Origin of the sequence: Pantoea sp. alder81 (assembly GCF_020179835.1) — a bacterium.
Taxonomy (GTDB): domain Bacteria; phylum Pseudomonadota; class Gammaproteobacteria; order Enterobacterales; family Enterobacteriaceae; genus Pantoea.
Window position 1 is genome coordinate 692,060 of sequence record NZ_JAIUDA010000002.1, and the last position, 115,343, is coordinate 807,402.

General features: G+C 54.4%; 112 protein-coding genes and 7 tRNA genes (2 of these 119 running past the window's edge). 46 read left to right on the forward strand and 73 right to left on the reverse strand.

The genetic code is table 11. The annotated features are described in order from the left end of the window. The 4 genes from nuoC to lrhA all read right to left on the reverse strand — a co-directional run. Positions 1-1,315 carry the 5' portion of an NADH-quinone oxidoreductase subunit C/D gene (gene nuoC / locus LBW88_RS08095; RefSeq protein WP_224931035.1) on the reverse strand. Its footprint begins 485 nt before the window's first position, so only the first 1,315 of its 1,800 coding nucleotides appear in the window; its start codon is at positions 1,313-1,315; its stop codon lies beyond the left edge, outside the window. 115 nt (positions 1,316-1,430) lie between these two features. Further along, positions 1,431-2,111 (reverse strand): NuoB/complex I 20 kDa subunit family protein, encoded by a 681-nt coding sequence (locus LBW88_RS08100; protein ID WP_007889318.1) that lies wholly within the window; start codon positions 2,109-2,111, stop codon positions 1,431-1,433. 15 nt (positions 2,112-2,126) lie between these two features. Beyond that, on the reverse strand, positions 2,127-2,570 hold the full coding sequence (locus LBW88_RS08105) for an NADH-quinone oxidoreductase subunit A (protein ID WP_224931032.1): 444 nt from the start codon (positions 2,568-2,570) through the stop codon (positions 2,127-2,129). A gap of 660 nt (positions 2,571-3,230) precedes the next feature. Next, positions 3,231-4,154, reverse strand: a complete 924-nt coding sequence (lrhA, locus tag LBW88_RS08110) for a transcriptional regulator LrhA (RefSeq protein ID WP_224931031.1) — start codon at positions 4,152-4,154, stop codon at positions 3,231-3,233. A gap of 967 nt (positions 4,155-5,121) precedes the next feature. Here lrhA and LBW88_RS08115 point away from each other — a divergent pair. Further along, positions 5,122-6,339 (forward strand): pyridoxal phosphate-dependent aminotransferase, encoded by a 1,218-nt coding sequence (locus LBW88_RS08115; RefSeq protein ID WP_034825078.1) that lies wholly within the window; start codon positions 5,122-5,124, stop codon positions 6,337-6,339. A 93-nt stretch (positions 6,340-6,432) separates the two neighbouring features. After that, on the forward strand, positions 6,433-7,032 hold the full coding sequence (yfbR, locus tag LBW88_RS08120) for a 5'-deoxynucleotidase (protein ID WP_224931028.1): 600 nt from the start codon (positions 6,433-6,435) through the stop codon (positions 7,030-7,032). A gap of 26 nt (positions 7,033-7,058) precedes the next feature. Here yfbR and LBW88_RS08125 read toward each other — a convergent pair whose 3' ends face one another. From LBW88_RS08125 to yfbV, 3 genes are all read right to left on the reverse strand, one after another. Beyond that, positions 7,059-7,718 carry a sugar phosphatase gene (locus LBW88_RS08125; protein ID WP_224931026.1) on the reverse strand — a complete coding sequence of 220 codons (660 nt, stop codon included), beginning with the start codon at positions 7,716-7,718 and terminating at the stop codon, positions 7,059-7,061. Positions 7,719-7,732: 14 nt separating this feature from the next. Then, entirely contained in the window at positions 7,733-8,227 is a 495-nt protein-coding gene (locus LBW88_RS08130; protein WP_224931023.1) for a YfbU family protein, read from the reverse strand. A 151-nt stretch (positions 8,228-8,378) separates the two neighbouring features. Beyond that, positions 8,379-8,831, reverse strand: a complete 453-nt coding sequence (gene yfbV / locus LBW88_RS08135) for a terminus macrodomain insulation protein YfbV (protein ID WP_034825085.1) — start codon at positions 8,829-8,831, stop codon at positions 8,379-8,381. Positions 8,832-9,170: 339 nt separating this feature from the next. On the opposite strand from yfbV, the gene ackA reads away from it, so the two are divergent. After that, complete coding sequence (ackA, locus tag LBW88_RS08140; RefSeq protein WP_224931020.1) at positions 9,171-10,373, forward strand: acetate kinase; 1,203 nt, start codon at positions 9,171-9,173, stop codon at positions 10,371-10,373. Between the two features lie 73 nt (positions 10,374-10,446). Continuing rightward, on the forward strand, positions 10,447-12,591 hold the full coding sequence (pta, locus tag LBW88_RS08145) for a phosphate acetyltransferase (RefSeq protein WP_224948295.1): 2,145 nt from the start codon (positions 10,447-10,449) through the stop codon (positions 12,589-12,591). Between the two features lie 64 nt (positions 12,592-12,655). On the opposite strand, the gene LBW88_RS08150 is transcribed toward pta, so the two are convergent. After that, on the reverse strand, positions 12,656-12,892 hold the full coding sequence (locus tag LBW88_RS08150; RefSeq protein ID WP_224931013.1) for a hypothetical protein: 237 nt from the start codon (positions 12,890-12,892) through the stop codon (positions 12,656-12,658). A 346-nt stretch (positions 12,893-13,238) separates the two neighbouring features. Between LBW88_RS08150 and LBW88_RS08155 the strand changes: the two genes are divergently transcribed. Continuing rightward, positions 13,239-14,498: a 4-aminobutyrate--2-oxoglutarate transaminase gene (locus LBW88_RS08155; RefSeq protein ID WP_224931011.1), complete on the forward strand. Its 1,260-nt coding sequence runs from the start codon at positions 13,239-13,241 to the stop codon at positions 14,496-14,498. A gap of 46 nt (positions 14,499-14,544) precedes the next feature. Here the strand turns inward: LBW88_RS08155 and yfcD are convergent, their stop codons facing one another. Together yfcD and yfcF are read right to left on the reverse strand one after the other, a co-directional pair. Then, positions 14,545-15,090: an NUDIX hydrolase YfcD gene (gene yfcD / locus LBW88_RS08160; protein ID WP_224931009.1), complete on the reverse strand. Its 546-nt coding sequence runs from the start codon at positions 15,088-15,090 to the stop codon at positions 14,545-14,547. A gap of 111 nt (positions 15,091-15,201) precedes the next feature. Continuing rightward, positions 15,202-15,843, reverse strand: coding sequence for a glutathione transferase (yfcF, locus tag LBW88_RS08165; RefSeq protein ID WP_224931007.1), 642 nt, complete (start codon positions 15,841-15,843; stop codon positions 15,202-15,204). Between the two features lie 202 nt (positions 15,844-16,045). On the opposite strand from yfcF, the gene LBW88_RS08170 reads away from it, so the two are divergent. Further along, a complete protein-coding gene (locus tag LBW88_RS08170) occupies positions 16,046-16,942 on the forward strand; it encodes a TIGR01777 family oxidoreductase (RefSeq protein ID WP_224931005.1) in 897 nt (298 codons plus the stop codon). Positions 16,943-16,974: 32 nt separating this feature from the next. Here LBW88_RS08170 and LBW88_RS08175 read toward each other — a convergent pair whose 3' ends face one another. From LBW88_RS08175 to dalD, 3 genes are read right to left on the reverse strand one after another with little or no spacing between them, the layout of a single operon-like run. Beyond that, positions 16,975-18,255: an MFS transporter gene (locus LBW88_RS08175; protein ID WP_224931003.1), complete on the reverse strand. Its 1,281-nt coding sequence runs from the start codon at positions 18,253-18,255 to the stop codon at positions 16,975-16,977. 27 nt (positions 18,256-18,282) lie between these two features. Further along, positions 18,283-19,752 (reverse strand): xylulokinase, encoded by a 1,470-nt coding sequence (gene xylB / locus LBW88_RS08180; RefSeq protein WP_224931001.1) that lies wholly within the window; start codon positions 19,750-19,752, stop codon positions 18,283-18,285. A 2-nt stretch (positions 19,753-19,754) separates the two neighbouring features. Continuing rightward, the gene (gene dalD, locus LBW88_RS08185) at positions 19,755-21,143 is read right to left on the reverse strand and encodes a D-arabinitol 4-dehydrogenase (RefSeq protein WP_224930999.1); all 1,389 of its coding nucleotides are present in this window, start codon (positions 21,141-21,143) and stop codon (positions 19,755-19,757) included. A gap of 194 nt (positions 21,144-21,337) precedes the next feature. On the opposite strand from dalD, the gene LBW88_RS08190 reads away from it, so the two are divergent. Then, positions 21,338-22,285, forward strand: a complete 948-nt coding sequence (locus LBW88_RS08190; RefSeq protein ID WP_224930997.1) for a sugar-binding transcriptional regulator — start codon at positions 21,338-21,340, stop codon at positions 22,283-22,285. 234 nt (positions 22,286-22,519) lie between these two features. On the opposite strand, the gene hisP is transcribed toward LBW88_RS08190, so the two are convergent. The 15 genes from hisP to LBW88_RS08265 all read right to left on the reverse strand — a co-directional run bounded on the left by hisP (position 22,520) and on the right by LBW88_RS08265 (position 36,753). Then, positions 22,520-23,293 carry a histidine ABC transporter ATP-binding protein HisP gene (hisP, locus tag LBW88_RS08195; protein ID WP_224930994.1) on the reverse strand — a complete coding sequence of 258 codons (774 nt, stop codon included), beginning with the start codon at positions 23,291-23,293 and terminating at the stop codon, positions 22,520-22,522. An 8-nt stretch (positions 23,294-23,301) separates the two neighbouring features. Then, on the reverse strand, positions 23,302-24,018 hold the full coding sequence (locus tag LBW88_RS08200) for an ABC transporter permease (protein WP_224930990.1): 717 nt from the start codon (positions 24,016-24,018) through the stop codon (positions 23,302-23,304). Then, entirely contained in the window at positions 24,015-24,701 is a 687-nt protein-coding gene (locus tag LBW88_RS08205; RefSeq protein WP_200569159.1) for a histidine ABC transporter permease HisQ, read from the reverse strand. Before LBW88_RS08205 ends, LBW88_RS08200 begins: the two co-directional genes overlap by 4 nt. A 192-nt stretch (positions 24,702-24,893) precedes the next feature. Then, the gene (argT, locus tag LBW88_RS08210; RefSeq protein WP_224930987.1) at positions 24,894-25,676 is read right to left on the reverse strand and encodes a lysine/arginine/ornithine ABC transporter substrate-binding protein ArgT; all 783 of its coding nucleotides are present in this window, start codon (positions 25,674-25,676) and stop codon (positions 24,894-24,896) included. Between the two features lie 275 nt (positions 25,677-25,951). Further along, the gene (locus LBW88_RS08215; protein ID WP_200569157.1) at positions 25,952-26,521 is read right to left on the reverse strand and encodes a UbiX family flavin prenyltransferase; all 570 of its coding nucleotides are present in this window, start codon (positions 26,519-26,521) and stop codon (positions 25,952-25,954) included. 115 nt (positions 26,522-26,636) lie between these two features. Next, positions 26,637-28,154, reverse strand: coding sequence for an amidophosphoribosyltransferase (gene purF, locus LBW88_RS08220; protein ID WP_224930984.1), 1,518 nt, complete (start codon positions 28,152-28,154; stop codon positions 26,637-26,639). Positions 28,155-28,190: 36 nt separating this feature from the next. Beyond that, complete coding sequence (gene cvpA / locus LBW88_RS08225) at positions 28,191-28,676, reverse strand: colicin V production protein (protein ID WP_034825265.1); 486 nt, start codon at positions 28,674-28,676, stop codon at positions 28,191-28,193. Positions 28,677-28,926: 250 nt separating this feature from the next. Further along, positions 28,927-29,682, reverse strand: coding sequence for a cell division protein DedD (dedD, locus tag LBW88_RS08230; protein ID WP_224930981.1), 756 nt, complete (start codon positions 29,680-29,682; stop codon positions 28,927-28,929). Further along, positions 29,672-30,940 (reverse strand): bifunctional tetrahydrofolate synthase/dihydrofolate synthase, encoded by a 1,269-nt coding sequence (folC, locus tag LBW88_RS08235; RefSeq protein ID WP_224930978.1) that lies wholly within the window; start codon positions 30,938-30,940, stop codon positions 29,672-29,674. The genes dedD and folC overlap by 11 nt, the downstream gene beginning before the upstream one ends. Before the next feature lie 191 nt (positions 30,941-31,131). Beyond that, entirely contained in the window at positions 31,132-32,040 is a 909-nt protein-coding gene (gene accD / locus LBW88_RS08240) for an acetyl-CoA carboxylase, carboxyltransferase subunit beta (protein ID WP_034825118.1), read from the reverse strand. Between the two features lie 132 nt (positions 32,041-32,172). Continuing rightward, positions 32,173-32,835 (reverse strand): DedA family protein, encoded by a 663-nt coding sequence (locus tag LBW88_RS08245; RefSeq protein WP_224930975.1) that lies wholly within the window; start codon positions 32,833-32,835, stop codon positions 32,173-32,175. A 36-nt stretch (positions 32,836-32,871) separates the two neighbouring features. After that, entirely contained in the window at positions 32,872-33,678 is an 807-nt protein-coding gene (gene truA / locus LBW88_RS08250) for a tRNA pseudouridine(38-40) synthase TruA (RefSeq protein ID WP_414004075.1), read from the reverse strand. Then, positions 33,678-34,688: an aspartate-semialdehyde dehydrogenase gene (locus tag LBW88_RS08255; protein WP_224930972.1), complete on the reverse strand. Its 1,011-nt coding sequence runs from the start codon at positions 34,686-34,688 to the stop codon at positions 33,678-33,680. Before LBW88_RS08255 ends, truA begins: the two co-directional genes overlap by 1 nt. A gap of 102 nt (positions 34,689-34,790) precedes the next feature. Next, a complete protein-coding gene (gene pdxB, locus LBW88_RS08260; protein ID WP_224930969.1) occupies positions 34,791-35,915 on the reverse strand; it encodes a 4-phosphoerythronate dehydrogenase PdxB in 1,125 nt (374 codons plus the stop codon). 58 nt (positions 35,916-35,973) lie between these two features. Then, complete coding sequence (locus LBW88_RS08265; RefSeq protein WP_224930967.1) at positions 35,974-36,753, reverse strand: AraC family transcriptional regulator; 780 nt, start codon at positions 36,751-36,753, stop codon at positions 35,974-35,976. A gap of 95 nt (positions 36,754-36,848) precedes the next feature. Between LBW88_RS08265 and LBW88_RS08270 the strand changes: the two genes are divergently transcribed. Continuing rightward, a complete protein-coding gene (locus tag LBW88_RS08270) occupies positions 36,849-37,754 on the forward strand; it encodes a DMT family transporter (protein ID WP_224930964.1) in 906 nt (301 codons plus the stop codon). Here the strand turns inward: LBW88_RS08270 and LBW88_RS08275 are convergent. After that, positions 37,741-39,117 carry a sensor histidine kinase gene (locus tag LBW88_RS08275; RefSeq protein WP_224930961.1) on the reverse strand — a complete coding sequence of 459 codons (1,377 nt, stop codon included), beginning with the start codon at positions 39,115-39,117 and terminating at the stop codon, positions 37,741-37,743. The two genes, LBW88_RS08270 and LBW88_RS08275, sit on opposite strands and share 14 nt — an antisense overlap. Continuing rightward, a complete protein-coding gene (gene tctD, locus LBW88_RS08280; RefSeq protein WP_224930958.1) occupies positions 39,108-39,779 on the reverse strand; it encodes a transcriptional regulator TctD in 672 nt (223 codons plus the stop codon). Before tctD ends, LBW88_RS08275 begins: the two co-directional genes overlap by 10 nt. Before the next feature lie 120 nt (positions 39,780-39,899). Between tctD and LBW88_RS08285 the strand changes: the two genes are divergently transcribed. The 4 genes from LBW88_RS08285 to flk all read left to right on the forward strand — a co-directional run bounded on the left by LBW88_RS08285 (position 39,900) and on the right by flk (position 43,993). Continuing rightward, entirely contained in the window at positions 39,900-40,877 is a 978-nt protein-coding gene (locus tag LBW88_RS08285) for a Bug family tripartite tricarboxylate transporter substrate binding protein (protein WP_224930955.1), read from the forward strand. A gap of 11 nt (positions 40,878-40,888) precedes the next feature. Next, positions 40,889-41,320, forward strand: coding sequence for a tripartite tricarboxylate transporter TctB family protein (locus LBW88_RS08290; protein WP_224930952.1), 432 nt, complete (start codon positions 40,889-40,891; stop codon positions 41,318-41,320). Between the two features lie 12 nt (positions 41,321-41,332). Further along, positions 41,333-42,841 carry a tripartite tricarboxylate transporter permease gene (locus LBW88_RS08295; RefSeq protein ID WP_224930949.1) on the forward strand — a complete coding sequence of 503 codons (1,509 nt, stop codon included), beginning with the start codon at positions 41,333-41,335 and terminating at the stop codon, positions 42,839-42,841. A 120-nt stretch (positions 42,842-42,961) separates the two neighbouring features. After that, positions 42,962-43,993, forward strand: a complete 1,032-nt coding sequence (flk, locus tag LBW88_RS08300) for a flagella biosynthesis regulator Flk (protein WP_224930947.1) — start codon at positions 42,962-42,964, stop codon at positions 43,991-43,993. Between the two features lies 1 nt (position 43,994). Here the strand turns inward: flk and LBW88_RS08305 are convergent, their stop codons facing one another. Next, positions 43,995-44,438: a rhodanese-like domain-containing protein gene (locus tag LBW88_RS08305; protein WP_224930945.1), complete on the reverse strand. Its 444-nt coding sequence runs from the start codon at positions 44,436-44,438 to the stop codon at positions 43,995-43,997. Between the two features lie 86 nt (positions 44,439-44,524). On the opposite strand from LBW88_RS08305, the gene LBW88_RS08310 reads away from it, so the two are divergent. Then, the gene (locus LBW88_RS08310) at positions 44,525-45,961 is read left to right on the forward strand and encodes a PLP-dependent aminotransferase family protein (RefSeq protein WP_224930941.1); all 1,437 of its coding nucleotides are present in this window, start codon (positions 44,525-44,527) and stop codon (positions 45,959-45,961) included. Here LBW88_RS08310 and LBW88_RS08315 read toward each other — a convergent pair. Continuing rightward, positions 45,924-47,105, reverse strand: coding sequence for an MFS transporter (locus LBW88_RS08315; RefSeq protein ID WP_224930939.1), 1,182 nt, complete (start codon positions 47,103-47,105; stop codon positions 45,924-45,926). The two genes, LBW88_RS08310 and LBW88_RS08315, sit on opposite strands and share 38 nt — an antisense overlap. A 219-nt stretch (positions 47,106-47,324) precedes the next feature. Then, a complete protein-coding gene (gene fabB / locus LBW88_RS08320; protein ID WP_224930935.1) occupies positions 47,325-48,545 on the reverse strand; it encodes a beta-ketoacyl-ACP synthase I in 1,221 nt (406 codons plus the stop codon). Between the two features lie 155 nt (positions 48,546-48,700). Here fabB and mnmC point away from each other — a divergent pair, with 155 nt between their 5' ends. Continuing rightward, positions 48,701-50,713 carry a bifunctional tRNA (5-methylaminomethyl-2-thiouridine)(34)-methyltransferase MnmD/FAD-dependent 5-carboxymethylaminomethyl-2-thiouridine(34) oxidoreductase MnmC gene (gene mnmC / locus LBW88_RS08325; RefSeq protein ID WP_224930932.1) on the forward strand — a complete coding sequence of 671 codons (2,013 nt, stop codon included), beginning with the start codon at positions 48,701-48,703 and terminating at the stop codon, positions 50,711-50,713. A gap of 30 nt (positions 50,714-50,743) precedes the next feature. Here the strand turns inward: mnmC and LBW88_RS08330 are convergent, their stop codons facing one another. From LBW88_RS08330 to prmB, 6 genes are all read right to left on the reverse strand, one after another. Then, a complete protein-coding gene (locus tag LBW88_RS08330) occupies positions 50,744-51,025 on the reverse strand; it encodes a YfcL family protein (protein ID WP_224930929.1) in 282 nt (93 codons plus the stop codon). Positions 51,026-51,179: 154 nt separating this feature from the next. Further along, entirely contained in the window at positions 51,180-51,725 is a 546-nt protein-coding gene (locus LBW88_RS08335) for an elongation factor P hydroxylase (protein ID WP_224930926.1), read from the reverse strand. A 67-nt stretch (positions 51,726-51,792) separates the two neighbouring features. Beyond that, positions 51,793-52,590, reverse strand: a complete 798-nt coding sequence (locus LBW88_RS08340; RefSeq protein WP_224930922.1) for a sulfite exporter TauE/SafE family protein — start codon at positions 52,588-52,590, stop codon at positions 51,793-51,795. Between the two features lie 131 nt (positions 52,591-52,721). Beyond that, entirely contained in the window at positions 52,722-53,546 is an 825-nt protein-coding gene (gene mepA / locus LBW88_RS08345; protein WP_224930919.1) for a penicillin-insensitive murein endopeptidase, read from the reverse strand. Positions 53,547-53,553: 7 nt separating this feature from the next. Further along, a complete protein-coding gene (gene aroC, locus LBW88_RS08350; RefSeq protein ID WP_224930917.1) occupies positions 53,554-54,639 on the reverse strand; it encodes a chorismate synthase in 1,086 nt (361 codons plus the stop codon). 45 nt (positions 54,640-54,684) lie between these two features. Further along, positions 54,685-55,617 carry a 50S ribosomal protein L3 N(5)-glutamine methyltransferase gene (gene prmB, locus LBW88_RS08355; RefSeq protein WP_224930914.1) on the reverse strand — a complete coding sequence of 311 codons (933 nt, stop codon included), beginning with the start codon at positions 55,615-55,617 and terminating at the stop codon, positions 54,685-54,687. A gap of 156 nt (positions 55,618-55,773) precedes the next feature. Between prmB and smrB the strand changes: the two genes are divergently transcribed. After that, positions 55,774-56,322, forward strand: coding sequence for an endonuclease SmrB (smrB, locus tag LBW88_RS08360; RefSeq protein WP_224930913.1), 549 nt, complete (start codon positions 55,774-55,776; stop codon positions 56,320-56,322). Positions 56,323-56,379: 57 nt separating this feature from the next. On the opposite strand, the gene sixA is transcribed toward smrB, so the two are convergent. From sixA to LBW88_RS08380, 4 genes are all read right to left on the reverse strand, one after another. Beyond that, entirely contained in the window at positions 56,380-56,862 is a 483-nt protein-coding gene (gene sixA, locus LBW88_RS08365) for a phosphohistidine phosphatase SixA (RefSeq protein ID WP_224930910.1), read from the reverse strand. A gap of 195 nt (positions 56,863-57,057) precedes the next feature. After that, positions 57,058-59,187, reverse strand: coding sequence for a fatty acid oxidation complex subunit alpha FadJ (fadJ, locus tag LBW88_RS08370; protein ID WP_224930908.1), 2,130 nt, complete (start codon positions 59,185-59,187; stop codon positions 57,058-57,060). Beyond that, positions 59,187-60,497 carry an acetyl-CoA C-acyltransferase FadI gene (fadI, locus tag LBW88_RS08375; RefSeq protein WP_224930905.1) on the reverse strand — a complete coding sequence of 437 codons (1,311 nt, stop codon included), beginning with the start codon at positions 60,495-60,497 and terminating at the stop codon, positions 59,187-59,189. The genes fadJ and fadI overlap by 1 nt, the downstream gene beginning before the upstream one ends. Before the next feature lie 167 nt (positions 60,498-60,664). Continuing rightward, positions 60,665-60,961, reverse strand: a complete 297-nt coding sequence (locus LBW88_RS08380) for a YfcZ/YiiS family protein (protein ID WP_200569110.1) — start codon at positions 60,959-60,961, stop codon at positions 60,665-60,667. A gap of 358 nt (positions 60,962-61,319) precedes the next feature. Between LBW88_RS08380 and fadL the strand changes: the two genes are divergently transcribed. Continuing rightward, positions 61,320-62,603, forward strand: coding sequence for a long-chain fatty acid transporter FadL (gene fadL / locus LBW88_RS08385; protein WP_224930902.1), 1,284 nt, complete (start codon positions 61,320-61,322; stop codon positions 62,601-62,603). Positions 62,604-62,648: 45 nt separating this feature from the next. On the opposite strand, the gene LBW88_RS08390 is transcribed toward fadL, so the two are convergent. Then, a complete protein-coding gene (locus LBW88_RS08390; RefSeq protein WP_224930899.1) occupies positions 62,649-63,545 on the reverse strand; it encodes a LysR substrate-binding domain-containing protein in 897 nt (298 codons plus the stop codon). Positions 63,546-63,652: 107 nt separating this feature from the next. Here LBW88_RS08390 and LBW88_RS08395 point away from each other — a divergent pair, with 107 nt between their 5' ends. Then, entirely contained in the window at positions 63,653-65,164 is a 1,512-nt protein-coding gene (locus tag LBW88_RS08395; RefSeq protein ID WP_224930895.1) for an MFS transporter, read from the forward strand. A gap of 33 nt (positions 65,165-65,197) precedes the next feature. Here the strand turns inward: LBW88_RS08395 and mlaA are convergent, their stop codons facing one another. Genes mlaA through ccmA form a run of 10 tightly spaced genes read right to left on the reverse strand, consistent with a single transcriptional unit; the run spans position 65,198 to position 72,955 of the window. After that, entirely contained in the window at positions 65,198-65,965 is a 768-nt protein-coding gene (gene mlaA / locus LBW88_RS08400; protein WP_224930893.1) for a phospholipid-binding lipoprotein MlaA, read from the reverse strand. 35 nt (positions 65,966-66,000) lie between these two features. Next, on the reverse strand, positions 66,001-67,212 hold the full coding sequence (ccmI, locus tag LBW88_RS08405; RefSeq protein WP_224930890.1) for a c-type cytochrome biogenesis protein CcmI: 1,212 nt from the start codon (positions 67,210-67,212) through the stop codon (positions 66,001-66,003). Continuing rightward, positions 67,212-67,667: a cytochrome c-type biogenesis protein gene (locus LBW88_RS08410; protein ID WP_224930887.1), complete on the reverse strand. Its 456-nt coding sequence runs from the start codon at positions 67,665-67,667 to the stop codon at positions 67,212-67,214. Before LBW88_RS08410 ends, ccmI begins: the two co-directional genes overlap by 1 nt. After that, positions 67,664-68,221, reverse strand: coding sequence for a DsbE family thiol:disulfide interchange protein (locus tag LBW88_RS08415; protein WP_200539194.1), 558 nt, complete (start codon positions 68,219-68,221; stop codon positions 67,664-67,666). Before LBW88_RS08415 ends, LBW88_RS08410 begins: the two co-directional genes overlap by 4 nt. Continuing rightward, positions 68,218-70,176 carry a heme lyase CcmF/NrfE family subunit gene (locus LBW88_RS08420; protein ID WP_224930885.1) on the reverse strand — a complete coding sequence of 653 codons (1,959 nt, stop codon included), beginning with the start codon at positions 70,174-70,176 and terminating at the stop codon, positions 68,218-68,220. The genes LBW88_RS08415 and LBW88_RS08420 overlap by 4 nt, the downstream gene beginning before the upstream one ends. Then, on the reverse strand, positions 70,173-70,658 hold the full coding sequence (gene ccmE / locus LBW88_RS08425) for a cytochrome c maturation protein CcmE (protein ID WP_224930882.1): 486 nt from the start codon (positions 70,656-70,658) through the stop codon (positions 70,173-70,175). Before ccmE ends, LBW88_RS08420 begins: the two co-directional genes overlap by 4 nt. After that, entirely contained in the window at positions 70,655-70,888 is a 234-nt protein-coding gene (gene ccmD, locus LBW88_RS08430; protein WP_224930879.1) for a heme exporter protein CcmD, read from the reverse strand. Before ccmD ends, ccmE begins: the two co-directional genes overlap by 4 nt. Further along, positions 70,885-71,625 (reverse strand): heme ABC transporter permease, encoded by a 741-nt coding sequence (locus LBW88_RS08435; RefSeq protein ID WP_224930875.1) that lies wholly within the window; start codon positions 71,623-71,625, stop codon positions 70,885-70,887. The genes ccmD and LBW88_RS08435 overlap by 4 nt, the downstream gene beginning before the upstream one ends. A 56-nt stretch (positions 71,626-71,681) precedes the next feature. Beyond that, entirely contained in the window at positions 71,682-72,341 is a 660-nt protein-coding gene (gene ccmB / locus LBW88_RS08440) for a heme exporter protein CcmB (RefSeq protein ID WP_100701161.1), read from the reverse strand. Continuing rightward, positions 72,341-72,955, reverse strand: coding sequence for a cytochrome c biogenesis heme-transporting ATPase CcmA (gene ccmA, locus LBW88_RS08445; RefSeq protein WP_224930872.1), 615 nt, complete (start codon positions 72,953-72,955; stop codon positions 72,341-72,343). The genes ccmB and ccmA overlap by 1 nt, the downstream gene beginning before the upstream one ends. A gap of 244 nt (positions 72,956-73,199) precedes the next feature. Between ccmA and LBW88_RS08450 the strand changes: the two genes are divergently transcribed. Together LBW88_RS08450 and LBW88_RS08455 are read left to right on the forward strand one after the other, a co-directional pair. Continuing rightward, positions 73,200-74,120, forward strand: a complete 921-nt coding sequence (locus LBW88_RS08450) for a formate/nitrite transporter family protein (protein WP_224930868.1) — start codon at positions 73,200-73,202, stop codon at positions 74,118-74,120. 86 nt (positions 74,121-74,206) lie between these two features. After that, positions 74,207-74,281 (forward strand) — tRNA-Arg (locus LBW88_RS08455). A 130-nt stretch (positions 74,282-74,411) separates the two neighbouring features. Here the strand turns inward: LBW88_RS08455 and LBW88_RS08460 are convergent. Together LBW88_RS08460 and LBW88_RS08465 are read right to left on the reverse strand one after the other, a co-directional pair. Continuing rightward, positions 74,412-74,690, reverse strand: a complete 279-nt coding sequence (locus LBW88_RS08460; protein WP_224930865.1) for a hypothetical protein — start codon at positions 74,688-74,690, stop codon at positions 74,412-74,414. 169 nt (positions 74,691-74,859) lie between these two features. After that, entirely contained in the window at positions 74,860-75,735 is an 876-nt protein-coding gene (locus tag LBW88_RS08465; protein WP_224930862.1) for a helix-turn-helix domain-containing protein, read from the reverse strand. A 182-nt stretch (positions 75,736-75,917) separates the two neighbouring features. Between LBW88_RS08465 and LBW88_RS08470 the strand changes: the two genes are divergently transcribed. Then, the gene (locus LBW88_RS08470) at positions 75,918-76,817 is read left to right on the forward strand and encodes a DMT family transporter (RefSeq protein ID WP_224930859.1); all 900 of its coding nucleotides are present in this window, start codon (positions 75,918-75,920) and stop codon (positions 76,815-76,817) included. Positions 76,818-76,854: 37 nt separating this feature from the next. Here the strand turns inward: LBW88_RS08470 and LBW88_RS08475 are convergent, their stop codons facing one another. Next, entirely contained in the window at positions 76,855-77,094 is a 240-nt protein-coding gene (locus LBW88_RS08475) for a hypothetical protein (protein ID WP_034825199.1), read from the reverse strand. Positions 77,095-77,359: 265 nt separating this feature from the next. Between LBW88_RS08475 and LBW88_RS08480 the strand changes: the two genes are divergently transcribed. Together LBW88_RS08480 and LBW88_RS08485 are read left to right on the forward strand one after the other, a co-directional pair. Continuing rightward, positions 77,360-78,577, forward strand: coding sequence for an MFS transporter (locus tag LBW88_RS08480; RefSeq protein ID WP_224930856.1), 1,218 nt, complete (start codon positions 77,360-77,362; stop codon positions 78,575-78,577). A 284-nt stretch (positions 78,578-78,861) separates the two neighbouring features. After that, positions 78,862-79,011 carry a hypothetical protein gene (locus LBW88_RS08485; RefSeq protein WP_224930853.1) on the forward strand — a complete coding sequence of 50 codons (150 nt, stop codon included), beginning with the start codon at positions 78,862-78,864 and terminating at the stop codon, positions 79,009-79,011. Positions 79,012-79,078: 67 nt separating this feature from the next. Here the strand turns inward: LBW88_RS08485 and LBW88_RS08490 are convergent, their stop codons facing one another. The 4 genes from LBW88_RS08490 to LBW88_RS08505 form a co-directional block, all read right to left on the reverse strand. Next, a complete protein-coding gene (locus LBW88_RS08490; RefSeq protein WP_058959043.1) occupies positions 79,079-79,360 on the reverse strand; it encodes a membrane lipoprotein lipid attachment site-containing protein in 282 nt (93 codons plus the stop codon). 256 nt (positions 79,361-79,616) lie between these two features. After that, on the reverse strand, positions 79,617-80,420 hold the full coding sequence (locus LBW88_RS08495; protein WP_224930851.1) for a hypothetical protein: 804 nt from the start codon (positions 80,418-80,420) through the stop codon (positions 79,617-79,619). A 9-nt stretch (positions 80,421-80,429) separates the two neighbouring features. Then, complete coding sequence (locus tag LBW88_RS08500) at positions 80,430-80,882, reverse strand: universal stress protein (protein WP_224930848.1); 453 nt, start codon at positions 80,880-80,882, stop codon at positions 80,430-80,432. Positions 80,883-80,889: 7 nt separating this feature from the next. Then, a complete protein-coding gene (locus tag LBW88_RS08505) occupies positions 80,890-81,675 on the reverse strand; it encodes an IclR family transcriptional regulator (protein ID WP_224930845.1) in 786 nt (261 codons plus the stop codon). Positions 81,676-81,825: 150 nt separating this feature from the next. Here LBW88_RS08505 and LBW88_RS08510 point away from each other — a divergent pair, with 150 nt between their 5' ends. The 3 genes from LBW88_RS08510 (at position 81,826) to ypdK (ending at position 84,738) form a co-directional block, all read left to right on the forward strand. Continuing rightward, a complete protein-coding gene (locus LBW88_RS08510) occupies positions 81,826-83,427 on the forward strand; it encodes an MFS transporter (RefSeq protein WP_224930843.1) in 1,602 nt (533 codons plus the stop codon). A gap of 5 nt (positions 83,428-83,432) precedes the next feature. Continuing rightward, entirely contained in the window at positions 83,433-84,461 is a 1,029-nt protein-coding gene (locus LBW88_RS08515; RefSeq protein WP_224930840.1) for an HlyD family secretion protein, read from the forward strand. 202 nt (positions 84,462-84,663) lie between these two features. Beyond that, positions 84,664-84,738 carry a membrane protein YpdK gene (gene ypdK, locus LBW88_RS26540; protein WP_100701370.1) on the forward strand — a complete coding sequence of 25 codons (75 nt, stop codon included), beginning with the start codon at positions 84,664-84,666 and terminating at the stop codon, positions 84,736-84,738. Between the two features lie 41 nt (positions 84,739-84,779). Here ypdK and alaC read toward each other — a convergent pair whose 3' ends face one another. Then, positions 84,780-86,015, reverse strand: a complete 1,236-nt coding sequence (alaC, locus tag LBW88_RS08525; RefSeq protein WP_224930837.1) for an alanine transaminase — start codon at positions 86,013-86,015, stop codon at positions 84,780-84,782. A 118-nt stretch (positions 86,016-86,133) separates the two neighbouring features. Further along, positions 86,134-86,658 carry a GNAT family N-acetyltransferase gene (locus tag LBW88_RS08530; RefSeq protein ID WP_224930834.1) on the reverse strand — a complete coding sequence of 175 codons (525 nt, stop codon included), beginning with the start codon at positions 86,656-86,658 and terminating at the stop codon, positions 86,134-86,136. A gap of 469 nt (positions 86,659-87,127) precedes the next feature. Between LBW88_RS08530 and LBW88_RS08535 the strand changes: the two genes are divergently transcribed. Then, positions 87,128-88,819 carry a sensor histidine kinase gene (locus LBW88_RS08535; RefSeq protein WP_320442531.1) on the forward strand — a complete coding sequence of 564 codons (1,692 nt, stop codon included), beginning with the start codon at positions 87,128-87,130 and terminating at the stop codon, positions 88,817-88,819. Further along, on the forward strand, positions 88,816-89,541 hold the full coding sequence (locus LBW88_RS08540; RefSeq protein ID WP_045816617.1) for a LytR/AlgR family response regulator transcription factor: 726 nt from the start codon (positions 88,816-88,818) through the stop codon (positions 89,539-89,541). The genes LBW88_RS08535 and LBW88_RS08540 overlap by 4 nt, the downstream gene beginning before the upstream one ends. A 33-nt stretch (positions 89,542-89,574) precedes the next feature. On the opposite strand, the gene glk is transcribed toward LBW88_RS08540, so the two are convergent. Together glk and LBW88_RS08550 are read right to left on the reverse strand one after the other, a co-directional pair. Beyond that, positions 89,575-90,540, reverse strand: coding sequence for a glucokinase (gene glk / locus LBW88_RS08545; RefSeq protein WP_224930831.1), 966 nt, complete (start codon positions 90,538-90,540; stop codon positions 89,575-89,577). 291 nt (positions 90,541-90,831) lie between these two features. Beyond that, positions 90,832-92,487 (reverse strand): thiamine pyrophosphate-binding protein, encoded by a 1,656-nt coding sequence (locus LBW88_RS08550; protein ID WP_224930829.1) that lies wholly within the window; start codon positions 92,485-92,487, stop codon positions 90,832-90,834. A gap of 213 nt (positions 92,488-92,700) precedes the next feature. Between LBW88_RS08550 and mgrA the strand changes: the two genes are divergently transcribed. Together mgrA and LBW88_RS08560 are read left to right on the forward strand one after the other, a co-directional pair. Next, positions 92,701-93,693, forward strand: coding sequence for an L-glyceraldehyde 3-phosphate reductase (gene mgrA / locus LBW88_RS08555; protein WP_224930824.1), 993 nt, complete (start codon positions 92,701-92,703; stop codon positions 93,691-93,693). A gap of 159 nt (positions 93,694-93,852) precedes the next feature. Continuing rightward, the gene (locus LBW88_RS08560) at positions 93,853-94,209 is read left to right on the forward strand and encodes a DUF2502 domain-containing protein (RefSeq protein ID WP_224930823.1); all 357 of its coding nucleotides are present in this window, start codon (positions 93,853-93,855) and stop codon (positions 94,207-94,209) included. 48 nt (positions 94,210-94,257) lie between these two features. On the opposite strand, the gene LBW88_RS08565 is transcribed toward LBW88_RS08560, so the two are convergent. Further along, the gene (locus tag LBW88_RS08565; RefSeq protein WP_224930820.1) at positions 94,258-95,499 is read right to left on the reverse strand and encodes an Nramp family divalent metal transporter; all 1,242 of its coding nucleotides are present in this window, start codon (positions 95,497-95,499) and stop codon (positions 94,258-94,260) included. Between the two features lie 369 nt (positions 95,500-95,868). Between LBW88_RS08565 and LBW88_RS08570 the strand changes: the two genes are divergently transcribed. The 5 genes from LBW88_RS08570 (at position 95,869) to LBW88_RS08590 (ending at position 101,519) form a co-directional block, all read left to right on the forward strand. Beyond that, complete coding sequence (locus LBW88_RS08570) at positions 95,869-97,059, forward strand: NupC/NupG family nucleoside CNT transporter (protein WP_224930817.1); 1,191 nt, start codon at positions 95,869-95,871, stop codon at positions 97,057-97,059. 192 nt (positions 97,060-97,251) lie between these two features. After that, positions 97,252-98,340 (forward strand): LLM class flavin-dependent oxidoreductase, encoded by a 1,089-nt coding sequence (locus LBW88_RS08575; RefSeq protein WP_224930815.1) that lies wholly within the window; start codon positions 97,252-97,254, stop codon positions 98,338-98,340. Further along, positions 98,340-99,323: an ABC transporter substrate-binding protein gene (locus LBW88_RS08580; protein WP_224930812.1), complete on the forward strand. Its 984-nt coding sequence runs from the start codon at positions 98,340-98,342 to the stop codon at positions 99,321-99,323. The genes LBW88_RS08575 and LBW88_RS08580 overlap by 1 nt, the downstream gene beginning before the upstream one ends. Next, positions 99,320-99,910 carry a cysteine dioxygenase gene (locus LBW88_RS08585; protein ID WP_224930809.1) on the forward strand — a complete coding sequence of 197 codons (591 nt, stop codon included), beginning with the start codon at positions 99,320-99,322 and terminating at the stop codon, positions 99,908-99,910. The genes LBW88_RS08580 and LBW88_RS08585 overlap by 4 nt, the downstream gene beginning before the upstream one ends. Then, a complete protein-coding gene (locus LBW88_RS08590; protein ID WP_224930807.1) occupies positions 99,903-101,519 on the forward strand; it encodes a rhodanese homology domain-containing protein in 1,617 nt (538 codons plus the stop codon). Before LBW88_RS08585 ends, LBW88_RS08590 begins: the two co-directional genes overlap by 8 nt. Positions 101,520-101,850: 331 nt before the next feature. Here the strand turns inward: LBW88_RS08590 and LBW88_RS08595 are convergent. Beyond that, positions 101,851-101,926 (reverse strand) — tRNA-Ala (locus tag LBW88_RS08595). A gap of 40 nt (positions 101,927-101,966) precedes the next feature. Then, positions 101,967-102,042, reverse strand: a tRNA-Ala gene (locus LBW88_RS08600). Between the two features lie 333 nt (positions 102,043-102,375). Between LBW88_RS08600 and LBW88_RS08605 the strand changes: the two genes are divergently transcribed. Both LBW88_RS08605 and LBW88_RS08610 read left to right on the forward strand, forming a co-directional pair. Next, positions 102,376-103,161, forward strand: a complete 786-nt coding sequence (locus tag LBW88_RS08605) for a formate/nitrite transporter family protein (protein ID WP_224930805.1) — start codon at positions 102,376-102,378, stop codon at positions 103,159-103,161. 114 nt (positions 103,162-103,275) lie between these two features. Further along, positions 103,276-103,629 (forward strand): YfeC-like transcriptional regulator, encoded by a 354-nt coding sequence (locus LBW88_RS08610; RefSeq protein ID WP_034825897.1) that lies wholly within the window; start codon positions 103,276-103,278, stop codon positions 103,627-103,629. Positions 103,630-103,713: 84 nt separating this feature from the next. Here LBW88_RS08610 and gltX read toward each other — a convergent pair whose 3' ends face one another. Beyond that, complete coding sequence (gene gltX, locus LBW88_RS08615; protein WP_224930802.1) at positions 103,714-105,135, reverse strand: glutamate--tRNA ligase; 1,422 nt, start codon at positions 105,133-105,135, stop codon at positions 103,714-103,716. A 273-nt stretch (positions 105,136-105,408) separates the two neighbouring features. Here gltX and LBW88_RS08620 point away from each other — a divergent pair. The 5 genes from LBW88_RS08620 (at position 105,409) to LBW88_RS08640 (ending at position 106,302) form a co-directional block, all read left to right on the forward strand. Next, positions 105,409-105,484: transfer RNA gene (locus LBW88_RS08620), tRNA-Val, on the forward strand. Positions 105,485-105,530: 46 nt separating this feature from the next. Further along, positions 105,531-105,606 (forward strand) — tRNA-Val (locus LBW88_RS08625). Between the two features lie 41 nt (positions 105,607-105,647). Further along, positions 105,648-105,723: transfer RNA gene (locus LBW88_RS08630), tRNA-Val, on the forward strand. A 4-nt stretch (positions 105,724-105,727) separates the two neighbouring features. Beyond that, positions 105,728-105,803, forward strand: a tRNA-Lys gene (locus LBW88_RS08635). Positions 105,804-105,951: 148 nt separating this feature from the next. Beyond that, the gene (locus LBW88_RS08640; protein ID WP_224930799.1) at positions 105,952-106,302 is read left to right on the forward strand and encodes a FlxA-like family protein; all 351 of its coding nucleotides are present in this window, start codon (positions 105,952-105,954) and stop codon (positions 106,300-106,302) included. Here the strand turns inward: LBW88_RS08640 and LBW88_RS08645 are convergent. Then, positions 106,299-107,219, reverse strand: a complete 921-nt coding sequence (locus LBW88_RS08645) for a LysR family transcriptional regulator (RefSeq protein WP_224930796.1) — start codon at positions 107,217-107,219, stop codon at positions 106,299-106,301. The genes LBW88_RS08640 and LBW88_RS08645 overlap by 4 nt on opposite strands. 99 nt (positions 107,220-107,318) lie before the next feature. Here LBW88_RS08645 and LBW88_RS08650 point away from each other — a divergent pair, with 99 nt between their 5' ends. After that, a complete protein-coding gene (locus tag LBW88_RS08650) occupies positions 107,319-108,320 on the forward strand; it encodes a bile acid:sodium symporter family protein (RefSeq protein WP_034825889.1) in 1,002 nt (333 codons plus the stop codon). A gap of 31 nt (positions 108,321-108,351) precedes the next feature. Here the strand turns inward: LBW88_RS08650 and LBW88_RS08655 are convergent, their stop codons facing one another. From LBW88_RS08655 to zipA, 3 genes are all read right to left on the reverse strand, one after another. Continuing rightward, positions 108,352-108,570, reverse strand: coding sequence for a DUF3820 family protein (locus tag LBW88_RS08655; protein WP_224930793.1), 219 nt, complete (start codon positions 108,568-108,570; stop codon positions 108,352-108,354). A gap of 1 nt (position 108,571) precedes the next feature. After that, entirely contained in the window at positions 108,572-110,590 is a 2,019-nt protein-coding gene (gene ligA / locus LBW88_RS08660) for an NAD-dependent DNA ligase LigA (protein WP_224930790.1), read from the reverse strand. Between the two features lie 72 nt (positions 110,591-110,662). Then, a complete protein-coding gene (gene zipA, locus LBW88_RS08665; RefSeq protein WP_224930787.1) occupies positions 110,663-111,649 on the reverse strand; it encodes a cell division protein ZipA in 987 nt (328 codons plus the stop codon). A gap of 217 nt (positions 111,650-111,866) precedes the next feature. On the opposite strand from zipA, the gene cysZ reads away from it, so the two are divergent. The 4 genes from cysZ to ptsI all read left to right on the forward strand — a co-directional run. Then, entirely contained in the window at positions 111,867-112,625 is a 759-nt protein-coding gene (cysZ, locus tag LBW88_RS08670; protein WP_224930784.1) for a sulfate transporter CysZ, read from the forward strand. A gap of 140 nt (positions 112,626-112,765) precedes the next feature. Beyond that, the gene (gene cysK / locus LBW88_RS08675; RefSeq protein WP_224930781.1) at positions 112,766-113,737 is read left to right on the forward strand and encodes a cysteine synthase A; all 972 of its coding nucleotides are present in this window, start codon (positions 112,766-112,768) and stop codon (positions 113,735-113,737) included. A 386-nt stretch (positions 113,738-114,123) separates the two neighbouring features. Continuing rightward, complete coding sequence (ptsH, locus tag LBW88_RS08680; protein ID WP_034825876.1) at positions 114,124-114,381, forward strand: phosphocarrier protein Hpr; 258 nt, start codon at positions 114,124-114,126, stop codon at positions 114,379-114,381. 159 nt (positions 114,382-114,540) lie between these two features. Next, a protein-coding gene (gene ptsI / locus LBW88_RS08685; protein ID WP_224930778.1) for a phosphoenolpyruvate-protein phosphotransferase PtsI crosses the window boundary here: on the forward strand, positions 114,541-115,343 show its start. Its footprint extends 925 nt past the window's final position; only the first 803 of its 1,728 coding nucleotides appear in the window; the start codon lies at positions 114,541-114,543; its stop codon lies off the right edge, out of view.

A 115,343-nucleotide genomic window follows, 5' to 3' on the forward strand; every position in this document is an offset into this window, starting at 1 on the left:
TACGCACATCAAAGTCGAGGCCGGTGGCACGCAGGCCAGCACCGGTGGTACCCCATGCCAGCGCTTCATCCATGTTGTAGGCGGCAACGCCTTTTGAACGGCCAATCAGTACGGTGTTACGCAGGGCGGCTTTGTCATACTCTCTCAGACGCTTTGGCATCCAGTCGAGGAAGTCACGCAGCAAACGTTCCCAGCCTTTCGGCAGGTCATGCGCTACGCCACCGATGCGGAACCACGCCGGGTGCATACGGAAACCGGTAATCGCTTCCACTACGTCATAAATTTTCTGACGGTCGGTAAAGGCGAAGAACACCGGCGTCATCGCGCCGACGTCCTGGATAAAGGTGGAGATGTACAGCAGGTGGCTGTTGATACGGAACAGTTCAGACAGCATCACGCGGATCACGTTGACGCGATCGGGCACAGTGATACCGGCTAATTTTTCCACCGCCAGCACGTAAGGCATTTCGTTCACGCAGCCGCCGAGGTACTCGATACGGTCGGTGTACGGAATGTAACTGTGCCAGGATTGACGCTCGCCCATCTTCTCAGCACCACGGTGGTGGTAGCCGACATCTGGTACGCAGTCGACGATCTCTTCACCATCCAACTGCAGGATGATACGGAAGGCACCGTGTGCTGATGGGTGGTTCGGACCGAGGTTGAGGAACATGAAGTCCTCATTGGTGGTGCTGCGCTTCATGCCCCAATCTTCGGGCTTGAAGGTCAGCGCCTCCATCTCCAGATCTTCTTTCTGCTTAGTCAGTTCGAACGGATCGAATTCAGTGGCACGCGCCGGGTAATCTTTACGCAGCGGATGGCCTTCCCAGGTCTGCGGCATCATGATGCGCGTCAGGTGCGGGTGCCCCTGGAACGTGATACCAAACATCTCCCAGGTTTCGCGCTCATACCAGTTGGCATTGGCGAAGATTTTGGTGATGGTGGGCACATTCAGATCGTTTTCAGACAGCGCCACCTTGAGCATGATGTCGCGGTTGCGTTCAATCGACAGCAGGTGATAGAAAACGGAAAAATCCGCGGCAGGTAAACCGGCGCGGTTGGTACGTAAACGCTCATCGAAACCGTGCAGGTCATACAACATGACGTACGGTTTCGGCAGCTTACGCAGGAATTCGACAATTTCCAGTAACTGTTCACGCTTCACCCAGACGACCGGAATCCCGGTGCGGGTGGCCTGAACGGTAAAAGCATCCGGCCCAAAACGGTTACGCAGCTCGCCGACCACTGGATCGTCCAGGTGGTCGCGGGTTTGCCATGAAGGCTGAGCGAGATCTTGCGTGGTTAAATCTGTCATACGTTACTCACCATTCCGGCCTGTAATCAGGCGCTAAAAGAAGGCGTCAGGATGGCGGCGCGCATTAAATTGTGATGTTCTGCTGCGGCCGTTGTGCCATCCGTGTACGGGAAGCTTAGACTTCGTCTGGCGTTCTCAGGTTAGTGACGGCAATACGCTCGCCGCGTTTTCTCTCACGCTCTGGCTGCATATTGGCGCGATAAACGCCCTGATCACCCACCACCCACGACAGTGGACGGCGCTCTTTACCGATGGACTCACGCAGCAGCAGCAGCGCCTGCATGTAGGCTTCAGGACGCGGTGGGCAGCCTGGAATATACACGTCAACCGGCAGGAATTTATCCACGCCCTGCACCACTGAATAGATGTCGTACATGCCGCCCGAGTTAGCGCAGGCACCCATGGAGATCACCCATTTTGGCTCCAGCATTTGGTCATACAAACGCTGAATAACCGGCGCCATCTTGGTAAACGGCGTACCGGCGATCACCATAAAGTCAGCCTGACGTGGGGAGGCACGCATGACTTCCGCACCAAAACGCGCCACGTCATGCACCGCAGTGAATGACGTGGTCATTTCCACGTAGCAACAGGAAAGACCGAAGTTATACGGCCACAGAGAGTTTTTACGACCCCAGTTCACCATGTCATGCAGGGCGTGCTCGAGCTTGCCCATGTAGACGCTGCGATGAACGTGCTGCTCCAGGGGATCGGTAACAATCTCCTGTTTCTGCAGAGGATAACGATCGTTATCACCGCCGCCGTTCGGGTCTACGCGTGTCAGCGTGTAGTCCATCTTATTGCCTCGCTTTTACTGCTTATGAGGGTTGGTGTGGTTGTGGCTGACCGGGATTGATTTGACCACTACGCGACGACGCGCAGGAGTCCAATCCAGCGCACCGATGCGCACCAGATAAACCAGGCCTGCCAATAGCACCAAAATGAAAATTGCGGCTTCGACAAAGCCAACCCAACCGCTTTCACGGATTGAAGTCGACCATGCGTATAAATAGAGGGCTTCGACGTCGAAAATAACGAAGAACATCGCAACCAGATAGAATTTAGCGGAGAGGCGAATATGAGTATCACCGACGGATTCGATACCCGATTCAAACGGGGTATCTTTATGGCGTGCCCGCGCACGTCCACCCAATAACCAACCGCCGGTCAACATGAAGGCACACAGGCCAAATGCAATAACAATAAAAACAATAAACGCCCAGTGATGAGCGATCACTTCTGTGGTTGTCGACATACTCTTTGCTTACTCATCAAAAGTGGCGCTGGCATCCTGCACTGTTGCAGCAAACACACCACATGAATTCAAGGGAAGGATAAAAAACCTTGTAAACTATGCTGTCATTATCAAATAAGCAGCACTTTTATGGGGTTTTTTACTCCTTTCTATAACCTTTTGTCAACTTTGACAAAAGCATCCAAACATTAATTAACACCCGTAGCATATTATTAACAAACGAACCCCATGATACCAGCTAAATCGCTTCAGTTTGTGAGGTTAATTTTAGTGTAGCGGGTATTCACATGCATGGATCGTGCATTTAACAATCATATTTTGACAGGTCTTACGGGGATTTCCCCCCCCTTATAGGGGGTATTTTTTTGATCCAGGACACATAATGGTGTTTTTTGCTGTAAAAAGCGGCGATCGGCATTGGCAAATGCCCAGGGAAAGATGGCACGGAATGATAAAGAAGTTCCACTTTGAGCAAAAATGGAACAACTTCCATTTTTCAGGAAGGCAGGAAAATTATTGATCGTGAATCACGTCAGAAAGGGTGAGATAAAATGCATAAAAAAAGCCTTAGCTGATGTTTATCAGTCTAAGGCTCATTTTAATAAGTTTTAACAATTACCCGCTATTCCAATGCGAAGGAATAACCGGCTATTGCTGACCTTACTCTTCGTCATCCAGCAGCAGAGTGCCATCTGGATTTGCCGTCAGATTGTAAGGATCGTTGGTCGACTGCATCGCGTTGAAGATCGCCAGCGCCAACTCATTATCACTGTCTGGATTGCGACACAGCAGGTACTGAGTATCCGGCAATACCGGCAGACCCTCTGCTGCACCCATCACACGCAGCTCTGGGCTCATCATCTCAACCGGACGTGCTGTGACACCCAGACCCGCTTTCACTGCCGCACGCACTGCTGCCAGCGTTGATGCAACATACGAAATGCGCCATGGGATACCGGCTTCATTCAGGTGATCGATTGCCATGTCACGGTACGGGCTAGGCTCATCCAGCAGCACCAATGGAATGGCTTCACCGCGCTGGAAGATGTAATCCGCAGCACAGTACCAAAGCGTCGGTGAGGTACGCAGGACCTGATAGGTGAAATTACCAGGACTGGACGTGGTGACAACCAGATCAACCTCACCCTGATTCAACATTTCCATCATGAACGGGTTGCGTTTAACGCGCACGTCAATGGCCAGCTTCGGATATACCGACGTTACGCGATTAAGCAGGAACGGCAGAATGGTATCGGAAGTGTCATCGGAGGCGCCAATAGTCAGTACGCCCTGGATGTTGCTGTACATTAAAGAAGTGCAGGCTTCGTCATTGAAACGCAGGATCTTTCTGGCATAGCCGAGCAACTGGATGCCATGCTCCGTCAACAGTTTATTACGTCCATGTCTGGCAAACAGCTCTTTACCTACCAATTGTTCCAGACGCTGCATCTGCTGACTTACTGCGGATTGCGTTCTGCATACTGCCGCAGCCGCCGCCGCAAAAGTATTCAAGTCAGCAACAGCAACGAAGGTACGCAGCAGATCGAGGTCGAGATTGAGTATCGGACGATTTGCATTAGTCATGTTTTTTCTTCACTTATAAGATTTTTTAAAACTACTACCCTGGTGTATTACCCTACTTATCAAATAGATAAGAGGTAATGGTGCTTAATGACAGCCCTGTGTGGAGCTGTCATGAAAAAATCGTGTCAGGCGGATGCTGACGGATACGTCACTCTGTAATCAGAGGCGCGCCGTCTATATAAGACAGAACAACTTCGGGTCCGAAGACGTATGTCGCACAGGTGCTGGAAGCTGCGTAGTTGTCTAGTTTCCCGCGAAAACGACCTGCGGGTCAAAAAGAGATAACATCATGTTATGCTGATGCGAAGCGGTAAAGTGCATCAAATAATAAATTATACTTAATCATTTTTACGCTTTAAAGGGAAATGTTTTTGATCAAATCATCGCATTTTTTGACCAAATCCCTTTTCCGCCACATCCTGCCACAACGCTGCTCATTTTTTAACCCCCCCAGGTTCTTAAACTACAGCAGCAGCGTTAAAGTTACAGTGTAAATGCTATTTAAGCCGCGGTTGTTACCATAAGAGGTCACTTCACAGCGCTTAATGCTGTCGCCTTAAACTGAATAAGAATGCGTGACATTTGCTGGCACCAGCCATGGCTGCAAACCCTCTGTACACTTCTTCGACATCCAACAAGATTCCTTTAACTATTTCATCAGGTCGCTAATGATTTTTTATGCAGGATGTAAATAAAAAATTTCTTAATGACCTCCAGTACCTATGGATTAGAGACTTTACAGTGTTCCCTCTGGAGGGCAGCATTTTATATTACCACAATGAACACAACTGGAGTTATCAACCAGATTAACCCTCGGACATTGCGTTTTAAGCCACCCACGGCGGGAATCATTGGCAAACGCGCCAAAACCTAAAGCCGCCCTTCTTTTGTTACATTGAGAGGAGTAAATTGGTCGGGTTTGTTTTTGGTGGCAGGTTAAAGGACTCTGCCCGTTAAGGCGGTAATAATGAATTTTCAAATTGATAAATCCGGCAAGCTGGAAAATGTCTGTTATGACATCCGCGGTCCGGTACTGAAAGAAGCTAAACGTCTGGAAGAAGAAGGCAATAAAGTTCTCAAACTGAACATCGGCAACCCAGCCCCGTTTGGTTTCGAGGCGCCTGATGAAATTCTGGTAGACGTGATTCGCAACCTGCCGAGTTCGCAAGGCTATTGTGATTCAAAAGGGCTGTATTCGGCGCGTAAAGCCATTATGCAGCACTACCAGGCGCGAGATATGCGCGATGTTACCGTCGAAGATATCTATATTGGTAACGGTGTTTCTGAACTGATTGTGCAAGCGATGCAAGCATTGCTGAACAGCGGCGACGAGATGCTGGTGCCTGCGCCGGACTATCCGTTATGGACGGCGGCCGTTTCGCTGTCGAGCGGAAAAGCCGTGCACTATCTGTGTGATGAGTCTGCGGGTTGGTTCCCGGATTTGGATGATATCCGCAGTAAGATCACCCCGCGCACGCGTGGCATTGTGATCATCAACCCGAACAACCCAACGGGTGCGGTTTACAGCAAAGAACTGCTGATGGAAGTGGTGGAGATTGCACGCCAGCACAACCTGATCATTTTCGCTGATGAAATCTACGACAAGATTTTGTATGACGAATCGCAACACCATTCGATTGCGGCACTGGCGCCGGACCTGCTGACCGTGACCTTCAATGGCCTGTCTAAAACCTACCGTGTTGCGGGTTTCCGTCAGGGCTGGATGGTGTTAAACGGTCCAAAGAAACATGCCAAGGGCTATATTGAAGGGCTGGAAATGCTGGCGTCGATGCGTTTGTGCGCCAACGTGCCTGCTCAGCATGCGATTCAAACGGCGTTAGGTGGCTATCAAAGCATCAGCGAGTTTATTGCACCTGGCGGTCGTTTGTATGAACAACGTCAACGTGCCTGGGAATTGATCAACGATATTCCCGGCGTCAGCTGCGTGAAACCGCAAGGTGCCTTGTACATGTTCCCGCGCATCGATCCAAAGAAATTCAACATCTTTGACGATCAGAAAATGGTGCTGGATTTCCTGTTACAAGAGAAAGTGCTGCTGGTTCAGGGTACTGCCTTTAACTGGCCATGGCCGGATCACGTGCGCATCGTCACCTTGCCACGTGTCGATGACCTGGAAATGGCGATCAATAAATTTGGCCGCTTCCTGCAAGGTTATCGTCAGTAGCCTGACACGCATGCAACCTGAAGTATGAAGGGTATATACTGTTTTCATCTCGGGGAAGGCTCTCCTTCCCCGCCGTGAGAACAGGAACCGTTTATGACCCGTAGCCATTTTTTTGCCCACCTCTCCCGTCTTAAACTGATCAATCGCTGGCCGCTGATGCGCAACGTGCGCACTGAAAACGTCTCTGAGCACAGTCTTCAGGTGGCGATGGTTGCCCATGCACTGGCGATCATTAAGAACAAGAAATTCAATGGCAATCTGAACGCCGAACGTATTGCGATGCTGGCGCTGTATCACGATGCCAGCGAAGTCCTGACCGGCGACTTGCCTACTCCGGTGAAGTATTACAACGCGCAAATTGCCCATGAATATAAAAAGATCGAAAAGATCGCCCAGCAGAAACTGATCGAGATGTTGCCTCCAGAATTACAGGATGCTTACCGTCCGTTGATTGACGAGCATTTGCATAGCGAGAGCGAACAGGCGGTGGTGAAGCAGGCCGACGCGCTATGCGCTTACGTGAAATGTCTGGAAGAGCTGTCAGCAGGGAATAACGAGTTTCTGATGGCTAAGGCACGTCTGGAGAAAACGCTGTCACAGCGCCGTTCACCCGAAATGGATTACTTTGTTGAGATATTCATTCCGAGCTTTAGCCTGTCTCTGGATGAAATTTCTCAGGATACCCCGTTATAAAAAACGGGCCGTTATGGCCCGCTCACTCATGCTTTGGCGGAAAGCGTAAACGTGCCACTTTCTGCACGCGAAACCACCAGCGGTTCCAGCGTTTTCACCCGCCAGCTGACTTCATTCAGGCGCGGTGCATCGGTGGGCGCATTCACAGCCACCACGGCACTGCCCGCCTCCAGGCCAGCGATGATACCGGCGGGGGCATCTTCAACCACGACGCATTCCGCTGCAGCCAGCCCAAGGCGCTCAGCACCCAGTAAATACGGCTCCGGGTTCGGTTTGCCCAATTTGATGTTTTCAGCGGTGATGAACACTTCTGGCATCGGTAGACCCGCGGCTTTGTGACGTGCGTGAGCCACCGGAATCGATCCTGAGGTCACAATAGCCCATGGAATGTTCAGCTCATTGAGCGTGGCGAGCAACGCCTTCGCCCCCGGAATCGCTTGCACGCCCTGCGTGTCTTCTGCTTCTAAACGCTCAAGCCAGAGAAACTCCGCCTGAATCGCCTCTTCAGACTGACCCGCCATAAAATGGCTAAGTGAATTGATCGCCGGCTTACCGTGTATGAAGTTCAGGACTTCTTCCGCCGCAATACCCTGGCGCTCGCCCCACAGTGACCATGCGCGGATCACCGCAGGTAATGAATCCACCAACGTACCGTCCAAATCAAACAGAAAACCCCTGTACTTCACACGTCGCTCCTTATTCAGGCATTGAGAATCTGCGCGATTTCATTCGCGCTAAGATGATACTGACGCGGACAAGTGTGCCACACCGCCAGCATACGTTGGTATTTTTCCCACATCGGCGTCTGCGCATTGAAGCCGTGCGTACCAGAATCAAAGTGGGTGTAGCGCCCTTCCACGTTCACCATGAAACGCACATAGCCGAGATAGCGCGCTTCGGTGGCCGCATCAAAGCCGAGAAATGCCAGACGGCGCTCTCCAAGGTTATGGGTTTCTTTGAGGTTCGACCAGGAAACATGCAGCGCATGGTGCATTTCCATGATGTCGATGAGCTGGCGGCAGGTGGCTTCCGTTAACTCGCCAAACTCTTTGTCGAGTTCGCGCAGTTGCAAGCCGTAACCTCGCTCGATGATGGTCTGATAACGACGATAGCGCTCGGCATTTTCCGGCTCCAGCATCGCCATCATTTTGTATTGGTTAGAGAGGATCAGTCGTTGTGCATGGGTCATTTCCACGGTTCACTCCCGGGCCATCACGGCCGCTTAAGATTTAAACAATGGATAAATGATTACACAAGGAAAGCGATGCGTGTTTGCCCGCATCACTTTTCTTTGATTTGAGCCCGGTTACTGCACACATTCTCTGGCAGTAAAAGGGTATGTTCGATCAAAGATCGTCGAGGAAGGTACGATCGAGCTGTTTGAAAGCACGCTTTAATACATCGGCCAGTGCCTGATAAGTCGGCTTGCCGTCGACGGGGGCGATCGCCTGTCCCGCTTCTTCGAGTTTTGCGCGCACTTCGTGGAACCAGTGCAGCAATGTCGGCGGTAAAGGCGTGATTGAGCGTTTGCCCAGCCACCACAATCCCTGCATTGGCAAACTACAGGCAAACAGTGCGGTAGCGATGGCCGGCCCCAGTTGTCCGCCCATGGCGATTTGCCACGTCAGAGTGAATATCGCCAGCGGCGGCATAAAACGGATGGCAAAACGCGTTGCCGTCACCACCCGGTTTTCCGGGAACATCGGTGCCAGACGCTTATCGGCTGGCCAGGTCTTCATGTAACGCTGACCGTTCTGGAATAAACCAAACCAGCCGGGATTGCTTGTGTCATTCGCCATGATAGACCTCAACTAATTCTGTAATGATTAAAATAAAATGATAACTACACAACTTTACGTCACATCCTTCAAAAGATTTTGTCTTTGCGAGTGACAGTGGGTATTCTGACGCCGTTTTAGCAACATTACCGGAAGCTTCAGCTCAATAAAAGAGCGGTTCAGAGCCATGTTTCGCTAAGCAGAATTCAAAAATCTGCGTAAAATTACCGAAATTTTTTTGCATGTCGGTCTCTTTTTGACTACCGCATGATGTTAATCATTAATCTACCAGCATTCATGGGCTACGCTGTTAGTCTGATTGCGTTATTTTTAGCCACTCTTTAATCAATAGGTACTTCCATGTCAACGAAGTTAGTACTGGTTCTGAACTGCGGCAGCTCCTCCCTTAAGTTTGCCATCCTCAATCCAGCCACCGGTGACGAATATCTGTCAGGTCTGGCGGAGTGTTTCCATTTACCAGAAGCGCGTATCAAATGGAAACTGGAAGGCAGCAAACAAGAAGCACCTCTGGGTGCAGGTGCAGCGCACAGTGAAGCGCTGAACTTCATTGTTAAAACTATTCTGGCACAAAAACCAGAGCTTTCGGCACAAATCGCTGCAATCGGCCATCGTATCGTTCACGGCGGCGAGCAGCTGACAAAATCAGTCATCATCGATGAATCGGTGATTCAGGGCATTAAAGATGCTTCTTCTTTTGCTCCACTGCATAACCCGGCACATCTGATCGGTATCGATGAGGCATTGAAGAACTTCCCTCATCTGTCAGATAAGAATGTGGCGGTTTTTGATACGGCATTCCATCAGACTATGCCGGAAGAGTCTTATCTTTATGCTCTGCCGTACAAACTGTACAAAGAGCACGGCGTTCGTCGCTACGGCGCACACGGCACCAGCCACTTCTATGTGACGCAGGAAGCCGCCAAAATGCTGAACAAGCCGGTCAATGAACTGAACATCATCACTTGCCACCTCGGCAACGGCGGTTCAGTTTCTGCTATCCGCAACGGCCTGTGCGTCGATACGTCAATGGGCCTGACGCCATTAGAAGGTCTGGTGATGGGCACCCGCAGTGGTGATATCGACCCGGCTATCGTGTTCTTCCTGCATGACACCCTCGGTATGAGCGTGGATGCGATCAACAAGCTGCTGACTAAAGAGTCTGGCCTGTTGGGTCTGACCGAAGTCACCAGCGACTGCCGCTACGTTGAAGATAACTACGCGACCAAAGAAGATGCTAAGCGTGCAATGGACGTGTTCTGCCATCGTCTGGCGAAATACATCGGCAGCTACACCGCGCTGATGGAAGGTCGTCTGGATGCCGTGGTATTCACCGGTGGTATCGGTGAGAACGCAGCGATGGTGCGTGAGCTGGCGCTGGCGAAACTGGGTCTGCTGGGCTTTGAAGTGGATCACGAGCGCAACCTTGCTGCTCGCTTCGGTAAGTCAGGCTTCATTAACAAAGAGGGCACCCGCCCGGCCGTGGTGATCCCAACCAACGAAGAGTTGGTTATCGCCCAGGACGCCGCGCGTTTGACCGCTTAAATACACTTCTCTCCGTCAGCTCAGGCTGACGGAGTTGTTTTGGCTAGTCTGCAACACCTGAGAGGTTTTTATAGTGTCACGTACAATCATGCTCATCCCCACCGGCACCAGCGTCGGCCTGACCAGCGTCAGCCTCGGCGTGATCCGTGCCATGGAGCGCAAAGGCGTTCGCCTGAGCGTGTTCAAGCCAATTGCCCAGCCACGTGCGGGCGGCGATGCGCCAGATCAGACCACCACCATCATCCGTAAAAACTCCGCGATCCCTGCTGCTGAACCGCTGCAGATGTCACGCGTTGAGTCACTGCTCGGTTCGAACCAGCAAGACGTGTTGATGGAAGAGATCATTGCTAACTACCACGCCAATGCGCAAGACGCGGAAGTGGTGTTGGTTGAAGGTCTGGTACCAACCCGTAAGCATCAGTTCGCTTCTTCGCTGAACTATGAAATCGCCAAGACCCTGAATGCGGAAATCGTGTTTGTGACGGCGCTGGGTAACGATTCTCCGGCTCAGTTGAAAGAACGTATTGAAGTCACGCAGAGCAGCTTTGGTGGCAGCAAGAACAAGAACATTACCGGCGTAATCATTAACAAGCTGAACGCGCCAGTGGATGAGCAGGGTCGTACGCGCCCGGACCTGTCCGAAATTTTTGATGATTCGAACAAAGCGAGCATCGCCAATATCGATCCTAAGCAGCTGTTTGCTAACAGTCCGCTGCCGATTTTGGGCTGTGTGCCATGGAGCTTCGATCTGATTGCGACGCGTGCCATCGATATGTGCCGCCATCTGAATGCAGAGATCATTAACGAAGGTGAGATCCAGACGCGCCGCGTGAAATCTGTGACGTTCTGCGCACGTAGCATTCCGCACATGCTGGAGCACTTCCGTCCGGGTTCACTGCTGGTGACGTCAGCTGACCGTCCAGATGTATTGGTCGCAGCCTGTCTGGCCGCAATGAACGGTATTGAGATCGGTGCCGTGTTGCTGACCGGTGGTTATCAGATTGAAGCACCGATCGCGCGTCTGTGTGAGCGTGCCTTCCAGACTGGCCTGCCGGTGTTTATGGTGAAGACCAATACCTGGCAGACTTCGCTGAGTCTGCAGAGCTTTAACCTGGAAGTGCCTGCGGATGATACGCAGCGTATTGAGAAGGTGCAGGAGTATGTGGCCAGCTTTATCGATGCCGATTGGGTGGAATCACTCACCGCCACCTCCGAGCGTAGCCGTCGCCTGTCTCCACCAGCCTTCCGTTATCAGCTGACTGAGCTGGCACGTAAAGCGGGCAAACGTATTGTACTGCCAGAAGGCGACGAGCCGCGTACCGTGAAAGCGGCGGCGATCTGTGCCGAGCGCGGTATTGCGTCATGCGTGCTGTTGGGTAATCCGGATGAGATCCAGCGTGTCGCTGCTGCTCAGGGTGTGGTACTGGGCCAGGGCATTGAGATTGTCGATCCAGAGGTGGTGCGCGAGAACTATGTGCCACGTTTGGTTGAGCTGCGTAAGAGCAAGGGCATGACCGAAGTGGTCGCGCAGGAGCAACTGGAAGATAACGTGATGCTCGGCACCATGATGCTGGAGCGTGGCGAGGTAGATGGCTTGGTTTCGGGTGCTGTGCATACCACCGCCAATACCATTCGTCCGCCGTTGCAGTTGATCAAGACCGCACCGAACAGTTCACTGGTGTCTTCGGTGTTCTTTATGCTGCTGCCTGAGCAGGTGCTGGTGTACGGTGACTGTGCGATTAACCCGGATCCGAATCCAGAACAGTTGGCAGAGATCGCTATTCAGTCTGCAGATTCTGCTAAGGCCTTTGGTATCGATCCGCGCGTGGCGATGATTTCTTACTCAACCGGTAACTCCGGTGCGGGTAGCGATGTTGAGAAGGTGCGTGAAGCGACGCGTATCGCTCAGGAGAAACGTCCTGACCTGGTGATCGATGGTCCGTTGCAGTATGACGCCGCGATTATGGAAGATGTGGCGAAATCGAAAGCGCCAAACTCAGCGGTTGCAGGTCGCGCTACTGTGTTTATCTTCCCGGATCTGAACACCGGTAACACCACTTATAAGGCGGTACAGCGTTCGGCAGACCTGATTTCTATCGGGCCGATGCTGCAGGGTATGCGCAAGCCGGTGAACGATCTGTCACGTGGCGCATTGGTGGATGACATTGTTTATACCATCGCACTGACGGCGATTCAGTCACAGCAAGCGGAAGGCTAATTTCTTTTTCTTGCCGCTGAATGTGAAGAGCATGAGGGTTAGACCTTGTGCTCTTTTTTTTGCTTTAAGATTGGTGGGTGGTGAAGGCTGGGTGCTGTTGTTGCTGTGGGCTGGGTGCAATTGTCGCGGTTGGCTGGGTGCAATTGTCGCGGTTGGCTGGGTGCAATTGTCGCTGTGGGCTGGGTGCAATCGACAGGGAAGGCCAGTCCGATCGCGAAGGATTAACGCATCCCTGCAGATCGGCCGCGCCGTCCATGGCGCGGACGCTTAGCTCTTCGCACTGGCCTTCCCTGTCTTTCAAACTTGATCATCGCTTTAGGGGTGCATACCTCTACATTCTTACTGTTTGTCAGGGGGAGGATTTGTCGTGCGTTCAGTGAGCACTCTTCTTCCCTGCCCTTCAAACTTCATCATCGCTTTAGGGGTGCATACCTCTACATTCTTACTGTTTGTCAGGGGAGGATTTGTCGCGCGTTTCTATTGGCACTCGCCTTCCCTGCCTTTCAAACATCATCATCGCTTTTGCAGTGCACACCTCCGCATTCTTACCGTTTGTAACGAGGCGATTTTCACGCAGCCATTCACTGGCGAAAAAACACCCTGCCGCTCACACTGATGACAGGCTCCTATGACTTGCGAGGTGAATGATGAGCAACAGTGATGTGCACAGTCGTCGATTGAAGGCCACGCCGCGCGGTGTGGGTGTGATGTGTGATTTCTATGCGGTGAAGGCGGAAAACGCCACGGTTTGGGATCAAGACGGACGCGAATACACTGACTTCGCGGCAGGCATTGCGGTGCTCAATACAGGGCATCGTCATCCGAGAGTGATGGCGGCCGTGCAGCAGCAGCTGGATTGTTTTACCCATACCGCGTTTCAGGTCATCCCTTACGAGAATTATATTCACCTCGCTGAGCGGCTTAACCAGCGCGTGCCAATTAGCGGCGAGGTGAAAACCACCTTCTTCTCCAGCGGCGCGGAAGCGGTGGAGAACGCGGTGAAAATTGCCCGCGCGGCGACGGGTCGTCCCGGCGTTATTGCGTTCACCGGCGCATTCCACGGGCGCACCAATATGACGATGTCGTTGACGGGCAAGGTCGTGCCTTACAAAACCGGCTTTGGTCCGTTTGCCGGCTCAGTGTTTCATGCCCATTACCCTAATGCGCTGCACAATGTGAGCGTACATCAGGCATTAGAGAGTCTTGAAGCGATTTTCCGCAGCGATATTAGCCCGCAGCAGGTGGCGGCGATTATCTTTGAACCGGTACAGGGCGAAGGCGGTTTTTATGTTGCGCCGCCGGAGTTTGTCTCTGCGTTACGCGCCTTGTGCGATCGCCACGGCATCTTGTTAATCGCCGATGAGATCCAGACCGGCTTTGCGCGCACCGGTAAGCTGTTTGCCAGTGAGTACTACGATGTGCAGCCGGATTTGATCACCATGGCAAAAAGTCTGGCGGGCGGGTTTCCGTTATCGGCGGTCTCCGGGCGTGCCGAAGTGATGGATGCACCCGAGCCGGGCGGTTTGGGCGGCACCTATGCGGGCAGTCCACCCGCGATAGCGGCAGCACATGCGGTGCTGGATATCATTGATGAGGAGCAGTTGTGCGCTCGCGCTAACCAACTGGGCGAACAGCTCAGTGCGACCTTGCGGGATGCAGGCTGTCATTCACTTGCTGAGGTGCGCGGGTATGGCTCAATGATCGCAGCAGAGTTTCAGGATGCCTCAGGCCGGCCATCAGCGGAAATTACCAAAGCGATTCAGTTACAGGCGCTGGCAGCAGGGCTGATTTTGCTGACCTGCGGCGTGCACAGTAATGTGATCCGTTTTCTTTATCCGCTGACGATTCCACAGCCGCAGTTTGATAAGGCATTGCAGTTGCTCAAAGACATTTTGTGTGAGCACTAGAAACAACAAAGGCGCCTGAGGGCGCCTTGTTTGAGTGGAGCTGGAATCAGGATTCGCTGCTCTGCTTACGGCGTGCGGCATCGCTGTTGCGGGTCAGCCACAGTGATACTGCTTTGAGCGAGTCGTCGGTGAATTCATCGCAGCGAGCAGTGATTTCTTCCGGCGTCATCCAGAACACTTCGTCCACTTCTTCTTCCTGCATGGCGAATGGGCCATGCGAGACGCAGCTGAACAATCCGCCCCAGACGCGGCAGTGCTCATCTTCGAAGTAGAATTTGCCATGTTCAGCAAACGGTACTGCAGCGATGCCCAGCTCTTCTTCCGCTTCACGGCGTGCAGATTCCAGCATGTCTTCACCACTCTGCACCACGCCACCGGCGGTCGCATCGAGCATACCCGGCATGAAGTCTTTGATTTCAGTACGACGCTGCACCAGAATTTTGCCCATACCATCATGCACCACGATGTAGGTCGCACGATGACGCAAATTCTGCGCACGCATCTGCGCACGGCTGGCCTGCGCAATGACTTCGTTCTCTTCACTAACGATATCAACCCACTCGATACCGCTATCTGCCGTTTGATCCACCATCCGTAACCCTTTTCTGTTTTCGGCGTGCCCAGCACGCGCCTGTTTGCGATGCCTTATTAGAATGAGCGGTAAGGTAAAGCGTTCTTTTCGCCTCCGCAAGGCTCTTCGTGCTTAGCGCGATTTGCCCGATTCTGACAGCCACAATTGCACTGACGCGCGTTGCCACTGAAACTCGGCGTAATGCTGCAATTTGACCGGTAATGTGTCGCCATGCAGCGCCAGACGATTGATCATCACCGCCAGATCGGTGTCGGCAATTGACCATTCGCCAAACAGATTTTGTTGCCCATCCGGCAGCAGGCGTTGAACTGCCGCAATCAATTTGCTGGCGGCCAGTTCGCCTGCGGGGGTGAGTGGCGCAAAGCGTTCGCCGGCAAACAGCACTTCCGTTGGACGTTCAGCACGCAGCGCCATCAAGTCACTGCGCAGCCACGCCTGCACTTCACGCGCATGCGCCCGCTTTTCACGATCGCGTGGATAGAGGCGCTCAAATTCAGGGGCTGGAAAACGTTCTTCGAGGTATTCAGCAATCGCTGAAGACTCATTGAGAACCAGGTCATCGATTTCCAGCGTGGGCACGCGGCACGTCAGCGACAGCGCGCGATAGTCATCATCGAGCTGGGCGTTTTGCGCCAGGTCCACGCGCTTCAGGGAGAAAGGAATACCCTTCTCGGTGAGTGCGACGTATACCGACATGGCATAAGGGCTGAAAAAGGATGCATCGGACCACAAAGTGATGGATGGGTAGTTCATCGGCTGCCTCAATAAGCATCAGGTGTGCTTTCTATTTACCGATTTTTAATTGCTAAGGCAATGGGGTGCTGGTCGGATCTTTGACCTTGAGTCCAGCTCAAACTTTCCCTTTTTCTTCATTAGCGTAAGCGCTGTCACGCTATCCGTGCGCTTCTCTTCTATGATCAGATTGAGCAAAAAACAAATTACAAGGAGGCTCAGCATGCACCTGCTTATTACCGGCGGCACAGGTTTAATAGGCCGCCACCTGATACCGCGCCTGCTGTTGCTCGGGCATCAGGTGAACGTCGTCACCCGTGATGTCGCGGCGGCGCGTGAGAAACTGGATCCCCGCGTTTCGCTGTGGTCTGGCATCAATCAGCAAACCGATCTTGATGGTATTGATGGCGTGATTAATCTGGCGGGCGAACCGATCGCCGATAAACGCTGGACCGAACAACAGAAGCAGCGGCTGTGTGAAAGTCGCTGGCAAATCACCGAGCAGATTGTTTCGTTGATTCACGCCAGCAGCAATCCACCGCATTTTCTAATCTCCGGATCCGCGACCGGTTTTTATGGTGATACGGGTGATCTGGTATTAACGGAAGACGATCCTGGCCACGATGAGTTTACCCATGCTCTATGTGCGCGCTGGGAACAGTTGGCGCTTAACGCCCAGAGCGATCGCACCCGCGTCTGCTTGTTACGCACCGGCGTGGTGTTAGCAGAGGAAGGTGGCGCACTGGCAAAAATGAAGCTGCCGTTCAAACTGGGTGTCGGCGGCCCGATTGGCAGCGGCAAACAGTATTTGCCGTGGATTCACATTGACGATCTGGTCAATGCCATCATCTGGCTGATCGACAATAACCACCTGAGCGGACCGTTCAACATGGTTGCGCCTTATGCGGTGCGCAATGAGCAGTTTGCCGCCACGTTGGGCCATGTGATGCATCGGCCTGCGTTTATGCGCACGCCCGCCAGCGCGATTAAGTTGATGATGGGAGAATCTGCAGTGTTGGTGCTGGGTGGACAGCATGTGTTGCCGAAACGGCTGGAGGAATCGGGCTTTGGCTTTCGTTGGTTTGATTTACAGGAAGCGCTACAGGATGTGGCGGGATAAACAGACGGCGGCCCTGGGCCGCCGTTTTTCCATTAGCTACGCTGCGCTGCCACGCGTGATTTCACTGCCTTCTCTTCACGCGTATGCCCCGGCTGCGGCACGCGAATGATAAAGGTCAATACCCCCGCAAACACATACAGCGCGGTATAGGCCCACACCACACCCACGATATCGAAGAACGGTAACATCACTGAGGCGATGGCCGGTGCCACAAAGTTACTCAGGCCTGCCGACAGGTTGTAGATCGAGACGGCTGCGCCTTTGTGATGCGGCTCCAGCGTCGGGAATACCGCTGTCATCGGTACAAACGCCGCTACAAAGATCCCCAGCATCACGGCCGGAATCAGTGCCACCCAGAAGTTGTGACCGGCATACATCGGCAGGTAGTAAAACATCAGGCTGGAGATGGCCATTCCCAGGCAACCAAACCAGCGCACCTGGCGGATCCAGCCCAGCTTCTCACCGGTGATACCCCAGAAAATGTTGGTGAAGATGGTGACAAAGAAGAACACCGCCCAGATCTGCAGCCATTCAGAAATGGTAAAGCCGAGGCGATCGACAAACAGCAACGGCATGATAATGGCAAAACCAAACAGCGACAGCGTGTTAATGATGCGAATCAGGCAGGCATAAAACACATGCTGATTGGTGAACAGGATGGTGACGGCGCGTGACATCTCCGTCATTTTGTCACGCATCGGCAGATTCACCCGCGAGCGATCCACCGGCACATTGCGCAGGCTGAAGTACGCGAGAATACCGCCACAGGCCACCCAGATGATCGCCAGCCACAGCGTGCCGGTTTCCCCCAGCATCGGGATGGTTAGACTTGGCAAATAGCTGCCGACCACGCCGATGCCGACGGAGTACATCGCCCAGAACCAGCCGGTTGCTGCCGCCAGTTTCTCACGAGGCAAGACCTGAACCAGCATCATCATGAACGAGTAGATAAACAGCGGATAAGCCAGCCCACGAATGCCGTAGAACAGCACCATCAACGGGTAATTGCGCATGCCCAGCCCCAGTGACATAAACAACGTGTGCATCACGATCCACAGTACAAAACCAATCATCATCGCACGCTGCGGCGTAATCAACTCTGCCACCACGCCGGAAGCCCACGCCGCCAGTGCCGCCGCCAAGCCGTAGAAGGTAAACACCACCGCAGATTGGGTAGGTGTAAAGCCTAAATCAGTGATATGGCGCGAGAGAAACGCCATTTCAAAGCCATCACCCGCCATAAAAATCGCGATAGCGAGGAAGCCCCAGAACATCTTTTTCGGTAAGCCAAACCAGTATTCGTTCGATTGCATCACCATCACCTTCTGTTCGGTAAGCCGTTATGCAGGCAGCAAGCTGCGCACCTGTTGTTGTTGGATGTAGAGTTCGCGGAACAGACGCAGCCGCTGTTGCAGCACGGCACCACGCGTGGCATCCGGTTGATAGCGCGCCTGCACCGGCGGTTTCAGGCAGACCTCTTGCTCACTACCGCCGTCGCCCAACCATGCCAGGCGTGCGGCACCTAGCGCACCGGATGCGCTGGCCGGATGGGTGACAATAGGCAGTTGCAGCACATCGGCAATTAGCTGAGCCCACAGCGTGCTGCGCGCCCCACCGCCGGTCAGGCTGCATTGCTGAATTTGATGCTGGGCATCCCCGAGCACTGCCAGACCATCCGCCAGCCCAAATGCCACGCCTTCAATCACCGCATAACCCAGCAAGGCACGCGGCGTTTCGTGGCGCAGATTGAAGAAAGAACCGGAAGCGTCTGGATCGTTGTGTGGAGTGCGCTCACCAGAGAGGTAAGGCAGGAATACCGGTGCACTCCGCAGTTGTTCATCGCTCAGCTGCGCCATCTCCTCCATCAGTTGGCTTTCGCTCACCGACAGCAGGTTGCACAGCCAGCGCAGGCAGCTGGCGGCGCTCAGCATCACGCTCATCTGATGCCAGCGGCCCGGCAGTGCATGGCAAAAGGCATGCACGCCGGATTGAGGGTCGGCCTGGAGTCGATCGCTCACCACGAAAATCACGCCGGAGGTACCCAACGAGATAAAAGCATCGCCGGGATTCACCGCGCCCACGCCCACCGCTGAAGCGGCATTGTCACCGCCGCCACCGGAAACCGTGACCGAAGTGGATAAGCCCCATTCGCTCGCCAGTGACGGTTGCACGCGACCACTCACCGCGCTGCCTTCCACCAGTTCAGGCATCTGGGCGCGCGTCAGTCCGGTGATCGCCAGCAGTTCATCGGACCAATCACGCTGCGCCACATCCAGCCACAGCGTGCCGGCAGCATCGGAAGGCTCGCTGACAAAGCGCCCGGTAAGACGCCAGCGCAGGTAATCTTTTGGCAGCAAAACCTTATCGATGCGGCTGAAGATCTCCGGCTCATGTTCAGCTACCCAACGCAGTTTCGGCGCGGTGAAGCCTGGCATGATCATGTTGCCGCTAATCTCCATCATCTGCGGATAGCATTTACGCAGCACCTCACACTGTGGCGCACTGCGGGTGTCGTTCCACAAGATGCACGGACGCAATACCTTGCCATCCGCGTCCAGCAGCACAGCCCCATGCATCTGACCGGATAAGCCGATGGCACGGATCGCGGCCCATGCATCAGGAGATTGATGACGCAATCCCGCCAGCACATCAGTGCAGGCTTGCCACCAGCGTTCAGGATCCTGTTCTGCCCAGTGGGGATGTGGGCGCTGTACTGTGAGCGTGGCGTGCTGTGATGCCACAATCTCGCCGCACGTATTGATGATCAGCGCTTTAAGCTCTGACGTACCGATATCGATGCCGAGATACATAATTACACCGCCGCCAGTTCAGGTTGTTTAAGCCACTGCTGCAGGCTCGCGACACGGCGCGTCACCAATTCGTGAAACGCCTCATCAGTCGCCAGTTCTGCAAACAGCGCACTGTCACTGAGGAAAGCCTTCAACGGATCGACACTGGCGAATTGTTTACGCAGCGCATCAACCTGTAGCGCGCCGTCCTGATAGGGATATGGCAGGTCGTCATTAGCCCAGCGCTGCATAAACAGGAAGAACAGCGCCGGAATCACTGCCGTTGCGGTGGGTTGCGCACCGCGCTGGTAGCACTCTTGCAGCGTTGGCGTCACCATGCCGGGAATTTTGGACAAGCCATCGGCACCCACGCGCTGATTGGTGTCTTTGATGTAAGGGTTGCTAAAGCGGGCCAGTACCACGTCGCGGTAATCGGCTAAATCAAGCGGGCTGGGCGACAGGGAGGGAATGACATCCTGGGTAACATAGTCATGTGCCAGTTGATAAATCGCCGGATGACGCGTGCTGTCATCGATATAGTTCAAGCCAATCAGCGTGCCCGCCCAGGCAATCGCGGCATGTGTCGCATTGAGGATGCGAATTTTCGCCTCTTCCCACGGCAGCACCGATTCCACCAACTCAACACCCACGTTTTCCAACGCCGGACGACCGGCAATAAAGTCATCCTCAATCACCCACTGAATAAAAGATTCGGCCATCACCGCAGCGCCATCTTGTTTGCCGGTCGCCGCTTGTACGCGTTCCGCCACATCCGGCGTAGGGCGTGGCGTGATGCGATCGACCATGGTATTCGGTGATGTGGTGTGCGAGCGCACCCAGTCCGCCAATTCGGTATCGCCTTTAGCAGTGAGGAAGGCGAGGAAGCCCTCACGGAATCGCTCACCGTTGTGACGCAGGTTGTCGCAGTTCAGCAGCGTGACCGGCGCGCCACCCTGTGCAACACGCTCTGTCAGGATGTGGCTAAGTGCGCCATAAATAGTGCGAATGTCGCCGCCCAAATCAGCCTTCACGTCCGCCTGATTAAGATCCAGTGTGAATTCGGGCGTCAGGTAGTAACCTGCTTCGGTCACGGTAAAGCCAATCACACGGGTTTGCGGATTGGCACCCTGCTCTACCAGTGCACTGATTTCACTGTCCCACGGCAAGATTTTGCGCAGCGAGGTGATGGTTTCATAATCCCGCTCGCCTTCTGGCGTCACGGTTTCCAGCACATACTCGCCATCCTGTGCCGCGAGCTGATTGAGCAGTGGCACCGCGTCATTACGAATATTGCCTAGCGCGATGCTCCAGCTTTCGTCACCCTGCTCACGCAGTTTATGCAGATACCACGCCTGATGTGCCCGATGAAAAGATCCTGCGCCGATGTGCATCCACACTGATTGATTGGTCATAATCGCCTCAATTAAACATTTGCCACAAGACAGGGCATTTGCCCGATGACGTGTAGCATAGTGCGCGCTATAGGGATCGTTCTGCGAGCCTTATCACAAATAATACTTTTGCTCTTTTTTGGGGCTTTTGCTCAGTTAGTGCTTTTCGTAAAACACGCGCTAAGATGGCGCATTGGTTTTGACGGAACAGCGTGATGAGCAGAGAAGAGAAAAAACAGGAACTGGCCGCGCGTGCCGCGTGGATGTATTACGTCGCGGGCGTAACACAGCAAGAGATTGCGCAGGCATTAGGATTATCACGCCAGGTGGCGCAGCGTCTGGTGTCTAGCGCGCGCGAAATGGGGATGGTGAGCGTGAAGATCGATCATCCTGTGACGCACTGCCTGCAACTGGCGCGTGAGGTGCAGGAGAAGTTTGGTCTGGATCTGTGCCGCGTGGTGCCATCGGCCAATCTGAACGATGACGCTATCCAGCAGATGCTGGCCGTTGAAGGCGCGGCGGTGATGTCGCAGTTTATCAATGAGGAAGCGCCGCAGGTGTTTGGTATTGGTTCCGGTAAAACTTTGCGCTCAATGATCGATGCATTGCCATGGGTGGATCGCCCGCAGCATCAGTGCGTTTCGATGATTGGCGCCATCGCGCGGGATGATTCCGGTACACGCTACGACGTGCCGTTGAAGATGGCTGAAAAGATGCAGGGCAAGTATTTCTTCATTCCTGCACCGTTGTACGCCGACACGCCACAGGATAAAGCGATGTGGGTGCAGCATCAGGTGTACCAGCGCGTCACCGACCGCGCTCTCCAAGCCAACGTGGCTTTTGTGGGTATTGGGGAAGTGATGCCCGGCTGTCCGTTGAATGCCGAGGGATTTATTACCGATGCGCAGGTCGAGGCGCTGAACGGGCGCGGCGTGGTGGGCGAAATGCTCGGCCACTTTTTCAATCAGCAAGGTGAACGCGTGTGGGGCGAAACGGATGAGCTGCTCACCAGCGTCTTACTGGAGAGCCAGACTCAACGCAAGATTATTGGTTTTTCCGGCAGCGCGCGTAAGTATCCGGCAATTCGTGCGGCGTTGCTAGGCGGCTGGATATCGGGGCTGGTAACTGATGAAGATACGGCGCTGAAACTACTGCGAGACTGACCCGCGCGCGCATCAATACCTCAACGTACCCGTGCAGTTAACGGCCAGGTGCGCAACAATACTTCAACGCGCCCATGCGGTATCGGGCATGATGTGCATCAATACCTCAACGCGCCCATGAAGTATCAGCCAGGTGCACAGCAATACCTCAACGCGCCCATACGGTTATCGGCCAGGTGCGCATCAATGCGCCCCCTACATCAACAGGGTCGCCATTAATGGCGACCTGTTCGATTACTTCAGCGACCCCGACAGGAACTGCTGCAAGCGTGGGCTTTTCGGGTTGCCGAACAGCTCATCCGGCGTGCCCTGCTCTTCAATCTTGCCCTGATGCAGGAAAATCACGTGATTGGAGACGTGACGAGCAAACTCCATCTCATGCGTCACCACCACCATGGTTTTACCCTCTTCAGCTAGCTTCTGCATGATACGCAGCACTTCGCCAACCAGTTCCGGATCGAGCGCTGAAGTCGGCTCATCGAACAACAGCACTTCTGGTTCCATCGCCAGCGCACGGGCAATGGACACACGCTGCTGCTGACCACCAGAAAGGTGTACCGGATATTTCGCGCGCGCACCAGCGTCAATGCCGACTTTATCCAGATACTTAATCGCACGCTCACGCGCTTCGGCTTTGCTCAGCCCCAGTACCTGAATCGGTGCTTCGGTGACGTTGTCGAGCACCGTCATGTGGCTCCACAGATTGAAGTGCTGGAACACCATGGTCAGACGAGTGCGCAGTGAACGCAGCTGCTCTTTGTTGGACACTTTCAGCTGCCCATCGGTATCACGCACCAGATTGATTTGCTCGTTGTTGACCGAAATGGTGCCTTCGCTCGGTTTTTCGAGGAAGTTGATGCAGCGTAAGAAGGTACTTTTCCCGGAACCGGACGAGCCAATGATGCTGATCACATCGCCGGCGTTCGCCTGCAGTGATACGCCTTTCAGAACTTCATGTTCACCGTAACGCTTGTGCAGTTCGGTAACGCTTAATTTGTTGTCAGCCATAGTGATACTCAATGCGATGAAGAAGGTTTCACGTGCGCCAGGAAGCGACGCTCCGCTTTGCGGAACAGGCTAATCAGCACGTAAGAGATGATCAAATACAGCACCGCAGCGATGCCAAACGCGGTAAACGGCTGGTAGGTCGCCGAGTTGATATCACGCGCGATTTTCAGCAGATCCGGCACCGTGGCGGTAAACGCCAATGCCGTTGAGTGCAGCATCAGAATCACTTCGTTACTGTAGGCTGGCAGCGCAGTGCGCAGCGCCGACGGCAGAATAATGCAGCGATACATCTTAAACGGCGAAAAACCGTAAGCGCGTGCCGCTTCAATTTCGCCATGCGGAACGGCGCGAATGGCCCCGGCAAAAATTTCAGTGGTGTAGGCGCAGGTATTCAGCGTAAAGGCCAGCAGCGTACAGTTGAGGCCGCTGCGGAAAAAGGCGTTCAGCAACTCCGAGCCTTTCACCACTTCCAGCGTGTACATGCCAGAGTAGAACACCAGCAGCTGCACATACAGCGGGGTTCCGCGGAATATATAGGTGAACAGCCAGACAGGCGTGGAGATGTAGCGATTTGGCGATACGCGCGCGATCGCGAGGATCACAGCCATACATCCGCCGATCACCACGGAAAGAATCAACAACCACAACGTAATGGCGACGCCGGTAAAACGGTAACCATCGGTCCAGAGCAGCTGTTTCCAATACTCCTGAATAATATCGATCATAGCTCTGCCCTTTTCACACCCACCGTGTAGCGGCGTTCAAGCCACCACAGCACGCCGTTTGATAGCGTGGTAAACACCAGATAAATCACCCCCGCGACGATCGCGAAGTAGAACGGCTGCCAGGTACTCTTACCCGCCAGCTGCGTGGCTTTCACCACGTCTTCCAGCCCCAGCAGTGACACCAGCGCCGTGGCTTTGAGGATCACCTGCCAGTTATTGCCAATGCCTGGTAACGCAAAACGCATCATCGCCGGGAACAGAATACGACGGAAAGTTTGCGAGCCGGTGAAACCGAAAGCGGTCGCCGCTTCGATTTGTCCTTTGGGTACAGCCAGGAAAGCACCACGGAAGGTTTCGGTAAAGTAAGCGCCATAGATGAAGCCGAGCGTAATGATACCGGCCACCATCGGGTCGATATCGAACTGGGCGACACCCAACGCATCGGTCACGCTGTTGAGGGCGATTTGCAGACCATAGAAGATCAGCAACATCAGAACCAGGTCAGGCACACCGCGAATGAGAGTGGTGTAACCTTCAGAGATCATCACCAACAGGCGACTGCGGGAGAGTTTGGCGCCAGCGCCCATCAAACCAAGCACTAACGCCAGCACCACCGAACTGAGTGCCAGCTCAAGGGTCACCAGGGTGCCTTTTAGGATTACTTCAGAATAGCCATACAGCATGGGTTCGATCCTGTCGTGAAGGAAAATAACAAACGCTGCCCAACTAACGGACAGTCCTGACCAGGATTTGAATCACAGGGTAGATGGCGGCAAGCGTATGAACCCCGGGAGTTTACATAAGTAAGCGCCCGGAGTGAATAGTTATGACCAACCCTGCTGCAAATCAATCATCAAGGTCAGAAAACAGGACAATTAATCGCCGTACACGTTGAAATCAAAGTACTTCTTAGCAATCTTGTCGTAGGTGCCATCTTTACGCATTTCGCTGAACGCTTTGTCGATGGCCGCTTTCAGATCGGCATCGTCTTTGCGCAAGCCCATACCGGTACCGACACCAAAGATTTTGTCGTCTTTAACTGCTGGACCGGCAAACGCATAGTTTTTGCCAACCGGTTGTTTTAGGAAGCCTTCGCTCGCCTGCACTTCATCCTGGAAAGCCGCATCGATACGACCCGCATCCAGATCCTGATACACCAGATCCTGGTTGGCGTACGGCGTCACGGTGACACCTTTTGGACGCCAGTTATCGTTCGCGTAGGTTTCCTGAGTAGTGCCCTGCAGCAGACCGATGTTTTTACCTTTCAGCGATTCAATGGTCGGTTGCAGCGTTGAGCCTTTTTTCGCCACTAAACGCGCGTTGGCGGCGTAGAGTTTTTCAGAGAAGGCGATCTCTTCCTGACGTTTTTCGGTGATGGAGAGAGAAGAGATGATGGCGTCGATCTTCTTCGCTTTCAGCGACGGGATCAGCGCATCAAAATCACTTTCCACATAAGTACATTTGGTCTCGATACGCTTACAAATTTCGTTCGCCAGATCGATGTCAAAGCCCACTAACTGGCCTTGCGCGTTCTTGGACTCAAACGGCGGGTATGTCGGATCTGTCCCAATGCGCAGCGTTTTTGGTACCGCAGCGAACACGCTCGCAGCGCTGGACATGGCCAGCATCAGGGAAAGAGCCAGAACTCGCTTTTTCATAGGTAACCCTCAAGTGAAGTGCTTATTGTTATATGGTCGTGATGTGTGTTTGCGCTGAATGATGTGCAGGTTTCATGCCAGTTATGCAAAACGGCGAAAGCGTGCTCAGGCGCACTAAATACCGCGCCTTTCAGGGGCGCAAGCACTTAGTTTGTGAGGGAAATATAACAGCGGAGTGAGGAAGAAAAAGCGACATTGTTAACTTTTGGTGCACAAGATGCACGAAGAGTGATCGGGCACGCGAAATTGCACACAGTTAGTGCAAGATTGCACCATTATGCTCCATGCCAACGGGTAAACAGGTCTTCAGGTAGCTCAATGTCGAATTGATCGATAACACGATTGACGGTTTGATCGACCAAATCCTCAATGGTTTGTGGGCGATGATAGAAGGCCGGCACGGGCGGCATAATCACGGCACCCAGCTCAGCGGCGGTGGTCATCATGCGCAAATGCCCAAGATGCAGCGGCGTCTCGCGTACGCACAGTACCAGCTTACGCTGCTCTTTCAGCACCACATCGGCGGCGCGCGTCAGCAAACTGTCGCTGTAGCTGTGCACGATGCCAGACAGGGTTTTCATAGAACACGGCAAAATCGCCATGCCCTGAGTTTTGAACGATCCGGAAGAGATGCTGGCAGCAATATCACGCACATCGTGAACCACATCAGCCAGCGCCTGCACATCACGCAGGCTGTAATCGGTTTCCAGCGACAACGTCTGACGTGCAGCAGGACTGATCACCAAATGGGTTTCCACATCGGCCAGCGGTTGCAGCACCTGCAACAGTCGCACACCGTAGATCGCGCCACTGGCACCGGAAATTCCAATGATCAATCGTTTCATTATTAAGCCTTACTCGTTCAGATTGCGGCAATGATAGCCGCTCACTGAACAAAAATACAAAAACAAACAGGGCGAGGTTGCCCCCGCCCTGTTATCGATTTGCATTCCGAGGCCGTTAGCCTTCGTTATGCAGCTCCAGACCTTCCACTTCGTTTTGACGCTGAATCGCTTTCGCATCGTCATTACGCAGCGACTGCAAATACTCAAGGTATTGCTGATCGACATCTTTGGTGACGTAAATGCCGTTGAACACCGAGCACTCAAACTGTGCGATATCCGGGTTCTCTTCACGCACAGCTTCGATCAGATCGTCAAGGTCCTGGAAAATCAGCGCATCGGCTTTGATCAGCTGGCGAATCTCTTCCACTTCACGACCGTGCGCGATCAGCTCGGTGGCACTCGGCATATCAATGCCGTACACGTTCGGGAACCGAATTTCCGGCGCCGCTGACGCCAGATACACACGCTTCGCGCCTGCTTCACGTGCCATCTCGATGATCTGCTCAGAAGTGGTGCCACGTACAATCGAATCGTCCACCAGCAGCACGTTCTTACCGCGGAACTCAGCGCGGTTAGCGTTAAGCTTGCGACGAATCGCGCTGCGGCGCATATGCTGGCCAGGCATGATAAAGGTGCGGCCAACATAGCGGTTTTTCACGAAGCCCTGGCGATATGGCTTGTCGAGAATGCGGGCGATTTCCAGTGCGGAATCGGTTGAGGTTTCCGGAATTGGAATCACCACGTCGATTTCCAGGTCTTCCCACTCACGTGCGATTTTTTCGCCGAGTTTGGTGCCCATGCGCACGCGAGCGCTGTAGACCGACACCTTATCGAGGAAGGAGTCAGGACGCGCAAAGTAAACGTATTCGAACAGGCACGGATTGGTTTTCGGATTCTCAGCGCACTGGCGAGTTGACAGCTGCCCCTGCTCGGTGATGTACACCGCTTCGCCTGGTGCAACATCGCGAATGAACTCAAAGCCCAGCGTATCCAGCGCCACGCTTTCGGAAGCCACCATGTATTCGGTGCGTCCATCAGCAATCACGCGTTTACCCAGCACTAATGGGCGAATACCGTTCGGATCGCGGAAGGCCACCAAACCATGACCAATAATCATCGAAACCACTGCGTAAGCACCGCGCACCTGTTGGTGCACTGCCGCCACCGCAGCAAAAATGTTGTCAGCTTCCAGCGGATCATGTTGGAAACGATCAAGTTCCTGCGCAAAGATGTTCAGCAGGATTTCAGAATCAGAGGTGGTGTTAACGTGACGGCGGCCCACTTCGAACAGATGCTTACGCAGTTCGTGCGCATTCGTCAGGTTGCCGTTGTGCGCCAGCGTAATGCCGTACGGGGAGTTAACGTAGAAAGGCTGCGCTTCGGAAGCACTGGAGCTGCCCGCCGTTGGATAGCGAACATGGCCAATCCCGATATTACCCTGCAAACGCTGCATGTGGCGTGCTTCGAAGACATCGCTCACCAGGCCATTCGCTTTACGCAGACGGAAGCAATTAAGCGCATCGATGGTACAAATGCCGGCGGCATCTTGCCCGCGGTGCTGCAGCACCGTTAACGCGTCATAGATCGACTGGTTTACTGGCATAAAACCGGTGATACCAACAATACCGCACATGTTGTCATTTCCTCATTGGCCGCACTCCCGGTGGCGTTACCGGGGTATAAAACTGGACGTGCTTTTCAGGTAATCGAAAAACCACCTGATGATGTAACTGAACTGGGGAATGAGTTGCGACTGTTGCCAGTCCGGGCTTTTGGAAAAGCCGGTGAATGTATCGAGGAAGAAGAGCATAGCGGAAACAATCAGCACGCCACGCAACGCCCCGAAACAGACCCCCAACACCCTGTCGGTTCCCGACAAGCCGGTTTTTTCAACCAGCGAGCCGATCACATAGTTCACGATGGCACCCACAATCAGGGTGGCAACGAATAACACCGCTATCGCGATGCCGTTGCGAACCAGTTCGTCGTCAAAACCTGTAAACCAGACTGCAAGGTAGGTGTAGTAATGACTGGCGACAAAAAACGCGCATCCCCAGGTAACGAGAGATAAGGCTTCCCGGACAAACCCACGAATCAGGCTGACCAGAGCCGAAAAACCAACTACCGCAATAATGACGTAATCAATCCAGATCATGAACGCTTCCAACCCAGTGCTAAGCACCCCTGCATCCAGTTCGGGGCGCATTCTAACAGAAAAAGAAAACGTTTGCGTAGGGTTTTCCGGTTCTGTATCCATAAAAAGGGCGATGAAAAAAACTTTCCTCGCCCTGAGTGAATCCAGCAATTTAACCTGCTGATATAAATCTATTTTTTAACCAAACCCGCACTTAACCGCTTGTGCTAAACCGCGCCTTTTACTGCTATAGGCGCGGCTTATCACTGCATTATCGCGTGCCGTACGGTTTCACCACGCCCCCCAGCCCGGAGATGCTTTGCAACTCACTCAGCGAACTCTGCAGCTTCGCTTTGGAGGCATCCGGACCGACGTAAATGCGCGTAATTTGTCCCTGCACTGGCGTGGAAGGTACGGTAAATGCACGATAGCCCGACAGACGCAGTTGCGCCACGATCTCACTGACCTTGGCCGCGTTCTTCAGCGCACCCAGCTGAACGACAAACGCCTGCCCCGCAGGAGCCGCTTCCGGTTCACTCTGTTTCGGTGTTTCGACCGCTTTTGGCTGCTCAACCGGTTTCGGCTGTTCGACCACTTTTGGTTTCGGTTGTTCGACCGGTTTTGGCTTCGGCTGTTCAACAGGCTTAGGTTTTGGCTGCTCGACCACTTTTGGCTTAGGCTGCTCAACCGGCTTCGCCTGCTGATGCACCGGCGGCGGCGTTACCAGCGTAGGCTCACTGTTTTGCGCCGGTTGCGCGTTGCCATTGCTGGCCGAGCCGCTGACTTTCGCGTGATCCGGGGTTTGTGCCGTACCCGCCCCTTCCGGCGGCTGCGCCGGGAGCGGTTGCGTGACCGGCGGCACCATTTCGCTATCCTGCTGATCGTCCGGCTTTGGTACCAGCGGAATCGCCGCGAACTCTTCTTTATAATGCTTTTTCTTGCCGTCGAGCAGCCCCGGCAGCACGATGACGCCAATCGCCACCAAAATGACGGTACCGACTAAGCGATTTTGAAACTTACTTGCCACTGCCATTCTCCGCTGACATCGATTCCATAACCTGTGCGACGGTGTGGAAAGAACCACACACCAGAATCACATCCTCGGGCGCGGCCTGCTCACGCGCGGCCTGCCATGCTGCATCGACGTTATCATACGCGTTGCCACCTTCGAGGTGGGCGATCAGCTCATCAGCACGGGCACCACGCGGCCCTTCAAGGGGGGCGCAGTACCAGTTATCGACCTGCGGCGCCAGTGCGGCCAGCGTGCCGGCGATATCTTTATCATGCAGCATGCCCACTACAGCATGCACTTTACCGCTTTTCGGCAACTCCGCCAGACGTGAAGCCAGATAATTAGCCGCATGGGGATTGTGCGCCACATCGAGAATGACTCGCGGGCTTTCACTCACCGTCTGGAAACGTCCTGGCAGAATCGCCAGAGGCAGGTGTTCGCGGATCACCGCTTCGCTGACGTTGAGTCCTGATGCACGCAGCGCGGTCAGCGCGGTCGCCGCATTGGGCAACGGCACCTGCGGCAATGGCAGGTCGCGCAGTTCACCGTGTGCATCCTGCCACGTCCAGCTGTTTTCCTGCTTCTGCCACTGCCAGTCGCGGTTGATTTGCAGCAGTTGCGCGCCCTTCTCCGCCGCCACTTCGGCGATAGTGTGCGGCATATCGGCTTCACCGACGACCGCCGGTTTGCCACCGCGGAACACGCCGGCTTTTTCCCGACCAATGCTTTCGCGATCCGGTCCCAGCCAGTCGGTATGATCCAGTGCAATGCTGGTGATCACCGCCACGTCCGCATCCACAATATTGGTGGCATCAAGACGTCCGCCCAGGCCGACTTCGAGGATCACCACATCAAGATTGGCCTCGCGGAACAAATTGAGTGCGGAGATCGTACCGAATTCAAAATAAGTCAGAGAGATGTCACCACGCCCGGCGTCAATGCTGGCGAAACTGGCGCTGTGCAGCGCTTCATCCAACTCCGCGCCTTGCACGCGCACGCGCTCGGTGTAGCGCACCAGATGCGGCGAGCTGTACACGCCCACGCGATAGCCTGCGGCCATCAACAGCGTTTCCAGCGTACGGCAGGTGGTGCCTTTGCCATTGGTGCCGGCAACGGTGAAGATAAACGGAGCGGGTTTTAGCAGGTCAAGGCGTGCGGCGACGCGTTGAATACGATCCAGACCCAATTCAATGGCCTGAGAATGCAGGTGTTCAAGATAATGAAGCCACGTGGCCAAAGGCGACGTGGCTTGAGGAAGCTGCAGAGTGTCCATGTGTCCCGTTTACTCATCTTACACATCGTCATTCAAGCCGCAGCGGCGTGGGCTGCACTCAATCACCCCCCGATCCCTTACTGGGTAAGCTGCCGGAGGCTTCATTCGTTTGCCGCCTTGCTGCAACTCGAATGACTGGGTGTTTACGGTTCATTGGTGAAAAGCGTTTAACCACCGCTTTTCGTTGCCTGTCAGGCCTCGTTGCTCTCTGGCACAGCCGTAGAAGGCTGATCACCATCCTGCAGCGGCGCTGGCAGGTTCATCATTTTCGCCAGCAGGCTTGCCAGCTTAAAGCGCATTTCCGGACGACGGATGATCATGTCGATCGCGCCTTTTTCGATCAAGAACTCACTGCGCTGGAAGCCCGGTGGCAGTTTTTCACGCACAGTCTGTTCGATAACGCGTGGGCCGGCAAAGCCGATCAGCGCTTTCGGTTCAGCGACGTTCAAATCGCCCAGCATCGCGAAGCTGGCAGAAACACCGCCCATGGTTGGGTCGGTCAGCACGGAGATGTACGGCAAGCCGCGCTCCTGCATTTTCGCCAGCGCTGCGCTGGTTTTAGCCATCTGCATCAGCGACTGTAACGCTTCCTGCATACGGGCACCGCCACTCGCAGAGAAGCAGATCAGCGGGCAGTTATCTTCCAGTGCCTGCTCAACGCCACGCACGAAGCGCGCGCCAACCACAGAACCCATTGAGCCGCCCATAAAGGAGAACTCAAAGGCCACAGCGACCACCGGCATACCATGCAGCGTACCTTTCATGGCGATCAGTGCATCTTTCTCACCGGTGTCTTTCTGCGCGGCAACCAGACGATCTTTGTACTTCTTGGAATCGCGGAACTTCAGCAGATCCTTTGGTTCCAGCTCGCTGCCTAATTCAACCAGAGAACCTTCATCCAGCATGGTATGCAAACGCTCACGGGCGTGCATGCGCATGTGGTGGTCGCACTTCGGGCAGACCTCAAGGTTACGCTCCAGTTCGGCGCGGTACAGCACCTGACCACAGCTATCGCATTTAGTCCAGACCCCTTCAGGGATACTGGCTTTGCGCGTTGGCGTGGTGGTGCTTTTATTCAGTATGCGTTCAATCCAGCTCATTGATGACCTTTCTGTTTAATGCTGACCTGGTCCAGTCTTCTTGTTACTGCTGAAATCACCTTCAGCAGGCCGTAAATGTCGCTCATTAAACCACAACCCGTTCACGCTGTGGATAAAAATCTGGTTACGGGCTTACTGTGGTTTCTGCTGACGTGCCTGACGGCGATGGCGCCACACTTCAATCACGCCTGGCAAAATTGAGACCACAATGATGCCCACAATCAGCAGTTTCAGGTTCTCCTGCACCACCGGCAAGTCACCAAACAGGTAACCAGCATACGAGAACAGCAGCACCCACAGCAGCGCGCCCGAGACGTTGAAGAGCGCAAAGTGGCGATAAGACATGTGTCCCATCCCCGCCACAAAGGGGGCAAAGGTTCGCACGATTGGTACAAAGCGCGCAAGTATAATGGTTTTGCCACCGTGGCGTTCGTAGAACGCGTGGGTCTTATCCAGATAGCTGCGACGGAAAATTTTCGAGTTTGGGTTGCTGAACAGCTTCTCACCGAACAACCGACCAATAGTGTAGTTCACCGCATCACCGAGGATGGCAGCAATCACCAGTAGCGTGACCATTAAATGCACGTTGAGATCGTTACCCGGCAGTGCCGCCAGCGCGCCAGCAACAAACAGTAACGAATCCCCTGGCAGGAACGGCGTCACAACCAGGCCAGTTTCGCAGAACAGGATCAGGAACAGAATGGCGTAAATCCACACACCGTACTGCGCCACCAGTTCGGCTAAATGCACATCAATATGGAGGATAAAGTCGATCAAAAAGTGGATGAATTCCATAATGCTCCGGCTCCCAAACATCCTTACTCATTTAAATTAATCTGCGAGGAACAACGGTCCCAACGCAGGCTGAGGTAACGCAAAGTGGGATGGATAATCCACCGCCACCAAATACAAACCCTCGGCTTTAGCGGTCGCTGCCGCCAGAGTACGATCTTTTGCCGCCAGCAAATCCGCCATCCAGCTTTCGGGCTGATTGCCACAGCCAATTTCCATCAGGCTACCGACAATATTGCGCACCATGTGGTGCACGAACGCATTGGCTTTGATATCGACAATCACATAAGAGCCGTAACGCGTGACGTTAAAGTGCATCACGTTACGCCATGGCGTGCGTGACTGGCACTGCACCGCACGGAACGAGGTAAAGTCGTTCTCGCCAATTAAACACTGCCCGGCACGCTGCATTTTCTCGACATCCAGTGGATGGTAAAAATGAGTGATGCCATTGCCAAGAATCGCCGGTCGCAGCCGCTGATTGAAAATCACATAGCGATAACGACGCGCCGTGGCGCTAAAGCGGGCATGAAATTCATCCGGCACCGCTTTCACCCAACGCACCGCAATGTCGTCAGGTAAATTGGCGTTCACACCCAACGTCCAGGCGCTGTCGGCACGCTGCGAGGTGGTTTCGAAATGCACCACCTGGCCGGTACCGTGCACACCGGCATCCGTGCGTCCGGCGCAGAACACCACCACCGGATGATTCGCCACTTTCGACAGCGCCTTCTCCAGTTTTTCCTGCACGCTGCGCACTTCGTTTTGTCGCTGCCAGCCGTAATATCGGCTGCCGTCGTACTCAATGCCTAACGCCAGCTTAAATGTCGTTTCTTCAGACAACATTAATAGAAGTACTCCTGCACCAATTTCTCAGCAGTTTTTACCGCCATCAGTGCGCCGCCGAAGCGAACGTTGTCAGCCACGGACCAGAATTGCAGCAACTCAGGTACACCGTAATCATTTCGCACGTTGCCAATGCTCAGTGCATCACTGCCTGACGCATCACTCACCGGCGTCGGGTATTCACCGTCTGCACTGAGATTGATATCCTCGGCACGATCCAGTTCATCACGCGCTTCTTCCGCTGACAGCGGACGTAAATTCTCAACATGCACGATCTGCGTGTTGCCGTAAAACACCGGCGCCTGCACGCTGCTGACCGCAATCGGCAAACCGTCGTCCTGCAGTACTTTACGCACCTGATCCACCATACGGCGCTCGCTCTCCACGCTGCCCTGGTTGTCAGCTAACTGTGGCAGCAGGTTAAACGCCAGCTGGCGACCAAAATAGTGCTCATCCGCCGGCACACCGTTGAGCAACTTCGCGCTCTCACCCGCTAAACCGTCCACTGCCGCTTTACCGTGGCTTGAAACGGAGATCAGGTTGGTCACCTGCAAACGGCTCAATCCGGCCATATCCACCAGCGGTTTGATAGCGTTGAGCAACTGGCTCACCAGCGCATCGGCCACCGTCACTATATTGCGATTACGGTAATCGGCCAGCACCTGTGGATTGACATCTGGCACCACCAGCGGCACATCCGGTTCCAACGCGAACAGATCGCTGCTGTCGATGACCAGGCACCCCTGGCTCGCGGCTTCATCCGCGTAACGCGCGGAGGCTTCACGACCGGCGGTGAAAAACGCCAGCTGCGCCTGTGTCCAGTCAAATTCGGCCGCATCCTTCACATACAGGGTGCGCCCTTCAAAACGTATGTTTTCACCGGCGCTGTTTTCGCTCGCCAGCAGATACAATTCACCAACCGGGAACTGGCGTTCCGCCAGCAGTTCCAGTACAGCGTTCCCTACTGCGCCTGTTGCGCCCAATAACGCAATATTCCAGCCGTCAGACATGTTGGTTTACTCCAGACAATGACATAAAAACAGAAGGCGGTGATTACACCGCCTGACATTTAAGACTTTTCCCGCGCGAAAACGCAGGGGATTGATTTAACTTTACAAACTGGCGCGGAAACCGAGCTTTTCCAGCATCGCGGCCGCGTCTGCATCATCACATTTCACCTGTAGTGACGACCATTCACGACGCTCTTCATACTGCTTGCGCAGGCGATCAAACTCGCCCGGTTTAGCAGCCACTTTTCGCAGCGGCGCATCGTCGCGGCGCACATCATACACCAGGTGCACCAGTCGTTTCAGCGTTGGCTGATCGAGCTTGCCGTGCAGCGTGATGGTGCCAAATTCCGGTGCAGGCAGCAGGCTGTCGAGCGCGACCTGTTGCGGCTGGCCGATAAACTCGCACCAGGCTTCAAATACTTGTGTGGTGCCGCGCGCTTTACCTTCCAGCGTATAGCCCGCAATGTGTGCAGTGGCGATATCCACTTTATCCAGCAGATCGAGGTTCAGATCCGGCTCAGGCTCCCACACATCCAGCACCACGCTCAAATCGTCGCGCATTTTCAAAACTTCCAACAGCGCGGCGTTATCCACCACCGGGCCACGGCAGGCATTGATCAGGATGGTGTTCGGTTTGAGTGCCATCAGCAGTGCCATGTCGGCCAGATGCCAGCTCTTGTAAGGGCCGTCTTTAAACAGTGGTGTGTGGAAGGTCAGAATATCGGCCTGTGCCACCAGCTCATCCATAGAGTGAAATGTTTCCTGATCGCCGCGATCCGCACGCGGCGGATCGCACAGAAGCGTTTTCACGCCCCAGGCTTCAAGCCGCTTTTGCAGACGACCACCGACATTACCGACGCCGACAATACCCACGGTGCGATCGCGCAGTTCAAAACCATCGCGCTCGGCCAGCAACAGCAATGAGGAGAACACATACTCCACCACTGCAATGGCGTTACAGCCTGGTGCCGCCGAGAAGGCAATACCTGCCGCCGCCAGAGAAGCATCATCAACATGGTCAGTGCCTGCCGTCGCGGTGCCGACAAACTTCACCGGTGTGCCAGCCAGTAATGCCGCGTTCACTTTAGTCACCGAACGCACCATCAAACCGCTGGCATCCTGTAATTCTGCTTCTGGTAACGGACGTCCCGGAACGGCCAATACTTCACCCGTGCGACTGAAGAGTTCACGAGCGTAAGGCATGTTTTCATCGACGAGAATTTTCACTGCGGCGGTCCTGTCTGCTGAGGCGTTTAAGGCGCGTATTCTTACATAAAGCCGGGGATTAACCTAACCGACTGCGATAGCGATCCGGCGTAGTGCCGGCCTGCTGCTGGAACATCACAATCAGCGCCGACGATGAGCTATAACCCAGTTCGTGCGCGATGCCCTGCACGCTGCAACCCTGCTCCAGTAGCGTAATCGCACGCAAAAAACGTAAACGCTGACGCCACTCGCTAAAGGTCATTTTCAACTGCTGCTGGCAACGTCGCGCCAGCGTACGCTCAGTGGTAAACACGCGCTTCGCCCATTGTGCCAGCGTGGTGTTGTCACCGGGATTTTCTTCCAGCGCGCGCAAAATTGGCGCGAGGAATTTGTCGTCAGACAAGGGTAAATAGCTGGTGTGCACCGGTGACTGGCGCAGACGATCAATCAAAACCTCACACAACCGCCAGTCCGCTTCTGTCTGAGGTTGCTCTAACTCGCGCTGTGCAAAGTCATTCATGATGGCGTGCACGATCGCATCGACGTGCAGTAAGCAGGCATTCTCCGGCATGCCCTTGGAGAGTTCGGCCGCAAGATTGAAGGTACGGAACTGGGCATGGCAATGGTTATAGCTGCTGTGGCGCTGTTCCGGCGGGATCCAAATCGGCATATCAGCTGGCGTTAATAACCGCTCCCCTTCCACTTCCATCTCCAGCACGTGGCTGGTGACGAAAATCACCTGACCCCAGCTGTGATGATGCGGTAAATATTCGGTTTTCGCGTTAGCCTGCTCGTAGCGCATAAAGAAGCGCAGCAGTGGTGCATCAATCGGCGGCTGATATTCAATCTGTAAATTCATTCTGTCCGGTCACTAACGAATGTTGTCCGATTTTAACTATCTGGTTTAAACCGGTCAAATGTAAACTATTCGCGATTATACTCAGGAGTCGTACGATGAATTTACTGTTTCCGCTGATTGCGGTGATGATCTGGTCGATCAACACCATCGTCAGCAAACTCTCTGCCGGGAGCATCGATCCTGCTGCCATCTCTTTCTACCGCTGGCTGCTGGCACTCATCGTGCTGGCTCCCTTCAGCCTGCCCGGCGTGTGGCGTCATCGCCATGCCGTAAAGGCCAATTTGTGGCGACTATTGGTCCTCGGCCTGTTGGGCATGGTGCTGTATCAAAGCCTTGCCTACTATGCTGCCCACAGCGTGTCGGCGGTGATGATGGGCATATTGGGTGCCACGATTCCGCTGTTGACCATTTTGCTCAGCCTGTTTGTTTTGCGTCTCGCGCCGACACGCGGCATTTTGATCGGAGGTCTGCTGTCCTTTGCGGGTCTGGTGTGGCTGGTGAGTGAAGGGAATCCGACACAGTTGCTGAATCAGCGTCTTGGCAACGGCGAATTGATGATGTTAGCGGCTTCCACCTCTTATGCGCTTTACGGTGTGCTAACTAAACGCTGGGCTATTCCCCTGCCCACCTGGCAGAGCCTGTATGTGCAGATTTTCTTTGGCGTGTTGCTGTTACTACCCGGATTCTTGCGCGCACCGGACGTTACGCTGAATGTGCATAACATTCCGCTGGTGCTATTTGCCGGGCTGTTTGCTTCGATTATTGCGCCGTTCCTTTGGATCCTCGGCGTGCAACGCCTCGGTGCCAGCACCACCAGTATTTTTATGAATTTCGTGCCCGCCTTTACCGCGATTATTGCCGTGATGTTTCTGCACGAACAACTGCATGCCTATCACTGGATTGGTGGCGGGATGACGTTGGTGGGTGTGATTCTGGCGCAACGGTTGAAAACACCGCTGCGTAAACCGCGTGAGCGCACCGTGCAACTTAGCGAAAGCTGATTGTGATGCGCAGTCCGCCCAGTTGCGGGCTGCGATCGAGCAGCAACTGTGCTCCGTGCCAGGCACAGATATCTTTGACCAGCGCCAGCCCGATGCCAGCTCCAGGCTGGCTGGCATTATCCAGACGACCAAATGGTTGCAGAGCCTGATGCTGCTGTGCCACGCTAATCCCCGGCCCGCTGTCCTCAATTTCCAGCTGCTTCTCACGCAATCGTGCCGTGACGATTCCCCCTTCTGGCGTGTATTTAATCGCATTATCCAGCAGGTTGGCACAGAGTTCGGCCAGCAATAAGCCATCGCCTTGCACGATACAGGGCATGTCGCCTTCAAACCCCAGATCGATCTGCTTATGGCGTGACGCGGCATAGCTGCTGAAGCAAGCCTGTTCCACAATTTCATTCAGATTGACCCGGGCAAAGGGCTTGTCTTCACCATGGCGGGCTTTGATTTGCGCCAGCTGCAATAACCGATCGGTGAGTTGCACCGTATCGTTAAGCGTATGACGCATGCCCAGCAAACTTTCGCGCCACTGTGCAGGATCATCACTGTTGAGCGCAACGCCAACCTGGGTTTTTAAAATGGTGAGCGGCGTGCGCAGTTGGTGTGAAACATCGGCGCTAAAGCGCTCCTGGCGGGCCAGTAAACCGCGCAGTCGTTCCAGATGTCGATTAAAGGCAATAATTAACGGCTGTAATTCCGACCAGGGCAATAACGACGGCAAGGGTGTCAATTCTCCTGGCGCACGGCGTAACATAATCCGCGATAGCCGACGCAGCGGCCGCAACACTTTGCGTAATAACAGGCTGGCCAGCAACAGGGTAATCAACACCAAAAAACTTTGGCTAATCAAAGCAGTACGCAGTAACCCTTCCGCAAACCCATGACGTGAATTCAGGGTTTCGGCCACCAGAACCAATGCCATCCCCTCTACGCCCTGCTCGTTCACAGGTTGCCATAACGCCGCAATACGAATGGGTTGCTTACGATAGCTGCCATCGTAAAAGTGTACCAACGCGGGATAGGCTTCCGAAAGCGGCGCATTGCGCGGCAAAGGGGGCAAATCGGGATAACCAGAGAGGGTTTTGCCCTCCGGCGAAATGACCTGATAAAACAGCTGATCGTTCATGTTGCGCTCGAAGCTGTCGAGCACCACCCAGGGAACATCCACTTCCAGTTGGTTTTTTCGCACCACCAGCCTTTCTGCCACCGTGCGTGCAGAGGCGAGAAGTGAACGATCGTAGGCCTGATTCGCCGCCTGCAGCGCACTTTGGTAATGGGTATAAACCGACAGCCCCCACAGCAACATTAACGGAGCGCCCAGCCACAGCAACAATTCCCCACGCAGCGAATGGCTCAGGCGCACGGCTGGCACTCCAGACTGTATCCCAACCCACGTAGCGTCACGATGGCGACATCGCTGCCCTGCAGTTTTTTTCGCACCCGATGCACATACAGTTCAATGCTTTCCAGGCTGGCTTCATCGGTTAAGGTAAAGGTCTGTTCATAAAGATGCTGGCGCGATACCGGACGCCCTGGACGTTGCATCAAGGTCGAGAGCACACTGGCCTCACGCGGGGTGAGCATCAACGGTTTATGATTTAGCAAAAAATAACCTTCGCCGTCGCGTTCCAATTGCCCCACGGCTTGTGATTGCGCGGTTTGACCCTGGCTGCGGCGTAATAGCGCACGCAACCGTGCTTCCAACTCATCCAGTTCAAAGGGTTTGGTAAGATAGTCGTCCGCGCCTGCATTGAGCCCCTGCACGCGCTGTTCCAGTGCACTTTTGGCCGTGAGCAACAATACCGGCGTGGTTTGCCCACGCTTGCGCAAACGCGCCAGCACCGCCAGGCCATCCAGCCGCGGCAGTGACACATCCAGCACCACCACCGCATAGTCTTCGCTCTGCAACACATGGTCTGCCGCCAGGCCATCCGCGACCCAATCCACCGCAAAGCCTTTCTGTGTTAAGGCTTTTTGCAGCCAGCTGGCCAACTCAACCGTATCTTCCACCAGTAAGAGACGCATATCACATCCTGATACTTTTCCCGAGCACTGAAAGGTAAATGAAAGGTTACACCATTAACAATTCAGCAACGCCGAATGTTCGGCAGTTGTCACACTCTGGAAGCATGAATGGAGCGAATAATGAAAAAAATCTTACCCCTCGCCCTCGCCTCAACCCTGGTGGCTTTGTCGATATCCTCTGCGCTGGCGGAAGCGCCAGACCGGACAGAATGTATTGCCCCTGCCAAACCAGGCGGTGGTTTTGACCTGACCTGTAAGCTGATTCAGGTTTCAATGCAGGAAACCGGCGAAATCAGTAAACCGATGCGCGTGACCTATATGCCAGGCGGTGTCGGTGCCGTGGCTTACAACGCCATCATTGCTCAACGCCCCGCCGAAGCAGGCACGCTGGTGGCCTTCTCCGGCGGTTCGCTGCTCAATCTCTCTCAGGGCAAGTTTGGCCGCTATTCAGAAACTGATGTGAAGTGGTTGGCCGCCGTCGGTACCGATTACGGCATCGTCGCAGTGCGTAATGATGCTCCGTGGAAAACCCTTGGGGAATTGATGGAAGCCATGAAGAGCGATCCGACCAAAGTGGTGGTGGGTGCAGGTGCTTCGATCGGTAGTCAGGACTGGATGAAAACCGCCCTGCTGGCACGCGAGGCGGGCATTGACCCACGTAAGATGCGCTATGTCGCCTTTGAGGGCGGTGGCGAGCCGGTAACCGCTCTGCTCGGCAACCACATTCAGGTGGTCTCCGGGGACATGAGCGAGATGGTGCCACATCTGCAGGCGGGCAAATTGCGCGTGCTGGCGGTGATGTCTGACAAACGCTTACCGGGTGAACTGGCGAGTGTGCCGACTGCCAAAGAGCAAGGCTACAACGTGGAGTGGCCGATTATTCGCGGTTATTACCTCGGCCCGAAAGTGACTGACGCGGAATATCAGTGGTGGGAAGACGCCTTCAAAAAGCTGGTGACCACCAAGGAGTTCCAACAACAGCGAGATATGCGTGGACTGTTTGAGTTCAACATGTTCGGCAGCGAGTTGGATGCCTACGTGAAAAAACAGGTGGCTGATTATCGCGAAAAAGCCAAATCCTTTGGCCTAGCCAAATAACGGAGTCGATGATGAGCGATCGTATCTTCGCCGGTATCTGGCTGCTGCTGTGCATTGCCGGGTTGTTTATTGCCTGGCAAATCCAGAGTGAATACAGCTATGAACCGGTCGGCCCACGCCCTTTCCCGATGCTGCTGCTGGGATTAATGGCGATTTGCGCCGTGATGATGTTACTGCGCAAGCCCGATCTGGTGCAGTGGCCTTCCGCCGCCACACTGAAAAAGCTCCTGCTGATGTGCGTGATGCTGATGGTGTATGGCTGGCTGTTTGAACGGTTGGGCTTTGCAGCGTGCACCACGTTACTGACCTTTGGCATCGGGCTGTTGTTTGGCGCGCGCTGGTGGGCGGCTGCGGTGTCCGGGGTGGTAATGGGCATAGCGCTGTTTTATGCCTTTGACCGCCTGCTCGATGTCACCTTGCCTGTCGGCAGCTGGTTCAATTAACAGGAGTCTCAAATGGATACCTGGTCTTTTCTGATGCAAGGTTTTGCCGTTGCAATGACGCCGGAAAACCTCATGATCGCCCTCATTGGCTGCTTTATTGGTACCATTGTCGGCTTGCTGCCCGGACTCGGGCCCATTAACGGTGTCGCGATCCTGATGCCGCTGGCGTTTGCCCTGCACTTACCTGCTGAATCCGCGCTGATCCTGCTCGCCACGGTTTATATTGGCTGCGAGTACGGCGGGCGTATCTCATCTATTCTCCTCAACGTGCCGGGCGATGCCGGAGCGATAATGACCGCGCTGGATGGTTATCCGATGGCGCAACAGGGGAAAGCTGGTGTCGCATTATCAATTTCGGCAGTGAGTTCGTTTATTGGATCCACTATCGCCATTCTCGGCATTATTCTCTTCGCCCCGATCCTGGCAAACTGGTCACTGGCCTTTGGCCCGGCAGAGTATTTCGCGCTGATGGTGTTCGCCATTGCCTGTCTGGGCAGCATGATGAGCCATAATCCGTTGAAGTCGTTTTTAGCCGCGCTGATTGGTTTGGGCATGGCCACCGTAGGCGTGGATGCCAACACCGGTGTGTATCGCTTCACCTTCGATAGCGTTCACCTCTCGGATGGCATCCAGTTTGTGGTCGTCGTCATTGGATTGTTCTCTGTCAGTGAAATACTGCTGATGCTGGAATCCACCAGCAGCGGTCAGAAAGTGGTTCGCGCCAGTGGCCGTATGATGTTCAATATGAAAGAAGCGGCGCAGGCAACAGGTGCCACCTTGCGTTCCTCCTTTATCGGCTTCTTTGTCGGTGTACTGCCAGGCGCAGGCGCGACCATCGCCAGTGCCATCGCTTATATGAGCGAGAAGAAAATCAGCGGCAGCGATCAGTTTGGTAAAGGCGATATTCGCGGCGTAGCGGCGCCTGAAGCGGCCAACAACGCCTCGGCTTGCGGCTCTTTTATTCCTATGTTGACGCTGGGTATTCCCGGTTCCGGCACTACAGCGGTGATGGTGGGTGCACTGACGCTGTACAACATCACACCCGGTCCGGCGATGTTTACCGAACAGCCGGATATCGTCTGGGGTCTGATTGCGGCGCTGCTGATTGGTAACGTGATGCTGCTAATCATGAATATCCCGATGATCAACATCTTCGCCCGCATGCTAACCATCCCGCTGTGGTTCCTGGTGCCAGCCATTGCCGCGATCTCTGCGGTAGGCGTTTACGCCGTGCACAGTACCACTTTTGACCTGCTGCTGATGGTTGGATTGGGTATCTTTGGCTATATCCTGCGTAAAATGGATTTCCCGATGTCGCCGCTGATATTGGGCTTCGTGCTGGGAGAGATGCTGGAGCAGAACCTGCGCCGTGCGCTATCAATCAGTAATGGCAGTCTGCCAATTCTGTGGGAAAGCCTGATCTGCAAAGTATTACTGGTGCTGGCGGTGGCCGTCCTGATCGTGCCGCCACTGTGGAAACGCTGGCGTCGTAAGCGTCTTAAACTGGCTGAAGCAGAATAAATCCCGTCCTGACGCGATTTCCCCACAATGCCCCCGTGGATTTCCCGGGGGCTTTTGCTATCATATGGCCTCTTTTTTCCGGCGCACCCGGATCTGACTTCGTTTTTCAAGGATTCCGCCATGCAACCTCTCAGCGGTCCCGGTGTGCCTGCGGGCGATCGTTCAACGCTCACTAATGCGACTGGCCCTACTCGTCCTGGCGGACCGGCGGGCGAACAGCCGCTCTCCCCTGCCCAGCGCACCACGCTGGAACGTCTGATTGTGCGCATCATGTCACTCAGTACATTAAAAGCCCCAGAACTATGGGCTGGCGTACGCCATGAAGTGGGCGTAAAGAATGATGCTGAGCTGCAATCGCGCCATTTTCCGGCGGCCGAACAGCATTTGAATGGGCGTCTGACACAGGTGCAAAACAGCCTTGCGACGCGCCAGCTGTTGCAACAGTTGCTGGAGAAGTTGCCGCAGGGCAATAATCGTCAGGCGGTGAGTGAATTTATCCGTCAGCAGTTTAACCAAACGGTGTTAAGTGCACTGTCGCAAGATCAACTGCGTCAGGTGCTGACCATGCTGCAAAATGGGCAGATGGCGATCCCACAACCGCAGCAGACGCGTGTGTCCGATCGCACCCTGTTGCCCGCTGAACAGCAATCGCTGAATCAACAGGTCACGCGCCTTGCCGCCACTACGGGTGAATCACCGGTCAAGCTGCTGACCGAAGCGCTGGAATTGGTCAATCTGAAGAGTGGCGATCCTATCCCGTCACGTCACTTCCCGTTACTGACGCAATATCTGCAGGTGCGCCAGACGCTGGGCCAACACAGTGCGCCCACCTTACAGATGCTGGAAACCTCGCTTAAACAGCCGCTGACACATGATGAACAGCGACTGCTGGAGGATTACAGCCAGCAGCGTTTCCAGGCCACGCCGCAAACGATACTGACGCCCGCGCAAACGCAAGATCTCCTCAATTTGCTGTTCAGCCGTCGCGTCGAGAAAACGCTGGAGCAGCCGCACGCCGCCAGCGATCTGCGCCCGCAGCCGATCTGGTCGCCGTGGATCGAGATATTGCCGCGTCCACTGGCCCAGCGCCCGGCGCTGACGTTAATCCTGGGCCTGGCGCTGTTCTTCTTTTTGCTGTGGCTGTTCCTGTAATTTAGCAACCGCAGTGTGCGCCGGCAGTGGCTTGTGGCCATTCGCCCGGCGACGTTCCCCACGTCAACGGATGCCCATCGCGCTTCCAGAAGTCCAGTCCACCGATCAACTCTTTGACCTGAAATCCCAGCGAGGCCAGTTTCCATGCCGCTTTGGTTGAGCCGTTGCAGCCGATACCATCGCAGTAAGTGATGTACACCTTGCTGCGATCCAGCTGTGCAGTGGATTCGGCATTCATGGTGCGATGCGGAAACGAAACCGCTCCGGTAATGTGCCCCGCCTGATAAACCTCAGTGGATCGTGCATCGATCACCACAATCGCATTGATGCCTTGCGTCAGATCCTCTGCCAAATCCCAGGCATCGGTGTAATAACTCAGTTTGTGCTGCAGATACGCCACGCTTTCCTGAGGATCCACGGGTGGGAAAAGTAAGACTGATGACATCGCATTCTCCTTATGTAATTTTCCCTGAGTTTACGGCAAAGTGGTCTGCAATTTGATACCACTTTCGCCACAGTAATAAGACCACCATGCGCCACTCTTTTTTAGCACTGTTTAATCATGCGTCATCCGGCGGTTTGCGCGAGCGCTTATGCATTACGCTACGTCAGGCCATTACCAGCGGCCATTTGCACCATCAGCAACGCTTACCCTCCAGCCGTCAGTTAGCCGAAGATTTGTCATTGTCGCGGGTAACGGTGGAAGCCGCTTATGCGCAGTTAGAGAGCGAAGGCTATCTGGAGAGACGAGGCGGCCAGGGCACTTTTGTATCGATTGCGATACCTGCGCGTGCAGTGACCACACCCGCACAGAATACACCTCGTTTCTCCCGACGCGGCGAGCAGATCCTGGCGACAGGTGGCTGCCAGGATCCGCCTTTTCCACATGCGTTTGCCGCCGGTTCGCCTGAATTACGTGCCTTCCCGCATACGCATTGGCGCCGGATCAGCAACAGCGTGCAGCGTTCGCTGGGTAGCCAGGTGATGGGTTATGGCGATCCGCTGGGCTTTATGCCGCTACGTGAGGCGGTAGCGGATTATCTGGCGTTATCACGCGGTGTGCGCTGTGCTGCCGAACAGGTGGTGATCCTCACCAGTTCACAGCAGGCCTTGCAGTTAATGGCATTGATGTTGCTGGATGCCAATGATGAAGTGTGGCTTGAGGAGCCTGGCTATCCCGGCGCGCGCAATGCGTTTCTCGCTGCGGGTGCACACTGCCGTGCGATGCCGCTGGATAGCGAAGGCGCGATGCCATTAAAAGGACATGCCAGGCTGGTTTATCTGACGCCGGGACATCATTACCCCACTGGCACCGCGATGAGCCTTGCCCGCCGCCTGCAATGGCTCGACTGGGCGCGCCAGCAGCAGAGTTGGTTGATTGAGGACGATTACGACAGTGAGTTTCATTATGACGATCGTCCGATTCCCGCCTTACAGGGATTGGAAAATGATAGCCGGGTGATCTGCCTCGGCACTTTTTCCAAAACGCTCTTTCCCTCCCTGCGACTGGCGTGGATGGTGGTTCCGCCAGCGCTGGTTGATGCTGTCGGCAGTGCGCGCAGCATTCTGGATGGGCATAGCGCACTATTGCCACAAGCGATTACCGCCGAGTTTCTGCAACAGGGACACTTTGCCAGCCACCTGCGGCTGATGCGCCAGCTTTACCACAGCCGTCGCGATCGGTTACTGGAGCAGATCAACACGCGCCTGCAGCCCTGGCTGACGCCGATGCCGGCGTCTGGCGGGCTTCAGTTAACAGTAGGATTGCATCAGGGAGAGGAAGGGCCACTCACGCAGCAAGCGCAGGAAATCGGCCTGCTGTTGCCCCCTCTGTCGCCGCTGTATGCGGAAAGCCCGCCACAACCGGGATGGATGCTGGGCTTTGCTGCGCTGACACCGGGTGAGATTGTCAGCGCCTGCGATAAGTTGGTTACGCTGTTGTCGCGCTACGCGCAAACGTCCAGGTGACGAGAATGCCCAACGCTGCGCAGCATGCGCCCGCCAGGTAGACCGAGCCATAGCCCAACGCGGTGGCGAGTAAACCGGTCAGTGGGCCACTGGCACCGTAAGCGATATCCTGGAAAGCGGAGAAGCCGCCCAGCGCCGTGCCACGAATTTGTGGTGAGACGCGTTTGATTACTTCGACGCCGAGCGCCGGGAAAATCAACGAGCAGCCGCAACCGGTTAGCGCGGCACCCACCAGCGCCATCCAGCCTGAAGTTGCGCAGGCCAGCACCAGCAAACCGGCGGTTTCCACCAGCAGCGAGACCATGGCTACGCGCACGCCACCGTGACGATCTGGCAAACCGCCAAAGAACACGCGCACCAATACAAAAGCACAGCCAAATGCGGTCAGTGCAAAACCGGCGTTGCCCCAGTTTTCTGCGGCAAAATAGAGCGAGGTAAACGTCCCGATGACCGCAAATCCGGTTCCCTGCAACGCCAGCGCCATGCCGGGTTGGAAGATGGTTTTCACCACGCTGAACAGTGAAGGACGTTCGCCACCCACCACCGGCACTTTGCTAACCCAGCTATTGATCGCCAGCGAAAGCAATGGCAGCAGCAACGCAACGGCACCGAGCGCCGCAAATCCGCCATGTTGATTAATCAGCAAACCCAGCGGTGCGCCCGCCGCCAGCGATCCATAAATCGCCATGCCGTTCCACGACATCACCAGTCCGGAACGTTTGCTTCCCACCAGCCCCATGCCCCAGGTGAGATTACCGGTGAGCAGCAGGCTTTCACCGAATCCCAACAGTAAGCGCCCCACCGCCAGCAAGCCAAACTTGCCCCAGGGTGAAACCGGCAATAGCGCGGCCGCCAGATACGCCACGCCCACCAGCGCGATAGCGATCATACCGTGTTGCGTGGTGAGCTTCGCGCCGTGCTGATCGGCTCGGCGTCCGGCAAAGCTGCGCGTCAGCAACGTGGCGAAGAATTGAATCCCCACTGCGACGCCCACCATCAGGTTGCTCATCCCCAATTCCTGATGCACATAAAGTGGAATCACCGGCAGCGCCAGGCCTGCGGTTAAGTATGTGAGAAACACCGCAAAGGATATGCAACCCAAAGGCAGCACAGATTGCGTCTGCGTATCTGCAGCCGTGGTCATGGTGGTATGAACTCCTTGTTCAGAGCGTGCACGACAGGCAATAAACCCACATACGCGCACGTCCGGCATTCAGACGAAAACGGGTTGTTTGGTTCATAATGTGCACAAACGATTATTTTATTTCAGGAAAGATGGGAAGAGTGTAGGCAAGCCGCAGGGGAAATGTCAAAAACAACAGGGGCCGGATAGACCGGCCCCTGGAAAACGGTGATCACGAGATTAAGCTGGCAGCTTACGCATGGTCAGGGTGGCGTTGGTGCCGCCGAAACCGAAGCTGTTGGACATCACGGTGGTCAGCGCTTTTTCAGTTGGCTGCGTCACGATGTTCAGGCCTTTACCGGCTTCATCAATTTCATCAATGTTGATGCTTGGTGCGATAAAGCTGTGCTCCAGCATCAGTAAGGTGTAGATCGCTTCCTGCACGCCCGCCGCACCCAGTGAGTGACCGGTCATGGCTTTGGTGGCAGAGATGTACGGCGAGTTATCACCAAACACTTCGCGAATCGCACCCAGTTCTTTCACATCACCGACTGGCGTAGAAGTGCCGTGGGTGTTGAGGTAATCGATTGGGGTATCAACGCCGTTCATCGCCATCTTCATGCAACGTACTGCGCCTTCGCCTGATGGAGCAACCATGTCAGCACCGTCAGAAGTCGCGCCGTAGCCAACGATTTCTGCATAGATGTGCGCGCCACGTGCCAGAGCATGCTCCAGCTCTTCTACCACCACCATACCGCCGCCGCCTGCGATCACGAAACCATCACGGTTCGCATCGTACGTACGGGAAGCTTTCTCTGGTGTTTCGTTGTATTTGGTGGACAGTGCGCCCATCGCATCGAACTCACAGGCCATTTCCCAGCTCAGCTCTTCGCCGCCGCCAGCAAACACGATGTCCTGTTTGCCCAACTGAATCTGCTCAACCGCATTACCGATGCAGTGCGCTGAAGTCGCACACGCAGAGCTGATTGAGTAGTTCACACCGTGGATTTTAAACGGGGTTGCCAGACACGCTGACACACCTGAACCCATGGCTTTGGTCACCACATAAGGGCCGACCGCTTTCAGGCCACGCGGGCCACGCATCGCATCGGCACCGAATACCTGATAACGTGGCGAGCCACCGCCTGAACCGGCAATCAGACCCACGCGTGGGTTGTTCTGATATTGCTCGTCAGTCAGACCGGAATCCTGAATCGCTTCTGCCATAGACAGGTAAGCGTAGATTGAAGCATCACTCATGAAACGCACGATTTTGCGATCGATGAGCCCGTTGGTATCCAGTTTGACGTTGCCCCATACGTGGCTGCGCATACCGATATCTCTCATCTCTTCAGAGAAGGTGATACCTGAACGGCCTTCACGCAGAGAAGCCAGCACTTCTTGCTGGTTATTACCAATGCTGGAAACGATACCCAGGCCAGTAATCACTGCACGTTTCATTCAATAGTCCTCATTCCACTTCTTTTGGATTGACGTGCACTCTAGCTTACAGTTGTAAGCCGAACAAGTCCGATCAGCCATTTCCTTTTGTAAATTTGCGTCATGTCACGGCAGTCGTTAAAATCGCGCCACTGCCTGAAAAACGAGCCTTTCCCGTGAAATTAGCCCCGGTTGAACACGCGCAATTAAACTGGAATGATCAGGGTACACCTGTTTCCCGAGCATTCGACGACGTCTATTTCTCCAACGACAATGGGTTGGAGGAGACGCGCTATGTCTTCCTCAATGGCAACCAAATTCCTGTCCGTTTTGCTCAACATTCACGCGATATTTTTATTGTCGCAGAAAGCGGTTTTGGGACTGGTCTGAACTTTCTTACCCTGTGGCAAGCGTTCGATCGCTTCTGCAGTGAACATCCCGAGGCGACACTTAAGCGCCTGCACTTTATTAGCTGCGAAAAATTCCCACTGACGCAAACCGATCTGATTGCTGCACATGCGCACTGGCCTGAGCTGGCGCACTGGGCCGAACAATTACAGCAACAGTGGCCACAGGCGCTGCCGGGTTGCCAGCGTTTACTGTTCAACAACGGTAAAGTCACGCTCGATCTCTGGCTCGGTGATATTAACGCGCTAATTAATACCTTTGATGACAGTCTTAACGCGCAAGTCGATGCGTGGTTTTTAGATGGTTTTGCGCCGTCTAAAAATCCGGAGATGTGGACGCCGGGACTGTTTGCCGCTATGGCACGTCTGGCTCGGCCGGGTGGGACGCTGGCGACCTTCACCTCGGCAGGTTTTGTCCGTCGGGGATTACAGGAAGCGGGCTTTAGCGTGACTAAGTGCAAAGGTTTTGGTCACAAACGTGAAATGCTAACGGGCGTAATGGAGCAGGCATCTGCCCTGCCCCACAGCCAACCGTGGTACGCCCGCCCTGCGGCTCGCACTCAGGAAGTGGCGCTGATTGGCGGTGGCGTGGCAAGTGCCGTACTGGCACTGGCGCTGTTGCGTCGTGGCTGGAAGGTCACGCTTTACTGCGCTGATGCAGCACCTGCATTGGGCGCATCGGGCAATCGTCAGGGCGCACTTTATCCGTTGCTCAATCAGCACGACCCTGCCCTCGCCACCTTCTTCCCTGCGGCGTTCACCTTTGCCCGCCGCCTGTATGATCAGCTACCGGTGATGTTTGAACACCACTGGAGTGGTGTGCTGCAACTCGGCTGGGACAGCAAAAGTGCCGATAAGATCGCTCAGATGCTGGAGATGGGATTGCCGCATGATGTGGCGTACGGCGTGAATAAGGAAGACGCGCAGCAGTTAGCGGGCGTCGATACTGGCTGCGGTGGCATTTTCTATCCGCAAGGCGGCTGGCTCTCTCCGTCGCAACTGACCAGCAACCTGTTGGAGCACGCGCAAACGCTGGGTTTACGCCTGCACTGGCTACATCGCGTCACCACGCTGGAAACGACGACTGAGGGCTGGTCCCTCAACTTCAGCGAACAGCCCTCGGTAAATCATCAGCAAGTGGTGCTCGCTAATGGCCATGCGCTGCTGGAGATTGAGCAGAGCAAAGATCTGCCCGTTTACGCGGTGGCGGGTCAGGTCAGTCATGTACCGACCAATCCTGAGCTGGGCGCGTTAAATACCGTGCTGTGCTACGACGGCTATCTCACGCCGGTGAGCCGGAATTTCAACACTCACTGCATCGGGGCCAGCTACCACCGTGGCGACACTACAACCGATTTCCGTGCTGACGACCAGCAGGAAAACCGCCAGCGCCTGGTGAACTGTCTGCCGGATGCAGAGTGGCCGCAGCAAGTGGATATCAGTGATAACGAGGCGCGAGTCGGTGTGCGCTGCGCCACGCGCGATCACTTACCGATGAGTGGCAGCGCGCCCGATTACACCGCAACGCTAACGCAATACGCCGATCTGCCGGAGCAGCGTGCAAGTGGTGAAAGCATTGCCGATGCACCGATTCATGCTGGTTTATTTGTGCTGGGTGCGCTGGGTTCGCGCGGCTTGTGCAGCGCGCCGCTGGCAGCGGAAGTGTTGGCGGCACAGATGAGTGGCGAGCCACAACCGCTGGATATCACCACGCTGGCGGCAATGAATCCGAATCGTTACTGGGTAAGGAAGTTGCTGAAAGGAAAGAAAGCGGGACGCTAAGTTGACGGGGCGAGCGATCGCCCCGTGCTATCAGGCCGTTTGACGTGCCTGCTGGAACAAGTTATCCCACATGCCAATCACCAGCGCCTGATCGCGAGGCGACAGTTCACCCGCTGCAATCGCTTTTTGCAGACTGTTCGTCACATGAATCTGCAGCGCTTCTGGCGTATGCTCACCCGTGATTTCAACCTCAGCCACCGCCAGGGTCAGATGACCACGCAGATAGCCACCGGCAAACAACTCGTCGTCACTGGCGTGATCAACCATATCGTCAATCAATGCCAGGATGCGGGATTCGAATTCTACGATCATCGTCTTGTTCCTTATTGCCCTTGATACTTCGCGCCACGACTGCGTTGGCTTCACGCTCTTACCCCGTTCGCGCTAGTTACCGTCCGGGGGTTCGTTCATTCGCCATCATGCTGCAACGCGGGTTACTTTGGGTCATTAATAATATGTTTGCGAATCACAGATCTTCCGGCCACGGGAAGTGTGCCGCCGTCAGCGCTGGCGTAGCGTAATAGCTGGCTAACGCATCAATAAAACGTGCCGGACGTGCCGGGATGCCCTGCTCAAAATAAGTCATTACCTGAGCATGGACCTTACGCTGGAACGCGATGCGATCGGGTTCACAATCTCCTTCGAGGTTGTCACAACTGACATTGAAGGGAAAGCCCGCTGCAACACAGAACAGCCACTCCAGCGCCTGCGGTTTAATCTCAACCGATTCAAACTGATTCTGCGTTTGCGCATCCCGCCCATCCGGGCAGTACCAATAACCAAAATCCACCAGCTTGCGACGCGCTTCACCGGCAATACACCAGTGAGAAATTTCGTGCAGCGCGCTGGCGTAGAAGCCGTGAGCAAACACCACGCGGTTCCACGGCGATTCCTCATCCGCTGGAAGATAAATAGGTTCGTCATCGCCTTTAATTAGACGGGTCTGAAAATCTTCAACAAAGCAGCCATCAAAAATATCCACCAGCTGCTGGTAATGATGTTTTCTACTCATAATATTTTAATCTTTAAAAAAATTATCGCCATTGTCGCACTGGCAGCCGTTCTTGACGAGTGTTGCTTTACAGCGTGGCCATCCACGCCAGCAACGCGCTGCCATGGCTATCCCACAATAATTTCGCGCTCATCACGGCCGATACGGTCACCACCATCGGGCGGATCAGCTTCTGACCGCGGCTCAGCACCAGCTTTGCGCCAAGACGCGCACCGACAAATGCGCCGATCAGCATAATGACGCCGGTGCCCCATACCACTTTTCCACCAAACATAAAGAACAGCAGACTGCCAAAGTTTGAGGTGAAATTTAAGACTTTGGCGTGAGCAGTGGCTTTGGCCAAATTGAAGCCACAAAGCGTGACAAATGCCAGGGCATAAAACGAACCGGCACCTGGTCCGAAAAAGCCGTCATAGAAACCGACGCAACCGCCGCCCACCAGCGCGTACGCCAAACCTTGCATGCGATGCTCACGATCCGACTCGCCCAGCCGCGGCATCAGCAGGAACCATAAACCGATACTGATCAGCAGGATCGGCAGAATCTGGCGCAGCACATCGGCGTTGATGTGCTGAATCAGCACCGTGCCGCATATTGCACCAATAAAGGTCATGGCGATGTTCAGCCGCTGCTCACGCAATTTGACGGCACCGCGACGCACAAAGTAGAGGCTGGCAGAGAAAGATCCCCCTACCGACTGTAATTTATTGGTGGCTAGCGCCTGCGCGGGAGAGAGCCCCGCAGCGAGTAGTGAAGGAACGGTGAGTAAACCACCGCCGCCAGCGATGGAGTCAATAAACGCGGCCAGCACGGCAACCAGGAACAGCACGCCCAGCAACAGCGGGCTAACAACAAAGAGGTCCATTTTTTTCTCGTAAAGTTAACCACGACCATTCTCGACCAGGCAGGCGGTCAGTTCGCTCCCCCACGGCTGACAAAAGTCAGTGACCGGGGAAGAGAGCGTCGCCATTGCACCTGAGGCAGGAAGCATTCAGGTTAGAGTAAATGACGATCCAACAGTGCCTGACAGGATGGCGGTAACGGCGGCGGCGTTTTTTTCACAGGTGGAGAACTACCGGGTTTTTTCGGCAGAAACCAGCTGTCTAACTCCGCACCACAACCATCGCCCGGTGGTGGTGCCGCCTGATCTTCGCACTCCAGGCTGCCAGCCGGGCAGCGCAAACGCACGTGCATATGCGCACGATGGGCAAACCACGGGCGCACTTTATTTAGCCACGCACGATCGCTTCCGGCGTCAGCGCAAAGCTGTTTTTTAATCGCCGGATTGACGAAGATACGCGTCACTTCATCGTCTTTCGCTGCCAGCTTAATCAGGCTATCGATCTGCGGCTGCCAATGACGCGCAATCACTTGCTTGTCATCCGGCGCGACCAAATCCAGCGGCTGTGGCTTCAGCAATTGCTGCGCCGTCCAGCGATTTTGCGGCAGCTGCAGCCAGATATCGACATCCAGCCCGGTTTGATGGCTGGCATGCCCGCTGCTAAAGCGCCCGCCGGCCGCCATGCCCATATCACCAATCAACACCTGCCCCAGCTGCAGTTGATGCACCTGAGTACTGAGCCGCTGAATAAAGGCAATCAGATCGGGATGGCCGTAATAACGCCGCTGATCCTGGCGCATTACCTGATAATGAGGCGAATTGAGTGGCAGCTGCTGAGCGCCGACAATACAGCCGTTGGCGAAACCGCCAATCGACTGTGGGCTGCCAGCAATCGGCTGATGGATTTGCTGCCACGGCGTGGCAGCAAGGGCAGCCGCACTGCACAACAGCGCGGCGACGGTGATGAGCAGGCGGCGCATCTGTGGCTTACCAGCGCGGAACGCTGCTGTTGACGTCACCGTTCTGCGCACGCTGGCGCAGCAGGTGATCCATCAACACAATTGCCATCATCGCTTCGGCAATCGGCACCGCGCGAATGCCCACGCAAGGATCGTGGCGACCTTTGGTGATCATCTCCACTTCTTCGCCGTCTCGGGTGATGGTTTTACCCGGAACGGTGATACTGGAAGTGGGTTTCATCGCCAGGTTCGCACTGATGGTCTGGCCGCTGCTGATGCCACCCAAAATGCCACCAGCGTGATTACTCTGGAAACCGTCAGCACGAATCTCATCACGATGCTGGCTACCGCGCTGGTTAATCACCGCGAAACCGTCACCGATTTCCACACCTTTCACTGCGTTAATGCTCATCAGCGCGTGCGCCAGATCGGCATCCAGACGATCAAACACCGGCTCACCCAGCCCCGGTGGCACATTTTCCGCCATCACCGTAACTTTGGCACCGATAGAGTCACCCTCTTTCTTCAGGCCGCGCATCAATTCATCCAGCGCTTCCAGCTTAGAGGCATCCGGGCAGAAGAATGGGTTCTCTTCAACGATGCTCCAGTCTTTCAGCTCGCAGGCCACATCACCAATCTGTGCCAGATAGCCACGAACCTGAATGCCGTGCTTCATTTGCAGATACTTTTTGGCAATCGCACCCGCCGCCACGCGCATCGCGGTTTCACGCGCAGAGGAACGGCCGCCGCCGCGATAGTCGCGCAGGCCATATTTTTGTTCGTAGGTGTAATCGGCATGGCCGGGACGGAACAGATCTTTGATCGTGCCGTAATCCTGCGAACGCTGGTCAGTATTTTCAATCAGCAGGCCGATAGAGGTGCCGGTGGTGACACCTTCAAATACGCCGGACAAAATTTTCACCTGATCCGGTTCGCGACGCTGCGTGGTGTAACGCGATGTGCCCGGACGGCGACGATCGAGATCGTGCTGAATATCCGCTTCCGTGAGCGGAATGCCTGGCGGCACACCATCAACGATGCAGCCCAGCGCAATACCATGCGACTCGCCAAAGGTGGTTACGCGAAAAACTTGTCCAATGCTGTTACCGGCCATTGTGGTTCCTTGTTGCGATGTTGCGGGCGATGTTTCGCCCCATTTTTAGTCTTTGTAGAAGGAGAAGTGATGCTGAGCCGCGACGATCTGCTCGCGCGTCAGCATGAACACGCCGTCACCGCCGTTATCGAATTCCAGCCAGGTAAACGGCACATCTGGATACTGATCCATCATATGCACCATGCTGTTGCCCACTTCGCAAATCAGCACGCCCTGCTCACTCAGATAATCCGGGGCACAGGCAAGAATGCGGCGCACCAGCTTCAGACCATCACTGCCTGCTGCCAGACCCAGTTCCGGTTCGTGGCGATATTCGTTCGGCAGATCGTCCATATCTTCCGCATCCACGTACGGTGGATTGGTGACGATCAGATCATATTTGACCTGCGGCAGTCCCCGGAACAGGTCGGAGCGAATGGGCGTGACGTGGTGGATCAAACCGTGTTCTTCAATGTTTTGCTCGGCCACGGCCAGCGCATCAGTGGAGATATCCACCGCATCGACTTCCGCTTCCGGGAAGGCATAAGCACAGGCGATCGCGATGCAACCACTGCCGGTACACATATCGAGAATGTGGTGCGGTTGTTCACCAAACAGACCGGCAAAACGGTTTTCAATCAGCTCACCAATCGGCGAACGCGGCACTAACACGCGCTCATCGACATAGAATTCATGACCACAGAACCAGGCTTTATTGGTGAGATAAGCCACCGGAATGCGCTCGTTGACGCGGCGAATCACACGTTCAACAATACGGTGACGCTCGCTGGCCGTCAGGCGCGCATTGCGCATATCTTCAGGAATATCCAGCGGCAGCCAGAGCGTAGGCAGAACCAGTTGGACTGCTTCGTCCCAGGGATTATCCGTGCCGTGGCCGTACCAAATGCCTGCCGCCGAAAAACGGCTGACAGCCCAGCGCAGCATATCCTGAATGGTGTGCAGTTCACTCACTGCCTCATCGACGAAAATCTTGTCCACGTAGCCCTCCGCAGGCCTTAAAATCAATCGGCCGTTAGTTTGCCACGAAGCCGGGCAGAATTCAGCGCGGCAAGGTGAAAAAGCTGACATTTGTTAACGCTAAGCGTTAAGGTATGCCACCGGCTATTAACCAGCCCTCTAACCCTATTTTGAGCCATGAGTAAGAAGACGCCCCTAAACCAGGACGATCAGGCGCTGTTTCGCGAATTGATGAGCGGAACGCGTAAGCTGAAACAAGACACTATCGTGCATAAACCGGCAGTGAAAACCCGCGAAGTTCCGCTGAAAAGACTGCTTTCCGAGCAAGCTGATAACAGTCACTACTTCTCAGATGAGTTTCAGCCGTTGCTCTCAAGCGAGGGGCCAATGCGCTACGTGCGCGCCGATGTCAGTCATTATGAGCTGAAGAAATTGCGGCGCGGCGATTACACGCCGGAGATTTTTCTCGATCTTCATGGTTTAAGACAGCAGCAGGCTAAGCAGGAACTGGGCGCATTAATTGCTGCCTGTCGTCGTGAACACCTGTTCTGTGCCAGCGTGATGACCGGGCATGGCAAGCACATCCTTAAGCAGCAAACACCGCTGTGGTTGGCGCAACATCCGCACGTGATGGCATTTCATCAGGCACCGAAATTATTTGGCGGCGATGCCGCACTGCTGGTACTGATTGAGGTGGAAGAGTGGGTGCCGCCAGAGTTGCCTTGACGCAAAAAAGGAAAGGGCCGCTGAGTGCGGCCCATAGAGATCTAACGCATGGCGAATTTACATCGCTTTGGCCAGTTTTGACGGGCTGACCTGCCACTCCAGTTTGCCTTCACAGGCGTCTGCATCAAAGTTCACATAAGCAATTGCCGACGTAGCAAACATCGGTGGTGCTTCCTGCGGGCAAAGCTCTGAAACCAGATAGCCCACCAAAGGCAGATGCGAAATCACTAAGGCTGATTTTACACCCTCCTGCGCCAGCGCCTGCAGATAACAGGCCACCATGCCCGGATCGCCACCCGGCGTCAGTTCCGGCAGCACGTCTTGCCCTTCTGGCAGTTTCAGTGCCTCACGAACCGTGGCGAGCGTCTGCTCTGCACGGAGATAAGGGCTCACTAACACCCTTTCGATATCCAGCGCCTGGCCGTTTAGCCAGCTCGCCATCTGGCGCGATTCGTCACAGCCACAGATTGTGAGTGGGCGTACTGAATCACTCGCTGCTTCCAGAGCTGCATCGCCATGACGCATGATAAAAACTTGCATAAAGCACCGCTGTTGTTTGTCGATATCGTCGGGTACCACAGCACCAGACGCTTCATTCTGCGAATGAACGCTGTGTTTTACCCCAATGGCTTCAGTATAGTCAACCGGTTGTTTATTAAATAAGCATATCTAAGAATGGTGCCGCGCCACCTTCTCCATGGCACCATAACTAACCCGCTGAATCTGTGCGCCTATTCATATTTGTGCAGAAGTGTAAAAATTCGTTTGCGCTTCTGACATTGCCATCAAAGCGTCACAAGGCGCGAAACGGTCGCCATGTTGCTGCATTAAAGTACGTAATGTATTGACGATTTCGCTGGCGCCGCGTTGATCCATATAGCGGAACGGGCCGCCGAGAAAAGGCGGGAAACCGATGCCAAACACCGCTGCGATATCGCCATCCCGTGCGTGACGAATCACGGACTCATCGAGGCAACGTGCGGCCTCGTTCAGCATCATCATGACGCATCGTTGCGCGATCTGCTCTTCACTCTGCTTTGCCTGCGGTTTAACGTTAATCAGGCCATAGATTGAAGCATCCACTTTGCGTTTGCCCGGCCAGCGAGAGGCGTTGTAAAGGTAGAACCCTTTCTGGTTTTTGCGCCCTTTACGGCCATCAGCGAGGATGGCGTTGACCGCGTCGGGGGCGCTGAATCGCTCACCATACGCTTGCTGCAGAATCGGGCTGATTTTACTGCCGACATCAATCCCCACTTCATCCAGCAACTGCAATGGCCCAACCGGGAAACCGAACTTCACTAACGCACGATCGATATGATCCACTGGCTCACCTTCCAGCAAGCAGCGCATGGCTTCATTTATATAGGGCGCGAGAATGCGGTTGACGTAAAAACCGGGTTTATCGGCCACTACCACCGCTGTTTTGCCTTGCTGGCGCGCCAACTGCACCGTGGTCGCGAGCGTTTCTACCGATGTGCCAGCATGCGGAATCACTTCCACCAGCGGCATTTTGTCCACCGGGCTGAAATAGTGCAGACCAATGACATTCTCAGGGCGCTGCGCGTTGGCAGCAATATCACCAATCGGTAACGATGAGGTGTTGGAAGCAAAGATGGTGTGCGGCTGACAGTGACTTTCAATATCCGCCACCATCTGCTGCTTCAGGGCCAGGTCCTCAAATACCGCTTCAATCACCAGATCGCGCTGGCTGAACCCCTGATAATCAATACCGCCGCTGATGCGCGCCATCTGTTGCTGGCGCTCGGCGGGTTTCAGCTGGCGCCGCTTCACTTTTTGACTCAGCAGATCCCAGCTGTACTGCAGCGCATGGTTCACACCATTGAGATTGACGTCTTTAATTCGCACCGGTAAACCGGCTTTCAGCGCCGTCACGCTGGCAATCCCTCCGCCCATTAATCCGCCACCGAGTACGCCGATGTGTTTCAATGCGCGCGGTTCAGCGTCGGCCACTGCTTCTTTCTTTATCGCGGTCGAGGCGAAAAACAGACTGCGCAGTGCCGCAGATTCAGGGGTCATCGCCAGCTGGCCGAAGGCGCGCGCCTCCGCCGCATGACCGGCGTGACTGCCCTGCTCCAACCCTGTGCGGACCACCTGCAGAATGCGATCCGCTGCCGGATAATTCCCCTGCGTTTTACTGTCGGTTTGGCGCTTTGCTATCGCGAATAACAGCGAGCGCGCCAGCGGTGCCTGCATCAGGCGATCGCGACGTGACAACTCACGGCGGACGACCTTTCCTTTATGCACCCGCGCAATCGCCGTTTCCAGCAAGATGGATTGTGGCACCGCATCGTCAATAATACCGAGTTTCAGCGCCTGTTTGGCGCGCAGCTGTTTACCGCTCAGAATCAGCGGTAGTGCCTGCGGCACCCCAATCAGTTTTGGCAGACGCTGCGTCCCGCCTGAGCCGGGTAACAAGCCCAACTGCACTTCTGGCAGCCCCAAACGGGTTTTATCATCCAGCGTGCAGATACGCGCGCTACAGGCCAGCGCCAACTCCAGCCCGCCGCCGAGACAGGCGCCGTGAATTGCTGCAACCACCAGGAATGGCAGCGCCGCAATCTCCGCCATCACCTCTTGTCCCTGACGCGCTAAGGCTTCCGCTTCTTCTGCCGTCTGGCAGTTGGCGATCATGCTGATATCCGCGCCGGCGACAAAGTTATCGCTTTTACCAGAAATCAGCACCAATCCCGCCAGCTTCGGATTGCTGCGCGCTTCAGCCAGCACCGCTTTTATTTGTGGGACAAACTCCGCTTTCAGCGTGTTCATCTTTTCGCCCGGCACGTCGATGGTGATGATGCCGACATGATCGAGGCGCATGTGTAAATGGAATGCAGATGCGCTCATTATTCAGCCTCCAGAACCATTGCGCTGCCTAATCCGCCCGCTGCACAGGCGGTCACCAGTCCTAATCCGCCGCCACGTCGCCTCAACTCATGCAGAGTTTGGGTGATCATGCGCGCGCCGGTGGCAGCAAACGGATGGCCGTAAGCAATCGAACCGCCCAGCACATTGAAGCGCTCTTCATTCACTTCACCCAGCGCATGCGGGCGATTCAGTACTTCGCGCGCAAAGCGTTCATCGCGGAACATTTTGAGGTTCGCCAGCGTCTGCGCCGCAAAAGCTTCATGCATATCGATCAGCGTGAGGTCGTTGAGTGTGATGCCGGCGCGATCCAGCGCCAGCGGTGAGGCATAAGCGGGACCCAGCAACATATCCTGCCAGACATCAATCGCGGTAAACGCATAACTGCGCAGATAGCCGAGCGGGGTAATCCCCAGCTCTTTTGCACGTCCTTCACGCATCAAAATCACCGCGGCCGCGCCATCGGTAAGCGGCGTGCTGTTGGCAGCCGTGACTGAACCGTGGCGACGATCAAAGGCCGGTCGCAGTTTGGCGTAATCGCTGGCGCTTGCGTTAAAGCGGATGTTGTTGTCCTGCTCAATCGGTGCTTTCCACGGCGGCACAAAGGCCGCCATCACTTCCTGCGCCAGCACACCTGACTGCCAGGCACGCGCCGCATGCTGATGTGAGCGCAGCGCCAGAGCATCTTGCTGTTCCCGCGTGATGCCATGGGTTTTCGCCATCTGCTCGGCGGTGTCTCCCATACGCAAACCGGTGGAATACTCCGCCACCGCAGGTGGCACCGGCAACAGATCGCGCGGGCGCAGGCGACGCAGAATTTGCAGCTTTTTGCTGAAGGTGCGCGCTTTGTTGAGATCGACCAGCGCACGGGCCAGCGCTTTACTGACACCTATCGGCAGCACCGAAGAGGAGTCTGCGCCACCGGCAATGCCGGCATCAATGGTGCCCGCCATCAGGCTTTCCGCCACGTTTGCTACCGCCTGAAAACTGGTGGCGCACGCGCGACTGACGCTGTAGGCATCGGTGTGCACGCTCAATCCGCTGCTCAGCACGATTTCGCGCGCAATATTGGGCGCTTCCGGCATTTGCACCACCTGGCCAAATACCAGTTGATCGATAACGTCGACCGGCAATTCGCTGCGCGCCATCAGTTCGGATACCACCATGCGCCCTAATTCCAGCGCCGTGATGCCATGAAAATCACTCGCCTGACGAGCGAAAGGGGTGCGTAATCCGTGGGTTATGGCGATACGTTCGCCCTGACGCGTCAGCAGCGGCTGCGCTTTGCTCATTGCACTCACCTGTAATTTACGACCGTAGCATCATTGCCAAACAGGTCTGACCTGATCATCAGTGTTAACCAGGTGCCGCTAAGTCGCCAATAACAGAAGAAAAAAAGTGAGAGGGAAGACACGAAAAAGAGATAACGCTGCCGAAAGGGCTTCCGGCAGCGACAGGATTAGCGTAAGCCGAGTTGAAAAATGAAGGTCTCAGCCTGGCAGGCAAAAGTGAAATCAACATTCAGGCGGACGCCTGGGGCTTCTTCAACGAATTCTGCATTAATCTCGCAAGGCTCGGATTCAACCTGACGCGCTTTATCCGTTAAGTGCTTCAGCATCGCTTCAGCCGCATGACGATCGGCAAACACGCCCGACCAGCTGGCAGTGCAATCGGTATTGTCCATCACGGTGCCGACATCCACGCAACAGCAAGCTGCCGTTTCAGTCGCACTGCATTTTTTAATGGCATCAGTCATTGTTCTCTCCTGACGATAAATCGACACAATCGGATCATTTTCTGACGCAAAGTGTACGCCCCGCGCGGCCTTGCTTCTATCTTCCTGCGGCTAAGTGACGAATATCACACTAAAAATTGATCCAGAACAAATTTGACCGCTATGCTAGATGAGCTTCGACAAGATTTTGTTAAGCAGATCTGATTTTATCGATCAAATCGGAAATATTTAAAAAACATTATTGCAACAAATACACAGGTCAGACCTATACTCGTCGCACTGGTCTGATATGTGCCTTTGTCATCAGTCCCTACAATCCGCCGTCCTTTGTTACGCGACGTAACAACGTTTAATAATAAATCTAGATGAGGTTGTGGTCATGAACCATAAGAACCTGTTTGCAAAGTCAGCTGTGGCAGCTGCAGTGGCGCTTATCTCTTCCCAGGTTTACGCCGCTGGCTTTCAACTTAATGAATTTTCAGCAATTGGTTTAGGTCGTGCATATTCGGGTGAAGGTGCGATGGGCGATACCGCTGCATCCGCTAGCCGCAACCCAGCGACCATGGCATTGATGGATCGCCCTTCGTTCTCCATCGGTGCTGTTTATATTGATCCTGAAGTGGATATAAGCGGCCAGAGCCCCACCGGCAACAGCCTGAATGCGAAAAACATCGCACCGAATCAGTGGATCCCTAACCTCCATTACGTTCATCCGATTAACGATCAATGGTGGGTAGGCGCATCCGTCACCTCCAACTATGGTCTGGCGACGGAATTTAATGATGGTTACACCGCTGGCGGATACGGTGGTAAAACCGACCTGATGACCGGTAACTTTAACCTTAGCACCGCTTATCGTTTGAATGAGCACTTCAGCTTCGGTGTCGGCTTTGATGCGGTTTACGCCAAAGCGAAAATCGAGCGTTATGCAGGTGAAGCGGGCGCGCGTGTCGGCATGCCAGCCGATACTCAGGTTGCCCATCTGAAAGGTGATGAATGGGGCTATGGCTGGAACGCCGGCATCCTGTATGAAGTGGATAAAAACAACCGCTTCGGCTTCACCTATCGTTCCGAAGTAAAAATCGACTTTGACGGCGATTATAAGAGCAGCATCCCAACCGCTTACAATGGTACACCGCAGGCGATTGCCTTAGGTCTGCCATACGGTACCAGCGGCCAGACCATTCCGGGTTCACTCACGCTGAATCTGCCAGAAATGTGGGAAGTATCGGGCTGGCATAAAGTCGCTCCGCAGTGGGCCGTGCACTACAGCCTGACCTACACCAGCTGGAGCCAGTTCCAGGAGCTGAAGGCCACCGGCAGCAACGGTCAGACGCTGTTCTATAAAGATGAAGGCTTCAAGGATGCGTATCGCATCGCGCTGGGTACCACTTACTTCTACGACGATAACTGGACTTTCCGTACCGGTATCGCGTTTGATGACAGCCCGGTTCCCGCCGACAAACGCTCTATCTCGATTCCAGACCAGGATCGTCTGTGGCTGAGTGCCGGTGCTTCTTACGCCTTCAATGAAGATGCGTCAGTCGACCTCGGTATCTCTTACATGCACGGCCAGAAAGTCACGGTGAAAGAAGGTCCTTACACCTTTAACTCCGAAGGTAAAGCCTGGCTGTACGGCGCGAACTTTAACTACAAGTTCTGATGCTAAAAACAGTGTGAAAAACGGCGACAGTGATGTCGCCGTTTTTTATTGCCGACGCGACACCGGCCAGTGTTCTGCCAGAAAATCGATAAAACAACGCACGCGCGGTGATAGATAGCGCCCAGGCCAGATAGCCGAAAAACCGCTTTCGCGGATGCAGCTTCCCGGCAATACTTCAACCAGCCTGCCTTGATCCAATAGATCCCACACCACGAAATCCGGCACATAGCTGATCCCCATTCCGGCCAGCGTGCTCTGCACCATCGCTTCAATGTTATTCACGGTCAGTGTTTTCAGCGGTTGGAAATCCCCCGTAACACGCAGATCGTTTAGTTCCCAGTGTTGAATCAAGCCCGTTGCTGGAAAGCGGAACAGGATGCAGTGATGCGTGATCAGCGCTGCGCTGGATAAGGGTACACCACGCGCGGCGAGGTAGCAGGGACTGGCACACAACACGAAGCGGAAAGGTCCCAACGCTCGCGCCTGTAGCCGGGAATCCTGCATTTCGCCGCTGCGAATCGCCACGTCGAATCCTTCATCAATCACATTGACCAAACGGTCACTGAAATCACAATCCAGTTCAACATCAGGATAAAGCTGACTAAATTGTGGCAACAGTGGCGTGATGAGTCGATATCCCACCACCGGCAATGACACGTGCAGTTTACCGCTCGGATGCGCCACCGCTTGAGTTATCTCCGCTTCAACGTCTCGCAGCTGTTCGAGGATCGGGCGCGTGCGCGTCAGAAGCAATACGCCTTCAGCCGTCAAACTCACGCTGCGTGTGCTGCGGTTGAACAACCGCACGCCCAGTTGCTGTTCAAGCCGGGCGACATTTTTACCCACCGCCGAGGCCGAAATTCCCAGCAGCTGAGCCGCCTGCACAAAACTGAGTGTTTCAGCCGTGCGCACGAACGAGGTTAACGCGGTAAGACTGTCCATGATAATAAACCTTTCATCCGCAAAGTATGGAGCCTTAGCCCATTTATCATCTTTTATATCCTCAATAATATGCGGCGTCATCTATTCCACTCTTTGCGAGACAATCGATGGCGGAAATCACCACTTCCTCAGTTTCAGGCGTCACAATCAGCGCAACCCTGGCCATTTTGCTGGCTGCGCTGTTGCTCCCCTTGAGTTTTACCGGCGGCGTTGTCACCACTCCCGCCATCAGCCAGGCATTGCACGGCGGGCCACTGTCGCTGGCGTGGTTAACCAACGGTTTTATGTTGACCTTCGGTAGCGGCTTGCTGGCGGCGGGCGTAGCGGCAGACAAACTGCGTTACAAGCGGGTGTTCATCGCAGGGCTGGCTCTTTTCTCCCTCAGCTCATTGCTGATTGCCCTGACAGAAAGCACGTTTACCCTCGGCATTTATCGTGCATTACAGGGCATTGCCGCGGCACTCACGTTGGCCGGCGGAGCAACGGCACTGGCCCATCTTTACAGTGGACCGGCACGCACGCGGGCATTCAGTTTGCTCGGTACGCTGTTTGGCGTCGGGCTGGCGTTTGGTCCACTGTTAATGGGCGTGATAACCGATGCGCTCAGCTGGCGTTGGGTGTATGCGCTGCTGTCCGCCCTGGCGGCCATCGTGGGTTTGGTGGGCCAGTTCAGTGTTGTCTCCGCGCCAGCGGCACATTCCCCATCAGCAGATATTCGCGGCACGGCACTGTTTAGTCTCGCTCTCCTTGCCCTCACCACCACACTGATCCTGTTACCTCAGTATGGCGTATCATCCTCAGCCGCGATCGTCGGCATTGTCGTGACGTTGCTGGCGAGTTGGCGCTTCATTCGCCATACGCAGCGTATCGCCCATCCCGTGTTTAGCCTGGCATTGCTGCGACAGCCGCACTTTGCTGGGGTGTTGCTGTTGCCTGTGGCCACCTGCTATTGCTATGTGGTTTTGCTAATTGTTATCCCGCTTTTTTTAATGGGCGCACGCAATCTCAGCGAAACCCAGAGCGCAATTATTTTGCTGTCTCTGACGGCCCCGATGTTGCTGTTCCCGGGGGTTGCGGCTGGATTAACGCGTTGGTTTGACGCGGGTAAAATCTCGGTGGCAGGCCTGTTACTGGCCACGCTAGGATTGGTCGTCATGGCGTATGCCATCACCCTGAATGAACTGACTCTACTTGCCGTTTCCATGGCCATTACCGGTGCGGGAGCCGCCTTGCCGTGGGGATTAATGGATGGCCTCGCCGTCTCGGCGGTATCCGTAGATCGTGCGGGCATGGCGGCGGGATTGTTTAATACGGTGCGCGTGGCCGGAGAAGGCATTGCTTTGGCGATCGTTATGGCGCTGCTGGCACTGCTCAATCGCTTGGGTTTACAGCAGCGCTTACCTGACGTGGATGGCGTCACGCGTGACAACGCTGCCGTGTGGTTATCCGGAAGTCATATTCATCAAGCACAGGAATTACTGCCGCAGATTTCCGCATCGCTGCTGAGACTCAACGTGCAGCATGCGTATCAGATACTGCTTTATGGCCTGGCAGCCATCACATTCGGATGCGCGATCGTGGTGGGGATTTTGCTCAAGCAGCCCGTCAAGCAGGGATAAAACAATGGCGGCTAAGAAAGCCGCCATTCAATTTTACTGCGAATCGATGTCCTTCAAATCATCCTGAATCGCACTGGCGTTCGGATTCTCTTCCGGTTTCAACTTACCGCCGTTGGCGAGGAAATCATTGCGCTGGAAGTAGGCGTTACGAATAAACGCATACGGATCCTGCTGCTGTTTCAGAATGGCATCAGAATCCAACAACTGTGCACGTGTTTCCACACCCTCAATCGTCCACTTACCGATCGACATCGGCCAGGTGAGCCAGCTCAGCACCGGGTAAAGCGTATCGACATAGTCGCCGCCATCCTGACGCACTGTGAAGCTACCGTAACCCGGTAATACCACATACGGACCGTAACCCACACCGTAACGACCCAGCGTGCTGCCGAAGTGGTGCGGAACTTCTCGCGCCAGTTCAGGATTCGCTTTACCCGCCACATCAATAAACCCGCCCAAGCCCAAAACGGTATTGAGGAAGAAACGTGTGAAGTGGATACCCGCCTGGCGCGGTTCACCGACCAGAATCGAGTTCAGCATGCTGGCAGGTTCATCCAGGTTGCCAAGGAAGTTACTCATACCACTGCGCGCAGGCACCGGCACGTAATCGCGCCAGGCAACCGCCACCGGGCGTACCACATAAGGATCCAGCACATTCATGTTGAAGTTAAACATGGTGCGGTTAAAGCCTTCGAGCGGATCGCTACGCTGGGCAGGCTGCGTCGGATCGGCCGGTTTTGAACTGGCACAACCCACCAGCAGCAAGCTGGCCAGCGCCAGACCGGTCAGGCGGTTATTCATTCTTATCTCCCTGTGCGGTTGAAATAGGTATCGCTTCAGGGCTGCTGTTGATTAATCTCCACAGCCAGTTGCTGATGACCATCCCAGGGGGTAACCGCGCTCAAGCCAAACCAGTCACCCGACTGAGGATTGGCGCTACCATCGCGCGAAATACGCACCCTGACCTGCACCTGATGCTGCGCCGAAAGCAGTCGGTCTGGCATCATGGCATTACTGTCATCCAGCGTGAGCGATAACGGGAAGTGGCTCAGCGGTAAACGCTTCACAGCCACAGGCACCGGTGAAGCACCGTCAGACACAGAAATATACAACACTCCGCCTTGCGGTAACATTTTTTCTGCCTGCGGAGCTAAACCCACCGTCAATGCCAGATGACTATTTTGCTGTCCCGCGTCAGTTTTCGCTTGTTCAATGCTGCGCTCTATCATGGTAATACGCTTGTCACCCGCCGGTAATAGCTTCAGCATCACCTGCCAGGCGCCAATCGCTTGATCGTACTGCTGCTGTTCAAAAGCATTAAATGCTAACAAGCTCAGCGTGCGCACGTTGCTGTGGTCGCGTTTCAACAGATCTTTCAGCATCACATTGGCCTGGCGATTGTCCTGCGGATCGCTGGATCGCGTGAGCACTTCGGCATAATCCTGCTGCAACTCCAGATTGTTCGGCGCCAGTTGCAGCGCACGTTCGAATGCCTGGCTGGCATTAGTGGCGTTGTTCAGCACCATGCCCAGGCGGCCCAGCATCGTCCAGTCATTAAGGTTCTGCGGATCGTCTTGCAAAGAAGTGCGCAACCCTAATTGTAGGCGAGCCAGCTCTTCCATGGTTAACGGTGCTGCTTTGGGATCCATCACGCGGGCACGCAGTTGAGGATACTCCTGCTGCACGCTGACCCAACCCGCCAGTTGCGCCAGGCCACCGGTTTTCAGGTAAAAACCCACTGATACCAGAATCAATACAATCAGTCCCGGCAGCAGCACCCAACGGCTACTGTTATGGATGCGAGCCGCGTGCTCGTTCGGCACATCGGTGAGCAGCGTTTGTTGCAGTTCACGCACCATCTCCGGGCGCTCTGCAACCACGCCTTCCTCTTCATCACGCGCTAATTCGCGCAGGCGCTGCTGGTAGAAATCGGTATTCAGACGATCGCGATCGCCGCTAGTGGCTTGACGTTGACGCCAGCCTGCACTGAGAAACAGCGCCGAGGCCGCCACCAGCAAAATAATCAGGGTAATCCAGAATCCAGTCATTACGGCTTCCCGTCACGCTTTAAAATTGCCGCAAGGCGTTGTTGTTCATCGTCGTCAAGATCGCTACGGGCTTTCCCCCGGCGATTGCGCAGAATAATAATCAGCGCACCGAGCACCACGAACAGCGCGGGCCCAACCCATAGGATCAGCGTTGAAGGCGTCACCGGCGGTTCATAGGTCACGAAGTTGCCGTAGCGCGCCACCATATAATCGATGATCTGCTGGCGACTCTGGCCCTGCTTCATCAACTCATACACTTTCAGGCGCATGTCCGCAGCGATCATTGCGTTGGAGTCGGCAATGCTGTTGTTCTGACACTTAGGGCAGCGCAGTGAGCCGGTGAGATCGCGGTATTGCTCTTCCTGCTGCACCGAATCGAACTGATAGGTATCGATGGCTGCCCACAGGCTGGTGCTGAGCAGAATACCCGCCACTAACAAAAGCAGTCGTTTCACGCGCCCGCCCCTTTACTGTATTTGTCCCACAACGGTTTCACTTCTTCGTTCCACACACGGTCATTCATATCGCCCGCGTGGCGATAACGAATAATGCCATGGCCGTCGATCAGGAAGGTTTCCGGTGCACCGTAGACGCCGAGATCCAGACCTAACATGCCGTCACCGTCATACAGGCTTAGCGCGTAAGGGTTGCCCAGCGTGTTCAGCCAGGTGACCGCTTTGGTGCGATCGTCTTTGTAGTTCAGGCCAACCACGCGGATGCCTTTCTCAGCCAGCGTGTTGAGATATTGATGCTCTGCACGGCAGGTCGGACACCAGGTGGCCCAGACATTCAGCAAAATCGGCTTACCATCGTTCAGCACCTGCTGATCGTAGATTTTGCCCGGCTTATCGAGCGCTTCCAGTTTGAATACCGGCACCGGCTTACCAATCAATGCCGATTCCAGACGCGTCGGATCGTCACCGTTGGCGTTGCGTGACAGCTGCGACAACAGCGCCGCCGCCAGCAGTAAAAACAGCACTAACGGGATGAACAGGATCTTCTTACTCATACCAGTTCCTCCTGCTGCGCTTTTTTACGCGAGCGGTAACGTGGATCCAGCAAACACAGCAGGCCGCCGAACGCCATAAACACGCCACCGAACCAGATCCAGCGCACAAACGGTTTGTAATAGATGCGCACTGCCCATGAACCGTCATCCAGTTCTTCGCCGAGTGCCGCATAGAGATCGCGAGTGAAACCCCCGCTGATCGCCGCTTCAGTCATCATGGTACGTGCCGCAGTGTAGAAGCGTTTCTCCGCATGCAGCACAGCTTCAAACTTGCCGTCGCGCGTGACGTCAATAATCGCCACACCGCCGCTGTAGTTCGGCCCTTGCAGGTTGTGTACATCGCGGAAGATAAAGTGATAGTTGTGGATATCCACGGTATCGCCCGACTTCATGCGCACATCACGTTCGACGCTGTACTGCGTGCTGAAGGCGATGCCCACCACCGTCACGGCTACGCCTAAATGGCCCAGCACCATTCCCCAATGGCTGCGCGTTAAATGGCGCAGACCTTTGAAGAAGCTATGGCGATGAGTGGCGCGTTCATGCAGTTCCATCAACGTCAGCAGAATGACCCAGATCGCCATCAGCAGGCCAATCACCGTCATCGCTTCAATGCGATCCTGCAGTAGCCACGGCAGCGCGATCGACAGGATCAAGGTCACCAGTAAACCGACACCCAGGCGTTTCCACAACTTCTGCGGCTCATCGCGACGCCAGCGCACCAGCGGACCAATGCCGAGCATCAGCGCGAACGGTGCCATCAGCCAGGTAAACATGGTGTTGAAGAACGGTTCGCCGACAGAAATGCTGCCCAAACCAAGCTGCTTGTGCACCAGCGGTAACAGCGTACCCAGCAGTACCACCAGCATGGCGGCAATCAACAGCACGTTATTGCCCAACAGGAAGGATTCACGTGACCAGGCTTCGCTCTGCACGCGGCTACGCACCTTGCCGCCTTTAATCGCATAAAGCAGCAGTGAACTGCCAATCACGATCACCAGGAAGGCGAGAATAAACATGCCACGCGCCGGATCGGAGGCAAACGAGTGCACCGATACCAGTACGCCAGAACGCACCAGGAAGGTGCCCAACAGGCTTAATGAAAATGCCGTGATCGCCAGCAGCACCGTCCAGGATTTGAAGCTGCCGCGTTTTTCCGTTACCGCCAGCGAGTGCATCAACGCCGTACCGGCCAGCCATGGCATGAAGGAGGCATTCTCTACCGGATCCCAGAACCACCAGCCGCCCCAGCCAAGTTCGTAATAGGCCCACGCCGAACCAAGTACGATCCCAATCGTCAGGAAAACCCAGGCCGCCGTAGTCCACGGGCGTGACCAGCGCGCCCATGCGGTATCGAGACGCCCAGCCATCAATGAAGCGATAGCAAACGCAAAGGCCACAGAGAAACCGACATAACCCATATAGAGCAGTGGCGGATGGAAAATCAGGCCGATATCCTGCAGCATCGGATTGAGGTCGCTGCCATCAACCGGGAAGTTTGGCAGGGTTCGGGTAAACGGATTAGAGGTCAGCGTAATAAACAGCAGGAAGCCGAGATTGATCATCCCCATCACAGACAGTACGCGCGCCAGCGCATCCTGCGGCATACCACGACTGAAAATCGCGACCGCTACCGTCCAGGTGCTGAGCAACAACACCCACAGCAGCAGTGAACCTTCATGCGCGCCCCAGGTGGCTGCGATGCGGTAGTAAACCGGCAGCAAGGTGTTGGAGTTGGTGGCGACATAGGCCACGCTGAAATCATTAACGATAAATGCATGCACTAATAACACGAAGGCGGCAACGATACAGGCGAACATGCCCCACGCCAGCGGGCGCGCCATCGCCATGAGACGTGCATCCTGGCGCGTTGCGCCCCACAATGGATAAATACTTAATAGCAGCGCGAGTCCCAGCGCCAGGCAGAGCAGAAAGCTGCCAATTTCCGGCATCATGATTGAGCACCTGCCTGCTGATAAGTCGCTGCAGGTCCTGTGTGGTTTTTCTTCATCGCATCTTCAATTTCTGGCGGCGTGTATTTTTCGTCATGTTTTGCCAGCACTTCTTTGGCATTAACCAGGTGGCCATCTTCCAGCACGCCCTGCGCCACGACGCCCTGCCCTTCGCGGAACAGGTCCGGCAAGATGCCTTCGTAACTCACGCTGATCACGCCATTGGCGTCATACAGTTTGAAAGAGACCGCGAGGGTTTTCGGATCGCGCTTCACGCTGCCCGGCATCACCATGCCGCCGACGCGCAGGCGCTGACCGGTTTCCGGCATCTGGTGCGCCTCACCTTTGCCGTACAAAATTTCACTCGGGGTATAAAACAGATCGATGTTGGAACGCAGCGCGTACATCACTAGCGTCGTGGCCAGGCCTAAGCCCACCAGGATCGCTACCACCACATACAGGCGGTTACGACGGCGGATATTCACACGGATTCTCCTGCTGCTTCACCGGCAGCTTTTTTCGACTTGGCCGCGCGGATGCGGCGCTCCCTGGATTGACGCTGGCGAATTTCAGCCAGCAAACGGCGCCGGAACAACACAGTGTGCAGCACCAGTCCGAACAAAGGGATTAAGGTGAGGATAACGGCGAGCCAGACATAAAAGGCATAACCGCCCATAGCGAAGAAATCGCTCCAGGATGAGAAGGCTGGCGTCATGCTTTGCGCCCTCCCTGAGCCACATCAATCGCCCATGGACGATGACGCTCGCTGAATAGGATCAGATTACGCAGGCGCATCAGCGTCAGCGCCCCAAACACCAGCAGATAACCAAGGATGGCCCAACGCAGCGGGGTCCGCATGCTTGGCGCAATCGCCTGCTGCAGAATGCCGGACGATCCCTGATGCAGCGTGTTCCACCACTGCACTGAGAAGTGAATAATCGGTAGATTCACCACGCCAACCAAAATCAGGATGCCGGCAGCGCGACCGGCGGTGCGGCGATCTTCAAACGAGTGATAGAGCGCGATCACGCCCATATAGATGAACAGCAGCACCAGCTCCGATGTCAGGCGGGCATCCCAAATCCACCAGGTGCCCCACATTGGCTTGCCCCACGCGGAGCCGGTGATCAGCGCGATAAAGGTAAACACCGCGCCAATGGGCGCCATCGCTGCCGAAACTAAATCCGCCATCTTCATCTGCCACACCAGGCCGATAAACGCGGCAATCGCCATGGAAGCGTAAACGCCCATTGACCACATCGCTGCTGGCACGTGAATGTACATAATACGGAAGCTGTTGCCTTGCTGATAATCAGCCGGTGCAAAGCCGAAGCCCCACACCCAACCGAGCAGCAGCGTTGCCACGCCAAGCACGGCGAACCACGGAATTAAGCGACCGCATAGCTGGTAAAGCCGCTCAGGCTTTGCCCACTGATGTAACCATTTCCACATTTGCATAGCTCACAATAAAAAGAATTCGGATTCCGGCTGCTCTGGGGCAGCACGGATTAATGCAGACTAATGCGCAAAGCCGCAGCAGTTGCGAACGGCGAAAGTGTTGCGCTCACTGCCAGCATCGCGCCAAGAATTGCCAGATAGCCTCCGATCGGCAATCCCTGACCGGCGGCATCAATCGCCGCGCTGGCAAAGATCAGAACAGGTATCGACAACGGCAATACCAGTAAACTCAGAAGTACGCCGCCACGCCGCAGCCCGACGGTCAGACCGGTGCCAATCGCACCAAGAAAGCTCAAGGTTGGCGTACCGAGCAACAGCGTCAGCGCCATCGCACGCCAGCCGGGAAAATCCAGTGACAGCAGGAGTGCCGCCAGCGGCGACAGCAAAATCAGTGGCAGACCAGTGATCAACCAGTGGGCAATCACTTTTCCCAGCACCGTCACGGGTAATGGCGTGGGCAGTAAAAGTAGTTGCTCCAGAGAACCATCCAGAAAATCGTCACGAAACAGACGTTCCAGAGCCAGCAAAGAGGCTAATAACGCGGCGACCCACGCAATCCCCGGCGCAATGCGCGCCAGCTGTTGGGGATCCGGCCCGATACCTAACGGAAACAGCGTGATAACAATCAGGAAAAACCACAGCGGATTAATCACCTCGGCACCACTACGGAAGGCAATTTTCAATTCGCGCTGAATCACCCGACCTAACATTATGCCCACTCCGACGTCAGACGAATTTTGCGCACGCGGCCACCCTCACCGGGCAAATCCTGATGGGTGGTCAAAATCACTGCGCCTCCGTTATCGGCATGTTCAGCGAAACGCGCCATTAATTTTTCCACGCCGCCTTTATCAATCGCCGTGAGCGGTTCATCCAGGATCCAGATCTTTGCCGGGCTGAGCCACAGGCGAGCAAGGGCCACGCGTCGTTGCTGTCCTGCGGACAATTGCGCAACGGGCACCTCTTCATAACCCAGCAAATTAACCTGCTCAAGTGCGTCGAAAATCACTTCTTCATCACGATCGCCGTGCCAAAAATGCAGGTTTTCCAGTGGTGAGAGTACCGACTTCACGCCAGGATGATGGCCGAGATAGAGCAAGTTTTGGTGCCATATTTCGCGCTGCTGTCGAACCGGCTGCGATTGCCACATCACTTCGCCCTCTTCTGCCCGGCTTAATCCGGCCAGCAAGCGCAGCAGTGAGGTTTTGCCTGCCCCGTTAGGGCCTTCAATTTGCACAATGTCACCCGGTTGCACATGGAAGCTCAGCCCATGGAACAGGGTTCGCTCATCACGAACGCATGAGAGATTAATGACTTCGAGCATGAAAGAGGGAATCGCAGCAGTGAAAAGAGGCGGGGATAATACCACAATGAATCTGTGGGCCGAAGTCTGTGAGGTAGCTCTCACTTCCCCCAAAGGGGGTATTCGTGCGCATCAGATCAAGGAATTGCGCAAAAAATCGCCTCGGTTAAAATCTTGTTACTCTTAAATTGAATCTTCGTAACATTTCGCCCTTGATAAAACCGTCTACGCTTATTACGCGTTGGCATTATCACCAGGGGAAAACATGAAGCAATCACCATCCATTTCAGAACATGACAACGATGTCGAGAGCGACGAAAAAGACCAGGGTAAAGAGATAGAAGTGGATGAAGATGCCCTGCCCTCGCGGGCTGCGGCAATTCATGAAGAGATTCGCCAGGACGGGGAGAAAGAGTTAGAGCGCGATGGCATGGCGTTGCTATGGTCTGCTGTAGCTGCGGGGCTATCCATGAGCGCTTCGCTGATGGCAAAAGGGATTTTCCATGTGCATTTGGCTGACGTGCCTGGCGGTTTCCTCCTGGAGAACCTGGGTTATACCTTTGGCTTTGTCATCGTGATAATGGCCCGTCAGCAACTGTTCACAGAGAACACGGTTACTGCAGTATTACCGGTGATGCACAAACCCACTGGCGGTAATTTCATGCTGTTATTGCGCCTGTGGGGCGTGGTGCTGGCGGGGAATTTGATCGGCACGGCGCTCGGCGCATTGGCGTTTAATCATATGCCGATTTTTGACGAGGCGACGCGTCAGGCCTTCACCGTGATTAGCGAAAAGGTGATGGACAACTCCCCCAGTGAAATGTTTGCCAATGCCGTCATTTCAGGTTGGATTATCGCCACCATGGTTTGGATGTTCCCTTACGCGGGCGCGGCCAAAATCGTGGTGATTGTGATGATGACCTGGCTGGTGGCGCTGGGAGATTTGGCCCATATCGTGGTGGGTTCAGTAGAAGTGCTTTATCTGGTGTTTGCAGGCACGCTGCCCTGGCAGGAGTTTCTCTGGCCGTTTGCTTTACCTACGCTGCTGGGGAATATCACCGGCGGTACATTGATTTTTGCGTTGATCAGTCACGCACAAATTCGCAACGATATGAGTGAAGCGGCGAAGGCCAAAGCGAAGGCGGAACAGAAGCGCAAAGATAAAGCACAGAAGAAACAACAGTGAAATGTGGCACGACATTGTTGATAGATTGAGCAAACAGGATTTACACGGTTAAATTCTGCTGGTCGGTACGCTATACTGCGCGCCGCGTCTCCTTAGTTAAATGGATATAACGAGCCCCTCCTAAGGGCTAGTTGCAGGTTCGATTCCTGCAGGGGACACCATAAAGCCTTTCGTTGCCCTCCACATCCGTCCTTTAGATCCTCTTTGTATCAGGCAATCCTCAAATTAATCGCACGCAAGGATTTTCGATGAGTGGCGAAGGGATTAGCTAAACCAAAACGGCCCAAGTCTTCATGAGAAATAGAAGTGCGCAATCAACTTGTAGACTGTAGTGCCAATAGCGATTAAGGCTGGAACACCGAGTAAAACAGCCAGCTTCGCTTCAGAGATCTTTTTATCAACTGCATCTGTAGAAGGCTTTTTAGCGAGTGACTGTTTAATGCCGTCTAGTTTCTCAAGCACCGCAGCCATGTTTCTATCGATTGATTTTACATCGTCTTTTAGCTCATCGACATCACGTCTAATGTATTTGACGTCAGATTCAAGTTTTACAACGCGCATTTCCATCATTACCACTCCGCATAAGCTAAACATGTAATTATCACATAAAAAACAACATTTTAACGGAAGGTATTCTATCTAAATCTAAGAGGAAATCACCACAATTAGCTTGAGAGTGAATGAATCTGAGACGTTTCTCGCAGGTAGAAACTGGCTGTTTCAGGCGATTACAGCGGAATCAAAGCTGGTGTGAGTTTTGGCGCCATGCGGAAGGGGTGACACCATGCAGCTGTCGAAAACGGTTACTGAAGTGACTGGAAGAGTGGAAACCGCAGCGCAAGGCGATCTCGGTTAATGGCAAAGCGCTGAACTTCAGCAGTTGCAGTGCAGTGTCCATACGGCGGCGCATCACATATTGATGAGGGGCTTCGCCCACGCTACTGCGGAACATGCGGGCAAAGTGGTATTCACTCAAGGCCGCTTCTGCCGCCAGCTGTGCCAGTGTCAAAGGCTGATCCAACTGCGCATCAATAAACGCCAGTACACGTCGCAATACTGCGGGCGCTAATCCACCGCGCACCTGTGGCGCCTGCCACTGCACTTCACTGTAACGCTGCAAAAGATGCGTCATCAGCAATGTCGAAGCACTGGTCAACATCAATTGATTGGCGGGTTGCTGCCAGTCAACACTCAGCAGGAAATGTCGATAAAGCTGCGTGATGCGATCGTCGTCGGCAAAGATCTTTTCATGCAAATTAAGTTGGGCGGGACTGCGATCCCAAATCTGCTCGCCGAGATGACGCAGGTGCTCGTCAGTACAATAAAGATGTACGAACGACAAATCTGCACGTAAATCCCAGGTGGATTCAACACCGCTCGGCATCAGGCAAAAGCGATCCGGACCACCGCCATTGCGCCAACCATGCTGTGTTTTATGCCAGGTGTCATAGCCATCAGCGGTATACAGGCTTAGCGTGTGATGATCACTCAGGTTGGTGACACGATCGCCACTATTAAACCAGGCTGCCAACTTGATGCCACCCGAAAGCTGCACGCTATCGCGCAATTGCGCTTTATGGCGCTGCAGCATATCGAAGGTCTGATAATCGGGCATCAAAGGGATCCACTCACAGGTTAATAACGCACAGTTTACGGATCTCCACGGCCAGAAAACAGGCCAACACGGGACATCAGTGTAAAAAGCGCAAGATTTTGCAATTCGCGCGCAACCGCGTGCAAGCCGAAGGCCACCATTTTCGACACACTTCAGGCAATGATTTTGCTGGAGAGAATGCGATGAACATTATGTTGTACCTTGCGGTGGTGTTGATTTGGGGCACTACCTGGATTGCGATATTTCTGCAACAAGAAGCGGCTAACACGCCGGTTCTGGTAGCGGTATTCTGGCGCTTCTTGCTGGCCTCAGTACTGATGCTGGTGATCCTGAAACTGATTAAACGTCTGCGCCCGCTGGATAAGCAGGATCATCTTTTCTGCTTGCTGCAGGGCTGTTGCGTCTTTGGCTTCAATTTTGTCTGTTTCTATCATGCGGCAGCGTGGATCAGCAGTGGATTAGAGTCAGTGATCTTTTCGATGGCGGTGCTGTATAACGCGCTCAACAGCTGGATATTTTTCCGTCAGCGCCCACCGTTCCGCCTGCTGCCGGCTGCGGTACTCGGCTTAGGGGGCATTGTGGCGCTCTTTTGGCATGATATTCAGGCGGCTCACCCAGCGCCTCAACTTTTGTGGGGCGTAGGACTAAGCGCTTTGGGTACTCTCGGCTTCTCGTTTGGCAACATGATATCCACGCGCCACCAACGCCGTCAGCGTGATGTGCTCACCACCAACAGTTATGCCATGTTTTATGGCGCAATCATGATGGCAATCTTAGCGCTTCTGAACGGCGATTCACTGGCTCCCACCTTCAATCTGCAATGGCTCGGTTCAATGAGCTATCTGGCGATTTTTGGTTCAGTGTTAGGCTTTGGCGCCTATTTCACGCTGGTCGGTCGTATTGGGGCCAGCCAGGCCGCTTATAGCACACTGCTGTTCCCGCTCGTGGCGCTGACGCTGTCCACAATCTATGAGGGATATCAGTGGCACGATAATGCCATTGTGGGATTAGTGATGATTCTGATGGGGAACATGGTGATGTTTGTACGCTGGCCAACGTCACGCAAATTACGCTTAGCCTAAACAGCGAGAGCGGGCATTGCGCCCGCTCTTTGGTCCTCTAGCGCCAGCCCTGGACGCCGATATTGAGCTGGTGAGGTTTATTGATGGCTTTTCTGGCAATCCAGTAAAGCAGAACGCGTTCATCATCTCTGTCGCGATCGGCCATAGCCAGTAGTTTCAGCGACAGCGTGGATTTATTCACAGGCTGATGCTCATCGCTTAACTCGATCACCGCCTGACCGATGATGCAGCAAACTTCATCCTCGCTTGACGCGGATTCATATGCTCGGTCTGTCATATTTCCTCCTGTTAGTGAATTTTAATCCTGGCAAAGTTTTGCCATTTTGCAGCGAAATGGGCGTGCATATCACACCTGGTTACATATGTTTACCCATAGCAACCGCTGCGCTTAAATTGACAACTTTGCGGGGCAATGTCATTCATACCCGTTTTCCTGCATTTCATTCCTTCGTCCTGTCTCTTGATGCCCTGCTTCGCCCCACGCGCGCGTAAGCCGCCTATTATCGCTGCAGATTCCGCATTCCCTGAGGGGAGAGATAAAAATGAAAACAGAACTATCCGCGCAGTTGCAGCGCACTCGTATGCTTACCCTTATCGGCACCATCATTACTCAGTTTGCACTGGGTTCGGTCTATACCTGGAGCCTGTTCAACGGCCAGTTAGCGCATAAGCTGGATGCGCCCATCAGCCAGGTCGCCTTCTCGTTTGGTTTGTTGAGTTTGGGCCTGGCGATTGCATCGTCGCTGGCGGGGAAATTACAGGAGCGCTTTGGTGTGCGTAACGTCACCATCGGCGCCGGTATTCTGATGGCGATTGGCTTTTGGCTGACCGCCCATGCCGATAACCTGATGATGCTGTACCTCAGCGCCGGCATCCTGGTCGGTTTAGCGGATGGCGCAGGATACCTGATGACGCTATCAAACTGCATGAAGTGGTTCCCTGAGCGCAAAGGATTAATTTCCGCCTGCTCGATTGGCGCTTACGGCTTAGGTAGTCTCGGTTTCAAATTTATCTGTGGCGCGTTGCTGAGCACTTACGGCCTGGAGAACACCTTTATGATTTGGGGTGTGCTGGCAATGAGCATGATTATTGTGGGTGCGCTGATGATGCGTGATGCCCCTCTCCAGCAAAGCAGCGGGAACGCGAAAGTGCTGGAAAAAGATTACACGCTGGCGCAATCCGTGCGGTTACCGCAGTACTGGATGCTGGCACTGATGTTCCTCACTGCCTGCATGAGCGGTCTGTATGTGATTGGCGTAGCGAAAGACATCGGTGAAGGTATGGTTCACCTGACTACGCAAACCGCCGCTAATGCCGTAACTGTCATCGCGATTGCTAACCTGAGTGGTCGCCTGATTCTCGGCGTGCTCTCCGACAAAATGGCACGTATTCGCGTCATTTCAATGGCACAGGTTGTTTCGCTGGTGGGCATGAGCATTCTGTTGTTTACCCGAATGAATGAAACCACCTTCTTCCTGTCACTGGCCTGCGTTGCCTTTAGTTTTGGTGGCACCATCACCGTGTTCCCTTCCCTGGTCAGCGATTTCTTCGGTCTTAATAATCTGACGAAAAATTACGGATTGATTTACCTGGGATTCGGTATCGGCAGCGTGATGGGTTCGCTGGTGGCTTCCGTATTCGGTGGTTTTACCGTGACTTTCAGCTTGATCATGACACTGCTGGTGATTTCGCTGGTGCTGTCGCTCAGCATCCGTCTGCCAAATCGTCAAAACGTTGCTGAACCTTTGCTGCATAATTAATCTCAACAGATGCCGCATCACTCTGCGGCATCTTTTTTCTCCATCTTTCCTACATAATGTTTTAATAGTTGAGAATGGCTGTTATTTAGGATTGCATTTCAGAGTATTCGCGTTATTATTATCAGGCATTCGGTTTTATCTGATTGGTTTATTTCCCGCCTTGACGTTTTTAGCTTTAAATTGACATATCTGGTAATAGATCCAGAAATAACTCTACATTCACTGCATCTTCACTCCACTTTTCCCCGGTAATCTGGCTTCATTTGAAAAGAGGAGGACTCTCCATGAAAACACTTATTAAAGCTGCTTCGGTTGTTGCCATTATGACGATGTTGAGTGGTTGTATCGTTCATGACGGACATGGGCGCGGACCGGGCTGGGGCCACGGCGGTGGCTGGCATCATGACCGTGGTTATCATGGTCGCCATTGGTAGTTGGGCAAAGCACACACAGCACATAATAAAAAAATAAAAAGGGCGGGAAATTACCCCGCCCTTTCTTTTAACTTTTTACCGCGTAATTACATTGATACCAGGCTTTCTTTAATCCAGGTAGATGACTGTCCTGCGCGGGCAGCGATTCCACTTTATCAAATCCACGTTGGTTACAATAATTCGCCAGATCGATTTCCATCGCATCTTTATTCAACGTATGCGGGTCGTAACGATATTGCACGGTATTTGAGCTTTTATCTTCATCGACACGTTCAAATCCACCGGGTTTGCTGACACTACAACCGGCCAGCATAAAAAGCGCGAGCGCGCTAATAAGCATTTTTTTCATTAGGGTGTCCTCTTCCAGGCGAAGCAGTCTAAATGCCTACGCCGCACGCATCTATAGGAAACTGGCGCGAAATAGTCATTTTGATAAAGTTTTTACCAATCAAATCAATAAAACCAAACGGTTTTTCATATCACTTAACCGATGACATGATGCTTTCAGACAGCACAACGTCTGCACCACACCAGGTGATACGAGAAAAACAAACGGAAAGTGACCATTATGCCCGCGCTGAGCGGGCTTTTTTTTACGCGTAAACCTAACCGGTAAGGCTGACCATCTTACGCAAAAGGTTGGCGGACTGTTTGGCAGGCAATGCGAGAATGCCGCTGTAGAGATCAATCGACATGGCGCACATCGCGCTGCGATCAACGGCGGTATCGGCCGGCATGTTGAGTTGCTGAAGCTTATCGCCCCACTTGCCGTAAAGTTTTTCCACGACGCTTTGCAAATCACGCTGTGCGCCCTGTTGATCAACCGGTCGCTCTTCGCCCGTACTGTTTTGCAGCAGCAAATCTAACGCCTGTGCATCGCGCAGGTACAACTCCGGTGACAGCGCTTGTTGCAGATTGATGCCGCCATTCACCTGCGGATAAAGGAAGCGGAAACAGCGTTGTGGCTCCGGCTGCTGCAGTGCCTGCATCTCCTGCACTGACACACGCAAATAATTGAGCAGCGTCTCGTCATCTGCACGCGCCATACGCTGATTAACCAGATCCATCAGCCATCCACGCAACTCGCCCAGCGCCTGGTCAGCAGGCACGCCTTCCATACGCTTGTGCAGTAACTCGCGATTAAGCATTTGCCACAGGGCCGGCTCCTGTGTTTTTAACTGACGATACCCTGGTGCGAGGCTTAACTGGGTTGCCACCTCGCTTTCCAGCGCCTGTCGCTCCTGCCGTGGGTGTAACCAGCTAAACCACAGCATGTTTGCCAAAATCAACGGCAGTAAAAACAGCACCAACCCCTGCCATAAGCGGAGTGCGGTGGTGCGAATCAAAACGATGATAATCACCGCCAGCAGCGCGAACGCCGCCAGCGTGACAGGAATGAGGGAGAACATGGAGCGTGATTAATCCTTGCGAACGTCAATCAGAACCGGGCAGTTGGCGCGCTCAATCACAGCCGCACTCACCGAACCTTTAAGTAAGCGATTGAAAGGAGAAAGATGACGGCGACCGATGATGATCATGCTGGCCTTCAGTGCATTGGACTGCGCCACAATTGTTTCCGCGGCTTCACCGGCCAGAATCAGACCTTTGGCAGCCACACCAGCACGCAGTAGCGGTGCCAGTGCGTGACGCACCACCATTTCAGCTGTGTTTTGTTCATCTTTAGCCGCGACGAAATCATCCGGATCTTCGCCCGCATCGATTTCGATCGGTTGATTGCAGGATGAATAAGCGGGATCGACACAGCACAACACCGTGACCTGAGCCTGTTGCGCCAGTGCCTGTTCAATGGTTAACGCGATGACTTTTTCTGCCACCGGAGAACTATCAATGGCCATCAGCAAGGTTTTCATCAGTTGGTTATCCTTCCACAGCGGTCATTTTGCCAATTTCGCGAATCAGCGCCTCTTTGCATTTCATGATTTCATCACGATAGCGCGCTTCCTGTTTATGAAAACGCGCCGTCGGCACCAGCAGCGAAATGGAGAAGCGACCAAACAGCGTGTCAATCGCCACCGCCATGGTGGAAATTCCTTCCAGGGTTTCGCCGCGATCGACGGCCAGACCGCTGTTACGCACTTCAGCAATCAGTTCGAGCAGCTGCGGCAACGTTTTGACCGTCATTTCGGTCAGCTCTTTATAGGCTTCGCCGACCATCACCCGTACATCTTCATCGCTTTCCAGTGCCAGCAGTGCACGACCGCCAGAGGTACTGTAAAGCGGGAGATTCAGACCGATGCGCGGCACCACCCGCAATTCCCGAGATGCCACCACATAGTGAACAATCGCTAACTGCGTACCACTGGCGCGCGCCAGCGAAACCGTCTCGTTGATATCGACTGAGAGTTGTTCCAGAAATGGGCGGACGATTTCGACCACATCGCTGTGCACGCTGGAGATCAACTTGAGCAGTGCCGGCCCCAGACGTAATCCGCCCGCGCCGCTGCTGCGCACCAGTTGGGCGCTGTCCAGCGCAGCAATGATGCGTTGCACCGTTGAGCGAGGAAGATCAACCACCTGCGCGATTTCACCCAAGCTCATGCCGCCCGGGTGTTCGCCCAGCGCATTCAGAATTTTTGCCGCACGCGCGATGACCTGAATGCCACCCGCTTTTTCATCCTCACGGCTTGAGGGAAGTTCAACCATTGTGCGTTCCTTTTTGGCCTGCCCTACTTTAGCGCGAATGACCGCACTTTTACACCCTGTATCACATTGCAATACATCATACCGAGATGTAAGATGCGACATGTATCACATCGCAATACACTGCATCAATAATAATACGAGAAGCCTGCTATGAACGCCCAGCCCGTTGCGGCACCGGCACCCCATCCGTTTACTCTGCGCCTGGCGCTGGGGTTGGTTGGCGTGCTGATTGCTGCGCTCACCTCCGGACTTAACGACCGCGTGACTGACATTGCGCTGGCGGATATCCGTGCTGCCATCGGCATTAGCTACGATCAAGGCAGCTGGATCATCTCCGCTTACCAGGCGGCGGAAGTTGCCGCGATGATGATCGCACCGTGGTTTGCCGTGACCTTTTCCTTGCGCCGCTTCGCCCTCGCCGTCTCCGCTGGCTTTATGCTGTGCGGTCTGCTGCTGCCCCTGATGCCTAATGCCACGCTGTTTATTGCACTGCGCGTGATTCAGGGTCTGTTTGGCGGTGCATTACCGCCGCTGCTCATGACCGTGGCACTGCGTTTTCTGCCACCGCCGATCAAGCTTTATGGTCTTGGCGCCTATGCGCTGACGGCCACTTTTGGGCCCAATCTCGCCGCCACGCTCGCCGCTTTCTGGACCGATGAAGTGAGCTGGATGTTTGTTTTTTGGCAAGTTATCCCGCCGATGTTAATCGCCATGTTGTTGATCGGCTGGGGCTTACCCCAGGACCCACTGCGCTTCGAACGTTTTAAGCAGATAGATCTGTTTGGCATGCTGACCGGCTGTTCAGGGATGGCGCTGTTGATTCTGGCGCTGACGCAGGGCGAGCGTCTTGACTGGCTCAGTTCACCGCTGTTTGCGGCGCTATTATTAAGCGCGCTCGCATTGCTGACTGTGTTCTTTATTAATGAATGGTTTCATCCGCTGCCGCTGTTCAAACTCCAGATGCTGCGCCGTCACAATCTCGCGCACGGTTTGCTGGCGCTGGCGGGCGTGTTGATTCTGTCGCTGTCAGGATCCGCGCTGCCCTCGGCCTATCTTGGCCAGGTGGAAGGATTCCGCACGCTGCAATTCGCGCCGCTGGCGTTAACGATCGGCTTGCCGCAGTTACTGATCGCGCCACTGGTGGCAGCACTGCTCAATATCCGCTGGATTGATTGCCGCTGGATGCTGACCGCTGGCGTGACGCTGCTGGTGATTTCCTGTCTGATGGGCATGAACATTACCAGCGACTGGGCGCGACAGAATTTCTGGGTTATCCAGATTTTGCAGGCCTTCGGTCAACCGATGGTGATTCTGCCGGTATTGATGAGTGCGACGAGCGTCGTCGCGCCGCCGGAAGGCCCTTTTGCCTCCGCGATGTTCAATACGGTGCGCGGTTTCTCCAGCATTGCCGCCAGCACGTTGGTGGGGTGGTTTATCAGCCATCGGGAACAGTTTCACTCTAGCGTGCTGGTGGGCAATGCCGCCAGTCGCCCCTGGCTGATGACCGCGCCCAGCAGTGCCCAATCCAGCAGCAGCTTTCCTTTATTACCGGATGGCAGCGCCAGTAGTGCAGAGAACCTCAGCGGTTTCGCGACCCTGCTGAAGCATCAGGCGATGGTGCTGAGCCTGAGTGACTGCTACCAAATGCTGATTGGTTTCGCTGCCCTGCTTTTACTGCTGACTGTCTGGTTGCCAAAACGTGTCTGGCCGCCACAAACCCTGATTCAACCTGTTACGACGACGTCGAGATAATTGATATGCAAGCTTTTGCTTTGAAGAGAACGGTGCTGTTGAGTGCCTTGTTAATCGTGTTGCTGGCCATGGCCTTTTTTGTCTGGTCATCAATGACCGGCAACGATCACCGCACAGATGATGCTTACGTCAATGCGGATTACACCCTGGTGGCGCCGAAGGTCTCCGGCTATATCGCCAGTGTGAATGTGCAGGATAACCAGCGAGTGAAAGCAGGCGAACTGCTGGCCACACTCGACGACCGAGATTACCGTGTGGCGCTGGAAACGGCGCAGGCGAATTTGCAGGTGAGTGATGCCAAACGCCTGAGCAGTCAGGCTCAGCTGGAGCAGCAGCAATCGACGATTGATGAAGCCAAAGCGACCTTAGCGGCGAGCCAGGCGTCAGCACAATACGCCGGCCAGAGTGCCGCGCGTTATAACCAGCTGTACAAAAGCGGCACTATTGCCGCAGACGAGCAGCAGAAAGCCAGTTCTACTCAGCGTTCAGCTTCCGCTGCGGTTCGCCAGAGTGAAGCTGCACTGGCTGCGTCGATGAAACAGGTGGGTGTGCTGCAGGCAGCGGTGCGTCAGGCTGAAGCCGATGTGACGGCGGCGCAGGCCAGCGTGGATCAGGCGAAGTTGAATCTCTCATATACGCGGATTGTGGCGCCGGTGGATGGCATGGTCGGTCAGCGCTCGGTGCGATTGGGCGCCTACGTGAGTGCGGGTACTCGTTTGCTGGCGGTCGTACCACTGCAACAGACTTATATCACCGCCAACTATCTTGAAACGCAACTGGCCGACGTGCAGCCGGGACAGAGAGCGGTGGTGAGAGTCGATGCGCTGCCCGGCAAGACCTTTACCGGTCATGTTGACAGCATTGCTCCGGCCACTGGCGCGACCTTCTCCGCCATCTCTCCAGACAATGCCACGGGTAATTACACCAAGGTGGTGCAGCGTTTACCGGTGAAAATTGTGCTGGATGCCAACCAACCCGATTTGGCGCAACTGCGAGTGGGCATGTCCGCAATACCGGAAATTCAAGCCCGATGAAAATGTGAGCAATCTCTCAGAACTGGCCTATTTATTTTCGGATCGATTGCGCGTAAATTAGCGCTCGATCCTGTTCTGAGTTCGCTTGGAACCACCTGAGAAGAAAGCGTGCAGCGGTTATGAACTTCACCTTTTTCTTATTCTGTTCGGGTTACGCTGGCATGGGATCACCAGCATGGTAACCGCTCAGAGGAGTCGTTTTGTGAGATATGCTTTGATGGGAGTTTCTTTCTTCCTGTTAATCTGGGTAGGCACCTTCGTGCTGATGCTCAAATAAATCCTGCCAGGCGGGGCGACCCTCGTCGCCCCTCTTTGTATTTACTCTTCTTCTTCCAGCGCTTTTACCGTTCCCGGCAAAATACCATCCGCACGGAACATGGCTTTGATGCCACGTACCGCCTGGCGAATACGATCGCTGTTTTCAATCAGTGCAAATCGCACATGGGTGTCACCATAATCACCAAAGCCGATGCCTGGTGAGACACACACCTTGGCTTCCTGCAGCAGTAACTTCGCGAACTCCAGCGAACCGAGATGCGCATAGTGGTCGGGGATTTTGGCCCAGACATACATCGAGGCTTTTGGCAGATCCACCATCCAGCCCGCTTCATGCAGCCCTTTCACCAGCACATCGCGACGGCGTTTGTACTGCTCAGCGATATCCCGCACGCATTGCTGATCGCCTTCAAGTGCGGCAATCGCCGCAACCTGCAGCGGAGTGAAGGTGCCGTAATCGTGGTAGCTTTTGATACGTGCTAGCGCGGAGACCAACTCTTTGTTACCGACCATAAAGCCGATACGCCAGCCTGCCATGTTGTAGCTTTTTGACAGGGTGAAGAATTCTACCGCCACATCACGCGCGCCCGGCACCTGCATGATCGACGGTGCTTTCCAGCCGTCGTAGGTGATGTCGGCGTAAGCCAGATCGTGGATGACCAGCACGTTGTACTGTTTCGCCAGCGCAATGACGCGTTCGAAGAAGTCCAGCTCAACGCATTGTGCCGTCGGATTCGAAGGGAACCCGAGGATCATCATCTTCGGTTTTGGATAGCTTTCGCGGATGGCGCGTTCCAGTTCGTTGAAGAAGTCAACGCCCGCCACCAGCGGCACGGAACGCACTTGCGCACCGGCAATCACCGCGCCGTAAATATGAATCGGGTAGCTGGGGTTTGGCACCAGCACGGTGTCACCGTGATCCAGCGTGGCCAGCATCAGGTGCGCCAACCCCTCTTTGGACCCGATAGTGACGATGGCTTCTGATTCGGGATCAATCTCTACCTGATAACGATCTGCGTACCAGCGCGAGATAGCGCGACGCAGGCGAGGAATACCTTTCGAGGTGGAGTAACCGTGCGTGTCTTCGCGTTGCGCTACCTGACAGAGTTTTTCCACGATGTGTGGCGGCGTGGGGCCATCCGGGTTCCCCATCGAGAAATCGATGATGTCTTCGCCGCGCCGACGCGCAGCCATCTTCAATTCAGCGGTGATGTTAAATACATACGGGGGAAGGCGTTCAATACGCGAGAAACGACGGGGTGTGCTGTTATCAGCCATGATGTCCTCTGGTTTACGTAGGCGCCCGGACCGTCCGAGCGACGCTGGCCACTGTGGTGACCGAGGTAAGAACATAACGCGCTGATAACAGAATTGTCGAGAGCAACAGAATGTTTTTTTAATGTTGCGGATTCAGGCGACCCAGCACCCAATCGTTTACCCATTGGTCGTTTAGCAGATAATTATCCCGTAACGTGCCCTCCAACGTGAAACCATTCTTTTCCAGAATGCGCCGCGACGGCCAATTCCCCTCTATGACCAGCGCTTTGAGCTTATGAAATTCTGCCTGCAGTAAGAAGTCGCACAGTGCCTTGAGCGCTTCACTGCCGTAGCCGTTTCCGGTGTAGCGATGGCAAAGCATGTAGCCGACTTCTGCCTGACGATAAGGTTGCCACTCGGCGCTGCAACCAAACAGGCCAATGGGTTCATTGGTTTCGCGCAGACGTGCTACCAGGCAGAGCATATGGAAACTGGTGACCTGCCACGGGGCGAGGCGTTCGGTAAAGCGTTGGCGAATGTCGTTTTCGTCAGGAATTTCACTCACCCAGGTCATGGTGCCGGGATCTTCGTGTACGGCTTTGAAGATTTGCCAGTCTTCGGGTTGTAAGCGTGCCAGGGACAAGCGAGGGGTCAGTAGTTGCATTGCTGCGCTCCGCGAAATAACTCATGGCAACATAGCAAACCGAGTCATTTTCAACCAGCGTTCTGCGCAGGGATAACTAATCCTCTTTTTGTTACTCAAGTTTTCCTCTTTTTAGGGAGTTGTGAGTTGAGATTTGGGAGATAGGCGTTGGGTTTAAATTGCTGCTGGTTGGGTGCCAGGGCCAGAACGGGCCAGCCCGATCGCAAAGACTACACGCATCCCTGCAGATCGGCTGGGCCATCCATGGCCCAGACGCTTTGCTCTTCGGGCTGGCCCGTTCTGGCCTTGAGCTGAATGCGTTGCTGTTTTAAAACCGCGCGGAGCATGCTGGAGGATTTGGCAGGAAAATTGATCTAAACCATGAGAAGCGTTTTGCGGGTGTCGCGGCGCTGGCAGATCTCGATCACATTTTTTATCATAGCGTCACCCAGGTTCACTCCGAGAGATGCCCTTGCCTTCCCACTTCGACATGCTGCTGGCGGTTTTTGACCGCGCTGCGCTGATGCTGATTTGTCTGTTCTTCCTTACCCGCACGCGGGTATTCCGTCAGCTGCTGCAAAAAGATGAGCATTCGATCAAAGAGAAAGTGGTGGTGACAGCGATTTTCTCGCTGTTTGCGCTGTTCAGTACCTGGTCGGGTATTAACGTGGATGGTTCATTGCTGAATGTCCGCGTGATTGCGGTGATGTCCGGCGGTATTCTGTTTGGCCCCTGGGTTGGTATCGCCACCGGGGTGATTGCGGGGATACATCGCTATCTTATCGATATGGATGGCGTCACGGCCGTGCCTTGCCTGATTACCAGCATCATTGCCGGTATCGCTTCTGGGTTTATCAATCGTCGCGTAAGTAAAGAGCAGCGCTGGCGCGCCGGTATTCTTGGCGGCATGCTGTGCGAAACCCTGACCATGGTGCTGATTGTTTTATGGGCCAGCCCGCTGGCGTTGGGCTTTTCGATTGTTTCTGAAATCGCGTTACCGATGATTCTCGGCGCATCGAGCATTGGCTTGATTGTGCTGTTGGTACAGAGCGTGGAAGGAGAAAAAGAGGCGATTGCAGCGCGCCAGGCCAAGCTGGCACTGGAGATTGCCAATAAAACCCTGCCGCTGTTTCGCCAGGTGAATAGCCAGTCGTTGCGTCAGGTGTGCGATATCATTCGCAGCGATATTCATGCCGATGCCGTGGCCATCACCAATACTCAGCAGATTCTCGCCTATGTCGGTTACGGTGAGCATAACTATCAGAACGGGGATGACGGCATCAGCCCGACCACGGCGCAGTCGATTGCGAGCGGCAAAATCATTATCAAAAATAATGATGAGGCACATCGCACCAAAGATATTCACTCAATGCTGGTTATTCCCCTTTGGGAAAAAGGGGAAGTCACGGGCACGTTAAAAATCTATTATCGTCGTGCACATCGCATTACCGGATCGCTGAAAGAGATGGCCATTGGTTTGTCGCAAATTATCTCTACACAGCTGGAGGTGTCGCGCGCTGAGCAGTTGCGTGAGATGGCGAACAAAGCGGAACTGCGTGCGTTGCAGAGCAAAATTAATCCCCACTTCCTATTTAACGCACTGAATGCCATCTCCTCTTCCATTCGTCTCAATCCAGATACAGCACGTCAGCTGGTGATCAATCTGTCGCGCTATTTGCGCTACAACCTTGAGCTGAACGATGACGAGCTGATCGATATCAAAAAAGAGCTGTGGCAGGTTAAGGACTACATTGCGATTGAACAAGCGCGTTTTGGCGACAAGCTGTCGATGATTTATGACATTGATGAAGATCTGCACTTCACGCTGCCGAGTTTGCTGATTCAGCCCCTGGTAGAGAATGCCATTGTGCACGGGATTCAGCCCTGCCGTGGCAAAGGGGTGGTGACCTTGAGTGTGAAAGACCTCGGTGATTATGTACGCGTCGCGGTGCGTGATACGGGCGCGGGCATTAGCGAAGAGGTGATTGGTCGTGTCGCGCGTGATGAGATGCCGGGCAATAAAATCGGGCTGCTTAACGTGCATCATCGGGTGAAACTGCTTTCCGGACAGGGGCTGAGTATCACTCGCCATCATCCGGGGACGGAAATCGCCTTCACTCTGAGCAAAAATGGTCAGCGTCTGGCTGCACCGTTAAGCCATATCACGGAACACAGCACGTGAAAGCCATCATCGTCGAAGACGAGTTTCTTGCTCAGCAAGAGCTGAGCTGGATGATTCAGCAGCACAGCCAGATCACTATCGAAGCCTGTTTTGATGATGGGCTGGAAGTACTGAAGTATCTGCAAAACCATCGGGTGGATGTCATTTTCCTCGACATCAATATTCCATCGCTGGATGGCATGCTGCTGGCCCAAAATATTAACCAGTTTGCGCATAAACCGCTGATTGTGTTTATCACCGCGTGGAAAGAGCATGCGGTGGATGCTTTTGAGCTGGATGCGTTTGACTACATCCTCAAGCCCTATCACGAGTCGCGCATTATCACCATGCTGAATAAGCTGGAAGCCAGCGCACAGCAGCAACTCGCCCAGCCCTCCACTCAGCAAAGCGCGCCGCAAACCGTTAATCTGGTGAAAGACGAGCGCATTATCGTGACGGATATTAACGATATCTATTACGTCGAAGCGCATGAAAAACTGACGTTTGTTTATACGCGCCGCGAAGCGTACGTGATGTCGATGGCGATCAGTGAATTTTGTAGTCGCCTGCCAGAACAGTTGTTCTTCCGCTGCCATCGTTCGTATTGCGTCAACCTCAGCAAAATCCGCGAGATCGAGCCGTGGTTTAACAATACTTATCTGGTGAAGTTACGTGATTTGGATGCACAGGTGCCGGTGAGCCGCAGCAAGGTGAAGGCGTTTCGCCAGTTGATGAGGTTGTAAAGCGAGCAGCAGGACGCTGCTCGCCTGAAAAGATTACAGTACGCGACCCAGCGTCTGGCGCAGATGCGCGCCCGCGCCCAGTAAACCAGGCTGATCGTGAGTGATCATATATACCGGGATATCGACCAGATAATCACGGAAGCGGCCTTTATCTTCAAACGCAGCGCGGAAGCCGGAGGCTTTGAAGAACTCGAGGAAGCGCGGCACGATTCCGCCGGCGATGTACACGCCACCAAAGGTGCCGAGATTGAGCGCCAGGTTGCCACCGAAACGTCCCATAATCACGCAGAACAGCGACAATGCACGACGACAATCGATGCAGCTGTCTTTCAATGCACGCTCGGTGACATCTTTCGGCTTAAGATTTTCGGGTTCGCGGTTGTCGGTTTTGACGATAGCGCGGTAAAGATTCACTAACCCGGAGCCTGACAGTACGCGTTCCGCCGACACATGGCCCAGTTCTGCGCGCAGCACTTCGAGAATTTCACCCTCTTCTTCGCTGTTCGGTGCGAAGTCAACGTGACCGCCCTCGCCCGGCAGGCTAATCCAGCGTTTATCCACGTGCACCAAATGGCTCACGCCTAATCCGGTACCGGCGCCGTAAATCGCAATCGGTTTGCCTTCTACCGGCGATTTACCACCAAACTGAATCACTTGATCTTCGGCCAGCATCGGGATGGCCATCGACACGGCAGTGAAATCATTGATGATTTCCAGGCTGTCGAATGCCAGATGCTCTTTCATCTCACGGGTTGAGAATGCCCAATCGTGGTTGGTCATCTCGACCCAATCGCCGGTGATTGGACAGGCAATCGCGATGCAGGCGTGTTTAATCTCCTGCTTTTGCTCGTCGAGATAAGCACGAATCACCGCTTCGAGATTGTCGTAGTCTGATGTTGAGAATGTTTTGGCCTGGGAGATGGCACCGGTTTCCACCTCACACAGGGCGAGACGGGCGTTGGTGCCGCCCACATCGCCGACCAGGGCGTATTTAGTCATTCTTCTGCTGCTCCGCTTGGGTCATAAACAATTGCAGGACACTATATAAGAGCCTGCCAATAAAACAATAACGCCCATCAGCACGATGGGCGTAAACATTTCTGGTGCGTGCCACAGCCTGACAATCAGCGGCTTCACTGTATAGAGGCAACTTTCCGAAACTGCAGGCTTATCGCGTCAGCCTCGCGGAAATGGCCGGCGCGCAGAAACCGGAGCGTACCGAGAGTACGAGAGGATTTCGCGCATCGCCGGGTCAACAGTGGCGATTCACCAAGCTTAAGCCGAACAACGTTAGCCACCGTTGCGCTGATGCAGTGCCGCCGTGACTTTACGTAATAGTGGCGGCAGATCCTGCTTCTCCATCACCACTTCCACCAGCGTCAGGCGACGATCACGCATTAATTGCTCCATCACCGCCGTTAACTGCACCGTCTCGCTCACTCGCCAGCTTTGCGCCGCACACTCCACGCTCATCGCGTGCGGCAGCGCGGTCCAGTTCCACTGTGCGATGTCGTTGTAACGCTGTTCAGCACCGTGAATCGCTCGCTCAACCGTGTAACCGTCGTTATTGATCAGGAAGATAATCGGCTGTTGCCCGTCACGCTGCATCGAACCCAGCTCCTGGATCGTGAGTTGCGCTGACCCATCCCCGATAATCAGAATCACGCGTCGGTCAGGTTGTGCCGTTTGTGCACCAAAGGTCGCCGGTAAAGTATAGCCAATCGAGCCCCATAACGGTTGCACCAGCAATTGTGCGCCCGGCGGTAAACGCAGCGCGGCGGCACCAAAGGCGGCCGTGCCCTGATCGGCCAGGATAATATCACCCGGCAGCAGGAAGCGCTGCATCGCCTGCCAGAATGCGCGCTGACTGATTACCGCATCATCGTTTTGCTCAATTTCTTCGCAAAACGCAGTGTCAGCCAGCGCCCAATGTGCGCAGTGGCGTTGGTAAATCGGCAGCAATGCGGCGAGGGCCTGCGCCATGCTGAGCGGCGCAAAGCGTTCCCCGCCCACCGTGGCGTGAAAAGGTTGCAGGTCAATAACGCGTTCTGCGGGCAACTGTTGAGTGAAACCGGCGGTTAAGGTATCGGTAAAACGCACGCCGATACACAGCGTGACATCCGTTTCTTCAATGGCCCGGCGCACTGCTTCGCTGCTGCCTTCTGCGGCGTATGTACCCACATAGCCTGGCTGATGTTCATCGAGCACGCCTTTTCCCATCAGTAATGTGGCGGCAGGAATCGCGCGCAATTGGCGAAGATCGGCCAGCGGCGACTGCAATTGCCAACGCGAAGCGAGGAAATCGGCCAACAGCGCAACACGCTGCGCGGGAGCCAGTAAGCGCTCGGCGGCAGCAGCGAATGCCGTCGCAACCGCATTGTCCTGATGGACAGGTTCTGTAGGTTGAACATCAGGCATCGCAATGTGCGCCGCCGCGACATCCACCGCCAGCAGCAGATATCCGGGCCGATGCTGGTGAAGCGCCTCTGCTATCACGCGGTCAATTTCTTCGACCGCATTCTCCGAAGTCAGCACCGCGCTGGCGGCACTCACCTCTTGCGCCATGCGCAGGAAATGATGGAAGTCGCCGTCCCCCAGAGAATGGTGCACGCAATCACCTTGTCGCTGCGCATCACTGGCTGGCGCGCCGACTATATGAATCACCGGAACATATTCTGCGTAGCTGCCCGCAATCCCATTGATTGCACTCAGTTCACCGACGCCAAACGTGGTGAGCAACGCTGCTGCACCGTTGCAACGGCCATAGCCATCCGCCGCGTAGGCGGCATTGAGTTCATTGGCGCAGCCAACCCAGGCAATATCAGGGTGGGCGATAACGCTGTCGAGAAATTGCAGATTGTAATCACCCGGCACGCCGAACAGGTGACGGATGCCAGCTTGCTGTAAACAGTGCAGTAAATAGTCGCCAACGTTGAGGGTTTTCATCGACAGCTCCTTCTTAATGGGATGATCGAAGTATCAGCGATGTGGCTGAATTGGCGAGATTTTCACCATCAGCGCATGGTGATTTGTGGCAAGCAATCGTTACGACGACAGAAAATTCTGTAAGTTGCGATCTTCGGCGCGTTTCAGCTTAGTGTAAACGCATACACTGCTATGCTGATGTCACTTTCTCCCCTTTTGAGACAGGAACGCTGCATGTCCGTATTTCCTCATCCCGACCGCTATCAACAGATGCAATATCGTCGCAGTGGCCGTACCGGCCTGAAATTGCCGGCCATTTCGCTGGGTTTGTGGCACAACTTTGGCGACAGCACGCGCGTCGATAACAGCCGTGAATTACTGCGCCACGCCTTTGATCGCGGCATCACTCATTTCGACCTCGCCAATAACTACGGACCCCCGCCGGGTTCTGCCGAGTCCAATTTCGGGCGCATTCTGCGTGAAGATTTTGCCGGCCTGCGCGATGAGTTGGTGATCTCCACCAAAGCTGGTTACACCATGTGGGACGGTCCTTACGGTGACTGGGGTTCGCGCAAGTATCTGATCTCCAGTCTGGATCAGAGCCTGAAACGCATGGGTCTGGAGTATGTCGATATCTTCTATCATCACCGTCCCGATCCGGAAACGCCGCTGGAAGAAACCATGCGCGCGCTGGATCAGGTGGTGCGCCAGGGTAAAGCGCTGTACGCGGCGATTTCCAACTACCCGGCGGATAAAGCAGCCGAAGCGATTGCCATTCTGCGCGATCTCGGTACGCCTTGCCTGATTCATCAGCCGAAATACTCCATGTTCGAACGTGCACCGGAAGAGCAGGGTTTACTGGATGTGCTGGGTGATAACGGCGTCGGCTGTATCGCCTTCTCCCCGCTGGCGGGCGGCGTGCTGACCGACCGCTATCTGCAAGGCATTCCTGAGGACTCGCGTGCCGCCAGCGGCAGTAAATTCCTTAGTGAGAGCCAGCTGACGCAAGAGAAAATGGAGAAGGTGCGTAAGCTGCAGGCCATCGCGCAACAGCGTGGGCAGAAGCTGGCGCAAATGGCGCTGAGCTGGGTGCTGCGCGATGCGCGTGTCACTTCGGTGCTAATTGGTGCCAGTAAAACCGCGCAAATTGATGATGCGGTGGAGATGTTAAGCCAGCCAGTGCTGACAACTGAAGAGATCGAAGCGATTCATAACATTCTCGTGTAAACGCTTACTCACCCGGCTCAGGCCGGGTGTTTTCCGCAGCAGAAAATTCTCAATTCAGATTTCCCGCAACCTTTTCAGACTCACTCTCAAGGCAACACTGGACCGATGTGGCACACTAGCGCAACGGTGGCAGTGATAAGCCACTGAAAAGGAGAAGTTATGAAACGTGCAATTTTGTTTGCCGCCTTGCTGGCAACACTTTCACCCCTGGCGATGCACACAGCAGAAGCCAACAGCGCCACGCTGACATTAGCACCGGGTGTCACGCTGCATCTCGGCGATCGCGATCGTCGTGGTTACTATTGGGATGGCGGACATTGGCGTGAGCCACGCTGGTGGAACGACCGTTATCGCTATAACGATCACCGCTGGTGGCGTCACGAAGAGTGGCGTCGTCATCAGGCTTACGAACGTGAGCGTGAACGCCGCTGGCATGAGAGAGAGCGCCGTGAACATTGGCGTCACGATCATCGCCATGATGATCGCCGCGACCATCACGACCACCACCATCATTGATAAAAAAATCCCGGCTGCTGAGCCGGGATTTTTTGTTTTCTCGATGCGTTACCAGCCGAGCGCTTCGCCCACCAGCAGATAAAGATTTAACGCCACTACCAGCACCACAATCAGCCGTCCGGCATTTTGCATCAGGCGAGAATTGACCATCTCATCGCCCATCAACTCGCGATTGCCGGTGAAAGCCAGCAGCGGAATCAGCGCCAGCGCGATACCGAAGCTCAGCAGCACCTGGCTCATCACCAGAATGCGCGTTGGATCCCATCCTGCCCAGATCACGATAAAGGAAGGCAACATGGTGATGGTGCGACGCAGCCAAAGCGGAATATGGAAGCGAATAAAGCCCTGCATCACCACCTGCCCTGCCAGCGTACCCACCACAGTAGATGACAAACCCGCCGCGACAAGGCTCAAACCAAACACGATGGCAGCGGCATGGCCGAGCAGCGGTTGCAGCGTCAGATAGGCCTGGTCGAGATCAACAATACTGGTGTGGCCGCTAAAGTGGAAAGCGGCCGCGGCGGTGGCCATCATCGCCAGATTGACGAAGCCCGCGATGGTCATGGCAATCGCCACATCCAGTTTGGTCGAGGAGTAGCGATCTGCTTTACTGCCAATGTTGCCGTGCTGTGTCAATGCCGAGTGCAGATAAATCACGTGCGGCATGATGGTGGCCCCCAGTACACCGGCGGCGAGGAAAACGGCGTCAGAGGTAGGCAGTGAAGGCAGCGCCATGCCGGTGACCAGTTCACTGACCTTTGGCTGTGAGAAAAACAGCTCAACAATATAAGCGGCCGCGACAAACAGCAGCAGGCCGCCAATCACCAGCTCCAGCGGCTTTTGGCCCCTGCTTTGCAACATCAAAATCAGGTAGGTGGCAATCCCGGTGAGCACCGCACCTTGCAGTAGCGAAATCCCCAGCAATAATTTAAAGCCGAGTGCCGCACCGATAAATTCAGCGAGGTCAGTGGCCATGGCGATGATTTCCGCCTGCACCCAATAGAACCACACCGCCGGGCGCGGAAAACGATCGCGAATATGTTCGGCAAGATTTTTGCCAGTGGCAATGCCGAGTTTGGCCGACATCAGCTGAATCATCATTGCCATGATGTTGGCCCAGACTACCACCCACAGCAGTTTATAGCCGTAGGCCGCACCGGCCTGAATGTTGGTGGCGAAGTTACCGGGATCGATATAACCAATCGCCGCGATGAAGGCAGGGCCAAGCAGCGCGAGCTTGATTTTTCTGGCTCCGCGAGCGGCGCGCTCAGCGGTGCGACTTTCTGACATAGTGTGGACCCTGTCCTAACGCTTGTTGACCCTTGCAGACTAACGGGCGCTCAAGGCAAGTGAAAATTGATTATAGTTATCGTAATAATAGATGGTGCTATGAAGTATAGCCATTGCTATACCTTGCGGTAAAGCCAGTTCTTGCCAAAATGTTTGCAACAGGAATCACTCTACTCTCGGGTTATTTTATAGACAATGTTTTTGTGGATATTTCTTGTGAAGGGTTTGTGAAGAGGTTGTGAGCGGTGAGACTATTCTTAGAAATTTGTCGATACCGAATACTTATAATGTGGTTTTGATCTCGTTTTTAAGTAACGCGTTACATAGAATACGCAACAAAATACAACCCTCCTCAAATTTGGAGCCGACATGTCCCATATTTTGCACTTTCTTTTGGCATTAGTGGTGGTAGCCGCACTGGCCTTACTGGTCAGTCACGATCGTAAAAGCATTCGCATCCGCTATATCGTCCAGCTTCTGGTGATTGAAGTTCTGCTGGCGTGGTTCTTCCTTAACTCTGAGGCAGGCCTCGGCTTCGTCAAAGGGTTTGCGGGGGTGTTTGACCATCTGCTCAAGTATGCCGCCGAAGGGACTAACTTCGTGTTTGGCAACATGAACGACAAAGGCCTGGCGTTCTTCTTCCTTAATGTTCTGTGCCCGATCGTGTTCATCTCCGCGCTGATCGGTATTTTGCAGCATTTCCGTATCCTGCCATGGGTTATCCGCGGCATCGGTACCGTGCTGTCAAAAGTGAACGGTATGGGCAAACTGGAATCCTTTAACGCTGTAAGCTCTCTGATTTTGGGACAGTCAGAAAACTTTATTGCGTATAAGGATATCCTCGGCAAAATGTCGCAGCGTCGCATGTACACCATGGCTGCAACGGCGATGTCGACAGTTTCCATGTCCATCGTGGGCGCCTACATGACGATGCTGCAACCCAAGTATGTGGTCGCTGCACTGGTGCTGAACATGTTCAGTACCTTTATCGTGTTGTCATTGATCAACCCGTACCGTGTCGATAACGAAGAAGATCTGCAGTTGCAGGATTTGCATAAAGGTCAGAGCTTCTTCGAAATGCTGGGCGAATATATCCTTGCTGGTTTCAAAGTGGCGATCATCGTTGCGGCGATGCTGATTGGTTTTATCGCACTGATTTCTGGACTGAACGCACTGTTTGACCTGATCTTCGGCATCAGCTTCCAGGGTGTGCTGGGTTATGTGTTCTACCCGTTTGCGTGGGTGATGGGCGTGCCGTCCAGCGAAGCACTGCAGGTGGGCAGCATCATGGCGACCAAGCTGGTGTCTAACGAATTTGTGGCGATGATGGATCTGCAGAAAATTGCCGGTCAGCTGTCACCGCATGCGGAAGGCATCCTGTCTGTGTTCCTCGTATCGTTCGCTAACTTCTCTTCTATCGGGATTGTGGCGGGTGCGATTAAAGGTTTGAACGAAGAACAGGGTAACGTGGTTTCTCGCTTCGGCCTGAAACTGCTGTACGGTTCAACCCTGGTGAGCGTGCTCTCTGCCGCTATCGCCGGTCTGGTTCTGGCCTTCTGATGATGGGGGCGAGCTGCGGCTCGCCCTTCTCTTCTTAATTATATTTTTCTGTTCTATCTCGCTTTGATTCCTGCTTATCCCCGCCAATCGCCACTTCCCCGCTAAACGCAAAACCTTTGCACAATATTGAATTTCCTTCGCGGATACCTGCGCCCGTAGCTTTTCTCCATAACGTCACATCTGGAGAATCGTATGAGCATTCAATTTCTTGGCATGATTGGCCACCGTCTGGCTTCAGAGATCATTCCCGCTAGCGGGCCGCTATTCGATAAAGACTACATCGCGCGTTTTGCCCGCGCCCATGAAGAAGCCGGATTCGACCGCATTCTGGTGGGTTATTGGTCCGATCAACCCGACGGTTTTCTGGTCACCGCACATGCCGCGGCACACACCTCAACACTGAAATTCCTGCTGGCACACCGTCCGGGTTTTGTCGCACCGACACTGGCCGCACGTAAGCTGGCAACGTTGGATCAACTGACCGATGGTCGTCTGGCTGTACATATCATCAGCGGCGGTAGTGATGTCGAACAGCGTCGTGATGGTGACTTCCTCAATAAAGCCGAACGCTATGCCCGCAGCGATGAGTTTCTTGCTGTGCTGAAGCAGAGTCTGGAGTCGAGCCAGCCTTATGATCATAAGGGACACTTTTACCAGGCTGAGCAGGCGTTTTCTGCCATCAAGCCCGTGCAGAAAAAACTGCCGGTGTACTTTGGCGGATCGTCACAGGAAGCGATTGATGTCGCAGCACGTCACGCCGATGTGTTTGCCCTGTGGGGTGAGCCATTGAAAGGCGCAGAAGAGACGGTGCGCAGCGTGCGAGCGGCGGCGGCGCAGCAGGGACGTGAAATCGACTTCAATATCTCGTTCCGTCCCATCATCGGTAAAACCGAGAAAGAAGCCTGGGAGCGCGCCGAGCATATCCGCGAACTGGCCGAGAAACAGCTGCGCGAAACCGGCTTCGCCTTTGGCAAACCTAAACCTCAAAGCGTCGGGGCTCAGCGCCTGCTGGCCGCCGCCAATGAGGGCGATCGTCTGGACAAAGTGCTGTGGACCGGCGTGGCAAAACTGGTGCAAGGCGGTTACAACTCCACGGCGCTGGTTGGCACCGCCGATCAGGTTTCCGACGCGCTGCTGGATTACTATCGCCTTGGCATTCACAGCGTGCTGATTCGCGGCTTTGATCCGCTGAATGATGCGGTGGAATACGGCGAGGAACTGATTCCGCTGACGCGCGAAAAAGTGGCTGCGCTGAATGCCGCTGACAAAAGGAGCGCCTGATGCGGCTGGCTGCACTGTTTACCGGTGTTGCGCTGGCGCTCTCCACGCTCAATCCGCTGTTCGCTGCTGATAAAGTCACGTTGCGTCTGGGCGATGTAAAAGGGGATCGCTTTGCCGCATTAAAAGCATCGGGCGAACTCAATAATCTTCCCTACGATTTGAAACTGACGGCGTTTGATTCGGGTGCACCTGTGCAGGAAGCGTTGAATGCCGGCGCACTGGATGTCGGCTTCACGGGCGATCTGCCGTTCCTGTTTGTGTTCGCGGCTGGCGCGCCGGTGAAAGCCGTGGGCGCATGGCAGAACAATCCTGACAGTATCGCGCTACTGACGCGTCCCGATGCCGGAATTCACCGTTTGCAGGATTTGAAAGGCAAGCAAATCGCGGTGAATCGCGGCGGCTGGGGCCACTATCTGCTGCTTGGGTTGCTGGAGCGTGCTGGATTAAAACCAGACGATGTCACGCTGCGTTTCCTCGGCCCTGTCGATGGCCGTGCTGCATTGACCTCCGGTGCCGTATCCGCATGGGCGCCATGGGAACCTTATATCGCCACCTCCACCGCTGTGGACGGCACAGTGCGCGTCGCTGACGGCGGCGGCAAAGGTATTATGTCGGGCTATTCCTATGCGCTGGCGCGTGATGAAGCGATCAATGATGCAGGTAAACGTAAAGCGATTGCCGATCTGCTGGCGCGTCTGGCTAAAGCACAAATCTGGGCGCAGCAACATCCGCAGGAATTTGCCAGCGTGCTGGGTAAGTCACTGAACATGCCCACCAACATCACCCGCAGCTGGATTGCCGATGCACGTATTCGTCCATTGGTGTTTGATGCCAGCCTGATCCCCACGCTGCAAAAATCTGCCGACTTCTTCCATCGCTATCAGGTATTGCCGAAGGCGATTGATGTCAGCAAAGCCTTTGATTTTAGTTTGTCTGCTCAGGCCAATCAGGTCGCTAAAAGCGCGCCGGGAGATAAATCATGAGTGCATATCAGCATCATCGTTTACGCGACTTTGTCGGTAGCCTGGCCACCTTGCTCGACCAGAATCCCGATGAAGCCACTGTTCTACAACAGGGCAGCGCCTGGCTGGGCGAGTTGATCCAGCACGACGACTGGCTGGACGAGGCTTACACCCAGCCGCATCCCGAACACTATCAACAATATCTGCTTTACGCCGATGCCCGACAGCGTTTCTCCGTGGTGAGCTTCGTGTGGGGGCCGGGCCAGCAAACGCCGATTCACGATCATCGCGTCTGGGGATTGATTGGCATGCTGCGTGGCGCGGAGATTTCGCAATCCTGGCAGCCGGGGCCGAACGGCCTGCAACCGGAAGGTGCGCCAGTACGGCTCGATCCCGGCAGCGTCGAAGCCGTCTCTCCCACCGTGGGCGATATCCATCGCGTGAGCAATGCCTATGACGATCGCGTCTCGATCAGCATTCACGTTTATGGCGCCAACATTGGCGCGGTAAAACGCGCGGTGTATCGCGAAGACGGCAGTGAAAAACAGTTCATCTCCGGTTACAGCAACCGTTACTTACCGAACATTTGGGATCTATCACATGAGTAAACCCGTTTTCCCTTTCCGTCAGGCGGCGGACATTCTTGAGGCTCTGCGTCAGCAGCAGGAAGTGGCAATTATTGATGTGCGCGACGAAGCGCTGTTTGCCACCGGCCATCCGCTATTTGCGGTGAACATTCCACTCTCCAAACTGGAGCTGGAGCTGTTGGATCGCATTCCACAAGCCACTACAGCCATCACTTTATATGATAACGGCGAGGGCCTGGCGCAGACGGCAGCAGAGCGCATTGCCGCGCTGGGTTACAGCAATGTGGCGCTGTTAAAAGAGGATTTAGCCGGTTGGCAGGCAGCAGGCGGTGAGCTGTTTATTGATGTGAATTCACCGAGTAAAGCCTTTGGCGAACTGGTTGAGCATCACAATCACACCCCTTCCCTGTCAGCCGATGAAGTGCACAGCTTGATCAACAGCGACGCCAACGTGGTGGTGCTGGATGCCCGCCGCTTTGATGAATACCAGACCATGAGCATTCCAGGCGCCACCAGTGTACCGGGCGGTGAACTGGTGCTGCGCGTGCGCGATATCGCGCCATCACCGGAAACCACGGTGATTGTGAACTGTGCGGGACGCACGCGCAGCATCATCGGTACTCAGTCGCTGGTGAACGCGGGCATTCGCAATCCGGTGTTTGCATTGCGCAATGGCACCATTGGCTGGACGCTGGCAGGTCACGCGCTGGATAAAGGGCAGTCGCGCCGCTACGGTGAAACCAGCGAAACCGCACAGCGCCAGGCAGCAAATAACGCGCGAGGCATTGCCGATCGCGCAGGCGTAGAACGTATTCCACTGGCAACGCTTAAGCGCTGGCAGCAGGAACCGCGTACCACTTACCTGTTTGATGTGCGCGATGCCGATGAGTATGCGGCAGGTCATTTGCCCGGCAGTCGGCATGTTCCCGGCGGACAGCTGGTGCAGGAAACTGACCATTACGCCAGCGTGCGCGGTGCGCGCATTGTATTGATTGATGACGACGGCGTACGCGCTAATATGACCGCCTCCTGGCTGGCGCAGCTCGGCTGGCAGGTCTCGGTGCTGGAAGAGCTGCAGGCCAGTGATTTCAGCGCCACCGGCGCCTGGAAAGCGCAGGTTCCTGCTGTTGCGCAGCCCGAGTTTATTTCTCCGCAGCAACTGGCGGAGTGGCTGGAAGAAGGTCAGACCCAGGTACTGGACTTCACCACGCGCGCCAATCACCTTAACAGTCATATTCCGGGTGCGGGCTGGCTGCTACGTTCAACACTGCAAAAAGAAGGCAAAGCCATACTGCCAGCGGCACGACGTTATGTGCTGACCTGCGGCAGCAGCCTGCTGGCCGGATATGCGGTTGAACAGGTGGCGGAACTCACCGGCAAGCCGGTGTTCGTGCTGGAAGGCGGCAACGCGGCCTGGCGCGCCGCGCAGCTGCCTACCGAGCAAGGCGACCAGCAGTTGCTGTCACCGGCGATTGATCGCTATCGCCGTCCGTATGAAGGTACCGATATCGAACCTGCCGTGATGCAGGCCTATCTGGATTGGGAATACGGTCTGGTGGCGCAGTTGGGGCGTGATGGCACGCACGGCTTCCGCGTGCTGCCTGCGCAAGCGCAAACCGCAACCGCTTAATCTTTCGCGCTATAAACAGCGTCGTGACAAGTTTGTGCTGCTGGGATGAGATCAACTCAGTAAGCACAAGGCTCTGGTAGCGCGATTTATGGCGCACTTTGTTGAGATGCTGATCTCAATGGATGAGATCATCTCAGCGCGTAAGAAGCTGCTGCGGTGCGATCCATTGCGCATTGCTTCGAGTGACTTGATATCAATGAGTATGGGCGCATTTCAGTACGCAAGAAGTTGTCGTCGCACGAACGATGACGCTATTCAACATAGGAAATGAGTAAAAGTAAAATCAGTGAATTTTGAATTGTATTGCATTTGTTCAGGACGAACAGAGATTTGGTGGAGATAAGCGGGATCGAACCGCTGACCTCTTGCATGCCATGCAAGCGCTCTCCCAGCTGAGCTATACCCCCACATCTGGAAATCTTTTTCAGTGCATCGTTAGAAACGATTTGGTGGAGATAAGCGGGATCGAACCGCTGACCTCTTGCATGCCATGCAAGCGCTCTCCCAGCTGAGCTATACCCCCAGCACCGAAAAACAGCCGATTTAACTCGACGGACGGCATCATATGAAACCGCTCCCTGAGTGTCAACGCCAAATTCTCGTTCTGTGTTCAATCGCTGAAAAAGGCGGCAAACCGCTGCCACTGAGGCTTTTTTTTGAACTGCGCACCGCCTTTTTTATGCCCTTCCCATCACGCCAGCACGTTACATCACGGTTAAAGTTGTTAGGAATAATCTTGTATTCGGTATGGGTAAGTGTAAAACTTAGCGCGCTAATTAACCGGTCAACCTTCCAGGGTATATCGCTCTTTGATCGGCCAGCACTTTCCCCTTGTTCAATAATAGAAAAGTGAATTATGTCGCTGCATACACCGAAAGAGATCGCCCAACTGGCGATTCAAGCGGGCGTGGCTAAAAGCCGTTTGCCTGTTTCCACCTTGATGATTCTTGGTTTTATGGCCGGTGCCTTTATTGCCACCGGTTTTCTGTTGGATCTGCATGTTATCAACCAACTGCCTGCTGAATGGGGCTCCTTTGGCGGCTTCCTCGGCGCAGCGGTGTTCCCGGTTGGCCTGATTCTGACCGTACTGGCCGGCGGCGAACTGTTAACCGGCAACATGATGACCTTACCGATTGCCTGGTTCGCCCGCCGTATCAGCGGCTTTAGCGTGCTGCGCAACTGGTTCTGGGTCACGATTGCTAACTTTATCGGCAGCATCGCGGTCGCCTGGTTCTTTGGCCACATGTTGGGCATGACCGAAGGCGATTATCTGAAAAAGACCGTGGCGATTGCACACGCGAAAGTGAATGCGGATTTCCTGCACGCCTTCATTTCCGGCATTGGTTGCAACTGGCTGGTGTGTCTGGCGGTGTGGTTAGCCTTCGCCAGTAAAGACATGGTCGGCAAAATCTTCGGCATGTGGTTCCCGGTGATGGCCTTCGTCGCGATTGGCTTCCAGCACGTGGTGGCCAACATGTTTATTGTGCCTGCCGCGATTTTTGCCGGACAAATGAGCTGGGCTGAATTTGCGCCAAACGTGATTGCCGTGTTCCTCGGCAACGGCGTGGGTGGTGCAATATTTGTTGGTCTCACCTATTTCCTTGCTTTCCGTCCTGCCCAGGCTGAAACCAGCGAAGCTTAATATCCGATTTATGCCTTTTGTCATCAGACAAGAGGCATTTTCCTGCCTGATTACTTTTCCCCGTTACGTTTTGTTGTAATATGTACAGCTAATGTATTTAACAGGGACAGCATCGTGAAAAAGGAATGGCTCACCCCCGAGGAGCTCGCGCTGGAAACGGGCTACAGTCGGCAAACGGTGAATAAGTGGATCAAACGCGAAAACTGGACAACCACGCCTAAGCCCGGCGTACAGGGTGGTAAAGCGCGATTGATTCATATTGATGAGCGTGTAAAAAGCTTTGTTCAGTCCACCCGCCACGCGACAGAGCCGGCGGCCAATTACGGTGCTCAACAAAATACGTTACCTGCGTTATTAATAAATTCTGTCCAGCAAATGACAACCGCTGAGCAAGATCAACTGGCTGCGTTGTTACTGCGCGAGGGGATAAGTGGCGTGCTGGAACGGCTAGGAATTAAAGAAGATTAAAAAAAGCCGGGCGCATCACGCACCCGGCTTTTTTAATACCCACGATAAGTGAAGCGGCAACGCTACAGGCTGCCGCTGACTCAATTAAGCCTGGGCTTCACGCTCAGCAATGAAGGCCAGCGCTTTTTCGATACGAGCAACACTGCGGTTGCGACCAATCGCTTCAACCGTCACATCCAGTGCCGGAGACTGACCTGCACCGGTCACCGCTACGCGCAGTGGCATGCCCACTTTGCCCATGCCCAACTCGAGCGCATCAGCAGCACCCTGAATCGCGTTGTGCACATTCTCCGCGTTCCACTCGCTGTCGCTCAGCGCTGCCAGCTTGTCACGCACTACTTCCAATGGCTGGCGTGCAACTGGACGCAGATGTTTTTTGGCCGCATCAGCATCAAAGGCTTCAAATTCTTCATAGAAGTAACGACAAGAAGCCGCAATCTCGACCAGCGTTTTGCAACGCTCGCCCAGCAGCGTTACCAGCTTCGCCAGTTCCGGGCCGGTGCGGGTATCAATATTCTGTTGCTCAATGTGCCACTGCAACTGCGTTGCCACGTATTCCGGCGGCAGCGTATTAATGTAGTGATGGTTCAGCCACTGCAGTTTCTCGGTGTTAAACGCACTGGCAGACTTGCTCACGGCATCCAGAGTAAACAGTTCGGCCATCTCTGCCACACTGAAAATTTCCTGATCGCCATGTGACCAGCCCAAACGCACCAGATAGTTGAGCAACGCTTCCGGCAGATAGCCGTCATCACGGTACTGCATCACACCCACCGCACCATGACGTTTCGACAGCTTCTTACTGTCATCACCCAGGATCATGGAGACGTGCGCGTAAGTTGGCACTTCTGCACCAATCGCTTTAAGGATGTTGATCTGGCGTGGCGTGTTGTTGATATGGTCTTCACCACGGATCACGTGAGTGATACCCATATCCCAGTCATCCACCACCACACAGAAGTTGTAGGTCGGTGAACCGTCGGTACGGCGGATGATCAGATCATCCAACTCCTGGTTGCTGAACTCAATCGGGCCACGGATCTGGTCATCGAAAATCACCGAACCCTCTTGTGGGTTACGGAAACGCACCACGCAAGGCTCATCCGCCGCATGATGTTCATGGCTGTCACGGCAACGACCGTCATAACGTGGCTTCTCGCCTTTCGCCATCTGATCTTCACGCAACGCTTCTAAACGCTCTTTAGAGCAGTAACATTTATAAGCCGAGCCTGCTTCAACCATTTCATCAATCACCGCGTTGTAACGGTCAAAGCGCTTGGTCTGATAGTAAGGACCTTCATCCCACTGCAGGTTGAGCCAGTTCATTCCATCCATGATGGCTTCAATGGCTTCCGGCGTTGAGCGTTCCAGATCGGTATCTTCGATACGCAGAACGAATTCGCCCTTGTTATGGCGAGCATAAAGCCAGGAATAAAGAGCAGTACGGGCACCGCCCACATGCAGATAGCCAGTAGGGCTGGGTGCGAAGCGAGTTTTGATTTTCATTCAGCATTGCCTTAGATGCGCAGGTTTCTTTATCTGGATGACAAAAAAACGGGTTAACGCGAAAAAACAGTGCGCATATTCTAGCAGGTGGGACGCTTTCCTCAATGACTCTCGCGGCGGCATCACAGATTGAAGTGCGTTTTTCTGCTAATAAAACCAGCACATTGGCTAAAAGCGCGGCATGCTGCCTAAATTTAAAGCGAACGCACATTTATGTTTTAAAAAGCGTTGACTCACTTCGCTGGATCCCTATAATGCGACTCCACACAGCGGGGGTGATTAGCTCAGTTGGTAGAGCATCTCCTTTACACGGAGGGGGTCGGCGGTTCGAGCCCGTCATCACCCACCACTCTAAAAGTGGCTCGCAGTGTGCAAGAGTTTGAAGAGTAAGATATGGGCGATTAGCTCAGTTGGTAGAGCATCTCCTTTACACGGAGGGGGTCGGCGGTTCGAGCCCGTCATCGCCCACCATATCTTAGTCAGATGACACTCTTGTTAAGCAGTTCCGAAGTGGGCGATTAGCTCAGTTGGTAGAGCATCTCCTTTACACGGAGGGGGTCGGCGGTTCGAGCCCGTCATCGCCCACCACTTCGGGTCGTTAGCTCAGTTGGTAGAGCAGTTGACTTTTAATCAATTGGTCGCAGGTTCGAATCCTGCACGACCCACCAATGTAAAAAGGCGCCCTAAAGGCGCCTTTTTGCTATCTGCGATTCGCCCCATCCTGACAAAACCTTTGCGATCACTTAACGCTTTACGCGCTCAAGCCGCTTTATCCCCTTGCCGATAACGATAATGGTCTATTGCAAGGAGAAAACCATGTCTACTATCTCAAGTGTTAGCAGTGTCAGTACCGCAAGCAGCGGTGGCGGGTCGACGTCAGAAGTCGCCAGCCTGAATAAACAAATTCAAAGCATCACCAAAGAAATTAAAGATTTATCCAGCGATGATTCCCTGACAGATGAACAAAAATCTGAACAGGAACAGATGCTGCAATCGCAGATTCAAATGATTGAAGCGCAAATTGCACAAATCGAGCAGCAGGCGGCAGAAAAAGCGCAACAGAAACAGGAAGCACAGCAGCCCACCACGGAAAGTGCAACCAGCGCCCAGAAAGCCGATGGCATTAACCGTCCGACCGAGTCTAATCAAATTAACGTTTACGTCTAAAACGCCGGTTTGAGTGCTCGTTGTTGCGCCAGCAGGCTTGCCTGTTGGCGCACTTCCTGCCAGATGGCTTCCGCGGCGGGTGTCAGAGAGCGATTTTTGCGTTTAATCAGCATCAGATTGCGATGAATTTCCGGATAGAGTCGCCGCACCGTCAGTTTACGCCCTGCAGGCAACGGTAGCGCCAGCGCAGGTAAAATGCTGATGCCAATGCCCGCTTCCACCATGGGAAATAACGTGGCGGGATGACCAATTTCCTGCACCACCTGCACCTGAATCGATAACTGCTGTAGCGCCGCATCCACCAGCAGTCGACTTCCTGAGGCATAATCCTGCAAAACCAGGTTGCGCCCCGCCAGCATCGTCCATTCCGCCTGCTCGACCTGGGCCAGTTCATCATCCGCATGACACAACAGCAGAAACGGCTCCTGCAAAATCGCTTCGTAATCCAGATCGGCATCCCCTAGCGGCCCAATGACAATGCCAAAATCCACTTCCGCATTGCGTACGCTTTGCAGCACTGACTGCTGAGCGCGATCGTGCAGAATGACGCGAATATCCGGATAACGTTGCTGGCTGCTGGCCAGACACTGCGGCATCAGGTTCGCCGAGGGCGTCTGACTGGCGGCAACACGCACGGTGCCACTGCGTTGTTCGCCGTAGCTTCGGACATCCAGTAGCGTGGTATTTAACTCCTCCAGCAAACGCTCCAGGCGCGATGCCAGCTGGTGCCCCGCTTCCGTCAGCATCACTTCACGCGTGGTGCGGTCCAGTAAACGCACCCCTATTTCCGCTTCCAGCTCTTTAATACTGTGGCTGACCGCCGACTGACTCAGACCAATCGCCTGCCCTGCTTGGCTAAAACTGCCTTGCTGCGCCACGGCCACAAAAGTGCGTAACTGACGTAAGGTATAATTCATCGATTTGGCTCATAGATTGATGCAATAAATCAATTTTATTTCTAAACCCAGCTGGCGCACAATCAGCACCATCATTTTATTTTTAACCGGATTGTAACAATGGGCTTTTTACGACTCGACCCGATGATGGTCAAACTCATCATCACTGTGCTGCTGGCCAGCTTCATCCCGGCCAAAGGCGGGTTTGTCGATTTCTTTGAATACCTGACCACCGCCGCCATTGCCCTGCTGTTCTTTATGCACGGCGCCAAGCTGTCACGTGAGAAAATCATTGCCGGTAGTAGCCACTGGCGTTTGCATCTGTGGATCATGTGCAGCACGTTCGTGGTGTTCCCGATTCTCGGTTTACTGCTGGTGTGGTGGCATCCGGTGAACGTCGGTCCGGAGATTTATACCGGCTTCATTTATCTCTGTATTCTGCCTGCCACCGTGCAGTCTGCCATCGCTTTCACCTCCATGGCGGGCGGCAATGTTGCGGCGGCCGTCTGTGCCGCATCTGCCTCTAGCCTGCTAGGCGTATTCATCTCGCCGCTGCTGGTAAATCTGGTGATGAACGTTCACAGCGATGCGCCGAGCAATGGCCTGGAGCAGATTGGCAAAATCATGCTGCAACTGCTGGTGCCGTTTGTGATTGGCCATATGTCACGTCGCTGGATTGGCGGCTGGGTGGAAAAACATCGTAGCCTGATTGGTAAAACCGACCAGACCTCGATTCTGTTAGTGGTCTACTCCGCCTTCAGTGAAGCCGTGGTCAACGGTATCTGGCATCGTGTGGGTGTGGATACTCTGCTGTGGATTCTGGCGGGTAGCGTGCTGATTCTGTTTGTCGCGCTGGCGATTAACCTAGGTGCCTCGCGTTTGTTCGGCTTCAGCCGTGCCGATGAAATCGTGGTGCTGTTCTGTGGTTCGAAAAAGAGTCTCGCCAATGGCGTGCCGATGGCCAATATCCTGTTCCCGGCCAGTTCCGTGGGGATTATCGTGCTACCACTGATGATCTTCCATCAGGTGCAGTTGATGGTCTGTTCGTTCATCGCCCAGCGCTATAAAGCGGGCAATGAGAAGCGGCTGGCTCAGCAGCAAGTCGAAGTACAGAAATCATAAGTAAAATGGCCCGCAATTGCGGGCCATTTTATTATTCGCTGCGTTTGAGTGGCTTAACCAACTCCTGCAATCCTTCAATTTTGATCGCTAAGGTCAGCTGCATAAGGTCACCCAACCTTCCAGCGGGAAACTCGTTTTTACGTGCAAACCACAGCAGATACTCTTCCGGCACATCAATCAGCATACGGCCTTTATACTTGCCGAACGGCATCGCGGTATTGGCGATTTCAACCAGCTGAAATTTATCCACACTAAGCTCCCAGCAGGCGAATCATTTCCGCTTCGTCGATCACCGGAATACCAAGCTCTTGCGCTTTCGCCAGTTTGGAACCGGCCGCTTCACCGGCAATCAACAAATCCGTCTTCTTCGACACGCTGCCACTGACTTTCGCACCCAGCGCCACTAAACGTTCTTTAGCATCATCACGGTTCATCTGCGACAGCGAACCGGTCAGCACCACGGTCTTGCCGGCAAATGGGCTGTCGATCTCTTCAACATTCACCACTTCCAGCTGTGGCCAATGCACGCCCACCTCTTGGGTGAGTTCGCGGATCACCTCACGATTGCTCTCTTCTTCCATGAAATTACGTACATGCGCGGCCACGATTTTGCCCACGTCCTGTACCGCAATCAGCGCATCGAGATCGGCATTCATTACCTTCTCAAGATCGCCAAAATGATTGGCCAGATTGGCCGCAGTGGCTTCACCGACTTCACGAATCCCCAGCGCATAAAGGAAGCGAGGCAGCGTGGTGAGTTTGGCTTTTTCGAGTGCATCCACCACATTTTGTGCCGATTTCGGCCCCATGCGATCCAGTCCCGTCAGCTTGCCCGCCGTAAGACGGAACAGATCGGCCGGCGTGTGCACATACTCTTTTTCAACCAGCTGATCGATAATTTTGTCGCCCATGCCATCAACATCCATCGCACGGCGAGAAACAAAATGCTTAAGCGCCTCTTTACGCTGAGCACCACAAATCAGCCCACCGGTACAGCGAGTAACGGCTTCGCCTTCCACGCGCTCCACGTCAGAGCCACACACCGGGCAATGGCTGGGGAAGACAATTTCGCGGGTATCATCCGGACGTTCGGATTCCACCACGTTAACCACCTGCGGAATCACATCACCGGCACGGCGAATCACTACTTTGTCGCCAATACGCAGGCCAAGACGCGCGATTTCATCGGCGTTGTGCAGTGTGGCATTACTCACCACCACCCCGGCTACCTGCACCGGCTCCAGACGGGCGACAGGCGTAATCGCACCGGTACGTCCTACCTGAAATTCCACATCGCGCACGAAGGTCATCTGCTCCTGCGCTGGGAATTTAAAGGCCACAGCCCAGCGCGGGGCGCGGGCGACGAAGCCCAACTGCTCCTGCAGTGCCTGCGAATCGACCTTGATCACCACGCCATCAATATCAAATCCGAGTGACGGACGATCCTGCTCAACCTGACGATAAAATTCCAGCACCTCTTCCGCGGTATGCGCCAGGCGAATGCGGTCGCTGACGGGCAAACCCCAGGCTTTAAATTGCTGCAGGCGCTGCCAGTGGCTGGCGGGCATATCACCGCCCTCCAGCAGGCCGAAACCGTAACAGAAGAAAGTCAGAGAGCGTTTAGCGGTGATGCGCGGATCAAGCTGACGCAGCGATCCCGCAGCGGCGTTGCGCGGGTTGGCGAACACTTTGGCACCAGTACGGCGCGCATCTTCATTGAGCTTCTCGAAGCCCGCCTCGGTCATAAAGACCTCGCCGCGCACTTCAACACGCGCAGGAATGTTGTCGCCGTGCAGGCGCAGTGGAATAGCATGGATGGTGCGCACGTTGGCGGTAATATTTTCGCCCGTGGTGCCATCGCCGCGTGTCGCCGCCCGCACCAGCAGCCCATCTTCATACAACAGGCTGACCGCCAGACCATCCAGCTTAAGCTCGCAGCAGTACGTCAGATCATCACTGCTTTTCAGGCGATCCTGGACGCGCTTATTGAAGGCAAGGAAACCGGCTTCATCGAAGGTGTTGTCGAGTGACAGCATCGGCACTTCATGGCGCACCTGTTCGAAGGCGGCCAGCGGCGCCGCGCCCACGCGCTGTGTCGGCGAATCGGGTGTAATGAGATCGGGGTGTGCCGCTTCCAGTTCGCGCAGTTGCTGCATCAGCCGGTCATATTCTGCATCCGGAATTTCCGGCGTATCCATCACGTGATAGAGGTACTCATGGTGACGTAACGAGGTGCGCAGCGCGGTGATCTGCTCCTGAACCGATTTCATAGTGTCTTATCCGATAAAAAACCCCCGACATGCGGGGGTTGTTTCGTTAATATTTGATTTAGCTAGCGGTTATCAACCGATAACTTCGCGAATACGCGTTTTGTAGGTTTCCAGTTTCTGCGGCGTCATCATACGACGCTCATCATCAAGAACCACACCGCCAACATCATCCGCAATACGCTGAGCAGATTGCAGCATCAGCTTAAAGTTTTGGTTCGCATCACCGTAAGACGGCACCATCATAAAGATGGAGATGCCCGGCGTGCTGAAATCGCCCATGGTGTCCGGATTGAAAGAGCCCGGTTTCACCATATTTGCCAGACTGAACAGCACCGGGCCGCTGCCCGCTGGGCTCAGGTGACGATGGAAGATGTTCATCTCACCAAACTGGAAGCCCGCTTGCAGAATACCCTGCAGCAGTGCTTCTCCGTTCAGTTCGCCACCGGCATGGGCGGCAACATGCAGCACCAGTACCGCTTCATTTTTTCTCTGAGTTGAAGCTACAGGCTGTTGAGGTTCTTCGTGAGCAGCCGGCGCATCTTCTTCGTATTCTGGCTCTTCAGCAGCCTGGAATTCAGGCGCGGGCTGAGTCGGCGACAGTGGCTCATTATCCAATAACGGATCGGCCTGAACGGGCTGGGGCTGAGGTTTTGGCTGCGGCGCGGGTCTTGCCACCGCCGGTTGTGGCGCAGGCTGACGCACTTCTGGCTCATCATCCAGCAGCGGATCGCCCATCAATGGGGTTTCATGACGCGGGAACGGCTGACGCGCAGGTTCAGGCGCACGTGGCGCACTGACAGGCTTAGTCACAGGTGCGTCGAATTCTGGCTCGACGTGAGCGTCACGATCGCGACGGACACGAACCTCGCCGACGCCATCATCTTCATCTTCGCTCAGCAGATCTTCATCCGCTTCTTCGCGCTGTTTCAGACGTTTGTGCGGGCGATCGCGAAACACAGAAGAGCGCTCTTTACGGCTGGTCCACAGTCCGTGAAGTAGCAACGCTATTATGGCGATCGCGCCAACAACGATTAATATCAGACGCAAATCCTGCATCATTGTATTCTCTGTTGTTCCAATACCTTGCCACCACGGCAAACTTTATCCTCTAACTGTATTTGCCCAGCTACACAAGTGCAAGTCTGTGCAGTATTTTCTGACAAATAAGATAGCTGCCCCACGCTTTTTTGCTGATTTTTCGCGCAAAGTGCGCCTGCCACCGACAAAAAGCCAGGTTATGATGTTCGCGCCGCCACATAAAGGAGAAAGGCTCGCTATGCCCGTTGAGAAATCGCCCTCATCATTAAATGGTATTCATTACTTTGCCGAAGGCTGGAGGCTGGTGCGTCTGCCCGGCATCCGTCGTTACGTCATTATTCCTCTGCTGGTGAACATTTTGCTGCTGGGAGGCGCCTTTGTCTGGCTGTTTCAACGACTCGGACAGTGGATTCCGGCCTTGATGTCACACATCCCTGATTGGTTGCAGTGGCTCAGTTATTTACTGTGGCCGCTCTCAGTCATCTCGATTGTGCTGGTGTTCAGCTACTTTTTCTCCACTATCGCGAACTGGATTGCCGCACCCTTTTGTGGATTGCTGGCCGAGCAACTGGAGGGCCGCCTCACCGGTAACCCGCTGCCCGATAGCGGTTGGATGGCGATGTTTAAAGATATCCCACGGATCATGAAGCGTGAATTACAGAAGTTTGGCTACTATTTGCCGCGCGCACTGGGATTGCTGCTGCTTTACTTTATCCCCGGATTTGGACAAACAGTGGCGCCGATATTATGGTTTCTGTTTAGTGCCTGGATGCTTTCAATACAGTATTGCGACTATCCATTTGATAACCATAAAGTGAGTTTTCATCAGATGCGCAATGCGTTACGCCAGCATAAAACGGCGAACATGCAATTTGGCGCGATGGTCAGCCTGTTCACCATGATTCCGATTCTGAACCTTGCCATCATGCCAGTGGCAGTATGTGGTGCTACCGCGATGTGGGTCGATCGCTATCGCCTGCAACACGCACGCCGTTAATGCTTCAAAAAGCCTTATGCATTTTTGCGTAAGGCTTATGGTTGTGCGCTATATAGATATGCGATTTCTTTCCTTCCGCACGCGGGAAGAACAGGTATGCTCTGAGGGTTCCCAATATTTCATACAGTTAAGGACGAGCTATGAGTAAGATCTATGAAGACAACTCTCTGACAATTGGTCATACGCCGCTGGTTCGACTGAACCGCATCGGTAATGGACGCATCCTGGCAAAGGTCGAGTCGCGTAACCCGAGCTTCAGCGTCAAATGCCGTATCGGTGCCAATATGATTTGGGACGCGGAAAAACGCGGAATTCTTAAGCCGGGCGTTGAGCTGGTTGAACCGACCAGTGGTAACACCGGTATCGCGCTGGCCTACGTGGCTGCAGCGCGTGGCTACAAGTTGACGCTGACAATGCCAGAAACCATGTCAGTTGAACGTCGTAAGCTGTTAAAAGCGCTGGGTGCAAATCTGGTGCTGACTGAAGGTCCAAAAGGCATGAAAGGCGCGATTGCCAAAGCGGAAGAGATTGTGGCGAGCGATCCTGACAAATTCGTGCTGCTGCAGCAATTCAGCAATCCGGCTAACCCGGAAATCCACGAAAAAACCACCGGCCCGGAAATCTGGGAAGACACAGACGGTGAAGTGGATGTGTTCATTGCGGGTGTAGGCACCGGTGGCACGCTGACTGGCGTCAGTCGTTACATCAAAAATACCAAAGGCAAGAAAGAGCTGATCACCGTGGCCGTGGAACCTACTGACTCTCCGGTTATCGCCCAGGCTATCGCGGGTGAAGAGATCAAACCAGGTCCACACAAGATTCAGGGCATCGGTGCAGGTTTCATTCCCGGCAACCTTGATCTCAAACTGGTTGATCGGGTTGTCGCGATCACCAACGAAGAAGCCATCAGCACTGCACGTCAGCTGATGGAAGAAGAAGGCATTCTGGCCGGAATCTCTTCAGGTGCGGCAGTCGCTGCGGCGCTGAAGCTGCAGGAAGATGAAGCGTTCGCCAACAAGAATATCGTGGTGATCCTGCCCTCCTCCGGCGAGCGTTATTTAAGTACCGCCCTGTTTGCCGATCTGTTCACTGAAAAAGAGCTGCAGCAGTAACCTCCAAAGTCTGAAAACGACGAAAAAAGCACCCAAATGGGTGCTTTTTTGTGGCGCAGATCTCACTTTTATCACCAGACAGATTGATTTCAATGACGCGGCTCTGGTATTTAAGCTCCCAATTATTTCGGTGCCTGAAATTAATCTGGCTTTGAAGTGGATCAAGCTGAATGGAATTACTGATTTGGCGAAACGGCGAATCACGGCATACTTAGCAAGGTGACCTTTTCGCACAGTTTTTGATCTGCTGCTGAAAGACACACATTACTAAGCGCATTTTTTGGTCAGCTTAATGCCACACCAGCGCACCTATACAGGCTAAAGTGACGGCTCCAGGCTAGACTTTAGATCCATAACACCAAACCTGATAAAGTTGGGGAAATAGAATGTTCCAGCAAGAAGTTACCATTACCGCACCTAACGGCCTTCATACCCGTCCTGCAGCTCAGTTCGTGAAAGAAGCTAAGGCTTTCCAGTCAGACATCACTGTGACCTCTAATGGCAAATCTGCCAGCGCGAAAAGCCTGTTCAAACTGCAGACTCTGGGTCTGACTCAGGGTACGGTTGTTACGCTGTCTGCTGAAGGTGAAGATGAGCAGCAAGCGGTTGAGCACCTGGTGAAACTGATGGCTGAGTTGGAGTAATTCCGCTCAGGCAAGCAACTAAACCGACTCCTTTGCCCCATTGAGTGCAAATATCTTGATCGCGGACAACCTGTCCGCGTTCTTGCTTCCTTAGAGTACTGTTCCGCGACAGTGGCAACGCATTGGGTCAATGAGCCATCGTGATTAAAAGGTAGGGTTATGATTTCAGGCATTTTAGCATCACCAGGTTTCGCTTTCGGCAAAGCACTTCTGCTGAAGGAAGATGAGATCGTCATCAGCCGTAAAAAAATTACCGACGATCAGGTTGAACAAGAAGTTCAGCGCTTCCTTGATGGACGTGGCAAAGCAGCCATTCAGCTTGAAGCCATCCGCGTCAAAGCCGGTGAAACCCTCGGTGAAGAGAAAGCGGCGATCTTTGAAGGTCACATCATGCTGCTCGAAGACGAAGAGCTTGAGCAGGAAATCATCGACCTGATTAAGAAAGATCACGCAACGGCTGACGCTGCGGCGTACTCTGTCATTGATGGCCAGGCCAAAGCGCTGGAAGAACTCGACGATGAATACCTGAAAGAGCGTGCGGCTGACGTGCGTGACATCGGTAAACGTCTGCTGCAAAACATTCTGGGTCTGCATATTGTCGATCTGGGTGCGATTGCTGAAGAATCTATCCTGGTGGCGAAAGACTTAACGCCGTCAGAAACGGCACAGCTGAACCTGAAGAAAGTGCTGGGCTTTATCACCGATATCGGTGGCCGTACTTCGCATACGTCCATCATGGCGCGTTCGCTGGAAATACCAGCCATTGTGGGTACCGGTAACGTGACCACCGCCGTCAAAAATGGTGATTACCTGATCATCGATGGCGTGAACAACAAGATTTACGTCAACCCAACTGAAGACGTGCTGGAAGAGCTGAAAGCCATCCAGACACAGTACCTGTCAGAAAAACACGAACTGGCGAAACTGAAAGATCTGCCAGCTATCACGCTGGACGGTCATCA

Coding starts and splice junctions, on each gene's coding strand:
- LBW88_RS08585 (WP_224930809.1), top strand. CDS start 99,320: ATGAGTGCATATCAGCATCATCGTTTACGCGACTTTGTCGGTAGCCTG.
- LBW88_RS08535 (WP_320442531.1), top strand. CDS start 87,128: ATGCTGCTGGCGGTTTTTGACCGCGCTGCGCTGATGCTGATTTGTCTG.
- LBW88_RS08460 (WP_224930865.1), bottom strand. CDS start 74,690: ATGATGGAAATGCGCGTTGTAAAACTTGAATCTGACGTCAAATACATT.
- xylB (WP_224931001.1), bottom strand. CDS start 19,752: ATGTATCTCGGCATCGATATCGGTACGTCAGAGCTTAAAGCGCTGATC.
- mlaA (WP_224930893.1), bottom strand. CDS start 65,965: ATGAATAACCGCCTGACCGGTCTGGCGCTGGCCAGCTTGCTGCTGGTG.
- LBW88_RS08465 (WP_224930862.1), bottom strand. CDS start 75,735: ATGCCCGATTATCAGACCTTCGATATGCTGCAGCGCCATAAAGCGCAA.
- LBW88_RS08335 (WP_224930926.1), bottom strand. CDS start 51,725: ATGAGTAGAAAACATCATTACCAGCAGCTGGTGGATATTTTTGATGGC.
- LBW88_RS08100 (WP_007889318.1), bottom strand. CDS start 2,111: ATGGACTACACGCTGACACGCGTAGACCCGAACGGCGGCGGTGATAAC.
- LBW88_RS08115 (WP_034825078.1), top strand. CDS start 5,122: ATGAATTTTCAAATTGATAAATCCGGCAAGCTGGAAAATGTCTGTTAT.
- LBW88_RS08510 (WP_224930843.1), top strand. CDS start 81,826: ATGAACGCCCAGCCCGTTGCGGCACCGGCACCCCATCCGTTTACTCTG.
- LBW88_RS08105 (WP_224931032.1), bottom strand. CDS start 2,570: ATGTCGACAACCACAGAAGTGATCGCTCATCACTGGGCGTTTATTGTT.
- LBW88_RS08420 (WP_224930885.1), bottom strand. CDS start 70,176: ATGATGCCGGAAATTGGCAGCTTTCTGCTCTGCCTGGCGCTGGGACTC.
- lrhA (WP_224931031.1), bottom strand. CDS start 4,154: ATGACTAATGCAAATCGTCCGATACTCAATCTCGACCTCGATCTGCTG.
- LBW88_RS08330 (WP_224930929.1), bottom strand. CDS start 51,025: ATGATCGTAGAATTCGAATCCCGCATCCTGGCATTGATTGACGATATG.
- truA (WP_414004075.1), bottom strand. CDS start 33,678: ATGTTGTCTGAAGAAACGACATTTAAGCTGGCGTTAGGCATTGAGTAC.
- LBW88_RS08265 (WP_224930967.1), bottom strand. CDS start 36,753: ATGAATTTACAGATTGAATATCAGCCGCCGATTGATGCACCACTGCTG.
- ligA (WP_224930790.1), bottom strand. CDS start 110,590: ATGAAATCGGTTCAGGAGCAGATCACCGCGCTGCGCACCTCGTTACGT.
- ccmI (WP_224930890.1), bottom strand. CDS start 67,212: ATGACTGGATTCTGGATTACCCTGATTATTTTGCTGGTGGCGGCCTCG.
- cysZ (WP_224930784.1), top strand. CDS start 111,867: ATGCCCGTTGAGAAATCGCCCTCATCATTAAATGGTATTCATTACTTT.
- LBW88_RS08530 (WP_224930834.1), bottom strand. CDS start 86,658: ATGCAACTACTGACCCCTCGCTTGTCCCTGGCACGCTTACAACCCGAA.
- yfbR (WP_224931028.1), top strand. CDS start 6,433: ATGACCCGTAGCCATTTTTTTGCCCACCTCTCCCGTCTTAAACTGATC.
- LBW88_RS08340 (WP_224930922.1), bottom strand. CDS start 52,590: ATGGACCTCTTTGTTGTTAGCCCGCTGTTGCTGGGCGTGCTGTTCCTG.
- folC (WP_224930978.1), bottom strand. CDS start 30,940: ATGGACACTCTGCAGCTTCCTCAAGCCACGTCGCCTTTGGCCACGTGG.
- LBW88_RS08645 (WP_224930796.1), bottom strand. CDS start 107,219: ATGAATTATACCTTACGTCAGTTACGCACTTTTGTGGCCGTGGCGCAG.
- accD (WP_034825118.1), bottom strand. CDS start 32,040: ATGAGCTGGATTGAACGCATACTGAATAAAAGCACCACCACGCCAACG.
- LBW88_RS08205 (WP_200569159.1), bottom strand. CDS start 24,701: ATGCTGTATGGCTATTCTGAAGTAATCCTAAAAGGCACCCTGGTGACC.
- dalD (WP_224930999.1), bottom strand. CDS start 21,143: ATGACCAATCAATCAGTGTGGATGCACATCGGCGCAGGATCTTTTCAT.
- alaC (WP_224930837.1), bottom strand. CDS start 86,015: ATGGCTGATAACAGCACACCCCGTCGTTTCTCGCGTATTGAACGCCTT.
- mepA (WP_224930919.1), bottom strand. CDS start 53,546: ATGCGCCGCCTGCTCATCACCGTCGCCGCGCTGTTGTGCAGTGCGGCT.
- LBW88_RS08310 (WP_224930941.1), top strand. CDS start 44,525: ATGCGCCACTCTTTTTTAGCACTGTTTAATCATGCGTCATCCGGCGGT.
- ccmB (WP_100701161.1), bottom strand. CDS start 72,341: ATGTTAGGTCGGGTGATTCAGCGCGAATTGAAAATTGCCTTCCGTAGT.
- LBW88_RS08475 (WP_034825199.1), bottom strand. CDS start 77,094: ATGACAGACCGAGCATATGAATCCGCGTCAAGCGAGGATGAAGTTTGC.
- LBW88_RS08570 (WP_224930817.1), top strand. CDS start 95,869: ATGTCCCATATTTTGCACTTTCTTTTGGCATTAGTGGTGGTAGCCGCA.
- LBW88_RS08155 (WP_224931011.1), top strand. CDS start 13,239: ATGAGCAACAGTGATGTGCACAGTCGTCGATTGAAGGCCACGCCGCGC.
- purF (WP_224930984.1), bottom strand. CDS start 28,154: ATGTGCGGTATTGTTGGTATCACCGGTTTTATGCCAGTAAACCAGTCG.
- LBW88_RS08295 (WP_224930949.1), top strand. CDS start 41,333: ATGGATACCTGGTCTTTTCTGATGCAAGGTTTTGCCGTTGCAATGACG.
- LBW88_RS08485 (WP_224930853.1), top strand. CDS start 78,862: ATGAAAACACTTATTAAAGCTGCTTCGGTTGTTGCCATTATGACGATG.
- LBW88_RS08650 (WP_034825889.1), top strand. CDS start 107,319: ATGGGCTTTTTACGACTCGACCCGATGATGGTCAAACTCATCATCACT.
- flk (WP_224930947.1), top strand. CDS start 42,962: ATGCAACCTCTCAGCGGTCCCGGTGTGCCTGCGGGCGATCGTTCAACG.
- LBW88_RS08200 (WP_224930990.1), bottom strand. CDS start 24,018: ATGATCGATATTATTCAGGAGTATTGGAAACAGCTGCTCTGGACCGAT.
- ptsH (WP_034825876.1), top strand. CDS start 114,124: ATGTTCCAGCAAGAAGTTACCATTACCGCACCTAACGGCCTTCATACC.
- LBW88_RS08175 (WP_224931003.1), bottom strand. CDS start 18,255: ATGCAATCGAACGAATACTGGTTTGGCTTACCGAAAAAGATGTTCTGG.
- LBW88_RS08435 (WP_224930875.1), bottom strand. CDS start 71,625: ATGTGGAAATGGTTACATCAGTGGGCAAAGCCTGAGCGGCTTTACCAG.
- mgrA (WP_224930824.1), top strand. CDS start 92,701: ATGTCCGTATTTCCTCATCCCGACCGCTATCAACAGATGCAATATCGT.
- cysK (WP_224930781.1), top strand. CDS start 112,766: ATGAGTAAGATCTATGAAGACAACTCTCTGACAATTGGTCATACGCCG.
- LBW88_RS08285 (WP_224930955.1), top strand. CDS start 39,900: ATGAAAAAAATCTTACCCCTCGCCCTCGCCTCAACCCTGGTGGCTTTG.
- LBW88_RS08255 (WP_224930972.1), bottom strand. CDS start 34,688: ATGTCTGACGGCTGGAATATTGCGTTATTGGGCGCAACAGGCGCAGTA.
- fadJ (WP_224930908.1), bottom strand. CDS start 59,187: ATGAGCGCATCTGCATTCCATTTACACATGCGCCTCGATCATGTCGGC.
- fabB (WP_224930935.1), bottom strand. CDS start 48,545: ATGAAACGTGCAGTGATTACTGGCCTGGGTATCGTTTCCAGCATTGGT.
- hisP (WP_224930994.1), bottom strand. CDS start 23,293: ATGGCTGACAACAAATTAAGCGTTACCGAACTGCACAAGCGTTACGGT.
- yfcF (WP_224931007.1), bottom strand. CDS start 15,843: ATGAACTACCCATCCATCACTTTGTGGTCCGATGCATCCTTTTTCAGC.
- LBW88_RS08270 (WP_224930964.1), top strand. CDS start 36,849: ATGAATTTACTGTTTCCGCTGATTGCGGTGATGATCTGGTCGATCAAC.
- LBW88_RS08315 (WP_224930939.1), bottom strand. CDS start 47,105: ATGACCACGGCTGCAGATACGCAGACGCAATCTGTGCTGCCTTTGGGT.
- LBW88_RS08380 (WP_200569110.1), bottom strand. CDS start 60,961: ATGACTGATGCCATTAAAAAATGCAGTGCGACTGAAACGGCAGCTTGC.
- LBW88_RS08505 (WP_224930845.1), bottom strand. CDS start 81,675: ATGGTTGAACTTCCCTCAAGCCGTGAGGATGAAAAAGCGGGTGGCATT.
- LBW88_RS08470 (WP_224930859.1), top strand. CDS start 75,918: ATGAACATTATGTTGTACCTTGCGGTGGTGTTGATTTGGGGCACTACC.
- LBW88_RS08305 (WP_224930945.1), bottom strand. CDS start 44,438: ATGTCATCAGTCTTACTTTTCCCACCCGTGGATCCTCAGGAAAGCGTG.
- LBW88_RS08450 (WP_224930868.1), top strand. CDS start 73,200: ATGAAGCAATCACCATCCATTTCAGAACATGACAACGATGTCGAGAGC.
- LBW88_RS08560 (WP_224930823.1), top strand. CDS start 93,853: ATGAAACGTGCAATTTTGTTTGCCGCCTTGCTGGCAACACTTTCACCC.
- cvpA (WP_034825265.1), bottom strand. CDS start 28,676: ATGATCTGGATTGATTACGTCATTATTGCGGTAGTTGGTTTTTCGGCT.
- gltX (WP_224930802.1), bottom strand. CDS start 105,135: ATGAAAATCAAAACTCGCTTCGCACCCAGCCCTACTGGCTATCTGCAT.
- LBW88_RS08390 (WP_224930899.1), bottom strand. CDS start 63,545: ATGGACAGTCTTACCGCGTTAACCTCGTTCGTGCGCACGGCTGAAACA.
- fadI (WP_224930905.1), bottom strand. CDS start 60,497: ATGAGCAAAGCGCAGCCGCTGCTGACGCGTCAGGGCGAACGTATCGCC.
- LBW88_RS08490 (WP_058959043.1), bottom strand. CDS start 79,360: ATGAAAAAAATGCTTATTAGCGCGCTCGCGCTTTTTATGCTGGCCGGT.
- ccmA (WP_224930872.1), bottom strand. CDS start 72,955: ATGCTCGAAGTCATTAATCTCTCATGCGTTCGTGATGAGCGAACCCTG.
- yfcD (WP_224931009.1), bottom strand. CDS start 15,090: ATGGTGGATCAAACGGCAGATAGCGGTATCGAGTGGGTTGATATCGTT.
- LBW88_RS08395 (WP_224930895.1), top strand. CDS start 63,653: ATGGCGGAAATCACCACTTCCTCAGTTTCAGGCGTCACAATCAGCGCA.
- LBW88_RS08580 (WP_224930812.1), top strand. CDS start 98,340: ATGCGGCTGGCTGCACTGTTTACCGGTGTTGCGCTGGCGCTCTCCACG.
- LBW88_RS08215 (WP_200569157.1), bottom strand. CDS start 26,521: ATGAAACGATTGATCATTGGAATTTCCGGTGCCAGTGGCGCGATCTAC.
- LBW88_RS08565 (WP_224930820.1), bottom strand. CDS start 95,499: ATGTCAGAAAGTCGCACCGCTGAGCGCGCCGCTCGCGGAGCCAGAAAA.
- sixA (WP_224930910.1), bottom strand. CDS start 56,862: ATGCAAGTTTTTATCATGCGTCATGGCGATGCAGCTCTGGAAGCAGCG.
- LBW88_RS08170 (WP_224931005.1), top strand. CDS start 16,046: ATGCACCTGCTTATTACCGGCGGCACAGGTTTAATAGGCCGCCACCTG.
- tctD (WP_224930958.1), bottom strand. CDS start 39,779: ATGCGTCTCTTACTGGTGGAAGATACGGTTGAGTTGGCCAGCTGGCTG.
- LBW88_RS08605 (WP_224930805.1), top strand. CDS start 102,376: ATGTCGCTGCATACACCGAAAGAGATCGCCCAACTGGCGATTCAAGCG.
- LBW88_RS08495 (WP_224930851.1), bottom strand. CDS start 80,420: ATGTTCTCCCTCATTCCTGTCACGCTGGCGGCGTTCGCGCTGCTGGCG.
- LBW88_RS08415 (WP_200539194.1), bottom strand. CDS start 68,221: ATGAGTAAGAAGATCCTGTTCATCCCGTTAGTGCTGTTTTTACTGCTG.
- argT (WP_224930987.1), bottom strand. CDS start 25,676: ATGAAAAAGCGAGTTCTGGCTCTTTCCCTGATGCTGGCCATGTCCAGC.
- glk (WP_224930831.1), bottom strand. CDS start 90,540: ATGACTAAATACGCCCTGGTCGGCGATGTGGGCGGCACCAACGCCCGT.
- smrB (WP_224930913.1), top strand. CDS start 55,774: ATGAGTAAGAAGACGCCCCTAAACCAGGACGATCAGGCGCTGTTTCGC.
- ccmD (WP_224930879.1), bottom strand. CDS start 70,888: ATGACGCCAGCCTTCTCATCCTGGAGCGATTTCTTCGCTATGGGCGGT.
- LBW88_RS08500 (WP_224930848.1), bottom strand. CDS start 80,882: ATGAAAACCTTGCTGATGGCCATTGATAGTTCTCCGGTGGCAGAAAAA.
- LBW88_RS08550 (WP_224930829.1), bottom strand. CDS start 92,487: ATGAAAACCCTCAACGTTGGCGACTATTTACTGCACTGTTTACAGCAA.
- ackA (WP_224931020.1), top strand. CDS start 9,171: ATGTCAACGAAGTTAGTACTGGTTCTGAACTGCGGCAGCTCCTCCCTT.
- LBW88_RS08515 (WP_224930840.1), top strand. CDS start 83,433: ATGCAAGCTTTTGCTTTGAAGAGAACGGTGCTGTTGAGTGCCTTGTTA.
- LBW88_RS08590 (WP_224930807.1), top strand. CDS start 99,903: ATGAGTAAACCCGTTTTCCCTTTCCGTCAGGCGGCGGACATTCTTGAG.
- aroC (WP_224930917.1), bottom strand. CDS start 54,639: ATGGCCGGTAACAGCATTGGACAAGTTTTTCGCGTAACCACCTTTGGC.
- LBW88_RS08480 (WP_224930856.1), top strand. CDS start 77,360: ATGAAAACAGAACTATCCGCGCAGTTGCAGCGCACTCGTATGCTTACC.
- LBW88_RS08190 (WP_224930997.1), top strand. CDS start 21,338: ATGAGCAGAGAAGAGAAAAAACAGGAACTGGCCGCGCGTGCCGCGTGG.
- LBW88_RS08290 (WP_224930952.1), top strand. CDS start 40,889: ATGAGCGATCGTATCTTCGCCGGTATCTGGCTGCTGCTGTGCATTGCC.
- LBW88_RS08640 (WP_224930799.1), top strand. CDS start 105,952: ATGTCTACTATCTCAAGTGTTAGCAGTGTCAGTACCGCAAGCAGCGGT.
- yfbV (WP_034825085.1), bottom strand. CDS start 8,831: ATGGCGAATGACACAAGCAATCCCGGCTGGTTTGGTTTATTCCAGAAC.
- LBW88_RS08245 (WP_224930975.1), bottom strand. CDS start 32,835: ATGGAATTCATCCACTTTTTGATCGACTTTATCCTCCATATTGATGTG.
- fadL (WP_224930902.1), top strand. CDS start 61,320: ATGAACCATAAGAACCTGTTTGCAAAGTCAGCTGTGGCAGCTGCAGTG.
- zipA (WP_224930787.1), bottom strand. CDS start 111,649: ATGATGCAGGATTTGCGTCTGATATTAATCGTTGTTGGCGCGATCGCC.
- LBW88_RS08575 (WP_224930815.1), top strand. CDS start 97,252: ATGAGCATTCAATTTCTTGGCATGATTGGCCACCGTCTGGCTTCAGAG.